This window comes from Bradyrhizobium sp. KZN70725 (assembly GCF_055264925.1).
Genome location: NZ_JBUYWT010000024.1, coordinates 1 through 112627, shown reverse-complemented (window position 1 = coordinate 112627; position 112627 = coordinate 1). Strand labels below are relative to the sequence as shown.

Sequence of the window (112627 nt, the reverse complement as noted above, 5' to 3'; positions counted from 1 at the left end):
CCTTGATGATCTGCGGCAGCCACAGCAAGAGGCCGTAGATCCCGACCAGTGCGCAGCCGAACAGCGCCGCCAGCAGCCAGACCCGGATATCGAGGACGCATTCGATCAACCTGTGCTTCCCCTGTTGTTCGATCTCGGCCCGCTCGGCGGCGAGTTCGCCTTCCAGCCAGGCCGCCTGTTCCTTGGTGAGCCAGCTCGCCTTGGCCGGGCGGTCGGTGAGATAATAGAGCGTGAACAGGCCGAGCAGAATGGTCGGCACGCCCTCGGCGAGGAACATCCATTGCCAGCCGTGGAGACCGGCAGTGCCATCGAACCAGGTCATGATGCTGGTCGAGATCGGCCCGCCCAAAACCGCCGAGAACGAGCCGGCGATGATGTATCCCGCCACCGCGCGGGCGCGATAGCGCGCCGGGAACCAGTAGGTGAGGTAAAGCACCACGCCGGGCATGAAGCCGGCTTCCGCGACGCCGAGCCCGAACCGCATCACATAGAGGCTGAGCGGATTCCAGACAAAGGCGGTCAACGCGGCGACCAGGCCCCAGGTGATCAGGATGCGCGCCAGCCAGATCCGGGCGCCGAGCCAGTGCAGCATCAGGTTGCTCGGCACCTCGAGCACCATGTAGCCGAGGAAGAAGATGCTGGCCGCGAAGCCGAAGATCGCGGGGCTGAGGCCGAGGTCCTTGTTCATCGTCAGCCCGGCATAGCCGAGATTGATACGGTCGAGATAGTTGAAGAACATCATCACGAACAGGATCGGGATCAGCCGCCAATAGACGCGGCGGATGGTCTGTTGTTCGAGCTCAGTGACGGACGCTCCGGCCATTGCAATCCTCCCGTTCATTGTGATGGCGTTCATTGGGTTGCGGCGCCATTTCGGACGTTGTTTGGGTGTCCGGCCTCTCGTTCGTGCGGCGGGCGTTCGGCTCCGTCCGGCGCGCCGCCCGCTGCCATTGTTCTGAGGTCGATGCCCTGCTGCTCGGGCAGCAGCAATGCCGCGCAGAACGCGGCGGTGTAGCCGCAGATGGCGCAGATCGCCATTGCGTCGCCGAGATGCATCCGCGTCGAGAGAATGCCGACGGTCGCCGGCACGATCGAGCCGAGGCCGCGCCCTGCGCTCAGCGCAAAGCCGGCGCCGTTGGCGCGGATGCTGGTCGGAAACAGCTCGGCAAAGGTCGGCATCAGGCCGGAGGCGAGGCCGGCCTGCAGCGCGCCGAGGAAGAATCCGAGGATGATGGTGATGCCTTGGCCGATCGGCGCCTGGGTGTAGACGACGACGTTCAGTGCCTGGCAGACCAGGAACAGCATGAAACCCTTGCGGCGGCCGATGCGGTCGGCGATCAGGCCGAAGGCGATCGGTCCGACGAACGATCCGAAGATGTTGACTGCGAGATAGCCGGCGGTGTGCGTGACCGGCAGATGCAGCCCGGTTTGCAGATAGGTCGGCAGCCAGGTGATCATCACATAAGCCGCGCCGAGCGTGCCGGTGGTGAAGAAGGTCGCGACCAGCGTCTTGAACAGATGCTCGCCGGTGAAGATGGTCCAGAAGCTGTGCGTCGGCGAGGCGGCGCGCTGTGCCTGCTCCTCGACGAAGATCGCGGATTCCGGCACGAAGCGACGGACGAAGAACACCAGCAGCGCGGGGAGGATTCCAATCGCGAAGAACACGCGCCAGGCCATGTCCTGCGACAGCCAGCCGAAGATGACGGGAAACAGCGCCACCGACAGCGCATTGCCGACGGCGTATCCGCTCTGGATCGCGGCGGCGACGCGGCCGCGCATGCCGGCCGAAACCACTTCGGCGACCAGCACGGCACCGACCGCGGCCTCGCCGCCATAGCCCATGCCCTGGATGGCGCGCGCGACCAAGAGATACCAGAAGCCGTCGGCAAAGGCGGCGGCAAAGGTCGAGACCGCGACCAGGAGGATGGTGAATTGCAGCACGCGCACCCGGCCGAACCGGTCCGCGGCAATTCCGGCGACCCAGCCGCCCAGGGCGGTGCCGATCAACGAGCTGGAAGCCAGAATGCCGGCGTCAGGCCGCGACAAGCTCAGCGTTGCGATCAGCGACGGCGTGACCAGCGCGTAGATCGTGGTGTCCATCGAATCGAGCGCAAGGCCGCCGAAGGCGGCGAAGAAGGTCTTGCGTTCGACGGCGGACAGCTTGGACAGCCACCCCAGATTCATGTTCGTTTCCTCTTGATGTCGCGGCCTCTTGGTGGGCCGTTTCTGCGAGATTTAAGACGCGTCGAGTGCCGCCGGGTTGACCACATTGGCGCGATCGATGTCGCGTTGCGTGAGGACAGCTGCGATGTTGCGCGCGGCCTCGACGCCGGTCCGCGTGATCGATGCGCCGGTTTGGGCTGCGATATGCGGCGTCACGATCAGGTTCGGCGCCTGCAGGATCGGCCGGTCCTTCGCCGGCGGCTCCTCCGCCAGCGTATCGAGGCCGGCGCCGGCGAGATGGCCGCTTCGCAGCGCTGCGCAAAGCGCGTCCTCGTCGACCAGCGCGCCGCGCGCGGTGTTGATCAGGAGGGAGCCAGGCTTCATGGCGTTGAGCCGCCCGGCATCGATCATGCCGCGCGTCGCATCGGTCAGCGGTGCGTGCAGGCTGACGATGTCGGAGACCGCGAGCAATTCGGCGAGGTCGACGGCTTCGCACGCCAGTGCCGGATCGACACGGCCTTTGCTTCGGCCGAGCGCAACGACGCTCATGCCGAGCGCGGCCGCCGCGCGCGCGACATGCCGGGCGATGCGGCCGAAGCCGACCAGGCCGATCGTGCGGCCGCGGACTTCGCGGCCGCGATAGGTGGCGCGGTCCCAGGCGCCGGAATGGGTTCGCGCGTTCAGGCTGACGACGTCGCGCCCGAGCGCGAGGATCAGCGCGATGGTGTGCTCGGCAACCGCGGGCGCATTCGCGTCGCCCGCGACCATCACCAGCACGCGCTTGGCCGTTGCGGCATCGATATCGACGCTGTCGACGCCGGCGCCGTGCTTTGCGATCACGCGCAAATGCGGATTGCCGGCGATGGTGGCGGCGGAGAATACCGGATTGCCGCGCATCAGGATCGCCTGCGTCGGTGCCCGCGCCATCTCGTGCGTGAGACGCTCAGGGGTGACGGCATCGCGCATCAGCACGACATCTGCACCGATCTCGCTGAGGACATTGACGGCGGCCGGCGCGAGGCTGTCGCCGGTGACGAGAACGCGAAACGGAACGGTCATCTTCTATCGTTCGCTGCGATATTGCATGGCTGACCCGCTGCGAGCGCCGCGCCGTCGTGCCTGAACCTGACGCATTTCCCGCGCTTCTCCCTTGGAGGACTGGTGATTTCGCGCGAAGATCGGGAAACGGCCCCGCGAGGTCAAATACCTTGTTGACCCCCGACTTATAGGGAATCGGAATAAGCGATGGATTACAGGCAGCTTCGTTACTTCATCGCGGTGGCCGAAGAGCTCAGCTTCAGCCGCGCAGCCAAACGCCTGCATGTCAGCCAGCCGCCGCTGAGCACGCAGATCAAGGCGATGGAGGAAGAACTCGGCACGCGCCTGTTGGCGCGGACGCGGCGCGCGGTGGAACTGACGCAAGCCGGACAATTGCTGCTGGAACATGCGCGGCGCGCGGTCAGCGAGCTTGATCTGGCGTCGGAGACGGTGCGCCGTGCGGCGCGCGGCGAGGCCGGCATGATCCGCGTCGGCTTCACCGGCTCGGTCCCGATGCTCGACATGTTCGCCGAGCTGTTCCGCAGCTTTCGCGCCAGCTATCCGCGCGTGAAGATCGAGCTCCGGCACATGTCGACGGCAACGCAGCTGCGCGCGCTTGCCGACGCCGAGCTCGATGTCGCGATCATGCGTCCGCCGCTCGATTTCAGGCCGGCGGCCGATCTGCAGGTCCATGTGGTGTGGCGCGACCGGCTGATGGTGTTCCTGCCGCTGGATCATCCGCTGGCCGGCGCGAAGGGGGCGCTCGAGATGGCCGACCTTGCCGAGCATGAATTCGTCGGCATGGCCGAGAGCGGCTGCGGCGTCGGCGATCAGGCCGCGATGCTGTGCCGGCGGGCGGGCTTTGCCCCGCGCGTGGTGCAGGAGGCGCATGAGCTGCGCACCGTGCTCAGCCTGGTTGCGGCCGGGATCGGGCTTTCGATCCTGCCGTCCTGCTATCAGCAGGCTGGCGTGATGAATGTGGTGGCGAAGCCGCTGGACACGCCGGATGCGGAGAGCCGCATGCTGGTGGCGATGCGTTCCAACGCCTCGCTGCTGCCGCGCCGATTCATCGAATGCGCGCTGCAGGCGGCGTCGCGCAGCACACCGCCGCTCGTTCCGGAGGTTGCGGCAGTGAGTCGTTGATCGTGCCGCACGCCCTATACTTTCGTCGGCCGTAGTCTTCCGGCATCCCGTCTGGCCCTGCTCTTGCATCGTTCAATGTCAGGTGCTGGGGCGCGGATGTGTCGTGTTCTCGCCTGCGGCGGCAGCGTCGCAGGCGAGCAGTCTGTGACGCGCCCGCAGCTGGACAGACGCTTACGGAGACGACGACATGCACGCCATCACGCGTGCGGCACTGCTGCTCGGGACGATGTGGCTGACATCGCCGACCCTGGCGCGGGACGACGGCCGCTACGCCAATTCACCGCTAAAGCCCTGGTTCGAAAGCCTGCACAGCGGCTATGGACAATGCTGCTCGGATGCTGACGGCTATGTGGTCGCCGATCCCGACTGGGAGTCGGATCACGGCCACTATCGCGTGCTCATCGACAATGAATGGGTTGTCGTGCCGAACGAGGCGGTGATCACCGAGCCGAACAAGGTCGGGCGCACCATGGTGTGGAAGCACTATATCGACGGCCACCCGCGCGTGCGCTGCTTCATGCCGGGCAGCATGACCTGAGGCGCATCGTCCGGGCTGCAACTCAGGCCGGCGGGACGAACACCCGGTTCGGGAATGCCTGCTCGACGACGTCGAGAAACGCGCGAACCTTTGCGCCGACCAGCCGTCGCGAGCTCTGCAGTGCCCAGATATCGACCGGAGGTCTGGCATCCGTTCCCCAATAGGCAAGCCGACCCGCGGCAATGTCGTCATCGACCAGCAGCTTCGGCAGCAGTGCCGCGCCCGCGCCTGCGAGCACCGCATCGCGCATCATCAGCATCGATGAGAGACGCAGCATTGGCCGCGGCCTGAGCATCATTTCTTCGCGTTCATGTCGGATGCGCCAGAGCGTGTCCAGCGGCGTCTGCAACATCAGAACGGCATCGACGGAGACGCCATTCGGATCGCGCGCGGCGGTCGTCGGCCGTTGTCGATCGGGATGCGCCACGACGAGCAGTTCGTCGCTGAGGAAGCGGCGGCCGACCAGACGTTCATCCGCTGACGGGTTGATGCGGATGACGAGGTCATAGCCGTCCTCGACCGGGTCGACCAGGCGATCCTCGCGACGATCTCGAGCTGGACGTCGGGATAGGCGTGCGCAAAGCGCGCACCGATCCGGCCGAACGCGACATGGGCAGCAAGACCGGCGCACTGACCCGCAAGCGGCCGCGCGGCGTCGACGCGCCGAGCACCACGGCTTCGCCGGCCTCGGCGATGTCGGACAGCGGACCGCTGGTACGCTCGTGCAGCGCGCGGCCCTCATCGGTCAGTCGCAGACTCTGCGAACCCCGCTCGATCAAGCGGACGCCGAGACTCTGTTCCAGTTCGGCGACGCGGCGGGACAGCGTGGCCTTGGCCCGTCCGGAAGCGCGGCTGGCGCGGCCGAACCCGCCATGCGCGGCCACCAGGTTGAAATCGGTGAGCGCCTGAAGGTCCATCGAAATGTTCCATATTCGAAACGGTCTGTTCAGATAATGCCATCTTCAAAGGAAAATTGGAACGGATAGCTTCTCTGCAACGGCAGACGGTCTGCCCCAAAAGAGGAGCATTCGACATGGCCATTCTGGTGACAGGCAGCACGGGCACCATCGGCACCCAGGTTCTCAATCATCTCGCCGGTCAGGGCGTCGAGGTTCGGGCCCTGACGCGTTCGCCCGGCAAGACGCAATTTCCGCAGCACGTGACGGCGGTTCGCGGCGATCTTGCCGACGTGGATTCGGTCCGCGCGGCGCTCATTGGCGTCAGCACGCTTTTCCTGCTGGTTCCGAACGCCGCCGACGAACTGACGCAGGCGATGCTGACGTTGACTGCCGCGCGCGAGGCCGGCGTCAAGGGCATCGTCTATCTCTCGGTGTTCAAGGGCGAGGCCTATGCGGACGTGCCGCATTTCGCCGGCAAGCACACGGTCGAGCGGATGATCGAGGCGCTCGATCTTCCCGCGACTGTCCTGCGTCCGGCCTATTTCATCCAGAACGATCTTCGGCTGAAGGAGCCGCTGCTGAACTTCGGCGCCTACGGCATGCCGATCGGCGCGAAGGGCATCTCGATGGTCGATATCCGCGACATCGGCGAGGCGGCCGCGATCGAGCTGCTGCGCCGCGAGCGCGCGTCCGCCCCGCTCGGCCGCGAGACTTACGCGCTGGTTGGCCCCGACGTCGTGACCGGCGAGGGCGCGGCTGCGATCTGGCGCGATGAGCTTGGCCGCGCGATAAGCTATGGCGGCGACGATCTCGCAGCGATGGAGCAGCGTTTCAAGGCAGCGATGCCGGCATGGCTCGCGCTCGACATGCGCCTCATGTTTGGCCGGTACCAGAGCGACGGCGCGGTCGCGACGGCCGACGAGCTGGCACGCCTGACGAAGCTGCTCGGCCGCGCGCCGCGGGCCTATCGCGATTTCGCCCGCGACGCCGCCGCGCAGTGGCACAAGGGCTAGCTGCGAATGAAAGGCTTTACAGCGAAGCAAGCGCTTCCTTCAGCTCTCCCCCGCGTGCGGGGAGAGGTCGCATCGCATCGAAGATGCGATGCGGGTGAGGGGGGAGCCTCCGCGAATTTTTCTGGCTCCGTTGACGTGGTGACAGCCCCTCACCCCAACCCTCTCCCCGTAAGAACGGGGCGAGGGAGCGCAGTTCCGTTGCGGCCGCCAAGCGAACACGATGTCTAGTTGCTACGGCGCACGAGGAAGCGCGTGATCACGCCGCCAAGCGTGGCGTGGTCGAGCGGTTCGGTGAGCGAAGTCTTGGCGGCTTCGATCAGGGCATCCGGCGCGAGGCCGCGGCGCAGGTCGCACAGCGCGTCGGCATAGTCGGCGGTGAATTCCGGATGCGGCTGCACCGACAGCGTCGTGCCGTTGGCGTAGAGCAGGGCGGCGTGCGGCGTGAACCCGGACGAGAGGATGGTGCGCGCTGAGGCGGGCGGGGTGATCACCTGGTCCTGATGCGAGCAGGCGACGGCGATCGTCTCGCCGTCGATCAGTCCGTTGTCCGGCGCGATCCGATAGACATGGCGTCCGATGCCCCAGCCTTTCTCGGATTTGCGCACCGTGCCGCCGAGCGCCTGCGCGATCAGCTGATGGCCGAAGCAGACGCCGACGGTTGGAATGCGCTTGTCATGGGCCGTGCGCACGAAGGCTTCGAGCGGCGCGATCCACGCGACGTCGTCGTAGACGCCGGTGGCCGATCCCGTGATCAGGATCGCATCCAATGCGACCGGATCCGGCAGCGTCTCGCCATTGGCGAGGCTGACGACGTCGCAGGTAACAGAGGAATCGGCGGTGGCTACCATCCGCTGAAACATCTGCGGATAGCTGCCGTGGCGCTCGCGGAATTGCGGACTGACGAGCCCGGTTTCGATGATGGTGATGCGGGGCATGGAACGCGCTGACAGATGAGCGGGGATGCCTCAGCCTTTACTCCGAAAGCACTGGCGGCGACAAGCCGCGCGCGGCGGTCGCCGATCAATTCCGCGACGGTGCCGCCGCGTCGATCGTGGCGGTGTGCTGCGCTGTCGGCGCCGGCGTCGTTGCGACGATCACGGGCTCGGTGCGGTAGCGCGGCAGCTGATCCTCGAGCGAGTAGCCGACGCAGAGCGCGAGGCTCGACCAGACCGCCATGCTGAAATACAGCGACATCCAGGCGATCTCCTCGCGCCACTCGGCGATGTCGTGGGTCACGACCCAGCGCCGGCTGACGTCGCGCAAGCCTTCCAGCGGATGCAGCAGCGTGCCGCCGGCGGCGAGGTTGGCGCGCCAGCGATTCAGATACATCGGGACGTCGACGGTCATCAGGAAGGCGAGGAAGGCGGCGATGCCGAGGATCGCGACGATGAAGGCCCAGCGCACCGGGCCATGAAACTCCGGCAGCAGCCGGCACAGCGCGATCCCGACCAGGAAGAACACCACCGCCCAGATCGAGTTCTCGATCGCGTTGCAGAGATAATGGGTGGTCAGCACCGCATACCAGGAGAAGCATTCCGCGATCACGATCAGCGGCACGATGATCCAGGCGATGTTCACGGTGGTCTCGGCGCCGGTCATGGTGCCGAGCTGATGCAGGATGATCGCCCATTGCGCGGCGAAGCAAACCTCGGCGACGGTGGCGACGGTGCGGCCGACCACGACGCTCGACAGCCAGGTGTCGAACAGGCAGATGCGCTGCACGTCGGCGCGCGGCAGGACCGAGCGGAAGGCACAGCCGAACACATAGGCCGCGCACAGCAGCATCATCAGGCCGATGCCCGAGGTGTTGCTGAAGCTGCCATTGGCTTGTTCATTGAACTGGCGGTAGAGCGCGAACCAGATCGCGATATTGGCGGCGCTGACGAGGCTCAAGAAGCCCCACCACCGGACCACTGGATTTGACCAAGCCAGCGAAACCGGCCGTGCCCGCCACTCCATGCTCATTCACCGCTCCACGTGTAACCGAATTGATATTGAACTGTAGCAATTCTGTCATAGAAGCCGGCGAATCACGAACTAAAAATTGCGTGTGGGAGCGAGCCGGGCAGATCCGATTATGACAGTGCCCGATTGTGACAGTGCGCGATTGTGACAGTGCGCGATGGCGCGTGACCGTCAGCCGCGCAGCGCCGTCTCGGGAATGGTGCGGCGAACCACCTCGCGCATCGCGAAGCTGGAATGGATGCGGGCGACTCCCGGCATCCGCGACAGATGCTGCTTGTGGATGCGCTCGAAGTCGGCGATGTCGCGGGCGATCACCTGCAGATGATAATCGTCGCTGCCCGACATCAGATGGCAGGACACGACGTCGGGACAGCGCGCGATCGCAGCTTCGAAGGCTGCGAGATAATCCTCGCTCTGCTTCTCCAGCGTGATGGTGACGACGACGGTCGTCACCAAGCCCAGCGCCGATGGTTCGAGGTCGACGCGATAGCCGCGGATCACGCCGATCTCCTCGAGATGGCGGATGCGCCGCGCGCAGGCGGTCGGCGACAACCCGACCTTCTCGGCAAGCTCGATTTGGCTGGCGCGGGCATCAGCGACCAGCTCGGCGAGGATTCTGAGGTCGATACGATCGAGACCGTCCACGCAGATTTCCTTCAAGAGCTGAGCTGAATGCGAAGGATATGGGCGTATTTTGCTGTGAGCAAGCCGGAAATCGCTGAGAAACGCCATGTGACGGGGCATAGCCTTGACGACGGCGGAAACGAATCCTTCAAGGAGCGGACCATGCGCATCGGCGTGCCCAAGGAAATCAAGGTCGAGGAATATCGGGTCGGGCTGACGCCTGCCTCGGTGCGGGAATATGTGGCGCACGGCCACGAGGTCGTGGTCCAGCGCGGCGCCGGTGACGGCATCGGTGCCGGCGACGACGTCTACACGCAGGCCGGCGCGCGGATCGCCGATACCGCCGAAGAGGTGTTTTCCGTCGCCGAGATGATCGTGAAAGTGAAGGAGCCGCAGCCGTCCGAATGGATCAGGCTGCGCGAGGGACAGATCCTCTTCACCTATCTGCATCTCGCGCCCGATGTGCCGCAGACCGCGGGTCTGATCGCCTCCGGCTGCACGGCGGTGGCCTATGAGACGGTGACCGACGCACATGGCGGACTGCCGCTGCTCGCGCCGATGAGCGAAGTCGCCGGGCGGCTCGCGATCGAGGCCGCGGGCGCCGCGCTGCGCAAATCCGCCGACGGCATGGGCAAGCTGCTCGGTGGCGTGCCCGGCGTTCCGCCGGCGCGGGTTGCGATCATCGGCGGCGGCGTGGTCGGCACCCATGCGGCGCGGATGGCGGCAGGCCTTGGCAGCGAAGTCACCATTCTCGACCGCTCGTTGCCGCGGCTGCGCGCGCTCGACGACCTCTTCCTCGGCCGCGTCCGCACCCGTTACGCCACGCTGGAAGCGATCGAGCAAGAAGTCTTCGCGGCTGATGTTGTGATCGGCGCGGTGCTGGTGCCGGGCGCCAGCGCGCCAAAGCTGGTGTCGCGCGCGCAGCTTGCAGGCATGAAACGCCGCGCGGTGCTGGTCGACGTCGCGATCGACCAGGGCGGCTGCTTCGAGACCTCGAAGCCGACCACGCATCAGGCGCCGACTTACCTCGTTGACGACATCGTGCATTATTGCGTCGCCAACATGCCGGGCGCGGTGCCGGTCACCTCGAGCCACGCGCTCAACCACGCCACGCTGCCGTTCGGCTTGGCGCTGGCCGCGAAGGGACTGCGTGCGCTGGTCGAGGATCCGCATCTGCGCGCCGGCCTCAACGTGCATCGCGGCCGCATCACCAACCGCGCCGTCGCCGAAAGCCAGCATCTGTCGGCCGTGATGCCGGAAGAAGCGCTGGCGTCGTAGGAAATTCGAAAGATCTAACTGCAGCGCGGGTCCCAACCTCCCCTTCAAAAGGGGAGGTCGCTTTGCTCGCCAGAGCAAAGCGGGTGGGGATCAACTCTCTCCACATAGAGCGTCGCCTGCGGCTGACCCCCATCCCGACCTTCCCCCTTTCAGGGGGAAGGAGAAGACAGATATTTAGTCCGAATGCTTCGCTTCATCCGGGCTACGGCTCCGTCATCCGCACGACGCGTTATGCGTCCCAAGAGGTCATTTCTCAACGAATTTTGGCCCGGCTTCATCTGTCAATTCCGTCAGCCGGCTCTGCATGACTTCAATGATGTGCGCGCGCTTTGCCGCGATACGTTCGATGGGGCCGCCGATGCCGATAGCCAGCGGAGCGCGTCGCTTTGGCAGGGGAACGAGCATGCCTATTGTGTTTGCGCCTGGCGTCGTGCGGCCGCCTGTCTCGGAAAAGCCGCGGCGGCGAATGCGCTCGACCTCTTCGAGAAAGGCGGATTCGCGAACGCGCGCCGACTGACTCGGCTCCTCGGCATTGTTGCGCCGGATAATGCCGCGAATTTTGGTGTTCGGCATTTGGCTCAGCAGCACATGTCCGAGGGCGGTCCGCACCATCGGTCGTATTTGACCGGCTTGTGCCGTGTACTGAAGCTGAGAGCCGCCGGGGACAACGTGCAGATATTGCATCCCGGCGGCGCCGGCCTGTTGTCCGAGCATGACGGTTTCGCCGCCCGTCGCGGTCCAGAGTTCCTCCATCAGATCGGTGAGCTTGGTATCACGGAACGGGGAACGACGGATCCAGTCACCCAGCAGATTGACCCGGTAGCTCGGGATGAAGAGCCGGGTGTTTCGCTCGTATTCCAGGTAGTTCAATTCAACGAGACATCGAAGCAACACTGACGTGCTCGATTGCGGCATCTCCAACGCGGACGATATTTCGGTCACGGAAGCAGCCCGCTTTGTTTTCCGAAAGAACTCCAGAACTGCAAACGTCCGCATGGCCGATTTGACGATGGCCGTCTTATTCGGATTCGGCATGGCTGGCTCCTCGGTGGGTCAAGTACCACACCTCCATCACATATGTGATGTTAGGGCAAAACTGCTTCACTTGACGACAACTTTGGCCCAGATTGGCGCCAATAAGATCAAGCCGCATGGAAACGCACAGAGCAGGGGAAGGCGGAATGCCCGGCCGAAGTTTGCTCGAGAAGATCTGGGACCAGCATGTCATTGCTCGCCTCAGCGAAGACACAGACCTCCTTCATATCGACCGCCATCTGCTGCACGATCTCGGCGGCTCGCGGGGCCTGCTCGATCTCAAGAGCCGGGGCCTCAATGTCCACAATCCCGAACTGACCTTTGCAACGCCGGATCACGCGCTGTCGACGGCGCCGGGCCGCGCCGGAACTAGCAAGATCGGACTGGAATTGCTGGCGGCGCTGCGGGTCGAGACCTCGGCGAGCGGCATCACGCTGTTCGACGTCGATCAGCCCGGCCAGGGCATCGTCCACGTCATCGGTCCGGAGCTCGGCCTGAGCCTGCCGGGCGCGACCATCGTCTGCGGCGACAGCCACACCTGCACCCATGGCGGCTTGGGGGCGCTCGCCTTCGGCATCGGGTCGAGCGAGCTCACCCATGTGCTGGCGACGCAGGCGCTGATCCAGCGCCGCCCGAAGACGATGCGCGCGCGCTTCGAGGGTAAGCTGCCGCTCGGCGTCACCGCCAAGGACATGATCCTGGCGCTGATCGGCCATATCGGCGCCGCCGGCGGCACCGGCTATGCGGTCGAATATGCCGGCAGTGCGATCCGCGCGCTGCCGATCGAGGGCCGGCTCACGATCTGCAACCTCTCGATCGAGCTCGGCGCCAAGATGGGAATGGTGGCACCGGACGAGAAGACGTTCGAATTCCTGCGCGGCCGTCCCTATGCGCCGCAAGGCGAGATGTGGGATCTCGCGGTGAAAGCGTGGCACGAACTGTCGAGCGATCCCGACGCGGTGTTCGACCGCGAGGTCGTGATCGATGTCGAGAAGATCATCCCGCAGGTGACCTGGGGCATCAGCCCCGAGCACGTCGTCGGCGTCGACGGCGTGATTCCCGACCCGAAGGCGGTCGACGATCCCTTGCGGCGCGCCGCGATCGAGACTGCGCTCGAGTATATGGGCCTGCAAGGCGGGGCGCCGATCGCGGGCACGCCGGTCGATTGGGTGTTCATCGGCTCCTGCACCAACAGCCGGCTCAGCGATCTGCGCGCCGCGGCCGAGGTCGCGCGCGGCCGCAAGGTCGCGGCCGGGGTCCGCGCCTGGGTGGTGCCGGGTTCCGAGAACGTCAAGCGCGAGGCGGTCGCCGAAGGGCTCGACAAGATCTTTATCGACGCCGGCTTCGAGTGGCGCGAGCCGGGCTGCTCGATGTGCCTGGCCGCTAATGGCGAGGTGGTGGCGCCCGGGCAGCGCTCGGTCTCGACCTCGAACCGCAATTTCGTCGGCCGGCAGGGGCCGCGCGCGCGGACGCATCTGGCGAGCCCCGCGAGCGCCGCGGCATCCGCGATTGCCGGCGCGATCGCCGATGTCAGGATGATGGGACGCTAGAGCATGCCAAAGCCGTTCGACAAGCTCACCGCAACCGCCGCGCCGATCATGCGCGGCAATATCGATACCGACGTCATCATCCGCATCGAGCGGCTGGTGGGCAATTCGATCCGCGGCACGCTCGGTAAATGGGCGTTCGGCTCGCTGCGCTATCTGCCCGACGGCTCGGAGAATCCGGAGTTCATCCTGAACCGCGAGCCGTACCGCGAGGCGGAGATTTTGGTGACCGGGCCGAATTTCGGCTGCGGCTCCTCGCGCGAGGGCGCGGTGTGGTCGCTGCAGGAGCGCGGCATCCGCGCCATCATCGGCTCCGGCTTCGGCGACATCTTCTTCGCCAACTGCTTCCAGAACGGAATCCTGCCCGTCATCGTCGACAAGGCGGTGGTCGATCAGCTTGCCGCCGACATCGAGGCGACGCAGGGCGCGGGCAAGGTCTCGATCGACCTCGAGGCCCAGACCGTCGTCTCGCCGTCGGGCGCGCGGCATTCGTTCGAGATCGATCCGCGGCGGCGCGAGGGGCTATTGAAGGGGCTCGACGAGGTGGCGCTGACGCTGCAGCGCGACGACGAGATCCGCGCCTTCCAGGCCTCCGACCGCGCGGCGCGGCCATGGATTCATTCGACAACGACACCCGCTTCAAGGACACCGGCATGAGCACGCAATCCAATATGGTCAAGGTCGCCGTCGTCGGCGGCGAGGGCATCGGCCCCGAGGTCACCGCGCAGTCGCGCCGCGTGCTCGACTGGTTCGCGGCGAAGCGCGGCGTTCCGATGACGCTGCGCGAGGCGCAATACGGCCTGATCCCGTATCTGGCGACCGGCAAGGTGCTGCCCGAGGACACCGCCGAGGCGATGGACGAGGCCGATGCGATCCTGTGGGGTGCGACCGGCGGGCCGGAGACCACCGAAGTGCCGGCCGCGGCACGCAAGGCCGGCAGTCTGCTCGGCCTGCGCAGCAAATACGATCTCTATGCCAATCTGCGGCCGATCGTGGCGAGCCCGGCCCTGTCGGCCTCCGCGCCACTCAAGGCCGAGGTGCTCGACGGCGTCGATTTCGTCATCATCCGCGAATTGACCAGCGGCATCTATTTCGGCGAGCCGCGCGGCATCGAGACGCTGCACGACGGCCAGCGCCGCGGCTTCAACACCGAGCAATACACCACGAACCAGATCCGCCGCGTGGCGCGCTCGGCCTTCGAGCTGGCGCGGACCCGGCGCAACAAGGTCTGCTCGGTCGACAAGGCCAATGTGCTGGAGACCAGTGTGGTCTGGCGCGAGGAGGTGATCAAGCTGCACAAGGAGGAGTTCTCCGATGTCGAGCTGACCCATCTCTATGTCGACAACGCCGCGATGCAGATCGTGCGCGAGCCGCGGCAGTTCGACGTGATGGTGACCGGCAACATCTTCGGCGACATCCTGTCGGACTGCGCGGCGATGGCTTCGGGCTCGCTCGGCATGCTGCCGTCGGCCTCGCTCGGCCCGGTCGATCGCTTCGGCCGGCGCAAGGCGCTCTATGAGCCGGTGCATGGCAGCGCGCCCGACATCGCGGGCAAGGGCATCGCCAATCCGCTCGGTTCGATCCTGAGTGTCGCGATGCTGCTGCGCCTGACGCTGAACCGGCCGGAGGACGCCGACCTGCTCGAGAAGGCGGTGCAGGCCGCGCTGGCCTCCGGCGCCCGCACGGCCGATATCGCCGAGGCCGGGGCGAAAAAGCTGTCGACTGTCCAGATGGGCGATGCGGTGCTCGGCGCACTCGACAGGATCTCGGCCAAGGAGCACGCGTGATGGCGCGCCTCACCATGCCCCACATTTCAAGGCGATCGGCGCTGACGGTCATCGCCGCCGGCGGCGCCGCGCTGGCGACCGGGCGTGCGTGGGCGCAGGCGGCCGCGGGCCGCGCGATCTATCCGGTCGCGGTGCCAGTCTATCAGACGCAGTTCGTCGCCGACCGTATAGGCTACTTCAAGGAGGCCGGGCTCGACTGCAAGCTGGTGCAGGGCGGCAGCGGCGTGAAGACCCGCGAGATCATAGCCTCGTCGCAGGGCGATATCGGCATCGGCGACGTCACCCATCCGATGCAGCTGACCAATCACGGCCGCGCCGCGCGCGTGCTGTTGCCGGTCGACACGCGATCGAACTCGGTGATGTTCATTATCCGCAAGGACCTGAAGGACCAGGGCATCAACTCGCTGGAGGCGTTCACGCAATGGAAGCGGCCCGATGGCCGCAAGCCGATCGTCTCGGTCTCCTCGCTCGGCGGCACCAACCATGTCTGGTCGTCCTACTATATGGAAACCATGGGGCTTGACGACAAGGTGACCTGGATCGGCACCGGCAATGTCGACACCATGCTGGGATCGCTGAAGTCGAAGCAGGTCGATATCCTCGTCAGCTCGCTGTCGCTGTTGAACGAGGCACAGCAGCAGGGCTGGGGCGAATTGCTGTTCGATGGCACCGACGAGGCGATCTGGAACAAGCATATCGGCGGCAAGGTGCCGGCCACGGCGCATTTCACGCTGCAAGCCACCATCGACAAGGACCCGGCCAAGATGCAGGCCTACGTCACCGCGCTGTGGCGGGCCTCGCAGTGGATCAAGACCCACAAGCCGACCGAGGTCTATGACGCCATCGAGCCCTACGTCGGCAGCACCTCGCGCGACGCCAATCTGCTCGAGATCACGGCGATCCAGAAGGTTGCGGACTATGAGGGCACGATCGATGCCGCGAGCTTCGCGCGCGGCGAGAAGGTCTGGTTCCGCGAGATGACCGGCATCAAGCCGCTCAAGATCGCCGACGTGGTCAATTCCAACCTGATCGAAGCGGCGCGAAAGGCCTATCCGGGTTGAGCGCGCTCGAGACAAGCGCAACCGTATCGCCACGCGCCTCGGCCGATCGGCGCGTCGAGGTCAAGGGTCTGAGCAAGTCGTTCCAGCTCGCCAAAACCACGATCGAGGCCGTGCGCGACGTGACCTTCGACGTCCGCCGCGGCGAGTTTGTCGCGCTGCTCGGGCCGTCGGGCTCCGGCAAGAGCACCGTGCTCAACATGATCGCCTCGCTGATCCGCCCGACCGCCGGCGAGATCCTGATCGACGGCAAGCGCGTCGTCGCCGGCAAGGCGACGCCCAACGTCGGCTACGTCTTCCAGCGCGACACGCTGTTTCCGTGGCGGACCGTCGGCGACAATATCGGCTACGGGCTGGAGCTATCAGGCGTGCCGGCTCACGAACGGAAGGAGCGCATCGCCGAATGCGTCGCGCAAGCCGGCCTGAAGGGATTCGAGAACGCCTATCCGTCGGCGCTGTCGGGCGGCATGCGGCAGCGCGCGGCGCTGATGCGGACGCTGATCGTCGAGCCGCAGATACTCCTGATGGACGAGCCGTTCGGCGCGCTCGACACCCACACCAAGATCGACATGCACGAGGTGCTGCTCCGGATCTGGGAGCGCGAGCAGCAGACCGTGCTGTTCGTGACCCACGATCTCGGCGAGGCGTTGACATTGGCCGACCGCATCATCCTGTTCTCGGCGCGGCCGGGCCGGATCAAGGACAGGTTCGAGGTCGATTTCGACCGCCCGCGCGATGCGGTGAAGGTGCGCGAAACCCCGCATTACGCCGAGCTGTTCCAGCATATCTGGCATTCGCTGGGCGAGGAATTCGTCAGGGGCCGCAGCGCATGAAGAGGTACGGCACGCTCGGTACGGTCGGCTGGCAGGTCCTGATCTGCGCAGTCGTGCTGTCGGTCTGGCAATGGGGCTACGACCTCCGCACCAAACTGCCCTGGCTGGTGCCCGACCTGCTCGATCCCTACTTCATCTCGAAGCCGTCGATGATCTTCGACAACTTCCTGATCCAGAGCTGCCTGACCTCGAAGCTCGGCGCCTTCAACAGCTGGTTCAACGGCGACTTCGGAAAGTGCCTGGCGCGCAACGAGAACAACCTCTGGGCCGCGACCGCCATCACCCTGAAGAATACCTTCTTCGGCTTTGTCACCGGCGTGGTCAGCGGCTTCGTCGCCGGACTGATCCTGGGACGATCCGATCGGCTGAGCGCGATCTTTCAGCCCTTCATCACCGCGGTGAATTCGATCCCGCGGATCGCGCTGGCGCCGATCATCGTGCTGGCATTCGGGATCGGCGACATGTCGAAGATCGTGACGTCGTGGATCGTCGTCGTGTTCCTGGTGTTCTTCAACACTTTCGAGGGCGCGCGCTCGATCGACGAAGGCTTCACCAACGCCGCGCGGCTGCTCGGCGCCAGCGAATGGCAGATCACCCGGACGGTGGTGATCCCCTCGACCATGGCCTGGGTGTTCGCTTCGCTGACGCCTGCGATCTCCTTCGCGCTGATCGGCGTGATCGTCGGCGAGTTCATCGGCGCCGAGCGCGGCATCGGTCGCCTCATCATCGAATCGGAGGCGCGCGGCGAGGCCTCGGGCATGATGGTTGCTGTCGTGGTGCTGATGCTGGTCGGTGTGGTGCTGTCGGCGATCATCTGGCGGCTGCAGGCCTATCTGTTGCGCTGGCAGCGGCAACGCAGCGCCGAATAGGCCGCGGGGCCGTGGCGACGTCGCATTTGCCGCCACGGCTGGCCCGGATCTAGGCTGCATTTTCCGATGGCGAGGTCTCGCCGTCGAGCCAGTCCTGTTCCTTTGCCAGCGCGCGCCAAGCCGCTTCCATTCGCTTGAAGCGATTGTAGGTCGGCCCGTCGTCGGCACGCTCGGCAAGTTGCGCGCAGTTCTCCGCATTGTCGCGGAAGTGCTGTGACTGTTTCATGGAACGTCCTCCTATTAGTTAAGGACGTGGGACATCAATTCAGGCTATTCAACGCGTGGAACATGGGTATTTCGCCACACAGATGAATGCCTGTTCAGCGAGTTCCCGGTGCGATATTTCGCAACTGAGCGTGAGCAATTGCAGCACGGTCGATACAGGAACGGTGCGTCGCACTCGACGTTCCTCCTTCACGTCGCAACTGGAGGAGGAGAGACGGCATGAGGACGTATCTGCTAACCGCGGCCATGGTGACCGCGATCGCATCGCCTGTGTTCGCCGATGATATCGGTGTCCGCGCAGGTCCCGTCGGCGCAGGCGTAACGGTTGGTCGGGCACCCGAATATCGCGATCGCGATCGTGATCGCACCACGGTGATCAGGGAGCGTGAGCCGCGCCATGACCGGACCACGGTCATCAAGAAGCGGGACGAATTCGGCAATCGCAGCAAGACCGTCATCCATAACGACGACGATTGACGCCAACTCAGGCGATCTTGTGTGAGCATGAACGTCCGTCGCTGACCTCGTCACGGCGGACGTTTGCTTGGTGCCCCAGGCATGGAGCGACGATGGCGGCCGAGACGGAGCTCAAATTCCACGTTCCCGCGCGCAAGCTCAAGGGACTGAAGAAACCGCTGGTCGCCGGCAGCAAGAGCGGTGCACCATCCGAGAGCGATCTCGTCTCGACCTATTTCGACACCGCGAAGCACAAGCTCAAGCGGCACGGACTGACGTTGCGCGTGCGGCGGGATGGCGGCAACTATGTTCAGACTATCAAGTCGGGAGCGGGTCCGCAGTTTGAACGGGGCGAATGGGAGACCGACCTTGCGGACGGACACTTCGACCTCGACAAGGCCGAGGGTACGCCGCTCGAAGACCTCGCGTCTGGCAGGCTGCGTCGCAAGCTGAAACCGGTATTCGAGACGTCGGTGCGGCGTATCACCGTGCCGCTGCGGACCAAACGCAGCGAGATCGAACTCGCGATCGATCGCGGCTACACCACGGCCGGGCACCGTTCGCGCCGAATCGACGAGGTCGAACTCGAACTCAAGAGCGGCCGCCCGCTCGACCTGTTCCGGGTCGCAAGGGCGCTGGAGCGGAAGGCGGCAGCGGAGCTCGATCTGCGCTCGAAAGCCGAACACGGCTATGAACTTGCCGATGGCGAGGAGCATGTCGTCGTCTCCGCCGGGAGCATCGTGCTCGACGCCGGACTTACCGCCGGCGCGGCGTTCCGGGGGATCGCGCGCGCCGCGCTTCGTCACCTCTCGTCGAATGCCGAGGCCGTCCGCGAGGGCGAGGCGGAAGGCATTCACCAAATGCGGGTCGGGTTGCGGCGGCTGCGCGCCGCGATCTCGCTGTTCTCGAAGGTCCTGACCGTGGGTCCGACGGAAGAGATCAAGACGCAGCTGAAGTGGCTCACCAACGCGCTCGCGCCGGCGCGCGAGCTTGACGTGTTCGTCAAGGAAGATATCGAGCCAGCGTCGCATGACGCGCTGCTGCGGCGCGGCGGCAAAGCGATCCGGCAGGAATTTTCCGGCCGCCGTGATCGCGCATTTGCCGGCGCGAGGCACGCGGTCAATTCGCAGCGCTATCGGTCCATGCTGATCGATACGTTGCAATGGATCGAGGCAAAGCAGACCGTTGCCGCGGAGGACGAAGGCGGTCCGATCGAGGAATTCGCCGCCGCGCTGCTGCATCGCCGCATCAGGAAGCTGCGCGAGGATGGCCGGCGTCTCGACGGGCTGTCGGCGCAGGAGCGGCACAAGCTGCGCATCAGGGCCAAGAAGCTCAGATACGCGATCGACTTCTTCGAAAGCCTGTTTCCGCGCAAGGGTGAGCGCAAGCAACTCGCGCGGCTGTCCAGGCACCTGAAGCGGGTCCAGGATGCGCTTGGCTCGCTCAACGATTTTGTCGCGCACCGCAAGCTGGCGGTCGATGCGACGCTGAAGTCCCCGCATCGGAAGGAGCGCGCCAGCGCCTTCGCCTCGGGCGTTGTGCTTGGCCGAGAGGAACAGGCGGTCAAGCCGCTGATCAAGGTCGCCGCCAGGGAAGTGCGAGGACTAAAAACGTTTTGACGACCGGACGTCTATGTCGCTGGCGGTGCCGCCGATTGTCTCTCCCGCTCGGCCGCAGCGATCTGGTTGCGACATTCCTCCGCGTAGGCACGCAGGCGCTCGACGGTCAACGAGTCGATGCCAGTGCGTGCCAGCCGCTCGGCGCGGTCGGCCTGATCTTTGAGATCATCGGTTGCCCGGGTCATGTGTGCCTCCACGCCCAGACAATTTGAATCGAATTGCGACGTTCCCCGGCCGATCGGGACGTGGCTAACGGGTGGTTAAGGAGCCGTGGATGCTCAGGTCACCGGCGCCGGGTTGAACAGCGTCAGATCGTTGTGGATGCCCCAGCGGTCCGACCACGGCTTGGTGCGCCCGCTGGCGACGTCGAGGATCAGGCGGAACAGGTCCCAGCCGGTTTCCTCGATGGTCTTCTCGCCGGTGGCGATGCAGCCGGCGTCGAAATCGATCAGGTCCTTCCAGCGCCGTGCCAGCTCGCTGCGGGTGGCGACCTTGATGACCGGCGCGGCGGCCAGGCCATACGGCGTGCCGCGGCCGGTGGTGAACACCTGCAAGGTCATGCCGGAGGCGAGCTGCAGCGTGCCGCAGACGAAGTCGCTCGCCGGCGTCGCCGCAAACAGCATGCCCTTCTGCCGCGCCTTCTCGCCCGGCGACAGTACGCCCGCGATCGGGCCGGAGCCCGACTTGACGATCGAGCCGAGCGACTTTTCGACGATGTTGGCAAGGCCGCCCTTCTTGTTGCCCGGCGTGGTGTTGGCGCTGCGGTCGGCGCCGCCGCGGGCCAGATAGGCGTCATACCATTCCATCTCGCGGATCAGCGCGTGGCCGACATCCTCGTTGACGGCACGGCGAGTCAGCAGCTGGATCGCGTCGCGCACCTCGGTGACTTCCGAGAACATCACAGTCGCGCCGGCGCGAACCAAAAGATCGGCGGCAAAGCCCACCGCGGGGTTCGCGGTCACGCCGGAGAACGCGTCGCTGCCGCCGCATTGCAGGCCGATCACAAGATCGGCGGCCGGGCAGATCTCGCGCTTGCGGGCGTTGAGCACCTTCAGCCGGGCCTCGGCCTGGGTCATGATGGCGTCGACGATGGCGCCGAAGCCGTCAAACGCTTCGTCCTGCATCCGCACGATGGCATCGCCGACGCCCTCCGGCACCAGCCGTTCCGGCGCGAGCTTCTCGCAGCCGAGGCCGACGACGAGGATCTCGCCGCCGAAGTTCGGATTGAGCGCGAGATTCTGCAGGGTGCGGATCGGCACCACGGCGTCGGGTGCGGTGATCGCGACGCCGCAGCCATAGGCGTGCGTCAACGGCACGACGTCGTCGACATTGGGATATTTCGGCAAGAGCTCGGCGCGGATGCGCTTCACGGCATATTCCATCGTGCCCTTGACGCATTGCACGGAGGAGGAGATGCCGAGGATGTTCTTGGTGCCGACCGAGCCGTCGGGATTGCGATAGCCCTCGAAGGTGAAGCCTTCGAGCGGCGGCAGCGCGGGCGGCACCGCGGTCGCGATCTCGAGCTGATCGAGCGGTGGCGCCTCGGGCATGCGGATACGGGCCTCGTCGACCCACTCACCGGCCAGGATCGGCGACAGCGCCGTGCCGATCACTTCGCCATAGCGGATGATCGGGGCGCCCTCGGCGATGTCTTCCAGCGCGGTCTTGTGGCCTTGCGGCACGAAAGCGCGCAGCGTCAGGCCCGAGGCGAAGCGGGAGCCGGCCGGCAGGCCGAAATCATTCACGACGATCGCGACATTGTCGCGCTCGTTGAGCTTGATGTAGCGGGGCTGCTCCTGGGCGCCGATCGACTGGTCCATGCCGTATTCCTCCTGGCTTCACTTCACCTCTCCCGCTTGCGGGGGAGGTCGGATCGCATCGAATGATGCGATCCGGGTGGGGGTCTCTCCACAGCATGACTCGCGGGGAGAGCCCCCACCCCAATTCTCCCCCGCAAGCGGGAGAGGGGGTGCAGCGTCTTACGCGGCTGCACTCTGTTTCAACTGCTTCAGCCCGGGAACGTGTAAGCCGTCTTCACCGTGGTGTAGAACTCGCGGGCATAGGCACCCTGTTCGCGTGCGCCGTAGCTCGAGCCTTTGCGGCCGCCGAACGGGACGTGATAGTCGACGCCGGCGGTCGGCAGGTTGACCATCACCATGCCGGCCTCGCTGTTGCGCTTGTAGTGCGAGGCGTATTTCAGGCTTGACGTGCAGATGCCCGAGGCAAGGCCGAATTCGGTGTCGTTGGAGATCGCCAGCGCCTCTTCATAATCCTTGGCGCGGATCACGCAGGCGACCGGGCCGAAGATCTCCTCGCGGGCGATCCGCATCTGGTTGTTCGCCTCGGTGAACAGCGCCGGCTGCAGATAGAAGCCGGGCGTCTCGCGGTTCAACAATTCGCCGCCCCAGTGCAGGCGGGCGCCTTCGTCCTGACCGATCTTGATGTAGCGCAGATCCTGGTCGAGCTGGCTCTGGTCGACGACCGGGCCGACATGTACGCCGCTCTTCAGCGCGTCGTCCACCGAAAGTCCCTTCATGCGCTCGGTCATCGCGGCGACGAAGCGGTCGTGAATCCCCGCGGTGACGATCAGGCGCGAGGATGCGGTGCAGCGCTGGCCGGTCGAGAAATAGGCCCCGTTGACCGCGACCTCGACCGCGACCTTCACGTCGGCGTCGTCGAGCACGACCAGCGGGTTCTTGCCGCCCATCTCGAGCTGGAACTTCTTCATGGGGTTGGAGAGCACGCAGGCCTGCGCGATCTTGCGGCCGGTCTGCACCGAGCCGGTGAAGGAGATCGCGGCGACATCGGGATGATCGAGCAGAGTCTGGCCGACCACCGAGCCCGAGCCGACCACGAGATTGAAGACCCCCGCCGGAATGCCGGAACGCGCAATGATCTCGGACAGCGCATGGGCGGAGCCCGGCACCAGCTCGGCCGGCTTGAACACCACGGCGTTGCCGTAACACAGCGCCGGCGCGATCTTCCACGCCGGGATCGCGATCGGGAAATTCCACGGCGTGATCATGCCGACAACGCCGACCGGCTCGCGGGTGGTCTCGACGTCGAGGCCGGGGCGCACCGATGCGCCCTTCTCGCCCATTAGCCGCAGCGCTTCGCCGGCAAAGAACGCAAAGATCTGCCCGGCGCGCGCCACCTCGCCGATGCCTTCCGGCAGCGTCTTGCCCTCCTCGCGGGCGAGCAGGCGGCCGAGCTCTTCCTTGCGGGCGAGGATTTCGACCGAGATCCTGGTCAGCGCATCGAAGCGCTCCTGCGGCGTCGAGCGCGCCCAGGTCGGGAATGCGGCCTTCGCGGCGGCGATCGCATTTTCGGTCTGCGCCTTGTCGGCCTTGGCGTATTCGCCGACGACATCGGTCGTGTTGGAGGGGTTGATGTCCCGCGTGATGCCTGTTCCGTCGACCCATTCGCCGGCGATGAAGTTCTTCTGGTGAGCGGTCATGTTTCCAACCTTTCTTGTTAGCGCACGAGGCAGGGACGCTTGTCGTCGAAGGTCCACCCCTGGATCAGGAACTGCATGGCCAGCGCGTCGTCGCGGGCGCCGAGACCATGCTGCTTGTATAGCGCGTTCGCGGCCTCGATGGCACCGCGATCGAGCTCGATGCCGAGGCCCGGCCGATCCGGGATAGCGATCTTGCCGCCCTTGATCTGCAGCGGCTGGCGCGTCAACGCCTGGCCGTCCTGCCAGATCCAGTGGGTGTCGATCGCGGTCACCTTGCCGGGCGCGGCGGCTCCGACATGGGTGAACATCGCCAGCGAAATATCGAAATGGTTGTTGGAGTGCGAGCCCCAGGTCAGGCCGTTGTCGCGGCAGGTCTGCGCCACCCGCACCGAGCCCTGCATGGTCCAGAAATGCGGATCGGCGAGCGGAATGTCGACTGCGCCAAGCCGCAATGCGTGCGAGAGCTGGCGCCAGTCGGTCGCGATCATGTTGGTCGCGGTCGGCAGCCCGGTGGCGCGGCGGAACTCGGCCATGATCTCACGACCGGAGAAGCCGGCCTCGGCGCCGCAGGGATCCTCGGCATAGGCGAGCACGCCATGCATGTTGCTGCACAGCCGGATCGCCTCGTCGAGCGACCAGGCGCCGTTCGGGTCGAGCGTGACGCGCGCCTTCGGGAAGCGTTTTGCAATTGCGGTGACGGCCTCGATCTCCTCTTCGCCCCTGAGCACGCCACCCTTGAGCTTGAAATCGGCAAAGCCGTAATGCGCCTGCGTCGCTTCGGCGAGGCGCACGATGGCATCCGGCGTCATTGCAACCTGATGGCGCAGATCGAACCAGTCGGGCTTGCCGGTCTCGCCCTTGACGTAAGGCAGGTTGGTCTTCCTGCGGTCGCCGACGAAGAAGAGATAGCCGAGCGTCTCGACGCTGGCGCGCTGCTGGCCTTCGCCAAGCAGCGCCGCGACCGGGAGATTGAGATGCTGGCCGAGCAGGTCGAGCAGCGCGGATTCCACTGCGGTGACCGCATGGATGGTGACGCGGAGGTCGAAGGTCTGCTTGCCACGGCCGCCGGCGTCGCGATCGGCGAAGGCCTGGCGCATCGAGGCTAGGATGTTGTTGCAGGCGCCGATGGTCTGGCCGACGACGAGGTCGCTTGCGTCCTCGAGCGTCTTCTTGATCTTCTCGCCGCCCGGCACCTCGCCGACGCCGGTGTGGCCGGAGTTGTCGGTGAGGATAACGAGGTTGCGGGTGAAGAACGGCGCATGCGCGCCGCTCAGATTGAGGAGCATGCCGTCGCGGCCGGCGACCGGGATCACCTCCATCGCCGTGACAACAGGTGCGCCGGCAAAGCCGGTGCGGATCGTGTCCTGGATCATCTGCCCCTCCCTTCGTCCTTTGCAGTTTTCCTGGCTGTTCGGCTTATTCTGCCGCCTGCTGCGCGGCGGCCTGCGGCAGCTTGGCGACCAGCGCCGCGAGCTCGCCGATCTCCTGCTCGTTAAGATCGGTCAGCGGCGGCCGCACCGGGCCGGAGTAGCGGCCGATCACCTTCATGCCGGCCTTGATAATCGACACCGCATAACCCTTCCTGCGGTTGCGTATCGCGATCAGCGGCAGGATGAAATCCTTCAGGCCTGCATGGATGGTCTGATGATCGCGCCGGCGCACCGCGGCGTAGAAACCGGTGCCGAATTCGGGCACGAAATTGAACACCGCCGACGAATAGGTGGTCACGCCCATGTCGAGATAGGGCAGGGCAAAGGTCTCCGCGGTCGGCAGGCCGCCGATATAAGTCAGGCGGTCGCCGAGCCGGGTGTAGACACGGGTCATCAGCTCGATATCGCCGATGCCGTCCTTGTAGCCGACGAGGTTCGGGCAGCGCTCGCAGAGGCGCGCCAGCGTATCAGGCTGCAGGATCGCATTGTCGCGGTTGTAGACGATGACGCCGATCTTAACCGATGCGCACACCGCCTCGACATGGGCAGCGAGGCCGTCCTGCTCGGCATGCGTGAGATAGGGCGGCAGCAGCAGCAGGCCGTCGGCGCCGGCCTTCTCGGCGCCAACCGCGATCTCGCGCGCGATCGCGGTGCCGTAGCCGGTGCCGGCCAGCACGGGAACGCGGCCCTTGGTCTCGTCGACCGCGATCTTCACGACGTGGGGAACTTCACTCGGCGTCAGCGAGAAGAACTCGCCGGTGCCGCCGGCGGCGAACAGGCCGGCGACGTCATAGCCGCACAGCCAGTCCATGTTGGCGCGATAGGTCGCCTCGTCAAACGAATAGTCCGCGTTGAACGGGGTCACGGGAAAGGACAGGAGGCCGCCACCGATTCTAGCGGCCATCTCCTGAGGGGTCATCTTGCTCATGGCGCCACTCCTGATGATGTTGGGATAAGGGATGCGCGAGCAGCGCGCGTCCATGGCGGAATTTCTAGGGAATGGTTCGATGCGCGTCCAAGCCAAACGCGGTATCGAGCGATGCTAACTCTGCATCAATCGCCGCGCAGATGCGGCGCCGCGATTTCGGTTGCGATCTCAATCAGCGACGGCAGCAACTGGTTCTCGTGATCGCGCCGCCACACCATGAACAGCTCGACCGGCACGGGCGATCGCAGCTTCAGCGGCTTCAGCTTGACGTCCGCGATCTTCAGGCTGGCGGCCGCTTCCGGCACGATCGCGACGCCGAGCCCGGCGCGCACCATGGCGAGGATCGAATGGATCTGGCTGAGATGCTGCACATAGCGCGGCAGCACGTCGGCGCGCGTGAACATCGACACCAGGAGATCGTGGAAGTAGCGCGCCTCATAGGGCGAATACATCACGAAGGGCTGGTCGTCGAAATCCTTGATGCTGACGGTCTCGGCCGCGGCCAGCGGATGCTTCTTCGGGATCGCGGCGAGCAGCGGCTCGGCCACGACGCGGCGGCTGGCGAATTCCGGCCGCGCGATCGGCGGGCGCAGCAGGCCGGCGTCGATCTGCCCGGTGGTGAGCGCCTCGAACTGGTCGCCGGAGACCATCTCCTTCAGCGAAAAATCGACCTCGGGCAGGCGCGAGCGGCAGGCCGCGATCAGGTCGGGCAGGAAGCCGTAGGCGGCCGCCGCGGTGAAGCCGATCTTGAGCGAGCCGGTCTTGCCGAGCGCGATGCGCCGGGCAACCTGCGAGGCCGATTCCGCGAGCTTGAGGATGCGCCGCGCCTCGGGCAGGAAACTGCGTCCGGCCGGCGTCAGCCGCACCGAGCGGCTGGTGCGTTCCAACAGCGGCGCGTCGATGATGTGTTCGAGCACCTGGATCTGCCGGCTCAGCGGCGGCTGCGTCATGTTGAGCCGCGCCGCGGCGCGGCCGAAGTGCAATTCTTCGGCCACCGTGACAAAGCAGCGGAGCTGGCTCAGGTCGAACATCGATGCAAGCCCGGAATTGATCGCGCGGGGATTTGTACGTTCTAGCATCGATGCCTCCCACTGGCCAAGAAGACAAACAAGAAGACAAAAAGCAGACAAAGACGGCGGCCGAAGCCGCCGTTTGGTTTTCTGCTCCCTCTCCCCGTTCTTACGGGGAGAAGGTTGGGGTGAGGGGCTCTCTCTGCGCAACGGCCGCCTCGATGTGCACGCGCGATCCGAACGAGTCGGAAGGACTGTCTCTGCGGAGACGTGTTGCTTCGCCCCTCACCCGAAATTCGCTGTGCGAATTTCGACCTCTCCCCGCGGAAGGCGGGGAGAGGTGAAGCGCGCTCACGCCGCCTTGAGCTGCACCCGCTTGATCTCGCCGACGATGAACAGATAGGCGATCGCCGCGACCAGCGCGTTGGCACCGACGAACACCAGCGCGCCGTTGAACGAGCCGGTGGCGGCCAGAATGTAGCCGATGACGATCGGCGTCGTGATCGAGGACAGGTTACCGAAGGTGTTGAACAAGCCGCCGGAGACGCCGCCGGCTTCCTTCGGCGAGGTGTCGGAGACGACCGCCCAGCCGAGCGCGCCGACGCCCTTGCCGAAGAAGGCGAGCGCCATGAAGCCGACCACCAGTGCCTGGCCGTCGACATAGTTGCAGGCGATGATCGACATCGACAGCAGCATGCCGCCGACGATCGGGATCTTGCGCGCTATGGTCAGCGAGCCGGTGCGGCGCAGGATATAGTCCGAGATCACGCCGCCGAGCACGCCGCCGATGAAGCCGCACAGCGCCGGCAAGGTCGCGACGAAGCCGGCCTGCAGGATCGAGAGCCCGCGCTCCTTCACCAGATAGACCGGGAACCAGGTCAGGAAGAAATAGGTCAGGGTGTTGATGCAGTATTGGCCGATATAGACGCCGAGCATCATGCGGTTGGCGAGCAATTGGCGGATGTGGTCCCAGCTGGGGCCGCTGTCCTGGGTCTTGCCGGCCTTCGCCGCGTCCATGTCGACCAGCGCGCCGCCCTGCTTGATGTAGTCGAACTCGGCCTCGTTGATCGCGGGGTGCTCCTTCGGCTCGTAGATGGTCTTGATCCAGGCAATGCCCGTGACGATGCCGAGCGCACCCATCACGTAGAACACATGGCGCCAGCCATACTCATGGGCGATCCAGCCCATCAGCGGCGCGAAGATCACGGTGGCGAAATACTGCCCCGAATTGAAGAAGGCCGAGGCGGTACCGCGTTCATTGCCGGGGAACCAGGAGGCGACGATGCGGGCATTGGCCGGGAATGACGGCGCCTCGGCGATGCCGACCAGGAAGCGCAGGGCGAACAGCAGGACCACGGCCGCGCCCGCGGACAGGAATCCGACCAGGCCCTGCATTGCGGTGAAGATCGACCAGACGATGATGCTGAGCGCATAGACCCATTTGGAGCCGAAGCGGTCGAGCAGCCAGCCGCACGGCACCTGGGCGACCACATAGGACCAGCCGAACGCCGAGAACACGTAGCCCATCGCGACGGGATCGAGATGCAGTTCCTTGGAAAGGGCGGGGCCGGCGATCGAGAGCGTGGCGCGATCGGCATAGTTCACGGTGGTGACGAGAAACAACATCGTCACGATCAAGAGCCGGACGCGGGATCGCCGCGTGTCTGCGGCGGACACAATTGCGCTCATTAGCGCCTCCTCGAAATTTTCCTCGGGGTCTGTCCTAGAGAGATGACGACAATGGGTCCAAGCCGAAACGGGTATTGATCCATACCGATTTTGAATGGATCGGCCCGGTGTCATTCCACCTTCGCCGCTATTGCCAGGTTTTCGCATTTAGTGTACCAATAGTACAGTTATTAAGGGCGCAGCGTTGCGCCCGGCTGCTCGAGGTCGAATGCTGATGACCACGCCGCGCGACTATGAGGTGTTCGAGGCAGGCGATGTGACGCTGCAGGGCGGCGCCGTGTTTCCGCAACTGAGGCTCGCCTACAAGACCTATGGCACGCTGAATGCGGCGCGGGACAACGTCATCCTCTATCCGACGTCGTTCGCCGCACAGCACTCCGACATCGAATGGCTGGTGCAGCCGGGCGGCGCGCTCGATCCCGAGCGCTACTTCATCGTCATCGCGAATCTGTTCGGCAATGGCCTGTCTTCCTCGCCGTCGAATTCGGTCGAGGTGCTCGGCGGCGCGCCGTTTCCTGCCTTCACCTATCATGACGCGGTCGCGATCCAGCGGCGGCTGCTGGTCGAGCGGTTCGGCGTGACCAGGCTCGCGCTGGTCTATGGCTGGTCGATGGGCGGCATGCAGGCCTATCACTGGGCCGCGCGGTATCCCGACATGGTCGAGCGCGCGGCCGTGGTCTGCGGCAGCGCGCGGTGCTCGCCGTATAATCATGTGTTCCTCGAAGGTGTGAAGGCCGCGCTGACCGCCGACCCGGCCTACCGGGACGGCCGCTTCGTCAGCAAGCCCGCGGCGGGCCTTCGTGCGATGGGGCGCGTCTACGCCGGCTGGGCGATGTCGCATGAGTTCTATCGCGAGGAAGTCTGGCGCGCGGCCGGCTTCAACTCGCTGGAAGACTACCTCGCGGGATCCTGGGACGGTGCCTTCGCGCGGCGCGATGCGAATGATCTGATGGCGCAGATCGCGATCTGGCAGACCGGCGATATCAGCCGTTGCGATCAATTCGGCGGCGACTTCGACCGGGCGCTGGCCGCGATCAAGGCGCATGTCCTGCTGATGCCGGGGCGTACCGATCGCTATTTCGACCCGCGCGACAACGAGGCTGAACTCGGCCGCCTGGTCAACGCGCGCTCGGCCGCGCTGCATGCGATTCCGTCGATCCACGGGCACCGGGCCGGCAATCCCGCCAACAACGCCGAAGACCGCGCCTTCATCAACGCCGAAATCTCGGCGCTGCTGCAACGCTGACAGGTGAGACGACCATGAGCACCGCAGAGACCAGTGACGCCGGACCCCGCCTGAAGCCGCTCAGCCCGCTGACCTTGCGCGATTTGTCGACCAAGTCGAACCTTGCCGGCGCGGTGCGCGCGGCAAGCCATTACGGGATGATCGTCATCGTCGGCGCGCTGATCTCCCTGGTCTCATCGCGCTACGGTCTGCCATGGGCGCTGCCGCTGATTGCCGTGCAGGGCTACTTCGTCGCATTCCTGTTCATGGTGGTGCATGAGACCGCGCACAAGACGGCGTTCCGCAGTCCAGCGCTCAATCTTGTCGTAGGCAATCTGTCCGCCTTCATGATCGGACTGCCCTACCAGTATTACTGCCTGTTCCACTGGGACCATCATCGCTACACGCAGGATCCGGAGAAAGACCCGGAGCTGATCGTCGGCCCCAAGCCCGCGTCGGACACCCAGCTGGCGATCGCCTATTCGGGACTGCTGCAGGTGTTGGTTCGCATCCGCCTGATGTTTTGGCATGCACTCACCGGAAAGGTGGTCGTGCCGTGGATTCCGGAGCACAAGCGCGCCTCGATCGTGCTGGAGTCGCGGCTCTATCTCGCGGGCTATCTGCTGTTGCTCGCGGCCTCGTTCGCGCTGCACAGTGCGATCCTGCTGTGGGTGTGGATCGTGCCGCTCCTGGCCGGTCAGCTCATCCTGCGCCCCTATCTCTATGCCGAGCACACCGGCTGCGAGCGGACGCGGAGCGCGTTCGAGAACACGCGCACAACGATGACCAGCAGGATCATGAAATGGTTCGCCTGGAACATGCCTTACCATGTCGAGCACCACGCCTATCCCACGGTGCCGTTCCATGCGCTGCCGAAGCTGAACGCTATCGTCGATGGCCACATCGTGTATCGCGGCAGCAGTTACCGGGCCGTCACGCGCGAGACCTGGGTCTGGTTCCGCCGTCAGCGCCAACGCTCTGCTTGATAGTCAAGCGTCCGTGCGCGGCCGCAGCACCAGATTGACGAGATTGCGGGCGTAGGCCGGCGTCAGCGGCTTGATGCCGAAGACGTAGCGGTAGAACAGGCTGCCATAGATGGCGTCATAGATATCGCCGGGGACGCCCGGCGCGCCGATGCTGCCGTCCTTCTGGCCGGCGGCGATGATCTCCAGCATCTTGCTGCGGCGCAGGCCGAGGTAACGCTCGTAGAACAGTTCTGCCGTGCTGGTCTTCGAGATGCATTCCGAGATCACGGCAAGCTGCACGCGGCCGAACTCGCCCTGCAACGCCTCGACATAGGTTGCAACGTGGCGGCGGATGCGGGCCACCGGACTGCCGGTTTCGGGCAGCGGCACGGCCCGCGAGGCCTGGTCGAGGAAGGCATCGATCAGCAAGGCTTCGCGCGACGGCCACCATTTGTAGATCGTCATCTTCGAGACGTTGGAATGCCTGGCGATCGCGTCGATGGTGGTCGCGGCGAGGCCGGTCGTCGCCATCAGTTGATAGGCGCCTTCCAGGATCGCGGCCGTGGTCGCGGCGGAACGCGGCCGCCCGCGCCGCCCCGTTGCCGCTTCCTCTGTCTGCGTCTTGCCGCTGGCCATGGCCGGACTTCGCGTCCTGCGTCTTTCAATCATTGCGCTGCATGCGGGCATAGCATGAAATCGCGCTCGGTTTCAGATCGTCGCCGTCGCTGATAGTGTACAACGCGCAGGCCAGAGCTTGCGTGCGGCACATTGCCCTCGCTCTGTCCAGCTCAGCCGCCGATCCAACAGGAGTGTCCCCGTGAAGGCCGTCTACAGTGATCTGCACCGCAGCCATGATCCGCAATTCTTCCTTGTCCGCGGTGTGGTCCAGCGTACCACCGAACAGCCCGAACGCGCCGACCGCCTGCTGGCGGGCCTGAAGGCCGGCAAGCACACGCTGATCGAGCCGACCAAGTTCGGGCAGGGGCCACGGGCGCGCGTGCACAGTCCGGAATATCTGAGCTTTCTCGCGGACGCCTGGGACGAATGGTCGGCGCTCGGCAATGCCGGACCGGAGATGATCGCGAACATCCACCCGGTGCGCAATGCCGGCACGTACCCTGCTCATATCGTCGGCAAGCTCGGCTGGCACACGATGGACACCGCAGCCCCGATCGGTCCCGGCACCTGGGCCGGCGCCTGCGCCGCGAGCGACGTGGCGGTCACCGCCGCGCAGATGGTGCTCGACGGCGAGGACGCCGTCTACGCGCTTTGCCGCCCGCCCGGTCACCACGCCTATCGCGACCTCGCCGGCGGCTTCTGCTTCCTCAACAACAGCGCGATCGCGGCCGAGCATCTGCGCCAGAAGCATGAGCGCGTCGCGATCCTCGACGTCGACGTGCATCACGGCAACGGCACGCAGGGCATCTTCTACGAGCGGCCGGATGTCTTCACCGTCTCGATCCACGCCGATCCGTCGTTCTTCTACCCCTTCGTCTGGGGCTATGCGCATGAGCGCGGCGCCGCAGGTGGCCTCGGCACCAATCTCAACATTCCCCTCGCCAAGGGCACCGGTGACGACGACTACATGAAGGCGCTCGCGGTGGCGGAGAAGGCGATCCGCTCCTTCGCCCCGACCGCGCTCGTGGTCGCGCTCGGTCTCGACGCCTCCGAGAAGGACCCGCTCGCCGGTCTCGCCGTCACCACCGACGGCTTCCATCGTATCGGCGAGGGACTGGCCCGATTCGGACTGCCGACGGTGCTGGTGCAGGAGGGCGGCTATCTCTCCGACATCCTCGGCGCCAATCTGACGGCAGTGCTCGGCGGGTTTGAGGCCGCGCGCTAGCGCGGTTTCTGGCGAGGTAGCGACCGGTCCGCGCGAACAAAGCGCGTCAAGGCCGGAATCCGGAGCATCGGCCTTGATTGGTCAAAGCCGATGCCCCGGCCGCGAGCCGCGCACCAGAGCGTCGCGGACTTGCGTGTCCGCAACCAAAATCACATCATGCCGTTGGTATTCGGCGCTGGTTTATGATTCTGCCTGGCGGCTTCAGCCGGCCGGGTGGACCGCAACGCGAGGACGGCCATGAGTGACCTGCTTCGCATCGCCATCGTCGGCTTTGGCGAGATCGCGTGCCGGCAGCACGTGCCTGCGATCGCGAAGACGTCAGGCGTGGCTCTCGTTGCGGTGGTTGATCCCGTCAAGACCCCGCCCGGTCTGCCGCATTTCCGCGATTTGCAGGAGTTGTTGCGCGACGGGCCGGAGATCGACGCGGTCGCGCTGTGTACGCCACCGCAGATGCGCCACGCGCAGGCCGCCGCCGCGCTCGCGTCGGGTAAGCACGTGCTGCTGGAGAAGCCGCCGGGCACGACGTTAAGCGAACTCACGCCGCTGATCGCGGCCGCGCAGGAGGCGGGTCGGACATTATTCGCCACATGGCATTCACGCTATGCGGCCGCGGTCGGCCCTGCGCGGCAATTGCTCGCGAGACGCACCATCAACAAGGTGACCATCATCTGGAAGGAAGACGTGCGCGTCTGGCACCCAGGCCAGGCCTGGATCTTCGAGGCGGGTGGCTTCGGCGTGTTCGATCCCGGCATCAACGCGCTGTCGATCCTGACCGAGATCCTGCCGCGTGCGGTCTTTATCAGGAGCGCGGCGTTGGACTTTCCGTCCAATCGGGAGGCGCCGATTGCGGCAGAGATCGAACTCTCCGACGCGGGCGGCTTGCCAATTCACGCCGAATTCGATTTCCGCCAGACCGGATCGCCGAGCTGGGACATCCTGTGCGAAACCGAGGCCGGGCCCGTGACGCTGTCGAAAGGTGGAAGGCAACTGCGCGATGGCGGCAGGCTGGTGGTCGATGCGCCGGATGAGGAATATCCCGCGCTGTACCGCCGCTTCGTCGCGCTGACCTCGGAAGGAAAATCCGATGTCGACCTCGCGCCCTTGCGGCTTGTCGCCGATAGCTTCATGCTCGGGCGACGGCGCCTCGTCGAGGCGTGCGAGGACTGACAATGACATCAGCCAGCATTGGTCGCGCTCCCTTCGGCAAATTGCACGACGGCACCGTGGTCGAGCGCGTGATCTTGCGCGGCGAACATGGTTTTGAGGCCGCCATCCTTCCGTTCGGCGCCACGCTGCAGGCGCTGCTTGCGCCGGATCGTGACGGGCATTGCGACGACATCGTGCTTGGCCACGACGAACTCGACGGCTATCTCGCACAGCGCAAATTCTTCGGCGCGACGATCGGGCGCTATGCCAACCGGATCGCCGGCGCGCGTTTCGTGCTCGATGGCGAGACCGTGCAGCTCGACGCCAACAACGGTCCCAACGCGCTGCACGGCGGCCTGCAGGGCTTTGATCGCAAGCTGTGGCGGATCGTCGAACTATCGGATGATCCGGGACCGACACTGGTGCTGGAGCGCGAGAGCCCGCATGGCGAGGAGGGCTATCCGGGCAATCTCGCGGCGCGCGTGACCTATCGCGTGCGCAGTCCGATGGAGCTCTCGGTCACCTACGAGGCGACGACGGACCGGCCGACCTGCCTCAATCTCACCAATCATAGTTTCTTCAATCTCGAGGGCGCGCGCTCGGGCATGCAGATCCTCGATCACCGGCTGACGATCGTCTCCGACCATTTCCTCGCGGTGGATGCCACGGCGATCCCGCTCCACGAACCGCCGCGGCCGGTCGACGGCACGCCGTTCGACTTCCGCAAGTCTACAGCCATCGGCGCGCGGATCAGGATGAATGACGAGCAGCTGCGGCTCGGGCGCGGCTATGACCACAATTTCTGTCTGGCCAAGGGGGCGGGCCTTTGCCTTGCTGCGCGCCTCGAGGCGCCGCACAGCGGCCGCGTGATGGAGCTGTTCACCGATCAGCCGGGACTGCAGTTCTATTCCGGCAATTTCCTCGACGGCTCGACCGCCGGCAAGGGCGATCGTCTGTACCGGCAATCCGACGCGCTCTGTCTCGAGCCGCATGCCTGGCCGGATACGCCGAACCGGCCCGACTTCCCGTCGGCGCGGCTCGATCCAGGACAGCTCTATCGGCGCAGCATCGTCTACCGCTTCTCAACCGCGTGAGTGACGCCATGACCGACCGTGCCGCCGAGCCGCTGATGGAAGAGGTGCCGACATCGGTGCTGTCGGCGGAGCGTTGCCATCTCGGCGAAGGCCCGACCTATGATGCGGCGACCGACACCGCCTGGTGGTTCGATATCCGCGAGCGCCGCCTGTTCGAGCATCGATTTGCAGGTGGCCGCACCGTCATCCACGAATTGCCGAAAATGGCGAGTGCATTGGCGCGGATCGACGGCGACCGGCAGCTGATCCTTGCCGAAGATGGACTTTATGTACGGCACGTTGCAGACGGCCGCCTGGAGCTGTTCGCTGCGCTGGAGGCAGACAATCCGCTGACGCGCTCCAACGACGCGCGTGTGCATCCGTCGGGCACGTTCTGGCTCGGCACCATGGGGCGCCATGCCGAGCAGGATGCCGGCGCGATCTATGCGCTCCATCGGGGCCGCATCGTGCGACTCTATCGCGGGATCACCATCCCGAATGCGATCTGCTTTTCGCCCGCGGGCGACATCGGCTATTTCGCCGATACCGCAACCAACGTGCTGCATCGCGTGCCGCTCGATCCATCAACAGGACTGCCGACCGGTGAACCCATCGAATTGATCAGGCATCAAGGCAGCGGCGGCCTCGACGGCGCGATCGTCGATGCCGACGGCCTGATCTGGAACGCGCGCTGGGGCGGCGGCTCCGTCGACGTTTACGATCCCGCCGGCCGGCATCTGCGTTCGCTGCGCGTACCGGCGAGGCAATCGAGCTGCCCGGCATTCGTCGGCCGCGACTTCTCGCGCGTGCTGGTCACCTCGGCCTGGCAGGACATGGATGAGGCGCAGCGTGCGGCCGATCCCGAGCATGGCAGGACGTTCCTGCTCGAGGCCGCCGCGCGCGGTCGGGCCGAGCCTGACGTCAAACTATCCTGACGGAGGGGTGCCGCGCGGCGTTGTTGACGCGACCGGATTATTTGGACGATAGTACAAATATGGTCCGCAAACCTGCCAGGTCTGACGTGAAGGCGGCCAGCGCCCGCAAGCCGAACACGCGCGAGGCGATCCTCGCCGTGGCCGAGGAATTGTTCTCGACCTACGGCTTCAACGCCGTCTCGGTACGCGACATCGCGCACGCCGCCGGCGCCAATCCGGGCAGCGTGACCTATCATTTCAGGACCAAGGACGGCCTGCTGCTGGAAATCTATCGGCGTCATTGCGGCCCGATGAACCGCAGGCGTTCCGAGCTGTTGGCGGCGGCGCGTCGGGTGCGCGATCTGCAGGACCGCTTGGAGGCGATCGTGCGCGCCTATGTGTTGCCGGCCTTTACGTCCGGCAGCGATCTTGCCGGCGGCGGAACGCGGTTCACACGATTGCGCGCGATCATGTCGGCCGAGGGCAATGAGGTCGTGCGCAAGATCATCGCGCAGACCTTCGACGACACCAGTCATGCCTTCATCGACGCGATTCATGAAAGCCTGCCGCATATTCCGTGTACCGATCTGGTCTGGCGCAGCCACTTCCTGCTCGGCGCGCTCTACTACACGCTGGTGACGCCGGAGCGCGTCTCGCGCCTGTCGCGCGGCAGCGCCGACGGCTCCGATGCCGGCCACGCCATCGAGGAACTGGTGCGCGCCACCGTTGCCGCGTTGCAGGCCGCGCCGCTCGACGAAGGGGCGCCCCGCAAGATCCCGGGCTCAAATCCGGGGCGAGTGGTGACCTGAACGTCCGGAGCTTGTCGCGATGGAGAAACTTCGGCTGCGCGCCGTGCTCGGCAATCATCCGCACATCCGGGCGGTGAAGAACGGTGAGCTTCGCTCCGAGCTGTTCGATCTCGACTTCAAAGAATTCACGCCGACCAACGCCGCGTTCAAGCCGATGGTGCGCGAGCAGGCCTTCGACGTCTGCGAGATGGCGATCGTGACCTATCTGATGGCAAGGGCGCACGGCAAGCCGCTGGTGCTGCTGCCGGCGGCGATGGTCGGCCGCTTCCAGCACGGCCATGCGCTCTATCGCGCCGACCTCGGTACGCTTGAGCCGGCCGATCTCGAAAGCAAGCGGGTCGGCATCCGCTCGTTCACGACCACGACCGGGGCATGGATGCGCGGCATCCTTGCCAATGACCATGGCGTGAACCTCGACAGGATCAACTGGGTCACGTTCGAGGATCCGCATGTCGCGGAATATGTCGACAGCACCGAGCGTGCGCCGAAGGGCAAGACAATCGTCCAGATGCTGAGGGACGGCGAGCTCGACGCCGTGCTGGGCGAGACCTCCAGCGATCCGGAGCTCAAGCCGCTGTTCGCCGATCCAGCCCGAGAGGCGTCCCTGTGGTATCAGCGGCACGGCGTGGTGCCGGTCAATCATCTGGTGGTGGTGACATCGCGGCTTGCGGCGTCGCGGCCGGACGTGGTGCGGAGCCTGTACGAGCTGCTCAAGCGCGGCAAGGCAGCGGCCGGCCCGCCCAGCATGCCGGACCTGCTGCCGTTCGGCGTTGCGGCGAACCGCAAGCCGCTCGAATTGATGATCGACTATTGCGTGCAGCAGGCGTTGATCCGCCGGCGCGTCACGGTCGACGAGCTGTTCGACGACACACCACGGGACCTGAACTGATGACAATCTCCGGCGATCCGCGGCAATGGCAGGTCGGCATGCTCGGCTATGGCGAGGTCGGTCGCATCCTTGCCGAGGATCTGCGCCAGCAGGGCGTGAGGGTTTCGGCCTACGACATCAAGCTCGACCGCGGGCAGGGCGCGGCGCTGCGCGCACACGCGGCGGAGATCGGCGTCGAGCTCGCGCAATCCCATGCCGTTCTTGCGGCGCGGGCCGATTTCATCATCTCGGCGGTGACGGCGAGCCAGGCGGTGCCGGTGGCCGCGGCCTGCGCACCTGCAATCCGGAGCGGGGTCTGGTTTCTCGATTTCAACTCGGCCTCGCCCGGCGCCAAGCAGCGCGCGGCGGCGCACATCGACAGCGCCGGTGGCCGCTATGTCGAGGGCGCGGTGATGACCTCGCTGCCGCCGTACCGGATCAAGGTGCCGCTGCTGCTCGGCGGCCAAGGCGCGCGGGAGCTGGCGCCACTGCTGGTCGCGCTCGGTTTCGCGGCGAAGGTCGCAAGCGACGAGCTTGGCGTCTCCTCGGCGGTCAAGATGTGCCGCAGCATCATGATCAAGGGACTGGAGGCCATGGTGATCGAGAGCTTCACCACCGCGCGCGCCTATGGCGTCGAGGATGCGGTGCTCGCCTCGCTCAAGGAGACTTTTCCGTCGATCGACTGGGAGAAGCAGGGCGCCTATTTCTTTCAGCGGGTGATCGAGCACGGCCGGCGGCGTGCCGAGGAGGTGCGCGAGGTGGCGGAGACCGTGCGCGAGGCCGGGCTGACGCCGTGGTCTGCCTCCGGCACCGCCGAGCGGCAGGGCTGGATCGCCGACCTTGCCGATGAGGGCGTGTTCGGACCCAGGGGAACGCCGGACTTTGCCCGCAGCGCCGACTGGCGTACCGAGGCCGACCGGATTCTCGCGCGCATCAAGTCGTAAGGTCTCGCCCGGAGAATCCGCCGCGTTCCCTGCCGACGCGCAATGCGCTATTGCTCCATGAACAGTTTGTTCTGGAGGCACTCCCATGAAGAATTCCGGCAAGGTCGTCGCCATCACGGGGGCGGCACGCGGCATCGGCAAGGCCTGCGCGGCGCGCTTCCTGTCCGACGGCGCCAGGGTCGTCATCTCGGATGTCGACGCTGCAGGGCTGGTCCACACCGCCCAGGAACTCGGACATATCGATCAGTTGCGGGCGGTCGAGGCCGACGTCAGCAAGCGCGCCGATGTCGATCGCATTGTCGCGACCGCGGTGAAGGAGTTCGGCCGGCTCGACGTCATGGTCAACAATGCCGGCGTCGCGCGCAACCGCGACTTCCTCGACATCAGCGAGGCCGAATTCGACGACGTGATGGGCATCAACCTCAAGGGCGCGTTCTTCGGCGTTCAGGCCGCGGCGCGCCAGATGATCGCGCAGGGCGGTGGCGGCGTCGTCGTCAACATGTCTTCGGTCAACGCGCTGCTCGCGATCCCCTCGCTCGCGACCTATGCGATGTCCAAGGGCGCGATGAAGCAGCTCACCTCGGTCGCCGCCGTGGCGCTGGCGCCGCACGGCATTCGCGTCGTGGCGGTCGGACCCGGCACGATCCTGACCGAGATGGTGGCGACGGCGATCTTCTCGTCGGAGGATGCGCGGCGCAGCGTGCTGTCGCGGACGCCGGCCGGCCGCTGCGGCGAGCCGAGCGAGGTCGCCTCCGTCGTGGCATTCCTTGCCAGCGACGATGCCTCCTACATCACCGGCCAGACCATCTATCCCGACGGCGGGCGGTTGATCCTGAACTACACGGTCCCGGTCAGCGAGAAGAAGTAGCGGGCAGGTTCAATCGCGAGCACACTGCCAAAATATCGAAAACAACCCCATGCAAAGGAGCCGGCCGGCGGCCGGCCTTCGACCAGGCGACTTGACGCGTCGGGCAAATCGGGGCTATTGTTCCATTATTCAGAAATCGTGCGATCGTCATCCGGCGTCATCACCCGCGCATGCGCATGCGGGTGATTCAGTATTCCAGAGGCGGTCGTGCTTGAGCCGATGGGCCGCGGCGTACTGGTTCGCCCGGTTGAACCGGGCGATGACCGGTGAGGATGAGGACGCCGCTACCGGCCCTTGAACTGCGGCTTCCGCTTCTCCATGAAAGCATTGCGGCCTTCGCGGAAGTCCGCACTGTCCATGCATTCGATGCCGACCTGCTTGATCGCCGCCATGTCGCGGTCGGCTGGATCCTTCAGCACCTGCGCGATGGTGATCTTGGCGGCTTTGATCGCCAGCGGCGCGTTGCCCGAAATGGTGCGCGCGATCTCCATGGTCGCGTCCCAGAGCTCGGCGTCCGGCAGCACGCGATCGACGAGGCCGATCCGCTGCGCCTCGGCGGAATCGATCCGCATGCCCGTATACATGATCAGCCGCGCCCAGGACGGGCCGACCAGCGACACCAGATGGCGCAGCCCGTCATAGCCATAGGCGATGCCGAGCTTGGCGGCGGGAATGCCGAACTGGCCGCTGGCGCCGGAGATGCGGATATCGGTCAGCATTGCGACCTGCATGCCGCCGCCGAGGCAGAAGCCGCGGATGCAGGCGATAGTCGGCTTCGGATAGTCGGCGAGCAGGGCGCGCTGGGCGGCGCTGCGCCGTGAATATTCCTCGGAGGCCTCGGCGTTGTGCCTGGTCTTCTCGAACTGGCTGATATCGGCGCCCGACACGAAGGCCTTGTCGCCGGCACCGACCAGGATCACGACGCGGACAGCCGGATCGTCGCGCAACGCCGTCAGCGCCTCGCCGAGCCCCTCCCACATCTCCAGCGACATCGCATTGCGCTTGTCGGGATTGTTGAAGGTGATGACGCCGACACCGTCGACGACGTCCAGCAGGATCTTGCCGTCGGCAAGCGATTTGTTTGACATGTTGAGCCTATGAGGGTCCGGACCGATCGAGCGAAGGCTAGCACCCGGCCGACAGCCGGGGCAGGCGGTTTGGAGCACGGCGCGATTGCATTGCCGGGCGGCAACTCTCCCGGCAGTTGTACGGTTCGCAAAATAAACCGCCGCGAAACGGTTGCGCCATGGAGTGCGCCGCCGACGCTCCGTCCCGGTTTAACTTTTTCCTAGTTTTTCGACGGTATGGCTGTACGCACCTGCGCGCCAGGACCATTCCGCTACGCGCTGGGATGCGTGCCGCAGCTGCCCGCTACCATCGCGTCGGTAGCGGACTTCCCCACCACCGGACCGGCAGTGAAGCCGGTCAATCCCGACCTCCGTGCACTCACATCGCCTCGGGCGAGGTTCAGTCGTGTCCGTCGAAAAGTTTCTCAAGCAACGCGCGGTCAAGATCACCGTCAATGGCAGCTACACGTTGCCGAACTGGTACGATGCCCAGGGCAAATTGCGCACCTTCGCCTGCCGCACGACGCGCGTCTCGCCGTTCCGGATGATCGTGGACGTGCCCGTCGTCGGCAGGGTCGGCGACCGGCTGACTTCGTATTTCGAGGAGTTCGGCAAATTCGAGGGCTGCATCACCGACACGATGAGCGGCAGCTTCCTGCTCGAGCTCGAGATGACGCATGCCATGCGTGAGAAGTTCGCCGACAAGCTGACCTGGATCGAGAAGAAGCAAAAGGATCCGAGCATCCGCGAGGCGCGCAACAACCCGCGTTTCGTTCCCGTCGCGCCGCATGCCATGTTGACGCTGGCGGACGGCACCATGCAGAGCTGCTTCATCATCGACATGTCGCTGTCCGGCGCGGCGGTTTCCTCCGAGGCGCAGCCGCCGGTCGGCATGCCGCTTGCGATCGGCGCCTGCGTCGGGCGGGTGGTCCGGCATCTGCCGAACGGCTTCGCCATCAAGTTCGTCGAGACCTACAAGCAGAGCGAGCTGGCCCGCCTGATCTCGCGCAAATCCAAGGAATTGCAGCAAGCGTCGGCCGACGGGGACCCTGTCGCCTGACGGCCGGGATCCGCCGGCTCCCTAGGTCAGCTGTTCCGGGTCTTCGGCCGCGCGCATCCGCGAGATAGTGCGCTCGGTTGCATTTGGACTGGCCGCCGCGATCGCGATCTCCCGCGCCAAATTGGTGCATTCGGCCCACATCAGGAAGAACACCAGCGGTGGCCGTTCGCGCGCTTCCAGCAGTTGCCGGCAACGCTCGGCCGCGCCGTCGATCGCCCACCACTGTTGGGCGACCACCATGACCCTGCGGAAGCTCCGCAACGTGCCGGAAAATTTTTGCGGATCGGCGCCCACGAGCGCGCCGCAATGGTTCAGCCAGTTCAGGCCAGCGTAGATCGCAATCCCGTAGTCTTCGATCGCGGTGCCGGTGAAATCGACGACGGTCTTGTCGTGCGCGCGCTGGCGCAGGAAAGCATCGATCATCTCCGCCTGGCGGGCCGGATCGACCAGCAGCGAGATGTCCTGCCGCGGCACCATCGGGACATAGCGCATCGCTTCGAGCCGCGTGTGCTCCCAGATCGCACCGATGTCGCCGAGCAGATCGCCGGACTTGCGCTTGCAGGCCGGATAGACCAGCACGCCATTGTCGGCGAGATCGAGATAGCGCGGGACCACCTTGTCGAGCGCGGCGACAAACGCCAATGGATCGGTAAGGCCGCGCAAGTCGCTGGCGGCGTCCTCCGCTTGTGCAGGCTTGTTGCCGCGTGTCCAGCCGAAATTGGCCATCCCCGGACGCCCTGATCTCAACCCGGCTATCAGGTTAGTTGGAAAATGCGGCGAAGCAAATGCGGCATTTGCTGCTACGCCGCCGTGCGTGCCCGCCGCTGCCGGTTGACGCGAGAGACCGCCGCGCCTAGCTGATGGTTAATGGCGCAACGCAGGTTGTTGCCGTTTTCGGGACTTATCGCCATGACCGCTTCTGATCGGCAATCGCATTGGCAGACTGCCTATCTGACCAAGGGAGAGCAGCAGGTGAGCTGGTCGCAGGCCGATCCGCAGCCATCGCTGCACCTGATCGAATCGGTTGCGCCCGGCCGCGACGCCTCGATCGTCGACGTCGGCAGCGGAGCTTCGCGACTTGTCGATGCGCTGCTGGCGAGCGGCTTTCATGATGTGACCTTGCTCGATCTCTCTGAAGCGGCACTGGCGAACGCGCGGGAGCGGATCGGCGCAGCAGGTGACGCGGTGCACTGGATCGTAGGTGACGCAACGGTCTGGCAGCCGCAGCAGACCTTCGACATCTGGCACGATCGCGCGGCGTTTCACTTCCTGGTCGAGGAACCAGACCGCGCAGCTTATCTCGACCGGCTGCATCGCGGCGTCAAAGCAGGCGGGCACGCCGTGATCGGCACCTTCGCGCTGGATGGCCCGGAGAAGTGCAGCGGCCTGCCGGTGCAGCGCTATGATCCCGCGACGCTCAGCAGGACCATTGGTCCGGCATTCGAGTTGATCGCGCATGAGGCGCACCGGCACGTCACGCCCTGGGGCGCGACGCAATCGTTCCAGTTCAGTGTGCTGCGGCGCAAGTGACCGGCCGCGGAGGGAGAGGTGAGATGACGGACGCGCCACGGATGATCGGCGAGATCGCGAGCTACCACGCCCATGTCTATTACGACCCCGCGGCCAGCCGGGACGAGGCGGAGCGGCTGCGCAACTGGATCGGCGAGCGCTTTCTGGTCACGCTCGGACGCTGGCACGACGTCAAGGTCGGCCCGCACGATCAGGCGATGTATCAGGTGGCGTTTGCGGCCGAGTTGTTCCCGACCCTGGTGCCGTGGCTGATGCTGAACCACGGCAGCCTGAGCATCCTGGTCCATCCCAACACCACCAATCCGCGCCGCGACCACCACGACGATCCGCTCTGGATCGGCACGCCGCTCGCCGTCCACGCCGACAAGCTGCCCGAAGAGGCGGAGATGGAGCAGGCGCCGACGCCGAACACGTCGCCGACACTGCGTCCCTGAGCGTCGCGGCTGTTGCGTAAAGTTTGACGCAATTGTGCTGCAGCCAAGTCGTTTCAAACTCATCGCGTTTTGCAACGTGAGGTTAAGTCACCATTCCTAGGCTACCCGATAAATTTCAGGGTCGGGGCGCATTGGGCATGTTCTTTTCGTTTCGAAGCTGGTCGTTGTGGCGGGTGGTGGGACCGCTGCTGGCCATCGTGTTGCTGCTGGGCGGCCTGTCGGCGGGCAGCCTGCAGGTGATGTCCGCGGTCAGGGCCTATGTGGCCGGCGAAAGCATGTGGTCGAAGGGGCAGAAGGACGCCATCCACTACCTGCAGACCTATGTCAGCACCGGTGCGCCGCTTTATCTGCAGAAGTTCGATGCCGCGATCGCGGTGCCGCTGGCCGATCGCACGGCGCGGCGCGCGCTGGAAGCGCCGGGCGACAATGACGCCGTGGCGAGGGCCGGCTTCGCCAGGGCAGGTAATCATGATGACGACATCGGCGGCCTGATCTGGCTGTTCAAATATTTCCGCACGATGCACCACGTGGCCGGCGCGGTGACGGCATGGCGCAATTCGGATGCGCTGCTCGATCAGCTGATTGAAATCCGGAACGAGGCGGCGAGCGACGTCGCGCTGCACGATCCGTCGGCTGCGACCATCAGGCATTGGGCCGAACGGATCGGTACGGTTGATGCGGCGCTGAGCACGCTCGCCGTCGATTTCTCCGATCATCTGGGCAAGGCGTCGCGTCAGGTCTCCGCGCTGCTGCTGCTGGTCAACCTCGTGATCGCGGCCTGCCTTGCCGGCATCGTGCTGGTCCATACGCGGCGGATGCTGTGGCGGCGCTGGCTTGCCGAGACCGCGCTCGCGGTCGAGAAGGAGCGCGCCCAGCTCACGCTGGCGTCGATCGGCGATGCCGTCATCGTGACGACGCAGGACGATCGGGTCGACTACATGAACGCCGCCGCGCAGCGGCTCATCGCGGCAGGGCAGGAGGTGACGGGACGGCCGCTGTCGTCGCTGTTCAACATTGCCGAACAGCCGGTGCGCGGATCGTTCGACGCCGACGACGAAAGCCGGCCGCAGCTCCTGGTGCGGCCGGACCATTCCAGCGTGCCGGTCTCGGTGGTCGAGACCCCGATCGTGTATGCCGGAGAACCGGCCGGCCGCGTCATGATCATTCACGACATGACCGCCGAGCGGCGGCTGGTCGAGGAATTGGCGCGGGCTGCCTCGCATGACGCGCTCACCGGCCTTGCCAACCGCCGGCAGTTCGAGTTCGAACTGCACAAAGCGATGTCGGGCTCGCCGGCCGTCGGCGCCGACCTGATGCTGATCGATCTTGATCAGTTCAAGATCGTCAACGACACCTGCGGCCACATGGCGGGCGACCGGTTGCTGAAGCAGGTGGCGAGGCTGCTGGCGACCGAAGTCGGCAGCAGCGGCCTCGTCGCGCGTCTTGGCGGCGACGAGTTCGGCATTCTCCTGCGTGACGACGGCTCCGCGACGCACGACGTCGCTGCCGACGTTGCGGAGCGGGTCAGGGCGGTGATCGAGCAGTCGAACTTCATTTATGAGGGATCGAGCTTCCGGATCAGCGCGAGCATCGGCCTGGTCGGGCTGGCCGACAGCGCCGGCGTGCAGGACGCGTTGCGGCTTGCCGACGTTGCCTGTTTCCTTGCCAAGGACAAGGGACGCAATCGCGTCCAGGAGCACCGCCCGTCCGACACCGGCATGGCCGTGCGCGTTGCCGAGATGAGCTGGGTCAATCGCATTCGCAAGGGACTGGATGAGGGGCGCTTCTGCCTCTACGAGCAGGAGATCCGCCCGGTGAACGGCGTGCTGAAGGGCAACGACCGGCGCGAGCTCTTGCTGCGCCTGCGCGACGAGAGCGGCGCGCTGGTGCCGCCCGGCAGTTTCCTGCCCGCCGCCGAACGCTACGGGCTGATGCCGCTGATCGACCGCTGGGTGGTTCGCCGCGCCTTCGAGATCATCGCCGAGCGCAAGCACCAGCCGCGCAAGATTGCGAGCTACGCCATCAACCTGTCCGGCGCCACCATCGGCGACAGCGACTTCGTCGACTTCGTCGCCGGGCTGTTCGCGCAGCTTGACGTTTCGCCGGCATCGGTGTGTTTCGAGATCACCGAAACCAGCGCAATCTCGAACCTCGACGAGGCGCAGAAGTTCATCGCGCGGCTGCGCGAGGTCGGCTGCAGCTTCTCGCTCGACGATTTCGGCACCGGCATGTCCTCGATCGCCTATCTGAAGCACCTGCCGGTCGACATCATCAAGATCGACGGTTCGTTCGTGAAGGAGATCCTGAACAGCAAGGTCGATCGGGCGATGGTCGAGATGATCACCAAGACCGCGAAGATCATGCAGAAGCAGGTGGTCGCGGAATTTGTCGAGAACCTCGCGATCCTGGACGAGCTGCGCCAGATCGGGGTCGATTACGCCCAGGGTTACGCCATCGGGAAGCCGGTCCCGGTGCTCACTCTCTGGGAAGAAAAGATCGCCTGAGCCGCCGAAATCGTCCCGAATCGGGACATTTTCGGTCAATTCAGCCCGCCCAAGGCTGATTCTCTGGCACTTTCCATCCGAAAAACGTTTAAAAAACCTCTCGTTGTGCGCTTTGTCTCGATTATGCCTTACTCTAATTCCCTGATATGATGAGTGATCGGTGAATCCCGGTGGGCCGGGTAACAGGCCCCAGAGCACCGAACTTGGGGATTGATGGGTCAACGAACGACGAAACCTGCCCGGCGCAAGTCGAGCCGCGGCATGTCTCTGGTGGGCAGCACGGCGTTTGCCGTGAGCGCGCTTGCCCTGTCGTCTGGCCTTGCCGCCTGGATGGTCGGCATCGACCCCACCGCATGGCTTCACGGTCCGGCGCTCGCCAACACCACCGCCTCGCTGAACTTCGACGATCGCTTCGGCTCTCGCTCCACGATCAATTCGGCCTCACTCTATTATCCACTGCGCCGCGGGTTCCGTTCGAGCCGCGGCGATTTCAATTCCGAGTTCGGCCAGATCGAGGACGCGCTGTCCGGCCAGCTGCGCGACACGCAGACCGAACTGCCGACCAGCCAGTCGGCGACGGCGTCCGTCGCCGCCACGACCACAGCGACGACGTCCACCGTGCCGATGCCGCGGTCGCGGCCGGCCGAGGCCAATCTGCTTGCGCGTAACGATCAGCCGCCACCGCCACAGGCGCCGGTGCAGCAGGGCGACAACCGGACGTTCCTGCAGAAGATTGCCGACATGATGCCGGGCAAGATGCAGCTGGCCTCGCTCGATCCGAATGACGGATTGTTGTCCGGTCCGAGCCCCGATCTCGGCAAGCTCGGCTATGACAGCACCACGGCGGTCTACGACATCACCGGCCGCATCGTGTACATGCCCGACGGCACCAAGTTCGAGGCGCATTCAGGCCTCGGCAATCTGCTCGACGACCCGGCGCATGTGAATGCCCGCAACGCCGGCGCGACGCCGCCCGGCATCTATGAGATGAAGCCGCGCGAGAAGCTGTTCCACGGCGTGCCCGCGCTGCGCATGACCCCGGTCGATGGCAGCGACACGTTCGGGCGCGTTGGCCTCTTGGTCCACAGCTACATGCTCGGACCGAATGGCGACTCCAACGGCTGCATCTCGGTCAAGCACTACGACAAGTTCCTGCAGGCCTACCGCAGCGGCACGATCAAGCGCATCGCCGTCGTCATCAACATCAAGGATGTTCAGTCGGCCTCGACCCGCGCGGCGTCGAACTCGTAGGCCGCGCGCCGGCGCCTCCGGCAAATTGCGCAGGCTCTTGCAGAGTCCAACCTTCGATCCGGTGACCGCCTCCAGTGCGGCCTGGTTGCTTCTTCCATCGTCTCGGAAAATTGCACCACGTTGTCGCCAGCTCTCCCTGGAGGCGGCGCCGGCTTGATTGTCTTCCCGATACGGTGCAATTATGTATACTGAAAATCGGACATAGATACCCTGATACCTCGTATTTGCCTATCTTGCGAATACGATGTATACATAGCGTATTCATAAACGCTGAGAGGCGGACCCAGTGCCAAAACCCTTTCCAATGAACGCATGGTACGCGGCCGGCTGGGATGCCGAGATCAAGCACGCGCTGTTGCCGCGGACGATCTGCGGAAAGCATGTCGTGATGTACCGGAAGGGCGACGGCGAGATGGTGGCGCTGGAGGATGCCTGCTGGCACCGCCTCGTGCCGCTCTCCAAGGGCCGGCTCGATGGCGATGCCGTGGTCTGCGGCTATCACGGCTTGAAATACAATGCGCAGGGCCGCTGCACCTTCATGCCCTCGCAGGAGACGATCAATCCGTCGGCCTGCGTCCGCGCCTATCCCGTCGTCGAGCGCCACCGCTTCATCTGGCTCTGGATGGGGGATCCCGCGCTTGCCGACCCGGCGCTGGTGCCAGACATGCACTGGAACCACGATCCGGCCTGGGCCGGCGACGGCAAGACCATTCACGTCAATTGCGACTATCGCCTCGTCGTCGACAATCTGATGGACCTGACGCACGAGACCTTCGTGCACGGCTCGAGCATCGGCAATGATGCGGTCGCCGAGGCGCCGTTCGACGTCACCCATGGCGAGAAGACGGTCACCGTAACGCGCTGGATGAAGGGCATCGAGGCGCCGCCGTTCTGGGCCAGGCAGCTGCAGAAGCCGGGCCCGGTCGATCGCTGGCAGATCATCCGCTTCGAAGCGCCGTGCACCGTCAACATCGACGTCGGCGTCGCGCCGGCCGGTTCGGGCGCGCCGGAGGGCGATCGTTCGCAGGGCGTCAACGGCTATGTGCTGAACACGATCACGCCCGAGACCGAGAAGACCTGCCATTACTTCTGGGCGTTCGTCCGCAATCACCGCATTACCGAGCAGCGGCTGACTAGCGAAATCCGCGACGGCGTCGCCGGCATCTTCCATGAGGATGAGATCATCCTGGAAGCGCAGCAGCGCGCGATGGACGAGAATCCGGACCGGGTGTTCTACAATCTCAACATCGACGCCGGCGCAATGTGGGCGCGGCGCGTCATCGACCGCATGGTGGCGAAGGAAAATCCGCCGGAGCAGCTGCAGGCTGCCGAGTAGACGAGGGGCGAGCCCATGGCGGAACGCGAGACCGATCGTTCAGTGTCGCAGACCGTGCGGGCGCAGCTTGCGCTGCGCGACCTCGTTCTCTCCGGCGGCCTGCGGCCCGGCGAGCGGATCTCGGAGCTGCAGGCGGTCGAGTTCACCGGGGTGTCGCGCACGCCGGTGCGGATGGCGCTGGTGCGGCTGGAAGAGGAAGGCCTGCTGGAGGCGATCCCTTCCGGCGGCTTCATGGTCAAGGCATTTTCCGAGCGCGACATTCTCGATTCGATCGAGCTGCGCGGCACGCTGGAGGGACTGGCCGCGCGCTTCGCCGCCGAGCGCGGCGTCTCGTCGCGCGATCTCGAGCCGTTGAAGGAATGCCTCAACGAGATCGACGGCCTGGTGCGGCAGGATCCGATTTCGGTCGAAGCCTTTTCGTCCTATGTCGCGCTCAACGCGCGCTTCCACGCGTTGCTCACCGAGCTGTCGCGCAGCCCGCCGCTGATCCGGCAGATCGACCGCGCCTCGGCGCTGCCATTCGCCTCGCCGAGCGGCTTCGTGATGGCGCAATCGGCGTTGCCTGAGGCGCGCCACATCCTGCTGATCGCGCAGGATCACCATCGCATTGTGGTCGACGCCATCGAGAACCGCGAGGGCGCGCGCGCCGAGGCGATCATGCGCGAGCACGCAAGGCTTGCGGCACGCAATCTGCGGCTGGCGCTGCGCAACCGCAGCCATCTCGATCTGCTGCCGGCGCTGGCGCTGATCAATTCGGCAGCCGGCTGAGCGGAGAGCGCCATGCGATTCATCGAGACCCGGACATCCGCCACGCTGCTCGCCGTGCGCGACCTCACGCCCGGCATCCGTGAATTCCTGCTGCGGCCGGATAACTTTACGGGTGCGCCCTATCCGGTCGGCAGCCATATCGATGTCGGTGTCACCATCGAAGGCCAGCCGCAGACCCGCTCCTATTCGCTGGTCGGCGAAGTCGATCCGCAGGGCTACCGGATCGCAGTTCGGCGCGCAGCGGATTCCCGCGGCGGCTCGCGCTACATGTGGTCGCTCGCGCCGGGCGTGCGGCTCACCGTCACGCTGCCGACCTCGCTGGTGCAGCTCGACTGGACGCGGCGGCAGTTCTGCCTGATCGCGGGCGGCATCGGCATTACGCCGATCGTCGGTGCGGCACAGGCGCTCGCCCGCCGCGACGCCGGCGTGACGCTGCACTATGCCGTGCGCACGCGCGGCGATGCGGTCTATCTTGAACCGCTTGAGCGTGCGCTCGGCGACCGCCTCACCGTCCACGCCGGCGACGAAGGCAGGCGGCTCGACCTCGAGCGCATCTTTTCGGCGCTGCCGCAGGACACGATGACACTGTTCTGCGGCCCGATGCGGATGCTGGACGCGGCGCGGCGCGCCTGGGAGGAATCCGGCCGCCCGCTCTCCGACTTGCGCTACGAGACCTTTGGATCGAGCGGGCTGCTGCCGACCGAGCCGTTCCGCGTGCGGCTCAGGGGCGAGGGGACTGAGCTGGGGACCGAGTTCGTCATCCCGCGCGACCGGTCGATGCTGGACGTGCTCAACGAAGCCGGTCATGAGGTGATGAGCGACTGCCGGCGCGGTGAATGCGGGGTCTGCGCGCTCGACGTGGTCGATGTCGACGGCGAGATCGACCATCGCGACGTCTTCTTCAGTGACCATCAGAAGCGGGAGAGCCGCAAGATCTGCGCCTGCGTGTCGCGCGCCCGCGGCACCATCACGGTCGACACCCTGCATCGGTCGGACACGCCCTGACGAGCCGAGCCGGCGCTACGCCGCATGCACCGAGTGCTGTGGGTTGTGATCGAGCAGTGCGGAAATCTCGCTGGCTGACATCGGCCGCCCGATCAGATAGCCTTGGACCTCGTCGCAACTGGTCTGGCGCAGATATTCGAGCTGATCCGCGGTCTCGACGCCTTCGGCCACGACGCCGATCCGCAGCTCCTGCGCGAGGCCGATCACCGATTTGACGATCGCGGCGCAATCCGGCTGGGTCAGCATGTCCCGGATGAAGGATTGATCGATCTTGATGCGGCTGAACGGCAGCTTACGCAGATAGGTCAGCGACGAGAAGCCGGTGCCGAAATCGTCGAGCGCGACCGTCAGGCCGAGCTCGAGCAGCGCGTGCAGGATCGCGGGCGCCGATCCGTATTTCGAGATCAGCATCGACTCGGTGATCTCGATCTCGAGCCGGTTCGGCGCGACGTTGGCCTCGGCCAGCGCGTCGACGATCGTCTGCAGGATGCAGACGTTCTGGAACTGGACCGCGGAGAAATTGACCGCGATCCGGATGTCGTCCGGCCAGCGCGACAGCATCGTGCAGGCGCGACGGATCACCCACTCGCCGAGCTGGTGGATCAGCCCGCTTTCCTCGGCGATCGGGATGAAGACGGTCGGCGGGATCAGGCCGCGCGTCGGATGCTGCCAGCGCAGCAGGGCCTCGAAGCCGGTGACGCGGCCTTTGCGGATGTCGAGGAACGGTTGGTAGACGAGAAACAGCTCGTCCGCCTCGATCGCGTGCTCGAGATCCCGCTGCAAGGCGCGGCGGTCGCGCGCCGACCGGTCGTCGCTGGCCTCGAAGAAGCAGATGGTACCGGGCGCGGATTTCTTCGCCCGGTAAAGCGCGATGTCGACGTGCTTGAGCAGGTCGTGGGACGTGCTGCCGTCTCGGGGCGCCAGCACGATGCCGATGCTGACCGTGCGGTTGACCTCCAGCCCGTCGATCGGGAACGGCTCGGCAAAGGCCGCGACGAACCGTTCGGCGATCGCCAGCGCATCCTCGGGCCTTGCCAGATTCGACATGATCAGGGCGAATTCGTCGCCGCCGATCCGTGCGACATGTTCGGCCGCGCGCGTGCAGCGCTGCAGCCGGGCCGCGACCTGCACCAGGAACTCGTCGCCCGCCGGATGGCCGAACCTGTCGTTGACCTCCTTGAAGCGATCGAGATCGAGCAGCAGCACCGCGAATTCTTCGCCCGACCGCGCCAGCCGGTTCAGTGCGCCGTTGAGCGCTTCATTGAAGGCGACGCGGTTCGGCAGATGCGTCAGCGGATCCTGCCTCACCGTCCGTTCGGCCTCGTGCTGGGCGATGATCCGGCGCCTGAACTCGAACGCGTTGACGAACACGCCGCGCAGCAGCACCGAGCCGTAGACCACGACCAGCACGGCCATCAGGAGGTAGACGAAATCGCCGTCCCGGCCGAGGCAGATCGCGGTGCCGACGAAGATCGGCGCGGTGAACGCAATCGCGGCGATCGGGATGGTGGAGAACGCGAAGGCGCCGCCGGCCAGCATTCCGGCGCACAGGCAGGTGATGACGAGCTGGGCGCCGCTCGATGCGTTCGCGAAGAAGGCGACGGGGACGACGCCCCAGGTCGTCCCGAGCGCCAGCGCATTGCGCACCAGCCGGTACATGGTTCGGCGCGACACGAATTGCGGCTTGGCGATGCGGCGCGATGCCCGCGCCTGCAGGCCGAAGAACAGCGCCGCGCTGCCCACCGCGACCGCCCACACCAGCGCAAAGGCCCAGTCAGGCGATTGCCACAGCGCAATCGCGAGCACCAGCGCGTTGCAGGCGTTGGCCAGCATGATGCCGAAGGAATAGCCGAGCACCAGCGAGACCTGTTCGGCGCGGATGTGGCCGGCAAGCGCTTCATCCGTCGGCGGTGCACCGAAGGCCGCGAGGTCGCCGGCGAACAGGGTCGCGAAATATGATCTCAGATGGGTACGCATCACTACGTTGCCTGCCCGGTTTGGCCATGGCGCCGTGGCGAAGAATTCTCTGCAAACCTTTGACAAACTATGAACTATTGGAACGGACCGTGCCGCGGCGGGCCGCTCCTTCGGTTCCACCGGCGGGCATTGCTAACAAATCGATACAAATGCGTGAGGCGAGGTCACGGAGCGGCAGAGCTTGCCGCGCGCCGCGCTGCTTGATCCCCCGCGGGTTTTTCGCAATGAGTCGGGTTCGCGCGAACGGCAAAAACCAGAAGGTGCGCATGAGCCTCCCGATCACGAACCACGATCCCGGGCTCCGTATCACGCGGGCCAGCCATGTCGTCCTGACCGTTCGTGATCTCGCGGCGAGCCGGCAGTTCTACGAAAAGGTGATCGGGCTGATCCTGACCGCGGAGGAGGGCGGCGCACTCTATTTCCGCGGCGTCGAGGAGGCCTGTCATCACAGCCTTGTGTTGCGCAAAGGCGAGAGCGCCGCCTGCGCGCGGCTCGGCCTGCGGGTCTTTCAGGACGGTGACCTCGACCGGCTCCAGGCCTTCTTCGAAGCGCAGGGATGCCGGGCCGCCTGGGCCGAAGTGCCGCATCAGAGCCGCACCCTGCATGCGACCGATCCGGCCGGCACGCCGCTGGAGTTCTGCGCGACCATGCCGGTCGAGTCGCGCATGATCACCAAATTCACCCGCCATGCCGGCGGCTCGGCGCTGCGGCTCGATCACTACCAGGTGCTGACGCCGGAGCTGCGCAAGGCGTGCGAGTTCTACACCGCGGCAGGCTTCCGGCTCAGCGAATACATCGCGCCCGCTGATACCTTCGACCTGCGCGGCGTGTTCCTGCAGCGCAAGGGCAATCCGCACGACATCGTGTTCTTCAACGGCGCCGGACCGCGGCTGCATCATTTCGCATTTCTCGCGCCCGAAGTTCATCATCTGCTCAACGCCTGCGATGTCGCCGGCGAGCTCGGCTATGGCGCGGCGGTTGAACGCGGCCCCGGGCGTCATGGGCCGGGACACGCGATGTATGTCTACATGCGCGATCCCGACGGGCATCGCGTCGAGCTGTTCAACACCCACTATCAGATCATGGACATCGAGAACGAGCCGGTCGGCTGGGATCCGTCCGACCACACGATCTCGTTCCCGTGGGGGTTGCCGGCGCGGCAGGCCTGGTTCGAGGAGGCGACGCCGTTCGAAGGTGTCGCGATCCGCGAACCCGAGGTGAAGCCGAAGCCGCTGACGCTCGAGAGCTACCTCGCGAAGTAGCATGTCATTGTCAGCCGATAATCCCATCCATGACGTGGCCATCGTCGGCCTCGGGCCGGTCGGTGCCATCTTCGCCAACCTGTTCGCGAAATCCGGCTTGAGGGTCGCCATCGTCGAGCGCGTTGCCGACATCTACGACAAGCCGCGCGCGATCACGCTCGACCACGAGGCGCTGCGCGTGCTGCAGGCGATCGGGCTCGGCGATTTCATGGAGCAGGCGATCGCCCCGCATAACGGCTCGCACTATCTCGGCGTCGACGGCGAGATCATCAAGATCTTCGACCCGATGCCGCCGCCGTTCCCGCTCGGCTGGATTCCGAACGTGACCTTCGTGCAGCCGGACGTCGAGCAGGCGCTGCGCGACAAGCTCGCCGACTATCCGCATGCCGACATTTTCCTTGCGGCCACGGGCGTGGCGCTGCAGCAGGACGATGGCGCGGTGATGCTGACGGCGCGCCGCGAGTCCGGCGAGGAGTTCCTGATCCGCGCGCGCTATCTGGTCGGCTGCGACGGCGCCAACAGCTTCGTCCGCAAGCAGCTCGGCATCGGCCTCGACGACCTCGCCTTCGATGAATGGTGGATGGTGGTGGACACGCTGACCAGCGATCCCGCCAGGCGGCCGGCCAGGAGCTTTCAGTATTGCTGGCCGTCGCGTCCCGGCACCTTCGTGCCGGGCCCGCGCAATTTGCGGCGCTGGGAGATCAAGTTGCTGCCCGGCGAGGACCCCGAGGCGGCCGGCGCGCCCGACAACGTCGTGAAGCTGCTCAAGGGTTTCACCGATATCTCCGACCTCACGATCTGGCGCTCGGCGGTCTATCGCTTTCACGCGCTGCTCGGCCGGCGCTGGCGCGACCGCCGCGTGCTGCTGATGGGCGATGCCGTGCACCAGACGCCGCCGTTCCTCGGGCAAGGGCTGTGCGCCGGTATCCGCGATGCGGTGAACCTGGCCTGGAAGTTGCGGCTGGTTCTTCGTGGCGACGCCGGCAATGCGCTGCTCGACAGTTACGAGATCGAGCGCAAGCCGCATGTCCGCGCCGTCGTAGCCAGCGCTAAGGAGTTCGGCAAGATCATCGGCGAGCTCGATCCGGTGGCCGCCGTCGAACGCGACATGCGGCTGCGCGCCGACCTGAAGGCCGGCAAGGCCGAAACCATCAGGCAGAAATTCATCCCCGATCTCGTCTCCGGCCTGATCGCGCGCGATGCCGCGCTTGCCGGGCGGCTGTTCGTGCAGCCGCATGTGCGCGCGCCGGATGGGCGGACGTGCCGGCTCGACGATCTGCTGCAGCTGGAATTCGCGATCGTGACGACGGCGGCGGAGCCGATGGTGTGGCTGTCGGATGCGTCCGCTGCCGCCTGGCGGCGTCTGTCGGGCGAGCGCGTCGTCATCGCCACATCAGGCGAAAGCGCCGATCGAGGCGGTATCCTGACCGTGATCGAACGCGACAGTTTGTTCGCGGACTGGATGCGGCAGCATGACTCCGCGGCGGTCATCGTGCGGCCGGACCGCTACGTCTTCGGCGCCGCGCGCAATGCCGGCGAGCTCAGTATGCTTGTCGGGCAACTGCTCCAGAACCTCAGCGCAGGGCGCTAGTCTTTTCAAGCCGCCGCTTTGTCTGTACCACCGGAAGAAAGAAATTCCGGGGGAAACCAGTGAACAACAATAACGATGCGGCGGAGTATGATTACGTCATCGTCGGCGCCGGCTCGGCCGGTTGCGTGCTCGCCAACCGCCTGAGCGCCGACGGCAAGCGCTCGGTGCTGCTGCTCGAGGCCGGACCGAAGGACAGCAACATCTGGATCCATGTCCCGCTCGGCTACGGCAAGCTGTTCAAGGAAAAATCCGTCAACTGGATGTACCAGACCGAGCCGGAGCCCGGCCTCAACGGGCGGCAGGTGTTCCAGCCGCGCGGCAAGGTGCTCGGCGGCTCCAGCTCGATCAACGGCCTGCTCTATGTGCGCGGCCAGCACGAGGACTATGACCGCTGGCGCCAGCGCGGCAATGCCGGCTGGGGCTATGACGACGTCCTGCCCTATTTCAGGAAGGCGGAGGATCAGCAGCGCGGCGGCGACAAATATCACGGCGCAGGAGGCCCGCTCCCGGTGTCGGATTGGCGGCATCATGATCCGCTGTCGGAGGCCTTCGTGCATGCCGCAGCCGAGGTCGGGATTCCGACCAATCCGGATTTCAACGGCGCGACCCAGGAGGGCGCGGGCTTCTTCCAGACCACGACGCGGCGCGGCCGGCGCGCCTCGACGGCGCGGTCCTATCTGCGGCCGGCGCTGACGCGCGGCAATCTTCATGTCGAGACCTCGGCGCTGGCGCAGCGCATCCTGTTCGACGGCAAGCGCGCGAGCGGCGTCGCCTACAAGCAGAACGGGCAATTGCGCAAGGCCAAGGCGCGCAGGGAGGTGCTGGTATCGAGCGGTGCGTACAACTCGCCGCAATTGTTGCAGCTCTCCGGCGTCGGCCCTGCCGATCTGTTGAAGCAGCACGGCATCGACATCGTGCTCGATGCGCCCGGCGTCGGCAACGACCTGCAGGACCACATGCAGGTCCGCATCGTCACGCGCTGCACGCAGACCGTCACGCTGAACGACGTCATCAATCATCCCGTGCGCCGCGTCATGGCGGGCCTCCGCTACGCCGCGCTGCGCAAGGGGCCGCTGACGATCGCCGCCGGCACCTCCGGCGCGTTCTTCAAGACCAGCCCGCGGCTTGCCTCGCCCGACATCCAGATCCACTTCCTGCCGTTCTCGACCGACAAGATGGGCGAGCAGCTGCATCCGTTCTCGGGCTTCACGGCCTCGGTCTGCCAGCTGCGTCCGGAGAGCCGCGGTTCGCTGAAGATCAGGAGCGCGGACCCGGGCGTGCCGCCGGAAATCCGCATCAACTATCTGGCGACCGAGACCGATCGCCGCGCCTTCATCGACGGCATCCGTATCCTGCGCAAGATCCTGGCGGCACCGGCGCTGAAATCCTATTCAGTGGGCGAGGTCGATCCCGGCGCCAAGGTGGTCAGCGACGACGACCTGCTCGATTTCTGCCGGCGCACCGGAAGCACGGTCTATCATCCGACCTCGACCTGCCGGATGGGCAACGATCCGCTCGCGGTGGTCGACCAGCGGCTCAAGGTGCGCGGCATCGAAGGTCTGCGCGTGGTCGATGCGTCCGTCATGCCGGACCTGATGTCGGGCAACACCAATGCGCCGACGATCATGATCGCGGAGAAAGCGTCGGACATGATCCTGGAGGATGCGAGGTAGGACGCCATCCGTCATCCTGAGGAGCGCGTAGCGCGTCTCGAAGGATGCACGGCCCCGGTCTGACGGCTCGGAAAGCTCCGGGCCGTCGACCCTTCGAGACGCGCGCAAGAGCGCGCTCCTCCAGCGACAAAGGCGAAGCCTTTGCGCGGGGGTGACGGTGATAGAGTGGGCGACTGGACGTCAGCCCTTATACGCGCGCACCCGTGCGACCATCTGCTCGACATGGGCGATCGGCGTCTCGGGGAGGATGCCGTGCCCGAGATTGAAGATCATCCGCCCCTTGCCGAAGTTCTCCAGCACATCGTCCACCGCGCGGTCGAGCGCGGCGCCGCCGGCGATCAGGGCCAGCGGATCGAGATTGCCCTGCACCGCGACGCGGCTTTGCACGCGCTCGCGGATCATCGACGGCTCGGTGGCCCAATCGATCGAGACCGCATCGACGCCGGTTTGCTCGATATAGGCCGGCAGCATGCCTGCCGCGCCGCGCGGGAAGCCGATGATCCTGGCATCGGGGACCTGCTTGCGCACCCCGGCCACGATGCGCCGGGTCGGCTCGATCGCCCAGCGGGCGAACTCGCGCGGCGGCAGCACGCCGGCCCAAGTGTCGAAGATCTGCAGGCAGTCGGCACCGGCCTTCAACTGGCCGACGAGATAGTGGATCGAGTTCTCGACCAGCACGTCGATGATCTTGGCGAACGCATCCGGATGGCGGTAGGCAAGCATCCGCGCGGGTGCCTGGTCCGGCGTGCCCTGTCCGGCCACCATGTAGGTCGCAACCGTCCACGGTGCGCCGCAGAAGCCGATCAGTGCGATCTCGGGGGCGAGTTCGCGACGGACGCGGCGCAGTGCTTCAAAAACCGGCTCGAGCGTGTCGAAGTTGGCATCGGTTGCCAACGTCGCGATTTCGCCGGGCGTTGCCAGCGGATCGAGCCGCGGTCCTTCGCCGGCCTCGAAGCGCACCGAGCGGCCGAGCGCGTAGGGGATTACCAGGATGTCGGAGAAGATGATCGCGGCGTCGAAGTTGAACCGGCGGATCGGCTGCAGCGTGACCTCGGCGGCGAATTCGGGCGTGAAGCAGAGATCGAGGAAGCCGCCGGCCTTGGCGCGCAGCTCGCGATATTCCGGCAGATAGCGGCCGGCCTGCCGCATCATCCAGAGCGGCGGCACGGCCTGGCGGTGGCCCGATAGCACGTCGATGAGCGGCTTCTTGGTGGGATCCTGGGGCACGCGGATAGTTCCTGATCACGGTCAAATTTGCGCCCCTGATACACGCTGCAGCGCAATGGGCCAAGGCGGTTCTGGAACCCCCCTTTGCGCGGCCGCGTTGTCCCCCGAATGGAGGACGACATGGCCGACAAATTCGATCCTGCCCCGCACGACAAGCATGCCGAGAAGCCGCACGAGGCGCAGGCTGCCGACCGCAAGGCCCGCACCCGGCTGAAGGAGGGGCTCGAGGATACCTTCCCGGCCTCCGATCCGGTCAGCGCCACGCAGCCCGCGCCCTCAAAGCACGACGGCAATCGGGACAATTAGCGGTGTATGCCAGCGCCTGCTAACCACGATGCCAAGAGAGTTCCACATGCGGCGAACTATTCGCCGCGGAGCGATGGCCCGGAGCACCGGGCCCGTCCGCATACCGTGATCGCCGGGATAGTCTAGACGGGGCCGCTTGCGGGGCGCTGCATCCGGTCAGATTCGAAGGTCACGCCGAGCCGGCGCTCCAGGCGCCAGGCCACAATGCAGTGCCGCCGGATCGGTTCGCTCTCGATCTCGAGGTCGAACGCGCGCGGGATTGCGACGTCGCTTTCCACGGCGAGCCCCGCGCCGCCGGTCGAGAGGTTGAGCACAAGACATCCGACACTGCTGTTGCGGAAGAAGATCGTCCCGCGCTTCAGCAGGATCGTTCGTTGGCTGTCGGTCTTGTATCTTATCGTTGTGCTCACGGCAGTCTCCTACCCCCGATGTGATGCCCGTCGCGATCGGTCCCCTCAAGCGCGATGGTCGCGCTTTCGCTTCTTGTTCGAGCATGATCTCCGCGCAAACGCTTTGCGTTTGTCGCGAGGGAAAACCGCTTCGTACTCTTCCGGATCATGCTCTAGTTCACCAGCACGGCGCCATCGCAGCGGATGCCCAGCACCCAAACGTCGACCTGGCCGAGCCCGATGCCGAGCGTCGCGAGCAGCGACGCCAGCACCTGATCGACTGAACTCGTCACGCCGTTCAGGATGCTCATGACGAGCGCCCCCAATCCCGGGATCGGCAGCCCGAGCGGGCCGAGATTGATGGTCAGCGAGAGGTCGCCGAGCAGACTTCCTGTCAGCGATGAAAGGAAGTTGGTCGTCGTCACCGTCTTCTTGGTGCCCGCCTGGATGTCGCTGTAGCTGAAATTGACATTGGTCGGCGTGGTGTTGCCCATGCCGGCATGGGCGAGGCCGGTGACGGTGGCGAGACCAAGGTTGACCAGTGTCGCCGGCGGCGGATTGGGCTTGGTCGTGAAGTTGGTCATGTCGGCGATCGTGACGTTGCCGATCCATGCATCCACGATCCCAGGCGTCACGCCGATCGTGACCTGCGAGGTGTTGATGTTGGGGTGGCCGCAGGACACCGCGTTGAGTGTCGCGGTACCCGAGGCGACCTCGACATAGACCGGGAGATTGATCGCAGACACGGTGCCGGAGCCGAGCACATTGATCGTCGCCAGGATCCTGGTCTGCGCGGTGTGGACGCTCACACCCTGGGTGCCGATCGCGATCCAGCTCGAGCCGACCGGTCGCTCGCCGATCGTTGCGATCACGGAGACGTTGGCGATGCCGGGCAGGCCGAGATTGATCGAGGTCGCGATCTGATGGTTGCCGTTGGCGATCTGGGCCACCGTGGAAATCAGGTCGAACACCGAAACGCTGGCGCCGACCTTGGGTTTCTGCCCCACCGTGAGATTGGCGAAGGGACCGAGGTCGACCAGCGTGCCCGGCGAAATCTTGGTGGTGGAGCCGGTGACGGCCTGGGAGATCGTCGACAGCGCTGTGGTCGCCGCGTTGGCGCCGTTGGTGATCTGCTGGGTGGTCAGCGCCGACGCGACGATGTCGCCGACCTTGATGTTGCTGCTCAGCAGGTCGCTATAGGTGACGCCGGTCAGGTTGACCCGGGTCGCCAGTGCCGACAGGAAGTCCAGGGCGTCGATCTTGGCGCTGATCAGCGCATTGTAGTCCATCACCGAGAGCGACAGCGTGGTGCCGAGCATCGAGCCGAGCAGCGCATTGAGCGCGCCGCCGTTGACCGAGAGCAGCCTCGACCCGATCGCGAACGAGGCCATTTCGGTCGATGTCGCGGTAGCGGTCGTCTTGATGGTGAAACTGCTCGCGCCGGTGAGGTACCGCGCGAAGTAGAGCGGGGTCTGGGTGTTCAGCGTGACCCGCGCGGCGTTGGGAGTGCCGACCGCCGGGGTCACGAAACGGGCCTGCGGCGCGATGGCGCTGTTTGCGGTGTAGGTTCCTGTCTCGACCTTGACCAGCGCACTGGCCGGGTACTTGTTCTGCGTAACCGTCGCGGTGGCGGCGTTGACCGGATTGTTCAGGTTGGCGGCGGCGACGATCGCGGCGAGATCGGCGGTGCTCTGCGTCTTGCGCCGGTCGGCGAAGATCGTGCCGAGATCGATGGCGAGCCCGGCGCACCCGATCAGGAGCGTCATCAGGCCGGCGCTGATCATCGCGAAGTTTCCTCGTTCGTCGGCGCCGAAGCGCCGCATCAGCATGAGGACGCCTCTCATCCTAGAATCCCCCGTACTGAATCGCCGCGGAGCGGACGATGGTGCTCGCCGGGGCGGGGACGAAGGGCAGCTTGTAGATGAAGTTGCCGGCCGCGTTGTAGTTAACCGTCACGACGTAGACGTTGGCATTCGATGGAGACGGCGCGGCATTGACCGTGAGATTGCCGGGAACGAGCAATGGATAGGTCGACGCGTTGGCGGTGACATAGCTCGTCGCGAGGCTGTTGCGTTCGGTGTCGGTCATTCCCGCGATGGATGACCGCGCCGCTTCGGCGGCGAGTTGCTGAACGCCATGCACCATGGCGAGATACGAGCCGAAGACGATGATGCCGAAAATGAAGGCAAGAAACAGCGGCAGCATCAGCGCGAATTCGACGGCGGACGCACCGCTTCGGCAGCGAAAAAAACTGGTCATTGCAACACACCTCGAAACGCCAACGACGACGTCACGTTGCGAGGCTTTGATTAAGGAAAACTATGAAAACGCTTTCACGAATCAGCGGCCGCAATTCAGACTTATCGGGTCAGTGAAGCATGATGGGGCGATCAGAATATTTGATGCGATACCCGCAAAAACCCGGGGTGTGGTGCGGTTGAGGTGCTGCAGCGTGTGGAGATGTAGTTGTTGGATACCGTGATATGCGGAGCAATGCACGTAACAATACATATGACCTGCAATATCAGTGCCTTGGCGGGTAATTGTGGCTAAACGAAAGTGCAACCAAATGTTAGTATAGCCTGATGGCATACTGTGGAGATTGGAATTGCGTCCCGTGCTGAGACTGGAGGGCTCGCGATGCATAGACCGCGTCAGCATTTGAATATTCCTACTGAAATCGTTCGTACCGTCGTTGCGATCGCGGAGACAGGCAGCCTGTCGAAAGCCGGGGAGCGTCTCGGCCTCAGCCAGCCGGCGATCAGTTCGCAGGTCAAGCGCCTGCAAAGCCTGATTGGTGGCGCACTCTTCGTCAGAACCGCAAACGGCACCACGACCACCGAGCTCGGCAAGGTCGCCGTGCAGCAGGCGAGGCGCATCCTCGAAGCCAACGATCAACTGCTTCGGCTCGGCGGCAATCATGAAGGACCCCAGCCGTTGCGGCTGGGAATCAGCACGATGCTCGCGGAGGAATTCCTGAAGCTGCATCCCTCCGATGCACTCGCCGACGTTCTGCTGCACGCCGACATGTCACCGGCCGTCATCAGGGGGGTGATCGACGGCTACATCGACATCGCGTTCGTCTACAGCAACCCTTCGCAGGAGAACGAAGACGAGGTGACGATCGCCGCCGAAGCCGAGGAGCGGTCGGTGTGGGTGCGATCGCGCGATTTTGTGCTGCGGCCGGGCGCCCCGATCCCGATCCTGGCCTGGCCAGGTGACGACTGGATGATCCGGACGCTCACCAAGCACAACATCACGTACAAGATCGTGTTCAGGAGCCCGAACCACCAGCTGCGACTGGAAGCCGCCCGGGCCGGGTACGGCCTGACGGCGTGCCCCGAGCGGATGATCCCGTCCTCGCTGATCTCGGCGAAGGACTATTATCTTCCGGAGCTTCCGTTGCAGAAGCGCCTGCTGTGCGTTCGCCCTGGTCTCGAAGGCAGCCGCGCCACGGCGATGGTGCAGCGGTTGTCCAGCCTGTTCTTCAGCGGCGCGAAGCCGATGCGTCAGGTGAGCAACATGTAGCTGGTGCTGCCGCGGTCCGGCGGCACCGATCAATAGTGCGGTGGGCGTTCGTTGGCGGGGCCGGGCGCCTGGCGTTCGGCCTCCTGAAGCCGGTCGCGCAACTCGGCGATCTGGCGCGTCAGCGCGTCGATCTGCTTCCATTGTGCCGTGATGGTCTGGTTCAGCGTCTCGATGGCCTCGTCCTGATAGGTCAGGCGAACCTCCAGCGCATCGATCCGCTCGCTCAGCTTGGCCGTGTCATTCATGGACGGCAGCCTCGCAGGGGGTACTCTCGCGCTCCGCGTCGCTCGAACGCGCACCCGCACGCTCGCGCAGGCCGTGGCCGAGCGCGACACGCTCGTCGAACACAAAACAGTCGCCGCGCCAGCGGCTGTCCAGCTGCGGGGTTTCCTCGAGATATTTCAGAATGCCGCCCTTGAGGTGATAGACCTCGGCAAAACCTTGCGCGAGCAGATAGGCGCTGGCCTTCTCGCAGCGGATGCCGCCGGTGCAGAACATCGCAATCCTGCGGTGCTTGGCCGGATCGAGGTGCCGCGCCGCAAATTCCTTGAATTGTCCAAAGCTCGCGATCCTGGGATCCACCGCGCCTTCGAACGTGCCCATCGCGACCTCGAACGCGTTGCGGGTATCGAGCACCATGATGTCAGGCGCGGCGATCAGCTCGTTCCAGTCGGCGGCATCGACATAGGTGCCGACCTGCCGCGTCGGATCGACCGTGGTGTCGCCGAGCGTGACGATCTCCTTTTTCAGCCGCACCTTGAGCCGCTGGAATGGCATCTGCGCCGCTTCGGAGAACTTCAGCTCGAGATTGTCGAGGCGGCCGCCGAACAGCGCTCCGTGCCTGAGCTCCGCAACGAAGTCATCGATGCCTTGGTCGGTGCCGGCAATGGTGCCGTTGATGCCCTCATGGGCGAGCAGCACGCTGCCCTTGAGATCGAGCGCGGCGCAGAACGCGCGCAGCGGCTCGCGCAGCGCGCGGAAGTCCGGCAGCGCGGCGAACTGGTAGAAGGCGGCGACCTTGAAGGGCATCGCCGGGGTTTATCAGGCCGGCCAGGCCGGCGAAACCCGCAAAGCCATGCATTGTCGGGATAATTCCCCTGGCATGCCAGGCATTGCTCAGCCGGGGATGAGTGTGCCATGTACTTTGTACTCCCTTGGCATCATCCGCCGCAGCCGCATCAGACCATCACGATCAAGCGAGCACTCCGTTATGAGGAATTTCCATTTCGCCGGCCGTTCCACGGTCCACGCCCAGAACGCGATGGTGGCGACGTCGCATCCGGAAGCGGCGCTCGCGGCCATCGAGGTGATGCGCGAGGGCGGCACGGCCGCCGACGCGGCGGTTGCAGCCTGCGCGCTGCTCGGCGTCATCGAGCCGCAATCGACCGGCATCGGCGGCGACTGCTTCGCGCTGATCCAGCCGAGGGGGGAAGGCAAGATCACCGCCTATAACGGCAGCGGCCGGGCGCCGATGGCGGCGACCGCCGACTGGTATCTCGAGCGCAAGATCCATTCGGTGCCGCTGACCTCGGCACATGCGGTCAGCATTCCCGGCGCGGTCGATGCCTGGGACGTGATCCTGAAGGACCACGGCAAGTTCGGCTTCGACCGGCTGCTGCAGCCCGCGATCAAGGCCGCCGAAGAGGGCTACGTGGTCGCGCCGCGCATCGCCTTCGACTGGAAGAACGGCTTCGAGAAGCTGAAGAACGGCACCAACACCGAGCGCTATCTGTTGCCGCACGGCAGGCCCGCGGTTGCCGGCGACGTGATCCGCCAGCCCGAGCTCGGCAAGACGCTGCGCGCGATCGCGCAAAAGGGCCGCGACGCCTTCTATAGCGGCGAGATCGCCGCCGACATGGTCGACACGCTGCGCGGCATCGGCGGCCTGCACACGCTCGAGGACTTCGCCGCGCACTCGACCGAGGCGACCTCGCCGATCGGCACGATGTACAAGGGCTACGACGTCTGGCAGTGCCCGCCGAACGGCCCCGGCATCACCATGCTGGTCATGCTCAACATCCTGTCGCGCTTCGACCTGACCAAGTTCAAGCCGCTCAGCATCGAGCGCTTCCATCTCGAGGCCGAGGCGGCACGCATCGCCTACATGATGCGCGAGCAGCATATCGGCGATCCCCAGCACGTGCATGTCGACGTTGCCGGCATCCTCGCCAGGGAATTCGCCGAAGAGCACATCAAGAACATCCGGATGGACCGGCTGCTCGAACTGCCGAACGTCGCGCCGCCGATGAATCCGTCGACGGTCTACATCACGGTGGTCGACAAGGATCGCAACGTCTGCTCGTTCATCAATTCGATCGCGCATTCGTTCGGCTCGGCGATCGTCTCCAACAAGACCGGCGTCCTGCTGCAGAACCGCGCCGGCGGCTTCCGCGTCCAGCCCGGACATCCGAATTGCATCGCACCGGGCAAGCGTCCGCTGCACACCATCATCCCGGCGCTGGTCACCAGGAACGGCCGCGCGCTGATGCCGTACGGCGTGATGGGCGGGCAGTACCAGCCGGTCGGCCAGACCCGTGTGCTGACCAACATGCTCGACTATGGCTGCGACATCCAGGAAGCCATCGATATGCCGCGCGGCCTGCACTACGAAGGCGTCTACCAGCTCGAGGACTCTGTGCCGGCGGAGATCGTCGAAGGCCTGAAGAAGATCGGTCACAAGACCACCAGCGTGGTCGCGCCGCTCGGCGGCGGGCAGGGCATCTGGATCGATTGGGACAAGGGGACGCTGACCGGCGGCTCCGATCCGCGCAAGGACGGCTGCGCGCTCGGCTACTGATTGTCGCGGCCGATCAGGGGCCGGCGGAAACAAGGTGTTGTCGCGGGGGGTGCTAGTCCTGCCCGACGGAAGCCCGTCACCGGCATCACCTACTCGTATCTGGCGGCGCAACTGATCGGTGATCTCATCGCGAGCGCGTCGTCGCCATTGCTCGGCGATTTTGCGCTGGACCGCGACGTCGGCACGGCCGGTCACTGAAAAATGGCTAGGGATTCGACCCGCACTGGGCTAGAGACGGCCGTCCTTCACGAGAGGTGCAAGATGCGATCTTCCCGACGCACGATCATCAAGACTGCATTCGCCGGCCTTGCGGCGGCAGTCTCCACGTCCGTTGTCAGCGGGACGGCAACGGCCCAAACTGCAGGAAAGCCCATGACCACAGCTTCAGGCCTCCAGATCATCGACAGCAAGGTCGGCGCCGGCGCCTCGCCGAAGACCGGCCAGACCTGCGTCATGCACTATACCGGCTGGCTCTACGAGAACGGCCAGAAGGGCAAGAAATTCGACTCCTCCGTCGATCGCAACGAGCCGTTCGAGTTTCCGATCGGCCAGGGTCACGTGATCAAGGGCTGGGACGAGGGCGTCGCCACCATGAAGGTCGGCGGCAAGCGCACCCTGATCATCCCGCCGAACCTCGGCTACGGCGCGCGCGGCGCCGGCGGCGTGATCCCGCCGAACGCCACGCTGTTGTTCGACGTCGAACTGCTTGGCGTCAAATAAGCCGATGGGCGTCAAGTAACCGGCCCACAGCAACAGGGGCGCAGCGATGAAGATTTCGATCCTCGACGATTATTTCGACACGCTGCGCACCCTCGATTGCTACCGCAAGCTCGACGGGTATGACGTCAAGATCTGGAACGATCATGTCCAGGACGTCGATGCGCTCGCCGAACGGCTGCGCGATACCGAAGCGCTGGTCCTGATCCGCGAGCGAACCCAGATCCGCACGCCGCTGCTCGAACGTCTGCCGAAGCTGAAGCTGATCAGCCAGCGCAGCGTCTATCCGCATATCGACATCGACACCTGCACGCGGCTTGGCATCATCGTGTCGTCGAGCCAGCATGCCGATACGCCGTCCTACGCCACCGCCGAGTTCACCTGGGGCATCATCCTTGCGGCGATGCGCGCGATCCCGCAACAGATGGCGGCGCTCAAGGCCGGCAAGTGGCAGATCGGCGTTGGCCATACGCTGCGCGGCAAGACGCTCGGCATCTATGGCTATGGTCGCATCGGCGCCGTGGTCGCGGGCTATGGCAAGGCGTTCGGCATGAACGTGCTGGTCTGGGCGCGCGAGCCGGCGATGGCGAAGGCGCGTGCCGACGGCTATGAGACATCAGCCAGCAAGGCGGATTTCTTCGCCCGCTGCGACGTGCTGTCGCTGCATATGCGGCTGGTCGACGCGACGCGCGGCATCGTCAAGGCGGAAGACCTCGCGCGGATGAAGCAGACCGCGCTGATCGTCAACACCAGCCGCGCGCCGCTGATCGAGCCCGGCGCGCTGGTCAACGCGTTGCGTGCCGGCCGGCCAGGCATGGCCGCGATCGACGTCTACGAGAAGGAGCCGCTGCGCGACACGGCGGACCCGCTGCTCAACATGGACAATGTGGTCTGCACGCCGCATCTCGGCTACGTCTCGCGCGACGAGTACGAAATCCAGTTCACCGACATCTTCGACCAGATATTGGCCTACGCGGCCGGCACGCCGACCAATGTCGTGAACCCGGATGTTCTGGCACATCCGGATGTGCTGGCACATCCGCGCCCGCGCGGCTGAGCAGCGTCGTTCATGCTCGATCGGCCGGCCTGATGGGGCGGCCGTGTCATCTCTCGTTCAGCGAGGCCAGTGAGCCGCTGAGGTCACCCTGCCGACAATCCTCTTGATGCCGCCGAGTGCCTTCTGTCCCTTGCCCTTGGCTTCCAGGATCGCGCCTCGGCCCTGCATCGCCGGAGAGCCGGTGACCTTGCCAAGACGCCGCTTGAACCTGCCGATCGCCTCGTTGGCCGTGCCCTTGATCCTATCGGTCGCGCTACCCATGAAATTACTCCTTCGGAATACACTGAGGTAACGCGCCGGAACATGGCGATGTTCCGATTCGGCGAGGTTCCGATTTTCCGCTCGCCTGCGCGGCTGCTTTTCGCTAGCGTTCCACGCACGAAATCAGGCCAACGAAAGCAAGAATGATGAGCGGTTCCCACGATCACACCCATTCCCACGACCATCACCATCACGACGACGAGCGCTGGAAGCACGACGGCGTCCGCGTGATTCCCGGCAACCAGCTCGATCCGAATGTGCCGTCGACCGCCGGCATGGACCGCAAGGCCGCGATCAATTTTGCCCGGGTCGGGGCGCAGAAATTGTGGGCAGGCATCGTCAGCATCAAGCCGGATGCCAAGACCGGCGCGCATCATCACGGCCATCTCGAAAGCATCATCTATGTCGTCAAGGGCAAGGCGCGGATGCGCTGGGGCGAGAAGCTGCAGTTCACCGCCGAGGCCGGCCCCGGCGATTTCATCTTCGTGCCGCCCTACGTGCCGCATCAGGAGATCAATGCCAGCCGCGACGAGGTGCTGGAATGCGTGCTGGTGCGCTCCGACGGCGAGGCGGTTGCGATCAATCTCGACATCGAGCCGATCGAGAAGCCGGAGACCGTGCTGTGGGTCGACCCGGTGCACCGCCATCCCGACGAGAAGAAATAGCGCGCGGCGCCGCTATGCTGTCATTCCGGGGCTCGCGAAGCGAGAACCCGGAATCTCGAGGTTCCGGGTTCGCGCTATGCGCGCCCCGGAACGACATCCCGGGAAGGGCTGAGATACCAGGGAGGCCAGCATGACGCTCGTGCGTTACGAGAGCGCCGACCACGTCGCGACCATCACGATGGACCGCGTCTCCTCGCACAACGCGCTCAACAACGCGCTGTGCGACGAGTTGCAGCAAGCCTGGCGGCGCTTTCGCGACAGCGATGACCGCGTCGCGGTGCTGGCGTCGGCCGAGGAGAAGTACTTCTGCGTCGGCGCCGACGTCAGGGATTTTCCCGCCAATATGTGGCAGGCGGTGCCCGGGCTCGGTGTCGAGCTCGACAAGCCAGTGATCGCGGCGACGTCGGGCTGGGTGGTGGGCGGCGGCTTCGTTCTGGTGCAGATGGCCGACATCTGCGTCGCCTCGGAGACGACGCGGTTCGTCTATCCGGAAGCCAAGATCGGCACCACCGGCGGCGGCGTCTCCTCGGTGCTGGCCCGCATGCCGCACAAGATCGCGATGGAGTTCCTGCTCGTCGGCGAGGAGCTGTCGGCCGAGCGGGCCTACCAGATCGGCTTCGTCAACCGCATCACGCCACCGGGGCAGCACCTTGCGGCGGCGCAGGAGCTGGCGGCCAAGATCGCGGGCAACGCGCCGCTGGTGGTGCAGGCGCTCAAGAAGCTCGCGCGTGACGCGATGCCGAAGGGGCCGCTGGAGACGGTCGCCGAGGTGCGCCGGCAACTCGACGCCATCAAGGACAGCGACGACCTCAAGGAAGGCGCCAGGGCGTTCAGCGAGAAGCGCAAGCCGAGATTTACGGGACGATGACCTTCTCCGTCATTGCGAGGAGCTCGCGACAAAATTGCAAGCAATTTTGCGCTGAAGCGACGAAGCAATCCATCTGTCCCTGAGCGGAGATATGGATTGCTTCGCTGCGCTCGCAATGACGGGGCCTAACCCCTACGCAAACACCCGGTGATCGATCACACCGTTCGGCACCACATAGCCGTAACGCGTGTTCGACGGCTCTACGCCAGCCTTCTCATACTGCGCCTTCATCATCGCAAAGCGATCGCCCTTGAGGTCGAGCATCGCGCGCTTCGGCTGGATGTTGTAGAGCCGGGCGTTGTTGTCGCCGAAGATCGCCGTCTTCACCGGCCCGTCGGCGGGGCCGAGCGGTGCATAGCCGAACTTCTTCTGCATCATCTCGGGGATCTCCAGCCGCCGCAGGCCCTCGATCTGCCATTGCGGCGCGCCGGTCCACAGCGCATCGGTACCCCAGCAGATGTGGTCGACGCCGAGCCCCTTGATCAAGGTACCCATCAGCGCGGCGCAGACATTGGGCTCGGCGACCAGCGTGGTCGCGAACAATTGCCCGACGTCGCCATAGACATTGTCGACGCCATACTGCGCCGGGATGTCGGCGAGATCCGAGGTCCAGGCGATGCGGCCGGTGCGCTCGAACTCGGCGAGCGCGACCTTCGGATCGCCGCCGACATGGCGATAGGCCGAGTGGTAGATGATGAAGTTGAGCTGCGGCCAGTCCTTGGCGGCCTTTCCGACATCGGCAACGTCGGCGAAGCCGCGCAGATTCGGATACTGCTTCTCGATCCCGGGCGGAAACAGTCCCTTGTGGACGCAGACGTTCTTGATGCCCGCCTTCACCATCTTCTCATAACCCTTGTAGGCGACTTTCTCGTCGTCCAGCCGCCAGGGGTAGCGGCTGATCTCCTTGTGGGTGTTGTCGCCGATCGTGTAGCCCTTGCAGGATTCCGGCTTCAGCGCCAATGCGGCGTCGAGCTTGTCGAGCCAGCCGGGCTGCCCGGGCGTGAAGATGGCGTGGCAGAACACGCGCCGCGAGCCGGCCTCGTCGTTCATTTTCTTGCGCGCGTCGGCCATCTGCTCGTTGGTCAGGAACCAGTCCTGCTCGATATCCGACGGCGCCGAGGAGATCAGCGCGATCTTGGTGTCGGAATCGAGAAACATCTCCTTCTTGTAGTTGTTGAACTTGAGATCCTCGATGGTCTGCTCGTGATCGTTGAGCTCCTTGTTCCAGCCGGCCTTGCCGACCGCCTTGCGCATTTCCACAAAACCCATGATGCGGGTGTCGTCGCGCAGGAAATGCGTGTGCATGTCCATGATGAACTGGTCTTTGAGGGAGTTGGCGCGCTCCTGCGCCATTGCGGGTGTCGCGGCCTCCGCCGGCGTCACGGCGAACAGCTCCCCGTAGACCTGGTTCATCGCGACGAAGGAGGCGGCCATGCCGGCCGCGGTCTGGAAGAATCTGCGGCGGTCGAGGCCCTGCTTGCCGCCGAGATCGTCGGCCATCGCGACCAGCCGCGCCTCGACCTCGCGCTGCCGTTCATTCTGCGGGTCGGGATAGAATTCGTCGCTGGAGACGATCTGGGTCGGGATCGGCGTCTGGTGCTGGCACAGTTCGGAGGGCATCAAGGCGGCAAGTTCATCGTCGGTGAGATTGCTGCTCATTCTTCGCTCCCACTTCTCGCCGGATTTTTCCGGTCGGATCGCCGCGGAGACTAGGACCAAGTCCGCCCGTCGTCCGCGCCGTTTGCCGGAAAACGCATTCACAAAATCGTGCATCGGATTGGCGGAGGCGAGATGCGCCCGTCGCGCAACCGGACATGCCCGCTGCTATGCTCGATCGCGCCGGATCGGACGAAGAAATCCGGAAGGGAGCGAACCATGATGTCATCTGACCATTCGCGGCGCAGCATGATCAAAGGCATCGGCATTGCAACGGCCGCCGGCGTGTTCGGCGCAGCGTCGGCACAGGCAGTGCCCGCGGTTCCTGTCGAAGGAGAAATATGGAGCAACGAATACTGGGCGAAGAAGGATGACATCCCCTTGTGGATGTTCCGCAAGCGGATCGGTGCGCCGAAGCCGGGCGAGCCGGCGCGGCCGGTGGTGTTCTTCGTCCACGGCTCGTCGGTGACATCACGGGTGTTCGACCTCACGGTGCCGGGCAAGGGCGAGTATTCGCTGCTGAACACATTTGCCCGCTACGGCTTCGATTGCTGGACCATGGACCACGAGAACTACGGCAAGTCCGGCCGCACGTCGGGCAATGCGGATATTGCAAGCGGCGTCGAGGATCTGAAGGCCGCGGTCGAGGTGATCGCGCGCGAGACCGGGCAGGGGCGATATCACTTCGTCGGCGAATCCTCGGGCGCGCTGCGGGCCGGCGCATTCGCGATGGCCGCGCCCGAGCGCATCGACCGGCTGGTGTTCGCCGCCTGCACCTACAAGGGCGAGGGCTCGCCGACGCTGGCAAAGCGCGCCGAGCAACTCGCCTATTACCGCAGTCACAACATGCGCAAGCGCGACCGCGACATGATCCGCTCGATCGCGACCCGCGACAGGCCCGGCACGTCGGACCCCGCCGTGGTCGAGCTGCTGGCCGATGTCGAGATGCAGTTCGGCGACCAGATCCCGACCGGCACCTATCTCGACATGACCGCCAATTTGCCGGTGGTGCATCCGGAGAAGGTGCTGGCGCCGGTGCTGCTGGTCCGCGGCGAATATGACGGCATCGCCGCGGTTCCGGACCTCGAGGAGTTCTTCAACAAGCTGCCGAACGGCGATCGGCAGTTCATCATCCTGCCCGGCACCGCCCATTCGGTGGCGCTTGCCACCAATCGGGAGCTGTTCTGGCATGTGACGCGGGCATTCCTGACCATGCCGACACCGATTGTGACCTGACGTCACCCTGCGGCAGGACGCCGCAAGAAAAATCGGCGCGGTGATGTCGGGACGCGGCGAGGCGGTTCGTCCTCGGGGCACAACCCGCGAAAAGGAGCGCCTTTCATGGCCAAGCCGACAATGATCTTCGTCAACCTGCCGGTCAGCAATCTCGCCCACGCGACCGCCTTCTATGAGGCGATCGGCGCGACCAAGAACGCGCAATTTTCCGACCACACCGCCTCCTGCATGGTGATCTCAGACACGATTCACGTCATGCTGCTGACGCACGACAAGTTCCGCGAATTCACCCCGAAGAAAATTGCCGACACCAAAACCACGAGCGAAGTGCTGATCTGCCTGTCCGCCGACAGCCGCGACGCGGTCGACGGCTACGTCGCCAAGGCAACGGGCGCGGGCGGCAGCGCCGATCCGTCGCCGCAGCAGGATTACGGCTTCATGTACGGCCGCAGCTTCGAGGATCCCGATGGTCACATCTGGGAAGTGATGTGGATGGACGTCGAGGCGGCGATGAAGGCGCAGTCCGCCGCGGCGATCGCCTGATCGCATCCCGCCATCACGAGGAGCTCAGCATGTCGAAGGTATCTCCCTGCCTGTGGTTCAACGGCGAGGCCGAGGAGGCCGCGAACTTCTACGTCTCGCTGCTGCCCGGTTCGCGGATCGAGACCGTCCAGAAGAATGTCATCGACAGCCCCGGCGGAAAGGCCGGCACGGTGCTGCTGGTCGAATTCACGCTCGCCGGTCAGCGCTTCATGGCGCTGAACGGCGGGATGAGGATGGAGCATACCCACGCGGTCTCGTTCGCGATCGACTGTGTCGACCAGGCCGAGGTCGATCGTCTGTGGGACGCGTTGCTCGCGGCCGGCGGCACCGCCGAGCAGTGTGGCTGGCTGCGCGATCGCTATGGCGTCGCATGGCAGATCGTGCCGGCGGCGATCCGCCAATATCTCGGCGGGCCCGACGCCGCCGGCGCCGCGCGTGTGATGCAGGCCGTGCTCGGGATGATCAAGCTCGATATCGAAGGCCTGCGCCGGGCCTATCAGGGTGAGGCGGCGGCGTGAGGTAAGGCTTCGCTGGCATCGCCCGGCTCGCCGCCTTCGCTAACGCTTCGGCGAGCCAGGGATTCGTGGCCTCGTCGAAGCCTTGGCGTAGACGGACCGGGCGATCCAGCATTCCAGAGATTTCGGTGCGCGGCCAACAGGCCGCGGCGTACTCGATGCCCCGCATGAAGCGGCATGACAGTATGGGCACGATGGTTCCGTCACATGACCGTGGCGACGGATCGCGGATGCAGCTGATATCGTATAATTATCGCTGGCTGCGTTCCCCTCGCACCGTGCTTGCCCTTTGAACATCGTATCCAAATCTCCTTCTGTTCCGCGAAGTCCCGCCGCGCGCGCGGCGATCGTCGCGGCAATCGTCTTCATCGTCGCCCATGTCGTGCTGCTGCTCGGGATCACCGCGCCGGACAAGCTCTATTTCGATGAGGTGCACTATGTGCCGGCGGCGCGGCAGATGCTGCTGCCGGTGCGCGAGGCCCCGATCCTCAATCCGATGCATCCGCCGCTTGCCAAGGAGATCATCGCCCGCTCGATCAAGGCATTCGGCGATGGGCCGCTGGGATGGCGCTATCCCGCGGCGCTGTTCGGTGCGCTGGCGCTGGTCGGCGTCTATCTCGGCGGGCTTGCGCTGTTCGCGTCGCAGCAACGCGCGATCGCTGCCGCGCTGCTCGCCTTCTTCAACCAGATGCTGTTCGTGCAGTCGCGGATCGCGATGCTGGATATTTTCGCGCTCGCTTTCGGCCTGTTCGCGATCGCGGCGTTCGTCCACGGCTTCAGGCAACAGCAGCCGCAATTCGCCCTTGCGCTGGCGGGGCTGTTCGCGGGGCTTGCCAGTGCCTGCAAATGGAGCGGGCTGTTCGTGCTCGCGACCTGCATCGCGATCGTCGCTGCGATCCGCTTGATGCAGGGCTGGCGCACGCGCTTTGCCGACGCCAATGCGGAGGATTGGTACCGGCCGGAGCTGTGGCCGGATTTTCGTGTTCCGCACTTCATGGTCTGCTTCGTGCTGATCCCGGCGGCCGTCTATCTCGCGACCTTCGTGCCGCTCTACGGCCTCTCGTTCACGGATATCATGGAGGCGCAGCGTCGCATCTTTGCCGACAACACCACGGCCGCCATCGCGGGCCACACCTATATGAGCTCATGGCCGTCCTGGCCGTTCCTGGTGCGCCCGGTCTGGTACCTGTTCGAGAAGGTCGGCGATGACAGGTTCGCCGCGATCGTGCTTCTCGGCAACCCGCTGGTGCTGTGGCCGGCATTGATCGCGCTGATCATTGCGCTGCGCGACTGGATCGTCGGGCGCGGCCGTGATGCATTTCTCGTGCTGGCGTTCTACCTCGGCCCGTATCTCGCCTGGGCGCTGCTGCCGCGCACGCTCGGTTTCATCTATTACTATCTCCCCGCGGCGACCACCGCGAGTTTCGTGCTGGTCTACGCCTTGACGCGCAAGGGTGCGCCGCGCTGGCTGCTGTGGGCGTTCGTTGCGGTTGGATGCGCAGGGTTTGTTGCGATGCTGCCGGTCACGGCCGCTGTCATCGAGACGTCGATGGCGACGTTCAACCGCCTGATGCTGTTTCAGGGCTGGATATGACGGTCTTTGAAGTAGTGATCCGCCTGCCGGGCATGGCAGGCGGATCGGGGCTGCGGGAGATTACTGCGAGGCGGTCTTGGTATCCATGTTGACGACCTGCACGCGTCGATTGGTCGGGTCCATCGGCGCGCTCGGGTCCTTCGGCCGGGTCTTTCCGTAGCCGACCGTCACGAGATCCGAGCCGTTCAGGCCGTAATGTTCGACCAGAAATTTCTTGATGGTGTCGGCGCGGCGCTCCGACAGGTCCTGGTTATAGGCCTCGCCGCCGATCGCGTCGGTGTGGCCGGCGACGACGAAGGTCGAGCCCTTCATGCTGGCATCGGACAGTGCCTTGCCGAGCTCCTGCACCGCCTGGGTCGAGCCCTTGCTGATGTCGGCCGAGTTGTAGTCGAAGTGGATCTCCAGATCGATCTTCGGCTTGTTCGCCGCGATGTCGGCGATCTCCTGGCGTTCAACGCGCGACAACGAACGGGTCTGCCGGTTGCGGACGGTGTTGAGGAAGCTTGCCTCCTTGGCGGAAGCCGCGAGGTCGACCTGCGTGCCGGCGGAAAGGCCGCGGGTGGCCGACTTCGGCTTCAGCGCATTGAGAATCTGTGCGGCAGGAACGGCCTCGCTGCCGGCCAGTGCGACGCCCGCCGTCATCGACAGCGCGGCGCCGATCGTCAGAAAAGACAAGGAAAAAGAGCGGGTCATGGTTTTCGTCCTCAAATGTCGGGCTAGCCAATCCGGCTTGCTGTCGTTTTGATGCTGGAAGAATAGGACCGGTTCAAAGCCCGGAATGTGATCTGGGTCACGGTTGGGTGTGCCGCCCCGCCTTGCGCCAGGCAGGCAGACGGGAAGCGAGGACATCATGGCCAACGTCAATCGTGTCCTCCGCTCGATCAATGACGAAGCTGCCTCGCGCTGCGTCGATATCTTCCTTCGCCCGGACGGCAGCATCGGCTTCGAGGAATATCGGCGGGACGTCGAAGATGGCCGTGGCTGGTTTCCGGTCGGCGGTCATTCGTCCCGCATCTTCCATGGAGAAAGCGCCGCGCTCGCGGCGGCGATCGGGGACGTTCCGTGGTTGCGGCGGGTCGTCGGATCGACGTAGCCGTTCCGAATGATGCGGAGCTGATTTCCGCCGCGCGGCTCTCCACAGCTGCGCGAATCTCACTACATTGCTGGGGCAATGTCCCGCGCCGCCGAACCCCTTTCGTTGAACAATGCTGTGGCCCGCCATATCTGGCTGCGCGCGCAGCGGCTCGATACCCAGGTGCCGTTCGGTGAGGGGGCGTCAGCGGTGGCGGCCGCCGTCGATCATCTCGGCTATGTGCAGATCGACACCATCAACGTGATCGAGCGCTGCCATCACCACATCCTGTTCAGCCGCATTCCGGACTACCGCCGCGCCGACCTCAAGCAGGCGCAGAGCCGGGACAAGAGCGTGTTCGAGTACTGGACGCACGCGCTGTCCTACATTCCGTCCAAGGACATCGGCTTCTTCCTGCCGGCGATGAAGGCGCACAAGCGCGAGGGCCACAAATGGTTCTCGTCGGTGACCCCGGCGGATACGCGCAAGGTGCTGCGGCTGCTTCGTGCCGGTCCGCTGACGATCCGCGACATCGATGACGACGTGCTGACCGAGAAGGAGCATCTCTGGCAGAGCCGCAAGCCCTCCAAGCGCGCGCTGCAGCTCGCCTTCTACGGCGGCGTGGTCACGATCAGCGAGCGCGCCGGCATGCTGAAGACCTATGAGTTGATGACCCGGCACTTCGGCTGGGACAAGCCGCCGAAGCCGGCCCCGGCCTCGGCCCGGACGGCCTATCTGCTCGACCGCGCGCTGCGCTCACAGGGCATCGTCAGCCTGGATTCGATCTGCCATCTCGACGCGCCGAGCAAGAAGGCGGTGCGCAGCCTGATCGAGGCGAGGGTGCGCCGCAAGGAGCTGGTGCGGATCGCGCTCGATGGCGCCGGCAAGCAGGAGCATTGGGCGCGGCCCGAGGTGCTGGACGCGACCGGCGAGGGTGATCCCACCCTGGTCCACATCCTCTCGCCGTTCGATCCGCTGATCATCCAGCGCAAGCGCACCGAGCTGTTCTTCGGCTATGGCCACCGTTTCGAGGCCTATGTGCCGAAGGAGAAGCGCCTGTTCGGCTATTTCGCGCTGCCGGTGCTGGTCGGCGACGACGTCGTCGCCGCCCTCGACCTCAAGACCGACCGGCAGAACAAGAAGCTCCTGATGCAGAAATGGAGCTGGGTCGGCAACGGCAAGAAGCAGGCGGCACGCAAGGAGCTGAAGCGGCGCATCGAGGAAGAGCTCGACCGCTTCGAGCGCTTCCAGCTGGCTGAATAGGGTGGCTCCGTCATTGCGAGCGCAGCGAAGCAATCGCGCCACAAGCGGATAAGTGGATTGCTTCGCTTCGCTCGCAATGACGCCGTGCACAAAACGCACAGGTTTCCCGTTTGCGCTGTGAGCTATGAGTTTTTGCCATTGCTCAATGTGGGGCCAGCCAATAATCCTCACGGTAAGCAACACCCGGGGAAAGCTCATGAGCCAGACAGCTACCATCGCGCCCGATCGCGGCGCCCGCAGCGAGATCGAGACGTCGACGATCCGCGCGATCTCCTGGCGGCTGATCCCGTTCCTGATCCTGGCCTACTTCTTCTCCTATCTCGACCGCGTCAATCTCGGTTTCGCTGCGCTCACCATGAACAGCGAGTTGAAGTTCTCGCCGGTGGTGTTCTCGTTCGGCGCCGGCATCTTCTTCATCGGCTATTTCATCTTCGAGGTGCCGAGCAATCTGGCGCTGGAGCGGTTCGGCGCCAGCAAGTGGATCGCCCGCATCATGGTGAGCTGGGGCGTCCTCTCGGCGTTGATGGCGGCGGTCTATGACGAGCACAGCTTCTACGCGCTGCGCTTCTTCCTCGGCGTCGCCGAGGCCGGCTTCTTCCCCGGCATCATCCTCTATCTGACCTACTGGTATCCGGCCGAGTATCGTGCGCGCTTCCTCGCCGCCTTCGCGCTCGCGGTGCCGATTTCGACCGTGATCGGCGCGCCGATCTCCGGCCTGTTGCTCGGCCTCGACGGCGTGATGGGCTTGAAGGGCTGGCAGTGGCTGTTCGTCATCGAGGGCATTCCCTCGGTGCTGCTCGGCATCGTCACCTGGTTCTATCTGACCGACCGGCCGGAGAAGGCCGAGTGGCTCTCGGCCGAGCAGAAGGCGTGGCTCAAGGCAAAGCTCGACGCCGAGGTCGCGGCCAAGCAGGCGGCGAAGCATTTCACCTTGGGCGAGGCGCTGTCCTCGCCCAAGGTGCTGGCGCTCAGCGCGATCTATTTCGGTTTCGTCGCCTCGCTCTACGGCATGCAGTTCTGGCTGCCGCAGATCGTCAAGGCGTTCGGTCTGACCAACGCGCAGACCGGCTTCGTCACCGCGATCCCGTACGCATTCGGCACCGTCGCGATGATCCTGTGGGCGCGCCGTTCCGATGCCACCCGCGAGCGCGTGTTCCATGTCGGCGCGCCGCTGCTGCTGACCGCGCTGGCGCTCGCGGTCTCCAGCTACATCACCGATCCGGTCATGACGATGGTGGTGCTGACGGTCGCCGCGATCGGCGTGTTCTGCACCTTCGCGGTGTTCTGGACGCTGCCGACCGCCTGGCTCTCCGGCACCGCTGCCGCCGGCGCGATCGCGCTGATCAACTCGATCGGCAACCTCGCCGGTTTCGGCGGGCCCTATCTGATCGGCTGGGTCAAGGAAGCCACCGGCAGCACGTCGACCGGCCTGCTGGTGCTGTCGCTGTTGCCGCTCGCCGCGGGCCTGCTGGTTTTCCTCGGCAGCCACGAGACCAAGACCGAGTTCGCCGGCGCGAAGTAGCGATGACGCGTGCGCCGTGACGGGTTGCGATGGGTAGAGCATTGGGCAACCGCGGCGAGATGATGAGTCTCGCTGCGCTCTACCCATCCTGCGACCGGGCTAGCTAGATCGGATAGCGCCACTTCAGCGCGCGGCGCACGAAGAAGATCGCGACCAGCGTGGTGCCGAGCGCGGCAAGCCAAGCCCACATCAGGACGCCGCCCTGTGCCAGGGCGTAGCGCTCGGCGAACGTCAGCGCGACCAAAACGCCGATGAGCCCTACGCCAGACCAATAGAGGGGCGAACGCAGCATTCCAGTCGCAGCATGTTCAGCCGCGCGTTCGCGCGCTCTGCCTACCGACCAGACCAAGAAGCCGGCGTAACCAAGGGCAAAGATCCATGACATCGCCGCAACCTCGCACGCCGGTGCTTCCGGGACCGTAAAGGACGGAAGCGAAAGTCGAGGTATCGGGCGGAGGAGCCTGATCACGGCCAACCTCACGAATAGGTTATCACTGACGAATATTGACATTTATCAGTGATAAATCGATACTCTTCATCAGTCGTCAGCCTGAAGGAGATTTCAGATGTTCGTTCGTTCCGTTTTCTCGAGCTATTACAGGCTCTTGACGGGAGCATCATTGGCTTTCGCGGTGTTCGCGCTGACCGGCTGCAATGAAAAGGCGGCTGAAAACGCCGATCCGGGGCGCCCCGTTCTGGTGGCGACCGTCCATTATGAAGCTGAAACCCCTGAGCGCAGCTTTGTCGGCACCATCAAGCCCCGTATCGAAGCCGATATGGGCTTTCGGGTCGCCGGCAAGGTGGCCAAGCGGCTGGTCGAGGTCGGACAGACAGTCGACGTCGACCAGCCCTTGGCCACCCTCGACGAGGTCGACCTGAAGCTGCAGGCCGAGCAGGCGGAGGCGGAATTCCGCGCCGCCACCGGCGTGCTGGCGCAGGCCGCCGCCGCCGAGCAGCGCGCCAAGGATCTGAAGGCCAAGGGCTGGACCACCGACGCGGCACTCGATTCCGCCAAGGCCGCCGGCGACGAGGCCCGCGCGCGGCTGAACCGTGCCGAGCGCTCGGTCGAGCTGACCAGGAATTCCCTCTCTTATGCAACGCTGGTGGCCGACACCCGGGGTGTCGTCACAGCGACCATGATCGAGCCCGGCCAGGTGGTTGCCGCGGGCCAGGCTTCGATCCGTGTCGCCCGACTTGGCGAGAAGGAAGCTGTCGTCGCGATCCCCGAGACGCTTCTTGCTCGTGCCAGGTCGGGCGTAGCCACGGTGACGCTGTGGTCGGACGCCAAGAAGAGCTATGCCGCCAGGCTGCGCGAGGTCGCGCCGCAGGCCGATCCCGCCACCCGCACCTATCTCGCAAAATTCTCGCTGCCGGACGCGGACGAGGCGGTCTCGCTCGGCATGACCGCGACGCTGACGCTGGCCGACAAGGCGAGCGAGCGCGTCGCCAAGTTGCCGCTGTCGGCGCTGTACAGCCAGGGCGGCGATCCCTCGCTCTACATCGTCGACGACAAGGGCGACATCGCGCTGAAGCCGGTCAAGGTGAAGGCCTATGAGAGCAACAACGTCGTGATCTCCGGCGGCGTCGACGATGGCGCCAAGGTGGTCGCCCTCGGTGTGCAGAAACTCGATCCGAGCCAGAAGGTGCGGGTCGTGTCGTCGCTGTCGTTCTAACCCTCGCATAGCAGCGGAAACGGTTCTGGGACTGGTCTAGAACTTGGAGAGTTCGATGAAGCGCTTCAACCTTTCGGCCTGGGCGGTCAGCCATCCGACGCTGGTCCTGTTCCTGATGATCATCCTCGCCGCCGCCGGCTTCTTCTCCTATGAGAAGCTCGGCCGCGCCGAGGATCCGTTCTTCACCGTCAAGGTGGTGAACGTCTCGGTGATGTGGCCGGGCGCGACCTCGCAGGAAATGCAGATGCAGGTCGCCGATCCGATCGAGAAGAAACTGCAGGAGCTGCCGTTCTTCGACAAGGTGCAGACCTATTCCAAGCCGGGCTTCACGGCGATGCAGGTCTCCTTCAAGGATTCGACCTCGCCGAAGGACGTACCCTATCTCTTCTATCTGTTGCGCAAGAAGCTGGTCGATGTGCAGGGCGAGCTGCCCTCCGGCATCCTCGGTCCCGTCGTCAACGACGAATTCTCCGACGTCGATTCGATCCTCTATATGATGACCGGCGACGGCGCCAATTATGCGCAGCTCAAGAAGGTCGCGGAGGGCTTTCGCCAGCGCCTGCTGAAGGTGCCCGGCGTCACCAAGATCGATCTGTACGGCACCCAGGACGAGCGTATTTTCGTCGAGTTCTCGCATGCCAAGCTGGCGACGCTCGGCATCACGCCGCAGGCGCTGTTCGATTCGCTCGCCAAGCAGAATAACGTCACCCCGGCCGGTACCGTCGAGAGCTCATCGCAGCGCGTGCCGCTGCGCGTCACCGGCGCGCTTGACGGCGTCAAGGCGGTTGCCGAGACGCCGGTCGAGAGCAACGGCCGCGTGTTCCGGCTCGGCGATATCGCGACCGTAAGCCACGGCTATGTCGATCCGCCGAGCTTCAAGGTGCGTCAGGAAGGCAAGCCGGCGCTCGGCATCGGCGTCGTCACCGCCAAGGGCGCCAACATCCTCGAGCTCGGCAAGGAGGTCCAGAAGGCGACCGCCGAGTTCCTGAAGGCGGTGCCGCAGGGCGTCGATGTCCAGCAGATCGCCGACCAGCCCAAGGTGGTCGAGCACGCCGTCGGCGAGTTCGTGCACTCCTTCGTCGAGGCGCTCGCGATCGTGCTGTTCGTCTCCTTTGTCGCGCTCGGCTGGCGCACCGGCATCGTGGTCGCGCTGTCGGTGCCGCTGGTGCTCGGCATCGTCTTCATCGTGATGAACGCAATGTCGCTCGACCTGCACCGTATCACGCTCGGCGCGCTGATCATTGCGCTCGGCCTTTTGGTCGACGACGCCATTATCGCGGTCGAGATGATGGTCGTGAAGATGGAGCAGGGCTGGGACCGCATGAAGGCGGCGTCCTTTGCCTGGGAATCCACCGCGTTTCCGATGCTCACGGGAACGCTGGTCACGGCCGCTGGCTTCCTCCCCATCGGCTTTGCCAATTCTGCGGTCGGCGAATATGCCGGCGGCATCTTCTGGATCGTGGCGATCTCGCTGGTCGCCTCCTGGTTCGTCGCGGTGATCTTCACGCCCTATATCGGCGTCAAGCTGTTGCCCAACATCAAGGTGCACCAGAACCACGATCCGCACGCGATCTACGAGACGCGGATGTATCGCGGCCTGCGCAGCGTCGTGCAGTGGTGCGTCGATCACCGCATCAAGGTGGTGGCGGCGACCGTCGGCGTCTTCGTTGCCTCCATCGTTGCGTTCGGCCACGTCCAGCAGCAGTTCTTCCCGCTGTCGGAGCGGCCCGAGCTGTTCCTGCAGCTGCGTCTGCCCGAGGGCACCGCCTTCAACGTCACCGAGAAGGCGGTGAAGCAGGCCGAAGGGCTGCTGAAGGGCGATGACGACATCCAGACCTACACCGCCTATGTCGGCCAGGGCTCGCCGCGCTTCTGGCTCGGCCTCAACCCGCAGCTGCCGAACGAGGCCTTTGCCGAGATCGTGATCCTCGCCAAGAACGTCGAGGCGCGCGAGCGCGTCAAGGCCAAGATCGAGCAGGCTGCCGCCGACGGCGCTTTGAACGAGGCGCGGGTCCGGGTCGACCGCTTCAATTTCGGTCCGCCGGTCGGCTTCCCGGTCCAGTTCCGCGTGATCGGCCCCGATGCCAACAAGGTGCGCGACATCGCCTACCAGGTGCGCGACGTCATGCGCCAGAACAAGAACGTCAAGGACGTCCAGCTCGACTGGAACGAGCAATCGCCCTACCTGAAGCTCGCCGTCGACCAGGATCGGGCGCGCGCGCTCGGCCTGACCCCGCAGGACGTCTCGCAGGCGCTGGCGATGTTGATCTCGGGCGCGCCGGTCACCACGATCCGCGACGGCATCGAGAAGGTCGGCGTGGTCGCCCGCGCGGTGCCGTCCGAGCGGCTCGATCTCGGCCGCGTCGGCGATCTCACCATCACCACGCGCAACGGCGTCGCCGTCCCGCTGCAGCAGATTGCCAAGATCGAATATGCGCATGAGGAGCCGATCCTGTGGCGGCGCAACCGCGACATGGCGATCACCGTGCGCTCCGACGTCGTCGACGGCGTGCAGGCGCCCGACGTCACCAACCAGATCTCGCCGAAGCTGAAGGACGTCCAGGCCCATCTCGAGCCGGCCTACCGGATCGAGCCGGGCGGGGCGTTCGAGGAATCCGCCAAGGGCAATGCGTCGATCTTCATCCTCTTCCCCGTGATGGTGATGGTGATGCTGACGCTGCTGATGATCCAGCTGCAGAGCTTCTCGCGCCTGTTCCTGGTGTTCCTGACCGCGCCGCTCGGCATCGTCGGCGCCTCGCTGGGGCTCAACGTCGCCAACCAGCCGTTCGGCTTCGTGGCGCTGCTCGGCCTGATCGCGCTCGCCGGCATGATCATGCGCAACGCCGTGATCCTGGTCGACCAGATCGAGAGCGACGTGGCGTCCGGCCTGACCCGGCGCGAGGCGATCGTCGAAGCCACCGTCCGGCGCGCCCGGCCGGTGGTGCTGACGGCCCTGGCCGCCATCCTCGCCATGATCCCCCTGTCGCGCTCGGCGTTCTGGGGCCCGATGGCGATCACCATCATGGGCGGTTTGTTTGTTGCGACTTTCCTGACCTTGCTGTATCTGCCGGGCCTTTACGCCCTCTGGTTCCGCAAGACCCTCGAGGAAAGCGGCTCCGAGCAAACCGATACTGCGCCGCAGCATGCCGGCGATGCGCAACGCGCATTTTCGCTTGCTGAAGCGGCCGAATAATTGAAGATTGAGCAGGCCCAACATGACGCTGATCTCGGAACATAGCGAAACCGACACCCGCGAGCGGATTCTCGTGGTGGCGGAGCGCTTGTTCCGGCAGATCGGGTATCAGAAGACGACGGTCGCCGACATCGCCAAAGAGCTGCGGATGAGCCCCGCCAACGTGTACCGCTTCTTCGATTCGAAGAAGTCGATCCACGAGGGCGTAGCCCGCGGCCTGATGGGCGAGGTCGAGATCGAGGCCCGGCGCATCGCGCGCTCGGAAGGGCCGGCGGCGCCACGATTGCGCCAGATGATGACGACCATCAATCGCATGAACACCGAGCGCTATGTCGGCGATTCCAAGATGCACGAGATGGTCGAGATCGCGATGCAGGAGGACTGGGACGTCTGCGTCGCGCATATGGAGTGTATCGCCTCCATTATCGGCGAGGTGATCGCGCAAGGAGCCGCGTCGGGGGAGTTCGAGATCAAGGACCTGCAGCTCGCCTCGCTGTGCGCCTGCACCGCGATGATGCGGTTCTTCCACCCGCAGATGATCGCCCAATGTGCCACCAAGCCGGGCCCGACCATCGACCAGATGATCGATTTCGTGATCGCCGGCCTGTCGCCGCGCGGCCGCGCCAATTGAGCGCCAGCCCTTGAGCGCCAGCACTGACATTTTCGTCAGTTGACTCCTTTGTCATTCCGGGGCGATGCGTAAGCATCGAACCCCAATGCGCAATCGCGCATTGTGGAATCTCGAGATTCCGGGTCTGGTCCTTACGGACCATCCCGGAATGACGAGGACGCAATCGTGACCGCCAAAGACCTGCATTTCTACGAGCCGAAGAACGGCCACGGCCTGAAGCACGACCCGTTCAACGCCATCGTGGCGCCGCGGCCGATCGGCTGGATCTCCTCGCGCGACAAGGGCGGCAACGTCAACCTCGCGCCCTACAGCTTCTTCAACGCCTTTTGCTACGTGCCGCCGATCATCGGCTTCTCCTCCACCAACTGGAAGGATAGCGTCGCCAACATCCAGGACACCGGCGAGTTCGTCTGGAATCTGGCGACGATGGATCTCGCCAAGCACATGAACGCGACCGCGGCGCATGTCGCGCGTGATGTCGACGAGTTCAGGCTCGCGGGGCTCACGCAGGTCGCCGGCAAGCTTGTCAACGTGCCGCGGGTCGCCGAAAGCCCGGTGTCGTTCGAATGCAAGGTGAGCCAGATCGTCCAGCTCCAGGGCGCTGACGGCAAGAAGGCCGAGGCCTGGCTGACGCTCGGCGAGGTCGTGGCCGTCCACATCGACAAGGCCTTCATCAAGGACGGCGTCTACCAGACCGGCCTCGCGCACCCGATCGTCCGCGCCGGCCGCCGCGGCGACTACTTCGAGATCAAGCCGGAAAACATGTTCGAGATGATCCGGCCGGATTGAGTGCTGCTCTATCCTCCCTCTCCCCGTTCTTCACGGGGTCGAGACGAGCGAAGCTCGCTCTTAGAGGGTAGGGTGAGGGGCTGCTTCCACCAGTTGTGATGGTCGTGAGACCTGTACCCCCTCACCCGAAATTCAAGCTGCGCTTGAATTTCGACCTCTCCCCGCAAGCGGGGCGCGGTAAGAGACGTCGCTCCGCAACGACGGCCCGCACCACAACAATGTGAAATTTCCGCGCGCGGGGATGAAAAACCGTCACTCGCAACCTCTCCGAGAGCAGTCTAACCTCCACTCGCCAGGCCGGATCAACGGCCGGCCAACAGAGTGGGAGGATGCGATGACACGCCACGAGCGGAGCGATCCGAACGAAGAACAACGCGATCCGAATGTTTCACGGCGCACGCTGGTTCAGGGACTGGCGGTTTCCGCCGCCGCCGTCGCGGGCATCGGCAGCGCGCTGGCCCAGAACGCGCCCGCGCCGGTCGGGCCGCCGACGACGATCACCAGCCCGCCGCGCGACTTCAGTCCGCGCGGTGCGCCGACCACCTATTTCTGGGACCCCGACATCATCGCGGTCGATCCGTCCTTCAACGACCTTGCCCAGCCCAACACCTCGATCAAGCGCCTCTATACCGGCCTGTTGTGGGCGGAAGGCCCGGCCTGGAGCTCGCAGGGCCGCTATCTGCTGTGGAGCGACATCCCGAACAACCGGCAGATGCGCTGGTCGGAAGATGACGGCCATGTCAGCGTCTTCCGCATGCCGTCGAACTACTCGAACGGCAATTCATTCGACTTCCAGGGCCGCCAGCTGTCCTGCGAGCATCTCACCCGCCGCGTGACGCGCTACGAGAATGACGGCACCGCGACCGTGCTCGCCGACAACTATCAGGGCAAGCGGCTGAACTCGCCGAACGACGTCGTCGCGCATCCGGACGGCAGCTACTGGTTCACCGATCCGCCCTATGGCGGCCAGCTCTATGAGGGCGAGCCTGATGCCGCGGGCGGCCCGAGCAATCCGGCCGGCAAGCTCAATCCCCGGATCGGCCAGCCGGCGGGCTTCGTCCCGGCCAAGCGCGAACTGCCGACCAATTGCTATCGCATCGACCCGTCCGGCCGCGTCGATCTCGTGGTCAGCGAGGACCAGGTGCCGGATCCGAACGGGCTCTGCTTCTCGCCCGACTACAAGAAGCTCTACGTGGTCTCGACCGGCAAGGGACCGGGCGATAGCGGACCCGGCGGCAAGGGTGACGTTTTCGTGTTCGATGTCGGCGCCGACAACAAGCTTTCCAACGGCAAGCGGTTCAGCGATTTCACGATCGACGGCGTGAAGTGCGGACCGGACGGCATCCGCTGCGACGTCAACGGCAATGTCTGGTGCTCGAGCAATGCCGGTCGCGCGGTCGGGTACAGCGGCGTGACGGTGTGGTCGCCGGAAGGCAAGCTGCTCGGCCGCATCCGGCTGCTCGAGGTCTGCGGCAACATCACCTTCGGTGGTCCCAAGCGCAACCGTCTGTTCATGGCCGCAAGCCAGTCGCTCTACGCGGTCTATACCGCAACCCAGGGAGCGGGGCCCGCCTAGCTCGTCCTGCATGGGGATGGCGTCTGCGCCATCCCCGGCTACCTGATTGTCGCAGCTCAGCTTTCGGAACTGAACCCGTGGCCTGCCGTTAACAGAATGGCGCCTGGGCCGCGTCAATTTCGCTTTATCTGCGAAGCGAAGTGTTCACCGGTGAACGGCACTTTCCGATAAGATCACCCATCCGCGCCGCCGTTTCATGAGGGATCCGCCATGAGCTTCCGCCGCGACTATATGACAAAACCGATCTTCTCCTGGGCGCGTGGCGTGCTGCCGACGATGTCGGACACCGAGCGCGAGGCGCTGGAAGCCGGCGACGTCTGGTGGGACGCCGATCTATTCACCGGCAACCCCGACTGGTCGAAATTGCTGGCGTTCGCGCCGGCCAGATTGACCGAGGAAGAGCAAGCCTTCCTGCACGGTCCGGTCGACGAGCTCTGCAGGATGCTCGACGAGTGGAAGATCAACTGGGAATGGCGCGATCTGCCGCCCGAGGTCTGGGCTTTCATCAAGGCCAAAAAATTCTTCGGCATGATCATCCCGAAGGAATTCGGCGGCCTCGGCTTCTCGCCCTACGCGCATTCCGAGGTGGTGCGCAAGATCTCGTCGCGCTCGCTGACCGCGGCCGTCACCGTGATGGTGCCGAACTCGCTCGGGCCCGGAGAGCTCTTGATGCGCTTCGGCACCAAGGAGCAGCAGGACAAATGGCTGCCGCGCCTCGCCTCCGGACAGGACATTCCCTGCTTCGGCCTGACCAGCCCGGAGGCAGGCTCCGACGCCGCCTCGATGATCGACACCGGCATCATCTGCAAGGGCAATTTCGAAGGCCGTGAGGTGCTCGGCTTGAGGCTCAACTGGCACAAGCGCTACATCACGCTCGGCCCGGTCGCGACGCTGCTCGGCCTTGCCTTCAAGGCCTATGATCCCGATCACCTCGTCGGCAGCGAGGAAGAGCTCGGCATCACCGTCGCGCTGATCCCGACCCATCTGCCGGGCGTGTCGATCGGCCACCGCCATCTGCCGGCGATGCAGGTGTTCCAGAACGGCCCGAACTGGGGCAAGGACGTCTTCATCCCGCTCGACTACATCATCGGCGGCGAGGCACGGCTCGGTCAGGGCTGGAAGATGCTGATGACGGCGCTTGCCGCCGGCCGCGGCATCTCGCTGCCGTCGCTGTCGGCGGCCGGCGCTGCCTATGCCGCGCGTACCACCGGCGCCTATGCCCGCGTCCGCGAGCAGTTCGGCATCTCGATCTCGAAATTCGAAGGCATCGAGGAGCCGCTCGCGCGTATCGCCGGCACGGCCTATCTGCTCGACGCCGCACGGCGGCTGACCTGCGCCGCACTGAACGAGGGGCATCATCCCGCCGTCATCTCCGGGATCATGAAGTTGCACGCCACCGAGCGGATGCGGATCGCGATCGATGACGCCATGGACATCCATGGCGGCAAAGCCGTGATCGACGGGCCGCAGAATTATCTCGGCGGGCTCTACCGCTCGGTGCCGGTCGGCATCACGGTCGAGGGCGCCAACATCCTGACCCGCAATCTGATCGTGTTCGGGCAGGGCGCGATCCGCGCGCATCCTTATTTGTTGCTGGAGATGAACGCGCTCGGCGAGACCGACCGCGACAAGGGTCTGACCGCGTTCGACATCGCGTTCTGGAAGCATGTCGGCCACAGCTTTGCAACCATGTTCCGCGCCTGGGGCCGCAGCTGGAGTTTTGGGATGTTCGCACCGGCGCCGGATGCCGGCGATGCGACCGAGTTCTATCGCCAGCTGTCGCGCTATTCGTCGGCGTTCGCGCTGTGCGCCGACATGGCGCTGCTCACCCTCGGCGGCGCGCTGAAGCGCAAGGAGATGCTCTCGGCACGCTTCGGCGACATCCTGTCCGAGCTGTATTTGCTCTCCGCTGCTTTGAAACGCTGGCAGGACGAGGGCCGGCAGAAGGCGGATCTTCCCGCGCTCGAATGGTGCATGGAGTCCGGCTTCAAGACCATCGAGAACCGCTTTGCGGAAATCTTCGCCAATCTGCCGAACCGCCCGATGGCTTGGCTGCTGAAATTCCTGATCCAGCCGTTCGGCGCCCGCGTCACGGGCCCGACGGACCGCGTCGTGCAGCAATGCGCGCAGCTCGTGCTGTCGCCGTCGGCGGCGCGCGACCGCCTGACGCCGGACCTCGCCTTTGTCGAGGATGACGGCGGCATCGCAAGGCTGGAGAAAGCCTTCCGCCTCGTCACCGAGGCCGAGGATGCCGCTAAGCAGCTGCGCGCGGCGCGTCTGCATGACTGGAAGGAGGCGGTCAAGAAGGGCGTTATCACCGAGGCCGACGGCGAGAAGCTTGCCGCTGCCCACGAGGCCGTCGCCAAAGTCATCGAGGTCGATGATTTTGCGCCGGAGGCGCTGTCCCCGATTTACAAGAAATCCGCCGACGTGCATCAGTTCTTCCAGGAGCTTGGTGAGCAGAGGGCGGCGAGCTGATGGCGCGACCAGTCTTTATTGTCGACGGCAGCCGGACGCCGTTCCTGAAAGCGCGCTCCGGTCCCGGCCCGTTCACCCCGGTCGATCTTGCCGTGCAATGCGGCCGGCCGCTGCTGGCGCGGCAGCCTTTCGCGCCCACCGCCTTCGACCAGGTCATCCTCGGCTGCGTCAACGTGATCGCCGACGAGATGAACCCGGCGCGCGTTGCGGCTCTCAGGCTCGGCATGGGCGAGCAGATGGTCGCCTTCACGGTGCAGATCAATTGCGGCTCCGGCATGCAGTCGATCGACACCGGCTATCGCTACATCCGCGAGGGCATCTCCGACCTGATCCTCGCCGGCGGTGCCGAAGCCTTGAGCCACGCGCCGCTGGTCTGGCCCAATTCGGGCGTGCGCTGGTTTGCCGGCTTCGCCGGCGCCAAGGGGCTAGGTGCCAAGATCGCCGCGGCGCTGAAGGTGAAGCCGAGCTACTTCAAGCCGATCATCGGCCTCGAGCGTGGACTGACCGACCCGATCACCGAGCTCAACATGGGGCAGACCGCCGAGAAGGTCGGTCATCTCTTCGGCATCACCCGCGCCCAGTCCGATGCATATGCTGCCGAGAGCCATCAGCGGCTGGCCAACGCGCAGAAGCAGGGCTTTCTCAAGGGCGAGGTCGAGACCGCGTTCTCCCGCGACGGCAAGTTCTTCGACCATGACGACGGTGTCCGCCCGGACTCGACCCCCGAGACCCTGGCGAAGCTGAAGCCGGTGTTCGAGCGTCCGTGGGGCCAGGTCACCGCCGGCAATTCCTCGCAGATCACCGACGGCGCCTCCTGGGTGATCCTGGCGTCGGAGAAGGCGGTGGCCAAGCACGGGCTGACGCCGAAGGCCGTCATCCTCGACAGCCAATGGTCGGCGCTTGATCCCTCGATCATGGGCCTCGGCCCGGTGCTCTCGGCGAGCGCGCTGCTCAAGCGCAATAGCCTGACCTTGCAGGATGTCGAGACCTGGGAGCTGAACGAGGCCTTCGCCACTCAGGTGCTGGGCTGCCTCGCGGCATGGAACGACGAAAAATTTTGCCGCGAGATCCTTGGGCTCGATGGCGCGGCCGGCGAGATCGACCGCGCGAAGTTGAACGTCGACGGCGGCGCGATCAGCCTCGGCCATCCGGTCGGCACCAGCGGCAACCGCATCGTGCTGCATCTGGTCAATGCGATGAAGCGGCTCGGCACCAGGCGCGGCGTCGCCACCGAATGCATCGGTGGCGGGCAGGGCGGCGCGATGTTGATAGAGACGGTGTGATCATGGATTCACGGATCATGGACGTTCTCTCCGGCCGCGTGCTCGAACTCGGGCCGAAGCCTGCCGCCGACAGTCCCTACAAGAATTTCAAGCTGACGCGCGATGACGACGGTATCGCCTGGCTGCTGTTCGACCGCGCCGGCGCCAGCGCCAACACGCTGTCCGCCGATCTACTCGAGGAGCTCGATGCCATCGTCGCGGCGCTGGAGAACCAGCGGCCGACGGGTCTCGTGGTGCGCTCGGCCAAGCCAAGCGGCTTCATCGCCGGCGCTGACGTCAATGAGTTTCGCGGCGCCAGCGATTCCAGCGCGGTCGAGACCGCGATCGGCCGCGCCCATGCGGTGATCGACCGGCTCGAGGCGCTGCGCGTGCCCTCGGTCGCCGTCATCCACGGCTTCTGCCTCGGCGGCGGCCTCGAGGTCGCGCTGGCCTGCCAGATGCGGATCGCGATCGACGATGCCAGGTTCGGTTTCCCAGAGGTGATGCTCGGCCTGCATCCAGGTCTTGGCGGCACCGTGCGCTTCACCGAGCTGGTCAACCCGATGCAGGCGATGACCTTGATGCTGACCGGCAAGACCATCGACGCGCGCCGCGCCAAGGCGCTCGGCCTGGTCGACGCCGTCACCCAGGAGCGCCATGTCCGCAACGCGTCGAAGGATGCGGTGTTCGGCCGGCTGAAGCGCGCCAGGCCGGGCGCGCTCAACTCGATTCTCAATCTTGGTCCGGTCAGGGGCTTCCTCGCCTCGCGGATGCGCAGCGAGGCCGAGAAGGCCGCGCCGCGCAAGCATTACCCGGCGCCCTATGCGCTGATCGATCTGTGGGAGAAGCACGCCGGCAACCGCTCGGCGATGCTGAATGCGGAGAAGGCCTCGTTCGCCAATCTGATGGTGACGCCGACCGCGCAGAACCTGATCCGTTTGTTCTTCCTGCGAGAGCAGATGAAGAAGCTCGCCGGCAGCGGCAACAAGGTTGCGCACGTCCATGTCATCGGCGCCGGCGCGATGGGCGGCGATATCGCGGCCTGGTGCGCCAACCAGGACATGCTCGTGTCCTTGGCCGACATGAAGGCCGAGCCGATCGCGGGCGCCATGAAACGAGCGTCAGAGTTGTTCGGCAAGATCATGCGCAAGCGGATCGACCAGCGCGACGCGCTCGACCGGCTGATCCCCGACATGGACGGCGAGGGCGTCCGCAATGCCGATCTGATCATCGAGGCGGTGCCGGAAAAGCTCGAGCTGAAGCAGAAGGTCTATGCCTCTCTCGAGCCGAAGATGAAGCCCGGCGCGATCCTCGCCACCAATACGTCGAGCATCCCGCTGCAGGATCTGCGCACCACGCTGGCACGGCCGGAGCGGCTGCTCGGCCTGCACTTCTTCAATCCGGTGTCGCGGCTGCAACTCGTCGAGGTCGTCAGCCATGACGGCACCGATGCGGCGATGCTCAAGGAGGCGCTCGCGTTCGTCGGCGCCATCGACCGCCTGCCGCTGCCGGTGAAGAGCTCGCCGGGCTTCCTCGTCAACCGCGCGCTGACGCCCTACATGCTGGAAGCGATGATGATGCTGGACGAGAAGACCGACCAGCGCCTGATCGACGCGGCCGCCGTCGAGTTCGGCATGCCGATGGGGCCGATCGAACTCGCCGACCAGGTCGGCCTCGATATCTGCCTCGATGTCGGCGACATGCTGCGCTCGAAGTTCGGCGACACGCTGCCGCCGACGCCTGCGTGGTTGCGCGAAAAAGTCGCCAAAGGCGAGCTCGGCCGCAAGACCGGCAAGGGCTTCTACACCTGGAAGGACGGCAAGGCGGAAAAGGCGCCGCTGCCGGAGACCGGTCCCCGGGTCACCGATGAGATGATCGACCGCCTGGTGCTGCCGATCTCGAATGTCTGCGTCGCCGCCTTGCGCGAGGGCATCGTCGACAATCCCGATATGGTCGACGGCGCGATGATCTTCGGCACCGGCTATGCCCCGTTCCGCGGCGGCCCGCTCAACTATGCGCGCAGCCGCGGCGTCGACGATGTGGTGTCGGCCATGCAGGCCTTGATGCGCAAGTTCGGCGGACGATTTGCGCCGGATCCCGGCTGGGAGGCATTCAAGTGAGCGATTCGCAAGTGACCGGCTCGCAAGTGACCGACGCCCACGCTCACGCGCCGCTGAGCAACGACGCCGAGCCGAAGGGCGATCTCTGCATCCGCACGCTGGCGATGCCGGCCGACACCAATGCCAATGGCGACATCTTCGGCGGCTGGCTGCTCAGCCAGATGGATCTCGGTGGCGGCGTGTTCGCCTCCAAGGTGGCGAAGTCGCGCACCGTGACGGTCGCGATCGACGCGATGAACTTCCGCAAGGCGGTCAATGTCGGCGATCTCGTCTCCGTCCACGCCAATCTGGTGCGCATCGGCCGCACCTCGATTACGGTGCATCTCGAGGCCTGGGTGCTGCGCCGCCGCGAGCAGCAGTCGATCCTCGTGACCGACGGCAATTTCACCTATGTCTCGATCGACGAGCAGGGCCATCCGCAACCGATTCAGCGCGACGGCGCGACGATCGAAACCTGACATTTTTCGCGCGCCAGTGCCGCTGATTCGGTGGGAAAGGAAACGCGTCGAAACTGAGTCCGGAGCGTGGTTTGATTGCAAAAACCCGGAGTTTTTGGCGCTTCGCCGCGCAAAATAATCGAGGAACAAACAGCCAGCGACTCCGTTGTCGGGCCGAAGTCAAACCGAGGCTGACAATGTCCGACAGTTACGTGATCGAAGTGAGTTCGCAGACGGCAGGTATCGTGGTGCGCGATACGCGTGGTTATCAGTTCTTTGCTGCATCGCACCTTTTTGACCGCCTTGAAGGCCAGATCTTCCGCAATGCGCGCGAGGCCGAGCGCGCGGCGCGTCGGCTGCTCGCCGGTCAATCCATGCAGATGGCATCGTAGAACGCCTTCGCGTCATTGCGCATGGCCCGGGCGAAGCGTCCACCGTCGCCCAGGCCTTCCCTGACCCGGCACTGCACGTTGACCTCCGTGCCGAACGGTCGCACCATGGGCGACTCGCCGTTTCAAGGGGGCCGCCGTGGCCGGACTCTCCCATCGCCAGACTGAAATCCTCAACATCGCGCGCGCGTTCGGCCGGGTCATGGTCGAAGACCTCGCCAAGCGGTTCGAGGTGTCGGCGCAGACCATCCGCAAGGACCTCAACGATCTCTGCGACCAGCGCTCGCTGACCCGCATCCATGGCGGCGCGATCATCGCCTCGGGCGTCGAGAACCTCGCTTACGAGGCGCGCCGCTTCGTCGCCGCCGAGGAAAAGAAGGCGATCGGCGCGGCCGCGGCGGCACGGATTCCGAACGGCTGCTCGCTGTTCATCAATATCGGCACCACCACGGAAGAGGTCGCGAGCGCGCTGACCTCGCATGAGGACCTGCTGGTCATCACCAACAACCTCAACGTCGCGATGCTGCTCTACCGCCATCCGCGCATCGAGGTGGTGGTGGCCGGCGGCACGGTGCGCCGCGCCGACGGCGCCGTGGTCGGCTCCACCGCGACCCAGCTGATCGGCCAGTTCAAGGTCGACTACGCCATCATCGGCGCATCCGCCATCGACGAGGAGGGCGCGCTGCTCGACTTCGACTATCGCGAGGTGCAGGTCGCGCAGGCGATCATCGCCAATGCGCGCAACGTGATGCTGGTCTCGGACTCGACCAAGCTGCGCCGCAGCGCGCCGGTGCGGATCGCCCATATGAGCCAGATCCAGACCTTCGTGACCGATTCACCGCTTCCAGCGGGCCTCGCCAATATCTGCCACAGCCGCGGTATCGAGGTGGTCGTCGCGATGGACAAGCCGCAAGTCGATCTCGACGACAACGCCGCCGACGCGGCACCCGCGGCGCTGCGCAGCGCGTAGTTTGCGATCTCGCTGCTGAGGCATCGTCCTCGCACAGCTTTTTCCCCGTCATCCTGAGGAGCGCGCTCTTGCGCGCGTCTCGAAGGGTGAACGGCCACATTTGGGCCGCGCACCCTTCGAGGCTCGCCCAGCGGCGCAATTGCGCCGCAAGGCTCGCACCTCAGGGTGACGGTCTAGTACCGGATGCGTCGAACGTAACCTGCCCCCAGCCGCAATCACCCGCCCAAAAATCCGCAGCCCGAGTTCCCCATTTTCACTTTGCTTTCGTTTTTGGTTGTGATTTACTCCAATACGAAAGTAAAACCGTCAAAGCGAAGGCGGTTGCCGGGGGAAGCGTTCTTTGGACCAGATTTACGACCTCGCCATCATTGGAGGCGGCGTTAATGGCTGCGGCATCGCACGCGATGCGGCGGGCCGGGGTAACTCTGTTTTCCTCTGTGAAATGAATGACTTGGCTAGCGGGACGTCGTCCTGGTCGACCAAGCTCGTGCATGGCGGTCTGCGCTATCTCGAATATTACGAGTTTCGTTTGGTGCGCGAGGCGCTGATCGAACGCGAAATCCTCTGGCAGATCGCGCCCCACATCATTCGGCCGCTACGTTTCGTTTTGCCGCACCACGCCGGCCTGCGTCCGGCCTGGCTGCTGCGGCTCGGCCTCTTCCTCTACGACCATATCGGCGGCCGGCATTTGCTGCCGGCGACGCGCTCGGTCGATCTGACGCGCGACGCGGTCGGCAAGCCGCTGATCCCGGGCCGCTACACCAAGGGCTTCGAATATTCCGACTGCTTCGTCGACGATGCCCGGCTGGTTGCGCTGACCGCGCGCGATGCCGCCGATCGCGGCGCCGAGATCCGCACCCGCACCCGCGCGGTCGAGATCAGGCAAGTCGACGGCGTCTGGCACGTCACGGTCGAGGACAGCGTCACGGGTGCCCGCGACACGATCCAGTCACGCGTGCTGGTCAATGCCGGCGGTCCCTGGGTCGAACAGGTCCTGGCCTCGGGCGCCGGCGTCAACGCGCGCGCCAAGGTGCGCCTGGTGCAGGGCTCGCACATCGTGGTGCCGAAGCTCTACGACCACGACCGCGCCTACATCTTCCAGAACGCCGACGGCCGCATCATCTTCGTCATTCCCTATCAGGGCGACTTCTCGCTGATCGGTACCACCGATCGCGACTATGACGGCGATCCGGCCAAGGTGAAGGCGACGCAGGAGGAGATCGAATATCTCTGCGCGTCCGCCAGCGCGTATCTCGCCAAGCCGGTGAAGCCCGAGGACGTGGTCTGGAATTACTCCGGCGTGCGTCCGCTCTATGACGACGGCGCCAGCGAAGCCAAGGCCGCGACTCGCGACTATGTGTTCGAGCTCGATACGCCCGGCGGTGCGCCGCTACTGTCGATCTATGGCGGCAAGATCACGACCTATCGCCGCCTCTCCGAAGAGGCGCTGGAGCGGCTGTCGCCTTATCTCCGCGGCACAAAGGCGCAGGAGGGCTGGACCGGCAAGGCGCCGCTGCCCGGCGGCGACATGGATGTATCCGCGGTCGCGGCGCTGAGCGCCGAATTGATCCGCACCTATCCGTTTCTCGCGCAATCGCACGCCAATCGTCTCGCGCATGCCTATGGCACGCGCGCCAGCAAAGTCTTGGGCAATGCAACATCGACGGCCGATCTCGGCCGCTCCTTCGGCGCCACCTTGACGGAAAGCGAAGTCAGGTACCTGATGACGAACGAATGGGCTCGGACTGCGGACGATGTCGTCTGGCGACGATCCAAGCTGGGCTTGCGGATGACGGCGGGTGAAATCGCCGCGCTCGACGAGTGGATGCTCGCCAACCGCGTGTCCGGTGAACGTCCCCTCCACGAAGCGGGAGGACGGGCATGAGCGTTACATTGCAGAATGTCACGCGAACCGTGGATGGCATTCCGACCATCCGCGACGTGTCGCTGACGCTGGAGCGTGGCACGCTCAGCGTGCTGCTCGGGCCGACGCTGTCGGGCAAGACCTCGATCATGCGGCTGCTCGCCGGCCTCGACAAGCCGACCACCGGCCGCGTGTTGGTCGACGGCAAGGACGTCACCGGCGCCGACGTGCGGCAGCGTTCGGTCGCGATGGTCTATCAGCAGTTCATCAACTATCCCTCGCTGACGGTCTACGAGAACATCGCCTCGCCGCTGCGCGTGCAGGGCAAGCCGCGCGCCGAGATCGAGCGGCGGGTGGCGGAAGCGGCCGGCCTGTTGCGGCTCGAGCCGTTCCTGAAGCGCACGCCGCTGCAACTCTCCGGCGGCCAGCAGCAGCGCACCGCGATCGCGCGGGCGCTGGTCAAGGGCGCCGACCTCGTGCTGCTCGACGAGCCGCTCGCCAATCTCGACTACAAGCTGCGCGAGGAGCTGCGCGCCGAGCTGCCGCGCATCTTCGAGGCCTCCGGCGCGATCTTCGTCTATGCCACCACCGAACCGTCGGAAGCGCTGCTGCTCGGCGGCGACACGGTGTGCATGTGGCAAGGCCAGGCGCTGCAAACCGGCGCGACGCCGAAGGTCTACCGCCATCCCGACACGCTGCGCGTTGCCCAGGTGTTTTCCGATCCGCCGCTCAACATCATCGGCATCGAGAAGAAAGGCGCGCAAGTGATCTATGCCGGCGGCGAGCAGGCGCCCGCGGCCGGCCTCTATGCCAATCTGCCCGATGGCCGCTACCGGACCGGCTTCCGCGCGCACCAGCTCGAGGTCGGGAACGTCGCGGCCGGCCGCCACAAATTTTCCGCCGCGGTGACGGTGACCGAAATCACCGGGTCGGAGAGCTTTGTGCACGTCCATGTCCACGGCTCGAACTGGGTCGCGGTTCTCCACGGCGTGCACGAATATGAACCCGGGCAGGTGCTCGATGCCGCGCTCGATCCCGACAACATCTTCGTGTTCGACGCCGCCGACCGCCTCGTCGCATCGCCCGCGACCTCGTTTTCGGGCAACGTGCATCGCAGTGCGCGCGCTGCAAACGCGTCAGCCGGCAACGGCACGTGAGGGAGATGCTTCATGGCCCGCATTGACCTCGTCGATCTCGCGCACTCCTACGGCGGCAACGACGCGCCGCAGGAATCCTTTGCGCTGAAGCCGGTTACCATGACCTGGCGGCAGGGCGGCGCCTATGCGCTGCTCGGGCCGTCCGGCTGCGGCAAGACCACGCTGCTCAACCTGATCTCCGGCATCGTGACGCCGTCGCGCGGAAAGATCCTGTTCGACGGCCGTGACATCACGCCGCTGTCGACGCAGAAGCGCAACATCGCGCAGGTGTTCCAGTTCCCGGTGATCTACGACACCATGACGGTCGGCCAGAACCTGGCCTTCCCGCTGAAGAATCGCGGCGTCGCGAAGGCCGAGGTCGACGCGCGCGTCAGGCAGATCGCCGATCTGCTCGACCTCACGCCCTATCTCAAACGCAAGGCGACACGGCTCACCGCCGACGCCAAGCAGAAGATCTCGCTCGGCCGCGGTCTGGTGCGCTCCGACGTCGCGGCCGTCCTGTTCGACGAACCGCTAACGGTGATCGATCCCGAGCTGAAGTGGCAGCTGCGCTCCAAGCTGAAGGCGCTGCATCGCGAGCTCGACCTCACGATGATCTACGTCACCCACGACCAGACCGAGGCGCTGACCTTCGCCGACACCGTCGTCGTGATGCATGACGGCCGCGTGGTGCAGAGCGGCACGCCGGCCGAATTGTTCGACAAGCCGGCGCATACGTTCGTCGGCTACTTCATCGGCTCGCCCGGCATGAACATCGTGCCCGCCGAAGTCAGTGGTCACGAGGCGCGGGTCGACGGCCATGTCATCGGCCTGCATCGAAACTATGGTGTGCTGCCTGCGGGCAAGAAGATCGAGATCGGCGTGCGGCCGGAATTCGTCGATGTCGCGGCGCCGGCGTCAGGGCTGCTGTCGGCCAGCATCGAGCGGATCGACGATCTCGGCCGCATCCAGTTCGCCCGCGTGCGGGTCGGCGATACCAAATTCGCCGCGCGTGTGCCGCCGGGCTTCTCGGTCTCCGGCAACACCGCCGGGCTGATCTTCAATCCCGCGCACGTCCACGTCTATGCCGACAGCCATTTGGTGGAGGGGGTCGCCTGATGGACAAGACGATCAACCAAAAAGCCTGGTTCCTGGTGCTGCCGGTGTTCCTGGTGGTGGCGTTCTCGGCGGTGCTGCCGCTGATGACCGTCGTGAACTATTCGATGCAGGACACCTTCGGCAACAACCAGTTCTTCTGGAACGGGGTCGGCTGGTTCAAGGAGCTGCTCGATCCATCGACCGATCTCGGCGGGCGCTTCCTGGCCTCGCTCGGCCGCAACCTGTTCTTCTCTGCGGTGATCCTCGCGATCGAGGTGCCGCTCGGCATCATCGTCGCGCTGTCGATGCCGCGCGAAGGCTGGAGCGTCGCGGCCTGCCTCGTCATCCTCGCCTTGCCGCTGCTGATTCCGTGGAACGTGGTCGGCACCATCTGGCAGATCTTCGGCCGGCCCGATATCGGCCTGCTCGGCTATGTGCTGAACCACCTCGGCCTCAACTACAATTACGTGTCCAATGAGGTCGACGCCTGGGTCACGGTCATCGTGATGGACGTCTGGCACTGGACCAGCCTCGTCGCGCTGCTCTGCTACGCCGGGCTGAAGTCGATCCCCGACGCCTATTACCAGGCGGCGCAGATCGACGGCGCCTCGCGCTGGGCGGTGTTCAAGGCGATCCAGCTGCCGAAGATGAACCGCGTGCTGCTGATCGCGGTGCTGCTGCGCTTCATGGACAGTTTCATGATCTACACCGAGCCGTTCGTGGTCACCGGCGGCGGCCCCGGCAATTCGACGACCTTCGTCTCGATCGAGCTCGTCAAGATTGCGCTCGGCCAGTTCGACCTCGGCAAGGCCGCGGCGTTGTCGCTGGTCTACAATCTGATCATCCTGATCGTGTGCTGGGTATTCTACACCGTGATGGTCAATGCCGGCTCCGAGCGTCCGGCCAAGGAAGGAGCGGCGTGATGCATTCGATCCCCGGCCGCCGCCTGATCATGGCGCTGTTTTTGATCTTCCTGCTGTTGCCGATCTACTGGCTCGTCAACATGAGCTTCAAGACCAACGCCGAGATCGTCTCGACGATGACACTGTGGCCGCACACGCCGACGCTGCAGCACTACAAGCGCATCTTCACCGACGAGAGCTGGTATTCGGGCTACATCAATTCGCTCGAATACGTGGTGCTCAACACAATCATCTCGATCGCGGTGGCGTTGCCGGCGGCCTATGCGTTCTCGCGCTACCGCTTCCTCGGCGACAAGCATCTGTTCTTCTGGCTGCTGTCAAACCGCATGGCGCCGGCGGCGGTCTACGCGCTGCCGTTCTTTAACCTGTATTCGGCGATCGGCCTGTTCGATACGCCGTGGGCGGTCGCGCTCGCGCACTGCATCTTCAACGTGCCGCTGGCGGTGTGGATCCTCGAAGGCTTCGTCTCCGGCGTGCCGCGCGAGATCGACGAGACCGCGTTCCTCGACGGCTATTCGTTCCCGCGCTTCTTCATCAAGATCCTGGTGCCGCTCATCGCAAGCGGCATCGGCGTCGCCGCCTTCTTCTGCTTCATGTTCTCCTGGGTCGAGCTGCTGCTCGCGCGGACGCTGACCTCGGTGCAGGCCAAGCCGATCGCGGCGATCATGACGCGCACGGTCTCGGCGGCCGGCATGGACTGGGGCCTGCTCGCCGCCGCCGGCGTGCTCACCATCATTCCGGGCGCGCTGGTGATCTGGTTCGTCCGCAACTACATCGCGCGCGGCTTCGCGCTCGGCCGGGTCTAGGAGGCGATCATGGAATCCATCGCATGGATGGCCTGGACGCTGCCGACCGCGATCTTCTTCGTGCTGCTGGCCTCGACGCTCGGCGTGATGACCTGGCTCGCGGCGGTTTATCCCGAGGCCGAGCGGGTCGGCGTGCTGCGCATCCCGACCACGCGCGGCGATCGTTTGTTCATTTCGCTGGTGCTGGCGGCGGTGATCCACCTGTTGTGGATCGGCCTCGTCGGCACCGATCCGATCCTCACCCTGCCGATCGGCGAGGGCGTGGAAATTTCGAGCCTGTGGCTCGCAACGCTGATTTCGCTTCTTTCAGCCGTGGCGATCTTTCGCACCGTCTGACGAAAGCGAAGAAGAGCAGATCCGGGGTCAACCCGGGCCTGGGGTTTTGTTTGTCGCTGCAACCGGAGGAATCATAATGCGACATTTGAGAACGACAAAGGATAGTCTTTTGACTATGACCAGCGCCGCCGCGCTGATCGCGGCTTCGCTCGCGGTCGCCACGCCGGCCCGCGCCGCCGACGATGCCGTGATCCAGAAGTGGATCGCGGAATTCCAGCCCTCGACGCTGTCGAAGGAAGACCAGAAGAAGGAGCTCGAGTGGTTCGCCAAGGCCGCCGAACCCTTCAAGGGCATGGAGATCAACGTCGTCTCGGAAACGATCACGACGCACGAATATGAATCGCAGACGCTGGCCAAGGCGTTCTCCGAACTGACCGGCATCAAGCTCAAGCACGACATCATCCAGGAAGGTGACGTCGTCGAGAAGCTGCAAACCCAGATGCAGTCGGGCAAGAACGTCTATGACGGCTGGATCAACGATTCCGACCTGATCGGCACCCACTTCCGCTACGGCCAGACCATCATCCTGTCGGACTACATGAAGGGTGAGGGCAAGGAGGTCACCGACCCGATGCTCGACGTCGACGACTTCATCGGCAAGTCGTTCACCACGGCGCCGGACGGCAAGCTGTATCAGCTGCCCGACCAGCAGTTCGCGAACCTCTACTGGTTCCGCTACGACTGGTTCACCAACCCCGAGTACAAGGCCAAGTTCAAGGCCAAGTATGGCTACGAGCTCGGCGTGCCCGTGAACTGGTCGGCCTATGAAGACATCGCCGAGTTCTTCACCAACGACATCAAGGAGATCAACGGCGTCAAGGTCTACGGCCATATGGACTATGGCAAGAAGGATCCCTCGCTCGGCTGGCGGTTCACCGACGCCTGGCTGTCGATGGCCGGCAACGGCGACAAGGGTATCCCGAACGGCCTGCCGGTCGACGAGTGGGGTATCCGCATGGAAGGCTGCCGTCCGGTCGGCTCCTCGGTCGAGCGTGGTGGCGACACCAACGGCCCGGCCGCGGTCTACTCGATCACCAAATATCTCGACTGGCTGAAGAAGTATGCCCCGCCGCAGGCCCAGGGCATGACCTTCTCGGAAGCAGGTCCGGTGCCGGCGCAGGGCAACATCGCCCAGCAGATGTTCTGGTACACCGCCTTCACCGCCGACATGGTGAAGCCGGGCATCGCCGTGATGAACGCGGACGGTACGCCGAAGTGGCGTATGGCTCCGTCGCCGCACGGCGCTTACTGGAAGGAAGGCATGAAGCTCGGCTATCAGGACGCCGGCTCCGTGACGCTTCTGAAGTCGACCCCGCCGGATCGCCGCAAGGCAGCCTGGCTCTATCTGCAGTTCATCATCTCCAAGTCGGTGTCGCTGAAGAAGAGCCATGTCGGTCTCACCTTCATCCGTGAGTCCGATATCTGGGACAAGTCGTTCACCGAGCGTGCGCCGAAGCTCGGCGGCCTGATCGAGTTCTACCGCTCGCCCGCGCGCGTGCAGTGGACCCCGACCGGCAACAACGTGCCCGATTATCCGAAGCTCGCGCAGCTGTGGTGGCAGAACATCGGCGATGCGTCGTCCGGTACCAAGACGCCGCAGCAGGCGATGGACGCGCTGGCCGCGGCCCAGGATTCGGTGATGGAGCGTCTTGAGAAGTCCGGTGTGCAGGGCGCCTGCGGACCGAAGCTGAACAAGAAGGAATCCGCCGAGTTCTGGTACAAGAAGGCCGAGAAGGACGGCACCATCGCTCCGCAGCGCAAGCTCGCGAACGAGAAGCCGAAGGGCGAGACGATCGACTACGACACGCTGATCAAGTCGTGGCCGGCCAACCCGCCGAAGCGCGCCGAAGCGAAGTAAGGCGCAAGCAAAGGCGTACCAGCCCACGCCATCCGAAGACGACGAAAGGCCGGGAGCGATCCCGGCCTTTTTGCTGATTGCCAGATCATTCCGGGATGGTGCGCAAGCACCAGACCTCAGGTGCGCAACTGCGCACCGGGGAATCTCGAGAATCCGGGTTCGATGCGTCGCATCGCCCCGGAATGACGATGTGGAGAGAGGAGCGCTCCCTACTCCGCCGCCTCGGTCGCCTTCAGCGTCGGATAATCCGTGTAGCCCTTGGCGCCGCCGCCGTAGAAGGTCGCCTTGTCCCACTCGTTGAGCGGCGCGCCGGTCTTGAGCCGCTCGACCAGGTCGGGGTTGGAGATGAATGGCTTGCCGAACGCGATCAGGTCGGCCGCGCCGGCCTCCAGCACTTTCTCCGCTAGCGCGAAATCGTAGCCGTTGTTGGCGACATAGGCCTGCTTGAAGCGCTTGCGCAGCGAGGCGTAGTCGAACGGCGCGATATCGCGTGGGCCGCCGGTTGCGCCCTCGACGACGTGGAGATAGGTCAGCTTCAGCGCACTGAGCTGTTCGACGATGTAGTCGAACAGCGCTTGCGGATTGGAGTCGGTGATGTCGTTGGCCGGCGTCACCGGCGAGATCCGGATGCCGGTGCGATCTGCGCCGGCCTCGGTGGCGACCGCCTTGGACACGTCCAGCATCAGCTGGGCGCGGTTCTCGATTCCGCCGCCATAAGCGTCGGTGCGCTTGTTGGTGCCGTCGCGGGCGAACTGGTCGAGCAGATAGCCGTTGGCGCCATGGATCTCGACGCCGTCGAAGCCGGCCGCCAGCGCATTCGCCGTGCCGCGCTTGAAGTCCTCGATGATCCCGGGAATTTCCGACAATTCGAGCGCGCGTGGCTCGGACACGTCAGCAAACGTGCCGTTCACGAAGGTCTTGGTCTTGGCTTTGATCGCGCTCGGCGCCACCGGTGCGCCGCCGTTCGGCTGCAGTGCGACATGCGAGATGCGGCCGACATGCCAGAGCTGGATGAAGATGCGGCCACCGCGCTCATGCACCCGATCGGTGACCCTGCGCCAGCCCTCGACCTGTTCCTTCGAATAGATGCCGGGCGTGTCCTGATAGCCCTGGCCCTGCTGCGAGACCTGGCTCGCCTCGGTGATCAGAAGGCCGGCGGAGGCGCGCTGGCCGTAATAGTCCACCGCGAGCGGGCTCGGCACCATGCCGGGCGGCACCGCGCGGTTGCGCGTCAGTGGCGCCATCACCAGGCGGTTCGGCAGCGTCAGCGCGCCGAGCTTGTAGGGCTCGAGAAGTTTGGTCGATTGGCTCATGTAAATGTTCCAGAGAATGACTGATGAAGGACAATTGTGCATTGCCGCGACGAGCGCAATGCCCGAGGCATTCGCGCTCCGCAGACTAGCCGCGCACAATTCCGCCCATGTGGCCGGCATCGAGGAACAAGGTGTGCGCGTTGACGTAGGAGGATTCATTCGAAATCAGGAACAGCGCAGTATAGGCGACCTCCCAGCCGGTGCCCTGGCGGCCGAAAGGCACTGTCACGGCGCGGTCCGATCGCCTGCGGCTGGCGTCGCGCCCCATCGGCGTGTCCATGAAGCCGGGCGCGATCACATTGCAGCGAATGCCCTTGTCCTCGCCGGCCCGCGCGATCGCCCGCCCCAGCGCGATCTGCGCCGCCTTGGAGGATTCATAGGCCGGGTTGCGGCCGCCGGCGCGCTGGCTCGCCATTGAGGAGATCAGGATGATCGCGCCGCCCGGCGCCATCACCTCCAGCGCCTTCTGCGCGAACAGCATGTGGCTGCGCACATTGACGGCATAGTCGCGGTCCCAGGCTTCGGCCGTCATCTTGGGCAGCGACAGGCCGGAGGAGATGCCGACATTGAGCGCCAGCCCGTCGAGCCCGCCGAGCCGCTGCGCGCAGCGTTCGACCGCGGGCGCGATCGCCGCGACGTCGGCGACATCGACCACGTCGGTGAAGGCCTTGCCGCCTTCGCCAGTGATCTGCGCGACGGTGTCGTCGGCGGCGTCCTTGTTGACGTCGAGGCAGGCGACCGACGCGCCCTCGCGCGCGAACAGCACGCTCATGGCGCGGCCGTTGCCGATCGGCGGGGCTTCATCCACGGTTGTGCGCTGTCCCGCGCCGACCACGATGACGCGCCGCCCGGCGAGGCGGCCGTGGTTCTTCGCCAGTCCGAGCGCTTCGGCATGCAGCGAAGCGGACGGATCGATGGCTTTCGGTGCGTGGGTTGTTGTCGACATGGCGTGCTCCCTGACGTCTTGTTGTTGTCAGGGAGCAGTAGCACGGGCGAGGGCGTGAAGCGAAAATCCCGTCGCGGGGAATATGGATCGCCGAAGCGCGTCAGCTGACGCCGAGGAAATCGCGCTTGCCGATCTCGACGCCGTTGTGGCGCAGGATGTCGTGCGCGGTCACGGCGTGGAAATAGAAGTTCGGGAACGAGAACGCGCTGAGGAATTGCTGGCCCTTCAGGGTCATCGTGCGATCGGGGCCGATCGGGAAGGTGACGTCCCTGACGTCGGCGCCGTCGAACTGCGCCGGCTTGAACGACTTCACATAGTCAATCGTCCTGGCGAGCCGCTGCTTCAGTTCACCGATGCTCTTCTCGGTATCTGGCGTCGACGGCACTTCGCTATGGGTCAGCCGCGCGCAGCCCCGTGCGGCGTGATCGCAGACAAGTTGCACCTGCTTGGTCAGCGGCAGCATGTCGGGATAGAGCCGCGATCCCAGCAGCACCTCGGGCGCGATCTTCTTCGCTTCGCAATGCGCCTCGGCCTTGGTCAGCTCGCCGGTGAGGCTGTTGAGGATCTGCAGGTAGGCGGGGACGACGGCGTCATGAAAGGACATGTGATGCTCCCTGTTCTGATGAAATCCGGATGTTACCGAACGGCGATGCTGCAAGTGGGGCGGCAAGGGGAAGAATACAACTGCGGGCGGCTGTAACACTTGGTCAAATATTTCCCGCGGGCGGCATTCTTGATCCCGTCATCCTGAGGAGCGCGAAGCGCGTCTTGAAGGATGCACGGCCCCAGTGTGGCCGATTCATCCTTCGAGGCTCGCTCCGCTCGCACCTCAGGATGACGGATCGCCAGAGTCTGCGTAGCCCGGATGGAGCGCAGCGCAATCCGGGGAGGCGCATCGGGGCTTGTCCCGGATTTCGCTGCGCTGCATCCGGGTTACGGAAAATGGGCGTTTGCTCTACCGCGTCCCCGGTGCCGCGGCATCGGCGGCCGGCTGGGTGCGGGGCCCGCCGCGCATCCGCGCCAGGAGCTCCGCGGTCGGCCAGGAATCCGCCGGCAGGCCGTATTTCATCTGCATCGCCTTCACCGCGCTGCGGCTTGCCTGTCCGAGCACGCCGTCGATCTTGCCGACGTCGTAGCCGGCGCGCGCGAGCAGTCCCTGCAGCTCCTTGATCTCATTGAACGGCAATTGCGCGACCGGACCGTGCGGCCGCTGCATCGGCGGTGCGCCCGCGATGCGGCCGGCGAGATAGCCGGCGGTGGTCGAATAGATCAGCGAGTTGTTCCACTCGGTGTAGGCGGCGAAGTTCGCATAGGCGAGGAACGCCGGACCCATCCGGCCCATCGGCAGCAGCAGCGAGGCCGGCATCTCGTCATTCGGCAATGCCTTGCCGTCGGTCAAGCTGACGCCAAGCGATACCCATTTCGATCGCGGCAGCTTGATGGTGAGGTCGGCCTGGTCCCACGGGAAATTTGCCGCCTGCGGCACGCGCACCTCCTGCAGCCACGGCTCGCCGCGCCGCCATTTCAATCCGGTGGCGATGTAGTTCGCGGTCGAGCCGATCACGTCGGGGCCGCTTTGCAGGAGATTGCGATGGCCGTCGCCGTCATAGTCGACCGCGTAGTTGAAATAATGCGTCGGCAAGAATTGCGTCTGACCGAGCTCGCCGGCCCATGAGCCGATCATCTCGTCGGGCGTCAGGTCGCCGCGCTCGATGATCTTCAGCGCGGCGATGGTCTCGCCCTGGAACATCTCGGAGCGGCGGCAATCGTAGGCCAGCGACACCAGCGATTTCAGCGTCGGCAAATTGCCCATCTGGACGCCGAAATCGCTCTCCAGTCCCCAGAACGCGGCGATCACCGCCGGCGGCACGCCATACTCCTTCTCGGCGCGCGCGAACGCGGCGGCATAGGTCCGGATGTATTGTTGGCCCTGCTGCATGCGATAGTTCGCGGCCATGCGGCCGGCGAACTGGGTGAAGATCTGCCCGAACACGCGCTGGCCGCGGTCGCGGTTGACGATACCCTGGTCGTAGATCAGGTAGGGGGCGGTCTCCGCGATCGTGCGCTGCGAGACGCCGGCGGCGACCGCCTTCTGCTTCAGCTCGGCGAGGAAGCGATCGAAGTTTTGCCCGTTGTGGCAGGACGCTGCGCGCGGCGAGGCGGCGGCGGCCGGGCGCGGCCTGACTGGCGCGGGATTCAAGGGGCTGGGCAACGGCTGCTGCGCCGAGGCGAGGGTGGAGAGCGCCAGCGCCCCCGCGATCGCTGCGATCATGATCCGGGCGCGGAGGGGAGAGGCTGGCATCGATGTCACCGGCTGGAAAAGGGGAATTGAAGCCCAATCTGCATACACCAGGGCGACACCGGGCAACAACGGGGGTAGCGCCGTTAGACCAATTGGGCTGAGGTAGGTTGAGCCGCGGCCGCTATGATCGGCCGGTGATTCGCGCGCAGGGGTGTCGGCGGATCGATCACGCCCGGAGGGACCCATGTGGAGTTTTCTCGAGCGTCTTTTGGATTCGTCGACGTTTTCGCCGCACGGCATCTGCCTGCTGTGGGAGCCCGGAGCTGATCTGGCTCCACGTGATTTCAGACGCGATCATTGCCGCTTCGTATTTCTCGATCCCGTTCGCGCTGGCGATCCTCGTCTCCAAGCGGCGCGATTTCCAGTTCGGCTGGATGGCCTGGCCGTTCGCCACGTTTATCCTCGCCTGCGGCCTCACCCATGTGTTCTCGATCTACACGCTGTGGGTGCCGATCTACGGTCTCGAGGGCCTGCTCAAGGCGCTAACCGCTGTCGCCTCGATCTTCACCGCAGTGCTGCTCTGGCCGCTGATCCCGCGGATCCTCGCGATCCCGACCGAAGAGCAGTTGCGCGGGGCCCATGTCGCGCTCGCCGAGGAGGGACGCCAGCGCCAGCGATTGGAATTCCTGCTCGAGCGCTTTCGCGAGGCCGAGGCCAATGAGAGCAAGATCCGCCAGGCGCAGAAGATGGAAGCGGTCGGCCAGCTCACCGGCGGCATTGCGCACGACTTCAACAACATCCTCACCGTCATCACCGGCACGATCGACATCCTGGCCGAGGCGGTCACTCACAACCGCGAGCTCACGGAGATCACCGCGCTGATCCGCGACGCCGCCGAGCGCGGCGCATCGCTGACGCGGCATCTGCTCGCCTTCGCGCGCAAGCAGCCGCTGCAGCCGACCACGCTGTCGGCCAATAATGGGAGCGAAGCCCTTGCCGTGCTCGACAGCGGTGCGCCGATCGATCTGTTGTTCACCGACGTCATCATGCCGGGCGCGATGAACGGACGCGACCTCGCCACCGAGGCGCGGAAGCGCCGCCCGGGCCTGCGCGTCCTCTTCACTCGGGCTATACCGATGACGCCATCGATCAGGACGGCAAGCTCGAGCAGGGCATCCTGTTCCTGGCAAAACCCTACAGCCGCGCCGAGCTCGCCCGCATGTTGCGCGTCGCGCTGCGCGAGGAGGGGGCGGTGATTGCACAGGAGCCGGCGGCGTAGCGAGAGATCGTAGCCCGCATGAGCGAAGCGACATGCGGGACCGGTCTTACCCCGCATGTCGCTTCGCTCATGCGGGCTACGGACGGCGCCGCACATGACCAATCATTAACCCGCGCCGCGTCGCTGCGACGCACTGGTTCCCCTTGCGGCTTCTGCGGCAAAATCCCTACCTCAGCGGCGTCAGTTGTGGCAGCATTCCGCTCGCCGTGAGGGAACAACGATGAACTATTTCCGCACCGCGCTCCTGCTTGCCGGCCTCACCGCCCTGTTCATGGGGGTCGGCTATCTGATCGGCGGCGGCACCGGCGCCGTGATCGCGCTGATGGTCGCGGCTGCGACAAATCTGTTCACCTACTGGAATTCCGATCGCATGGTGCTGTCGATGTACGGCGCCCATCAGGTCGATGCGGGCTCGGCGCCCGAACTCTACAATCTCGTCGCCGAGCTCGCACAGCGCGCCGCTCTCCCGATGCCGCGCGTATTCCTGATGGACGAGGCGCAGCCCAATGCGTTCGCGACCGGCCGCAACCCGGAGAACGCGGCGGTCGCCGTCACCACGGGCCTGATGCAGCAACTCAGCCGCGAGGAGCTCGCCGGCGTTATCGCGCATGAGCTTGCGCATATCAAGCATCACGACACGCTGACCATGACGATCACAGCGACGATCGCCGGCGCGATCTCGATGCTGGCGCAGTTCGGCATGTTCTTCGGCGGCAACCGCAACAACAACGGCCCCGGCATCGTCGGATCGATCGCGATGATGATCCTGGCGCCGCTCGGCGCCATGCTGGTGCAGATGGCGATCAGCCGCACCCGCGAATACGCCGCCGACAATTATGGCGCACGCATCGTCGGCCAGCCGATGTGGCTTGCCTCCGCGCTCGCGAAGATCGAGAACGCCGCGCATCAGGTGCCGAACATGGAGGCCGAGCGCAATCCGGCCACCGCGCACATGTTCATCATCAACCCGCTGTCGGGCCACGGCGTCGACAATCTGTTCGCGACCCATCCCTCGACCGCGAACCGCATCGCCGCGCTGCAGCAGCTCGCCGCCGAGCTCGGCACCCAGACCGCGCCGCGCCCGGCCGGTGGAAGCTATCCGCCGCGCAGCCCGTGGGGCGGATCCGGCCAGCGTGGCCCGTGGGGGTAGGGTAAGACCAAGCCGTAGCCGCGAAGGCGGTGTGCTCCCTCGCCCCGTTCTTAGGGAGAGGGTTGGGGTGAGGGGCTGTCTCCGCAAATACGGCGATAGCTGCATTCGCGGAAGCTCCCCCTCACCCGGAACGCATCTAGCGATGCGTTCCGACCTCTCCCCGCACGCGGGGCGAGGTGAAGTGAAGGCAGCTGCTACGCGCTCGCGGCGTCCAGCCGTTCGACCTGATCCTTGCTCAGCTCAAGTTTGGTCGCCGCGACCAGCGTTGCGACCTGCTCGGGCCTGGTGGCGCTGGCAATCGGCGCGGTGACGGAGGGTTTTGCCATCAGCCAGGCGAGCGCGACCGCGGCCGGCTCGGCGCGGGTTTCCGCGGCGACCTCGTCGAGTCCGGCCAGGATGCGCATGCCGCGCGGGTTCATGTATTTTGGGATGCTGCGTGCACCGCGAGGGCTCTTGGCGAAGTCGCTCTCCGAGCGATATTTGCCGGTCAAAAATCCGGCGGCGAGCGAGAAGAACGTGATCACGCCGACGTCGTTCGCCTCGCAGACGCGTTGCAGCGCGCCTTCGTAGCTTGAGCGCTCCGCGAGGCTGTATTCGGGCTGCATGCTCTCATAGCGCGGCAACCCGTTCGCCTTGGCAATGTCGAGCGCACTCTGGAGCCGCTCCGCCGAGAAGTTCGAGGCGCCGATGGCCCTGACCTTGCCGGCCTTGACCAGTTTGTCGTAGGCCGCGAGCGTCTCTTCCTGCGGTGTCGTCTCATCGTCCTTGTGGGACTGGTAGAGATCGATGAAATCGGTCTGCAGCCGCCGCAGCGAATCCTCGACGGCGCGCGCGATGTAGTCCGGCTTCAGCCCGACATTGCCGCCTCCCATGTCCATGCCGACCTTGGTGGCGAGAATGACGCGGTTGCGGTTGCCACGCGCCTTCATCCATTTGCCGATGATGGTCTCGGATTCGCCGCCGCTGTGGCCCGGCACCCAGCGCGAATAGACATCCGCCGTATCCAGGAATGTCAGCCCCTGATCGAGCACGGTGTCGAGCAGGCGAAACGACGACGTCTCGTCCACGGTCCAGCCCAATACATTGCAGCCGAAGCACAGGGGAGGGACAGTGAGGCCGGAGCGGCCGAGCGCGCGATGCTTCATGAGTTTTCTTTCGCTTGTTCTTGATGGCGGGCGCCGGACACTGAGGCAGATCGCCCTTGTTTGCAAGGCGTTGTGCCGCAACCGCCTGGCAGGCGCTTGGCGGACGCGGATGGATCGGGACCGCTCGTCGGTCAGGTCAGGCACGCTGCCCCTCGACGCTGCATCGACTAAGGAAGAGATTCTGTCGCAGAGCAGAAACGCGATTTTATTTGCCGCGGGTCTGATGTAGATTGCGCGGCAAGCTGCCACCGGTTGCGCCGAAATCCGGAGAATGAGCGGCAGCGCGACTGGCCATCGGCAGGCCATTTCTTCTCATTTTTCAGTACGAAATGCTCTGCCCGGGCCGCGCGCCTGGGTGAATGTTTTTTCATTCCAACCAAACGGAGCGATTGCCATGCATTTCTGCTTCTCTGGTGAATACACCCCGCGTTCCCTGAACAACATCATGGAAAACCCGACGACCAATCGATACGAGGCCGCGAAGAAGTTGATTGAGGCCGCCGGCGGGAAACTGATTTCGATGTACAGCACGGCGACCGATGGCCCTGGCGTCATGGTGATCTTCGACGTGCCGGATCCGAGCTTCGCGCCTGCGGTCAGCGGCGTGGTCGTGGCGGCCGGCGCCATGCAGAATGTGCGGCTAATCCGGCTCTTTACCCAGGACGAGATCAAGGTGGTGCGTCAGCACGCGACCAAGCTCAAGGCCGCCTACACGCCGCCCGGCGGTTAGCAGGCCGAGCGATCCAAAACGGCGCAGGTTGATCTGATGGCCGGTGTCACTCTCGCGCGGCGGCGCTTGCTGGCGTCCCGCGCGGAGGCGAGGGCCGTTGCGCGCCGCTGATCCGGGGCGTCAACGGATGGGCACTAGCTCAGGCGGATGTCCTTGCTACGTGCATGCCGGCCACAGCCCCGGCCGGTTGTGCCGTCGCATGACGTCCGCCGCCTCGCTCGGCCTCCGCTTCAGCAAGACGAGCGCAGTACGCGCTAAGGCGCGATGAGATCAGGGCGTGTACTCATGAATTCTTCGCGTCCGCTTTGATCTCGGAAGCTGACGTTGAGGCCGACATCGCAGTATGTCGGCCTTGGGCCAATAAGCAACATCCAAAGAAGTTCAGTTGACTACGTGCCGGCCTCAAAGTTCATGTTGAACGGCGTCTCGGTCGCGCGACCGAACTACTTAGAGCCCGCCCCTACAACGCATGCTCGCATGTCCAGCCCTTCTTAGCGGACGACTTGCAAATGCGACAGGGGATGCGAAGTATCGCCTTGGCCGACCAGCGCCGCTTGGGGATGGAAAAATCACACCCCCCGCTTCTTCAGACCGAGCCCCTCGAACTGCGTCTTCTGCTCGTCACTCAGGTTCCAACGGAAATCGTCGACCGCGTCGTTCACGCTGATGATCGCCTCTCTCATCGCTTCCAACCGCGCCTTTGCGGCCTTAAGGCGGGCCGGCGGGGTGAGCGCGTCCTTTGGCGGGCATGGGGTTAAGGCTTCCATGGTGCCCATCGTGGTATCCTGCACCACTTCGAGCGCGGCGCGTTGCGTATCGTTCAGTTTCAGGCTGGCGACGATGTCGTCGAGGGGCCATTGCTGGGCGACGAGCTGGCGGTATTGCTTTTCGGCCTGTTGCTCGTCTTGCGGTTCACGGCTCGCCTGGCAGGCGGCGTCCTGCATCTCCTTCAGCTTCGCGGCCGCAGCGTTAGCGCGGCGGTCGCGTTCGGGCGTGTTGAGCTGGGCCTTCTGTTCATCGCTTAGGAGATCGTAGAATTTTTGAAATGGCGGCATAACGGTCGCAACTGCGCTCAGCATCGCGTTGACGCGGCTCTGCATGGCCGCGAATCGCTCCAGCGCGGTGGTTGCGGTCTGTGCTGTACAGGAAGCGCGGATGGTGTTGCCGGCGGAAATCCAGGCGCTCGCGAGCTCGTCGAAGGCTGCGCGCTGCGCCTCGTTCGCCGCGACCGCCAGGCCGATCCGCTCGAGGGGAAGGCCGGTCGTCTCGGCGGTGTCGCCGCTACAGAATTCCTGCACCGAGGGCGCTTTGCGATGCCGCCTCCCGGCGGGGCGCTCGGCCGCAAACGCTGAGAGATCGCTCGCAGCGTAAGGCGAGAAGATCGCGGCGTAGAGATCGCCGTAGCCATAGGCCCAGAAGCCGCTGCCATCATTGAGAAGCGCGTAGTCATAGAGATCGCTGTAGGCAAACGGCCAGAAGAGCGGACCGACCCAGCCGTATGAACCGTCGGAGTGCTGCCACCAGCCTTGCGCAGCTCGGCCGCCCTGCCAGCCGGCCAGCGCGGCGACGGCAGTGAGCTGCGCGCGCTCACTCGGGCCGATCGACTCGGCGGCGGGGCGAAGATCTTGCGGTCTTAGAGCAGCCATGCGGACGCGGCTGTGGCGCGCCGCCATGCGTGCGTGGCGGCGACCTGCGACCGACAGCACGCCGGCCATCGCGAAGCGCGCGACACTCACGGGGCCGCCAACGCGCAGGCGGAAACCCGCCTCGGCCGCGCTCGGCAGCGCTCCCAGAACGCCAATTGCAACGCCGGCCGCAGCCATTCCAAGGCGGGACTTTGACATGATCTCTCCCTCGGTCTCTTCCTTGGCGGTCCAGGCCACATCGCGTCACAAATATGACTCGCAGCGGAACCGAAAGTTCCTCCCGCCGTTTTCATTGGGTGAACCTGCGGTCAGGTCACGACGTCCAACGGATTAGTCGCGTCGAGTACACGCGCTGGGTCGAATCGTCATCGCGCTTTAGTTTGGTGTGTGATTCGCGCAAACGCGTTGTCGCGAGGGAAAGCCGCTTCGCACTTTTCCGGATCATGCTTTAGGTGGTGTGGACTCTAGGGATTCCCTTTTAGGAGCAAATCAGATTCAAGGCTGCTTTTGGGGAGGCCGCCTTGGGTGTGATGGACCGTTTGGTATTGAGCGACGCGGCGTGGAAGCGGATGGCGCCGTTGATCATAGGGCGCCCCGATCAGAAGGGCTCGACCGGGCGCGACAACCGAATGTTCGTTGAAGGAGTGCTGTGGATCGTGCGTACGGGGTCTCCCTGGCGCGATCTCCCGGAGGTCTTCGGCGAT

105 protein-coding genes and 3 pseudogenes (1 of these 108 cut by a window edge) are annotated in these 112627 nt (G+C 65.1%); 71 read left to right on the top strand and 37 right to left on the bottom strand.

Translation table 11 applies throughout. The features are described 5' to 3' along the window. The 3 genes in view from ACZBJS_RS23100 to ACZBJS_RS23090 are tightly spaced (at most 51 nt apart) and all read right to left on the bottom strand, a layout consistent with a single transcriptional unit that may run on beyond the window. On the bottom strand, positions 1-823 hold the 5' portion of the coding sequence (locus ACZBJS_RS23100; RefSeq protein WP_316394027.1) for an MFS transporter. It extends 506 nt beyond the left edge of the window; the window shows 823 of its 1329 coding nt (coding positions 1-823); its start codon is at positions 821-823; its stop codon lies beyond the left edge, outside the window. Between the two features lie 29 nt (positions 824-852). Further along, entirely contained in the window at positions 853-2184 is a 1332-nt protein-coding gene (locus tag ACZBJS_RS23095; protein ID WP_316394028.1) for an MFS transporter, read from the bottom strand. 51 nt (positions 2185-2235) lie between these two features. Continuing rightward, positions 2236-3222 (bottom strand): NAD(P)-dependent oxidoreductase, encoded by a 987-nt coding sequence (locus tag ACZBJS_RS23090; protein ID WP_316394029.1) that lies wholly within the window; start codon positions 3220-3222, stop codon positions 2236-2238. Positions 3223-3408: 186 nt separating this feature from the next. Here ACZBJS_RS23090 and ACZBJS_RS23085 point away from each other — a divergent pair, with 186 nt between their 5' ends. Both ACZBJS_RS23085 and ACZBJS_RS23080 read left to right on the top strand, forming a co-directional pair. Beyond that, a complete protein-coding gene (locus tag ACZBJS_RS23085; RefSeq protein WP_316394030.1) occupies positions 3409-4344 on the top strand; it encodes a LysR substrate-binding domain-containing protein in 936 nt (311 codons plus the stop codon). A 187-nt stretch (positions 4345-4531) separates the two neighbouring features. Next, positions 4532-4882 carry a hypothetical protein gene (locus ACZBJS_RS23080; RefSeq protein ID WP_057017007.1) on the top strand — a complete coding sequence of 117 codons (351 nt, stop codon included), beginning with the start codon at positions 4532-4534 and terminating at the stop codon, positions 4880-4882. Between the two features lie 22 nt (positions 4883-4904). Here the strand turns inward: ACZBJS_RS23080 and ACZBJS_RS23075 are convergent. After that, positions 4905-5799: pseudogene (locus ACZBJS_RS23075) on the bottom strand (LysR family transcriptional regulator). Between the two features lie 116 nt (positions 5800-5915). Here ACZBJS_RS23075 and ACZBJS_RS23070 point away from each other — a divergent pair. Further along, positions 5916-6794 (top strand): NmrA family NAD(P)-binding protein, encoded by an 879-nt coding sequence (locus tag ACZBJS_RS23070; RefSeq protein ID WP_316394033.1) that lies wholly within the window; start codon positions 5916-5918, stop codon positions 6792-6794. Between the two features lie 224 nt (positions 6795-7018). On the opposite strand, the gene ACZBJS_RS23065 is transcribed toward ACZBJS_RS23070, so the two are convergent. The 3 genes from ACZBJS_RS23065 to ACZBJS_RS23055 form a co-directional block, all read right to left on the bottom strand. After that, on the bottom strand, positions 7019-7729 hold the full coding sequence (locus ACZBJS_RS23065) for a type 1 glutamine amidotransferase (protein WP_316394035.1): 711 nt from the start codon (positions 7727-7729) through the stop codon (positions 7019-7021). Positions 7730-7814: 85 nt separating this feature from the next. Further along, positions 7815-8753: a hypothetical protein gene (locus ACZBJS_RS23060; protein WP_316394126.1), complete on the bottom strand. Its 939-nt coding sequence runs from the start codon at positions 8751-8753 to the stop codon at positions 7815-7817. Positions 8754-8930: 177 nt separating this feature from the next. Continuing rightward, positions 8931-9419, bottom strand: a complete 489-nt coding sequence (locus ACZBJS_RS23055; protein WP_016847653.1) for an Lrp/AsnC family transcriptional regulator — start codon at positions 9417-9419, stop codon at positions 8931-8933. Between the two features lie 126 nt (positions 9420-9545). Between ACZBJS_RS23055 and ald the strand changes: the two genes are divergently transcribed. Next, a complete protein-coding gene (gene ald / locus ACZBJS_RS23050; protein WP_316394036.1) occupies positions 9546-10661 on the top strand; it encodes an alanine dehydrogenase in 1116 nt (371 codons plus the stop codon). Between the two features lie 246 nt (positions 10662-10907). Here the strand turns inward: ald and ACZBJS_RS23045 are convergent, their stop codons facing one another. Then, positions 10908-11696 carry an IclR family transcriptional regulator gene (locus ACZBJS_RS23045; RefSeq protein ID WP_463439214.1) on the bottom strand — a complete coding sequence of 263 codons (789 nt, stop codon included), beginning with the start codon at positions 11694-11696 and terminating at the stop codon, positions 10908-10910. A gap of 146 nt (positions 11697-11842) precedes the next feature. Here ACZBJS_RS23045 and leuC point away from each other — a divergent pair, with 146 nt between their 5' ends. Genes leuC through ACZBJS_RS23015 form a run of 6 tightly spaced genes read left to right on the top strand, consistent with a single transcriptional unit; the run spans position 11843 to position 17790 of the window. Further along, a complete protein-coding gene (leuC, locus tag ACZBJS_RS23040) occupies positions 11843-13246 on the top strand; it encodes a 3-isopropylmalate dehydratase large subunit (RefSeq protein ID WP_316394039.1) in 1404 nt (467 codons plus the stop codon). Positions 13247-13249: 3 nt separating this feature from the next. After that, positions 13250-13900, top strand: a complete 651-nt coding sequence (leuD, locus tag ACZBJS_RS23035) for a 3-isopropylmalate dehydratase small subunit (RefSeq protein WP_141340738.1) — start codon at positions 13250-13252, stop codon at positions 13898-13900. Further along, positions 13897-15030, top strand: coding sequence for a 3-isopropylmalate dehydrogenase (leuB, locus tag ACZBJS_RS23030; RefSeq protein ID WP_141340766.1), 1134 nt, complete (start codon positions 13897-13899; stop codon positions 15028-15030). Before leuD ends, leuB begins: the two co-directional genes overlap by 4 nt. Further along, the gene (locus ACZBJS_RS23025) at positions 15030-16091 is read left to right on the top strand and encodes an ABC transporter substrate-binding protein (RefSeq protein ID WP_316394041.1); all 1062 of its coding nucleotides are present in this window, start codon (positions 15030-15032) and stop codon (positions 16089-16091) included. Before leuB ends, ACZBJS_RS23025 begins: the two co-directional genes overlap by 1 nt. After that, positions 16088-16921 (top strand): ABC transporter ATP-binding protein, encoded by an 834-nt coding sequence (locus ACZBJS_RS23020; RefSeq protein ID WP_316394042.1) that lies wholly within the window; start codon positions 16088-16090, stop codon positions 16919-16921. Before ACZBJS_RS23025 ends, ACZBJS_RS23020 begins: the two co-directional genes overlap by 4 nt. Next, positions 16918-17790 (top strand): ABC transporter permease, encoded by an 873-nt coding sequence (locus ACZBJS_RS23015; RefSeq protein WP_028333286.1) that lies wholly within the window; start codon positions 16918-16920, stop codon positions 17788-17790. Before ACZBJS_RS23020 ends, ACZBJS_RS23015 begins: the two co-directional genes overlap by 4 nt. Positions 17791-17839: 49 nt before the next feature. Here the strand turns inward: ACZBJS_RS23015 and ACZBJS_RS23010 are convergent, their stop codons facing one another. Next, positions 17840-18016 (bottom strand): hypothetical protein, encoded by a 177-nt coding sequence (locus ACZBJS_RS23010; protein WP_168857282.1) that lies wholly within the window; start codon positions 18014-18016, stop codon positions 17840-17842. Between the two features lie 218 nt (positions 18017-18234). On the opposite strand from ACZBJS_RS23010, the gene ACZBJS_RS23005 reads away from it, so the two are divergent. Together ACZBJS_RS23005 and ACZBJS_RS23000 are read left to right on the top strand one after the other, a co-directional pair. After that, a complete protein-coding gene (locus ACZBJS_RS23005) occupies positions 18235-18492 on the top strand; it encodes a hypothetical protein (protein ID WP_057016905.1) in 258 nt (85 codons plus the stop codon). 92 nt (positions 18493-18584) lie between these two features. Next, entirely contained in the window at positions 18585-20090 is a 1506-nt protein-coding gene (locus ACZBJS_RS23000) for a CYTH and CHAD domain-containing protein (protein WP_316394044.1), read from the top strand. 11 nt (positions 20091-20101) lie between these two features. On the opposite strand, the gene ACZBJS_RS22995 is transcribed toward ACZBJS_RS23000, so the two are convergent. The 7 genes from ACZBJS_RS22995 to ACZBJS_RS22965 all read right to left on the bottom strand — a co-directional run bounded on the left by ACZBJS_RS22995 (position 20102) and on the right by ACZBJS_RS22965 (position 28604). Next, on the bottom strand, positions 20102-20275 hold the full coding sequence (locus ACZBJS_RS22995) for a hypothetical protein (RefSeq protein ID WP_316394045.1): 174 nt from the start codon (positions 20273-20275) through the stop codon (positions 20102-20104). Positions 20276-20368: 93 nt separating this feature from the next. Further along, complete coding sequence (gene garD / locus ACZBJS_RS22990; protein WP_463439213.1) at positions 20369-21910, bottom strand: galactarate dehydratase; 1542 nt, start codon at positions 21908-21910, stop codon at positions 20369-20371. A gap of 188 nt (positions 21911-22098) precedes the next feature. Further along, the gene (locus tag ACZBJS_RS22985) at positions 22099-23547 is read right to left on the bottom strand and encodes an aldehyde dehydrogenase family protein (RefSeq protein WP_463439212.1); all 1449 of its coding nucleotides are present in this window, start codon (positions 23545-23547) and stop codon (positions 22099-22101) included. A gap of 17 nt (positions 23548-23564) precedes the next feature. Then, positions 23565-24920 (bottom strand): glucarate dehydratase, encoded by a 1356-nt coding sequence (gene gudD / locus ACZBJS_RS22980; protein ID WP_316394048.1) that lies wholly within the window; start codon positions 24918-24920, stop codon positions 23565-23567. A gap of 43 nt (positions 24921-24963) precedes the next feature. Further along, positions 24964-25905: a 5-dehydro-4-deoxyglucarate dehydratase gene (gene kdgD, locus ACZBJS_RS22975; RefSeq protein ID WP_076826062.1), complete on the bottom strand. Its 942-nt coding sequence runs from the start codon at positions 25903-25905 to the stop codon at positions 24964-24966. 125 nt (positions 25906-26030) lie between these two features. Continuing rightward, the gene (locus tag ACZBJS_RS22970) at positions 26031-26936 is read right to left on the bottom strand and encodes a LysR family transcriptional regulator (protein WP_076826064.1); all 906 of its coding nucleotides are present in this window, start codon (positions 26934-26936) and stop codon (positions 26031-26033) included. A 330-nt stretch (positions 26937-27266) separates the two neighbouring features. After that, positions 27267-28604, bottom strand: a complete 1338-nt coding sequence (locus tag ACZBJS_RS22965) for an MFS transporter (RefSeq protein ID WP_316394050.1) — start codon at positions 28602-28604, stop codon at positions 27267-27269. Positions 28605-28818: 214 nt separating this feature from the next. Here ACZBJS_RS22965 and ACZBJS_RS22960 point away from each other — a divergent pair, with 214 nt between their 5' ends. Both ACZBJS_RS22960 and ACZBJS_RS22955 read left to right on the top strand, forming a co-directional pair. Further along, positions 28819-29850: an alpha/beta fold hydrolase gene (locus ACZBJS_RS22960; RefSeq protein WP_316394127.1), complete on the top strand. Its 1032-nt coding sequence runs from the start codon at positions 28819-28821 to the stop codon at positions 29848-29850. Between the two features lie 14 nt (positions 29851-29864). Then, positions 29865-30815, top strand: coding sequence for a fatty acid desaturase (locus ACZBJS_RS22955; RefSeq protein ID WP_168857274.1), 951 nt, complete (start codon positions 29865-29867; stop codon positions 30813-30815). A 3-nt stretch (positions 30816-30818) separates the two neighbouring features. On the opposite strand, the gene ACZBJS_RS22950 is transcribed toward ACZBJS_RS22955, so the two are convergent. After that, positions 30819-31430 carry a TetR/AcrR family transcriptional regulator gene (locus ACZBJS_RS22950; RefSeq protein WP_057016914.1) on the bottom strand — a complete coding sequence of 204 codons (612 nt, stop codon included), beginning with the start codon at positions 31428-31430 and terminating at the stop codon, positions 30819-30821. Between the two features lie 181 nt (positions 31431-31611). Between ACZBJS_RS22950 and ACZBJS_RS22945 the strand changes: the two genes are divergently transcribed. The 8 genes from ACZBJS_RS22945 to ACZBJS_RS22910 all read left to right on the top strand — a co-directional run bounded on the left by ACZBJS_RS22945 (position 31612) and on the right by ACZBJS_RS22910 (position 39259). Further along, complete coding sequence (locus tag ACZBJS_RS22945; RefSeq protein ID WP_316394052.1) at positions 31612-32637, top strand: histone deacetylase family protein; 1026 nt, start codon at positions 31612-31614, stop codon at positions 32635-32637. A 237-nt stretch (positions 32638-32874) separates the two neighbouring features. Then, positions 32875-33804, top strand: a complete 930-nt coding sequence (locus ACZBJS_RS22940) for a Gfo/Idh/MocA family protein (protein ID WP_316394053.1) — start codon at positions 32875-32877, stop codon at positions 33802-33804. A gap of 2 nt (positions 33805-33806) precedes the next feature. Next, on the top strand, positions 33807-34877 hold the full coding sequence (locus tag ACZBJS_RS22935) for an aldose epimerase family protein (protein ID WP_316394054.1): 1071 nt from the start codon (positions 33807-33809) through the stop codon (positions 34875-34877). A 35-nt stretch (positions 34878-34912) separates the two neighbouring features. Continuing rightward, a complete protein-coding gene (locus ACZBJS_RS22930; RefSeq protein WP_463439218.1) occupies positions 34913-35791 on the top strand; it encodes an SMP-30/gluconolactonase/LRE family protein in 879 nt (292 codons plus the stop codon). A 59-nt stretch (positions 35792-35850) separates the two neighbouring features. Next, on the top strand, positions 35851-36579 hold the full coding sequence (locus ACZBJS_RS22925) for a TetR/AcrR family transcriptional regulator (RefSeq protein WP_463439211.1): 729 nt from the start codon (positions 35851-35853) through the stop codon (positions 36577-36579). A 19-nt stretch (positions 36580-36598) separates the two neighbouring features. Next, positions 36599-37468, top strand: a complete 870-nt coding sequence (locus ACZBJS_RS22920; RefSeq protein ID WP_316394056.1) for a substrate-binding domain-containing protein — start codon at positions 36599-36601, stop codon at positions 37466-37468. A gap of 5 nt (positions 37469-37473) precedes the next feature. Beyond that, complete coding sequence (locus tag ACZBJS_RS22915; RefSeq protein ID WP_316394130.1) at positions 37474-38391, top strand: DUF1932 domain-containing protein; 918 nt, start codon at positions 37474-37476, stop codon at positions 38389-38391. A gap of 85 nt (positions 38392-38476) precedes the next feature. Then, positions 38477-39259 carry an SDR family NAD(P)-dependent oxidoreductase gene (locus ACZBJS_RS22910; protein WP_028333266.1) on the top strand — a complete coding sequence of 261 codons (783 nt, stop codon included), beginning with the start codon at positions 38477-38479 and terminating at the stop codon, positions 39257-39259. A gap of 284 nt (positions 39260-39543) precedes the next feature. Here the strand turns inward: ACZBJS_RS22910 and ACZBJS_RS22905 are convergent, their stop codons facing one another. Next, positions 39544-40347 carry an enoyl-CoA hydratase gene (locus ACZBJS_RS22905; protein ID WP_316394059.1) on the bottom strand — a complete coding sequence of 268 codons (804 nt, stop codon included), beginning with the start codon at positions 40345-40347 and terminating at the stop codon, positions 39544-39546. A 385-nt stretch (positions 40348-40732) separates the two neighbouring features. Between ACZBJS_RS22905 and ACZBJS_RS22900 the strand changes: the two genes are divergently transcribed. Then, the gene (locus ACZBJS_RS22900; protein ID WP_316394060.1) at positions 40733-41386 is read left to right on the top strand and encodes a PilZ domain-containing protein; all 654 of its coding nucleotides are present in this window, start codon (positions 40733-40735) and stop codon (positions 41384-41386) included. A 21-nt stretch (positions 41387-41407) separates the two neighbouring features. Here the strand turns inward: ACZBJS_RS22900 and ACZBJS_RS22895 are convergent, their stop codons facing one another. Continuing rightward, positions 41408-42112, bottom strand: a complete 705-nt coding sequence (locus tag ACZBJS_RS22895; RefSeq protein WP_316394062.1) for a hypothetical protein — start codon at positions 42110-42112, stop codon at positions 41408-41410. Between the two features lie 183 nt (positions 42113-42295). Between ACZBJS_RS22895 and ACZBJS_RS22890 the strand changes: the two genes are divergently transcribed. The 7 genes from ACZBJS_RS22890 to ACZBJS_RS22860 all read left to right on the top strand — a co-directional run bounded on the left by ACZBJS_RS22890 (position 42296) and on the right by ACZBJS_RS22860 (position 50214). Beyond that, positions 42296-42916, top strand: coding sequence for a class I SAM-dependent methyltransferase (locus tag ACZBJS_RS22890; RefSeq protein WP_316394063.1), 621 nt, complete (start codon positions 42296-42298; stop codon positions 42914-42916). Between the two features lie 23 nt (positions 42917-42939). Continuing rightward, positions 42940-43350, top strand: a complete 411-nt coding sequence (locus ACZBJS_RS22885) for a DOPA 4,5-dioxygenase family protein (protein WP_057016923.1) — start codon at positions 42940-42942, stop codon at positions 43348-43350. A gap of 137 nt (positions 43351-43487) precedes the next feature. After that, positions 43488-45854, top strand: coding sequence for an EAL domain-containing protein (locus ACZBJS_RS22880; RefSeq protein ID WP_316394064.1), 2367 nt, complete (start codon positions 43488-43490; stop codon positions 45852-45854). Between the two features lie 261 nt (positions 45855-46115). Beyond that, on the top strand, positions 46116-47105 hold the full coding sequence (locus tag ACZBJS_RS22875) for a DUF2778 domain-containing protein (protein ID WP_057016925.1): 990 nt from the start codon (positions 46116-46118) through the stop codon (positions 47103-47105). Positions 47106-47391: 286 nt separating this feature from the next. Beyond that, positions 47392-48441 carry an aromatic ring-hydroxylating dioxygenase subunit alpha gene (locus ACZBJS_RS22870; RefSeq protein WP_200844531.1) on the top strand — a complete coding sequence of 350 codons (1050 nt, stop codon included), beginning with the start codon at positions 47392-47394 and terminating at the stop codon, positions 48439-48441. Positions 48442-48456: 15 nt separating this feature from the next. Next, a complete protein-coding gene (locus tag ACZBJS_RS22865) occupies positions 48457-49209 on the top strand; it encodes a GntR family transcriptional regulator (protein WP_253589268.1) in 753 nt (250 codons plus the stop codon). Between the two features lie 12 nt (positions 49210-49221). Then, a complete protein-coding gene (locus ACZBJS_RS22860) occupies positions 49222-50214 on the top strand; it encodes a PDR/VanB family oxidoreductase (protein ID WP_463439210.1) in 993 nt (330 codons plus the stop codon). A 15-nt stretch (positions 50215-50229) separates the two neighbouring features. Here ACZBJS_RS22860 and ACZBJS_RS22855 read toward each other — a convergent pair whose 3' ends face one another. Continuing rightward, entirely contained in the window at positions 50230-52191 is a 1962-nt protein-coding gene (locus ACZBJS_RS22855; RefSeq protein WP_463439209.1) for a putative bifunctional diguanylate cyclase/phosphodiesterase, read from the bottom strand. Positions 52192-52457: 266 nt separating this feature from the next. Here ACZBJS_RS22855 and ACZBJS_RS22850 point away from each other — a divergent pair, with 266 nt between their 5' ends. The 3 genes from ACZBJS_RS22850 to ACZBJS_RS22840 are packed head-to-tail and all read left to right on the top strand — an operon-like array spanning position 52458 to position 56717. Then, positions 52458-53453 carry a VOC family protein gene (locus ACZBJS_RS22850; RefSeq protein WP_463439208.1) on the top strand — a complete coding sequence of 332 codons (996 nt, stop codon included), beginning with the start codon at positions 52458-52460 and terminating at the stop codon, positions 53451-53453. Between the two features lies 1 nt (position 53454). After that, complete coding sequence (mhpA, locus tag ACZBJS_RS22845) at positions 53455-55044, top strand: bifunctional 3-(3-hydroxy-phenyl)propionate/3-hydroxycinnamic acid hydroxylase MhpA (RefSeq protein WP_316394072.1); 1590 nt, start codon at positions 53455-53457, stop codon at positions 55042-55044. A 59-nt stretch (positions 55045-55103) separates the two neighbouring features. Next, positions 55104-56717 (top strand): GMC family oxidoreductase, encoded by a 1614-nt coding sequence (locus tag ACZBJS_RS22840; RefSeq protein WP_316394073.1) that lies wholly within the window; start codon positions 55104-55106, stop codon positions 56715-56717. A gap of 180 nt (positions 56718-56897) precedes the next feature. Here the strand turns inward: ACZBJS_RS22840 and hemE are convergent, their stop codons facing one another. Further along, a complete protein-coding gene (gene hemE, locus ACZBJS_RS22835) occupies positions 56898-57944 on the bottom strand; it encodes a uroporphyrinogen decarboxylase (protein ID WP_057016932.1) in 1047 nt (348 codons plus the stop codon). A 120-nt stretch (positions 57945-58064) separates the two neighbouring features. Between hemE and ACZBJS_RS22830 the strand changes: the two genes are divergently transcribed. After that, complete coding sequence (locus ACZBJS_RS22830; RefSeq protein WP_028333252.1) at positions 58065-58250, top strand: hypothetical protein; 186 nt, start codon at positions 58065-58067, stop codon at positions 58248-58250. 122 nt (positions 58251-58372) lie between these two features. Here ACZBJS_RS22830 and ACZBJS_RS22825 read toward each other — a convergent pair whose 3' ends face one another. From ACZBJS_RS22825 to ACZBJS_RS22815, 3 genes are all read right to left on the bottom strand, one after another. Continuing rightward, complete coding sequence (locus tag ACZBJS_RS22825; protein WP_463439207.1) at positions 58373-58660, bottom strand: PilZ domain-containing protein; 288 nt, start codon at positions 58658-58660, stop codon at positions 58373-58375. A 152-nt stretch (positions 58661-58812) separates the two neighbouring features. Further along, positions 58813-60483: a pilus assembly protein TadG-related protein gene (locus ACZBJS_RS22820; protein WP_316394076.1), complete on the bottom strand. Its 1671-nt coding sequence runs from the start codon at positions 60481-60483 to the stop codon at positions 58813-58815. A 1-nt stretch (position 60484) separates the two neighbouring features. Further along, a complete protein-coding gene (locus ACZBJS_RS22815; RefSeq protein ID WP_057016934.1) occupies positions 60485-60898 on the bottom strand; it encodes a TadE/TadG family type IV pilus assembly protein in 414 nt (137 codons plus the stop codon). A 381-nt stretch (positions 60899-61279) separates the two neighbouring features. Between ACZBJS_RS22815 and ACZBJS_RS22810 the strand changes: the two genes are divergently transcribed. Beyond that, the gene (locus ACZBJS_RS22810; protein ID WP_229189553.1) at positions 61280-62167 is read left to right on the top strand and encodes a LysR family transcriptional regulator; all 888 of its coding nucleotides are present in this window, start codon (positions 61280-61282) and stop codon (positions 62165-62167) included. 29 nt (positions 62168-62196) lie between these two features. Here the strand turns inward: ACZBJS_RS22810 and ACZBJS_RS22805 are convergent, their stop codons facing one another. Both ACZBJS_RS22805 and trhO read right to left on the bottom strand, forming a co-directional pair. Further along, positions 62197-62412 carry a SlyX family protein gene (locus tag ACZBJS_RS22805; RefSeq protein WP_028333247.1) on the bottom strand — a complete coding sequence of 72 codons (216 nt, stop codon included), beginning with the start codon at positions 62410-62412 and terminating at the stop codon, positions 62197-62199. After that, positions 62405-63196: an oxygen-dependent tRNA uridine(34) hydroxylase TrhO gene (gene trhO / locus ACZBJS_RS22800; RefSeq protein ID WP_316394077.1), complete on the bottom strand. Its 792-nt coding sequence runs from the start codon at positions 63194-63196 to the stop codon at positions 62405-62407. The genes ACZBJS_RS22805 and trhO overlap by 8 nt, the downstream gene beginning before the upstream one ends. Positions 63197-63377: 181 nt before the next feature. Here trhO and ggt point away from each other — a divergent pair, with 181 nt between their 5' ends. The 3 genes from ggt to ACZBJS_RS22785 all read left to right on the top strand — a co-directional run bounded on the left by ggt (position 63378) and on the right by ACZBJS_RS22785 (position 66738). Beyond that, positions 63378-64964: a gamma-glutamyltransferase gene (gene ggt, locus ACZBJS_RS22795; protein ID WP_316394078.1), complete on the top strand. Its 1587-nt coding sequence runs from the start codon at positions 63378-63380 to the stop codon at positions 64962-64964. A gap of 261 nt (positions 64965-65225) precedes the next feature. Further along, positions 65226-65684 (top strand): FKBP-type peptidyl-prolyl cis-trans isomerase, encoded by a 459-nt coding sequence (locus tag ACZBJS_RS22790; protein ID WP_463439206.1) that lies wholly within the window; start codon positions 65226-65228, stop codon positions 65682-65684. 46 nt (positions 65685-65730) lie between these two features. Then, entirely contained in the window at positions 65731-66738 is a 1008-nt protein-coding gene (locus tag ACZBJS_RS22785) for a D-2-hydroxyacid dehydrogenase family protein (protein WP_316394080.1), read from the top strand. A 57-nt stretch (positions 66739-66795) separates the two neighbouring features. Here the strand turns inward: ACZBJS_RS22785 and ACZBJS_RS22780 are convergent, their stop codons facing one another. Beyond that, positions 66796-66999: a CsbD family protein gene (locus ACZBJS_RS22780; RefSeq protein WP_057016940.1), complete on the bottom strand. Its 204-nt coding sequence runs from the start codon at positions 66997-66999 to the stop codon at positions 66796-66798. Positions 67000-67145: 146 nt separating this feature from the next. On the opposite strand from ACZBJS_RS22780, the gene ACZBJS_RS22775 reads away from it, so the two are divergent. Together ACZBJS_RS22775 and ACZBJS_RS22770 are read left to right on the top strand one after the other, a co-directional pair. After that, entirely contained in the window at positions 67146-67664 is a 519-nt protein-coding gene (locus ACZBJS_RS22775; RefSeq protein WP_463439217.1) for a cupin domain-containing protein, read from the top strand. Between the two features lie 130 nt (positions 67665-67794). Beyond that, complete coding sequence (locus ACZBJS_RS22770) at positions 67795-68532, top strand: enoyl-CoA hydratase/isomerase family protein (protein WP_253589281.1); 738 nt, start codon at positions 67795-67797, stop codon at positions 68530-68532. Between the two features lie 132 nt (positions 68533-68664). Here ACZBJS_RS22770 and ACZBJS_RS22765 read toward each other — a convergent pair whose 3' ends face one another. Then, entirely contained in the window at positions 68665-70191 is a 1527-nt protein-coding gene (locus ACZBJS_RS22765; protein WP_316394083.1) for an amidohydrolase family protein, read from the bottom strand. Positions 70192-70407: 216 nt separating this feature from the next. On the opposite strand from ACZBJS_RS22765, the gene ACZBJS_RS22760 reads away from it, so the two are divergent. The 4 genes from ACZBJS_RS22760 to ACZBJS_RS22745 all read left to right on the top strand — a co-directional run bounded on the left by ACZBJS_RS22760 (position 70408) and on the right by ACZBJS_RS22745 (position 74076). Beyond that, a complete protein-coding gene (locus tag ACZBJS_RS22760; RefSeq protein WP_463439205.1) occupies positions 70408-71424 on the top strand; it encodes an alpha/beta hydrolase in 1017 nt (338 codons plus the stop codon). Positions 71425-71529: 105 nt separating this feature from the next. Next, complete coding sequence (locus ACZBJS_RS22755) at positions 71530-71967, top strand: VOC family protein (RefSeq protein WP_168857248.1); 438 nt, start codon at positions 71530-71532, stop codon at positions 71965-71967. Between the two features lie 29 nt (positions 71968-71996). Next, positions 71997-72485, top strand: coding sequence for a VOC family protein (locus ACZBJS_RS22750; protein ID WP_463439204.1), 489 nt, complete (start codon positions 71997-71999; stop codon positions 72483-72485). Positions 72486-72771: 286 nt separating this feature from the next. Next, positions 72772-74076, top strand: coding sequence for a phospholipid carrier-dependent glycosyltransferase (locus ACZBJS_RS22745; protein ID WP_463439203.1), 1305 nt, complete (start codon positions 72772-72774; stop codon positions 74074-74076). A 60-nt stretch (positions 74077-74136) separates the two neighbouring features. Here ACZBJS_RS22745 and ACZBJS_RS22740 read toward each other — a convergent pair whose 3' ends face one another. Beyond that, the gene (locus ACZBJS_RS22740; protein ID WP_057016944.1) at positions 74137-74769 is read right to left on the bottom strand and encodes an OmpA family protein; all 633 of its coding nucleotides are present in this window, start codon (positions 74767-74769) and stop codon (positions 74137-74139) included. Positions 74770-74926: 157 nt separating this feature from the next. Between ACZBJS_RS22740 and ACZBJS_RS22735 the strand changes: the two genes are divergently transcribed. The 3 genes from ACZBJS_RS22735 to ACZBJS_RS22725 all read left to right on the top strand — a co-directional run bounded on the left by ACZBJS_RS22735 (position 74927) and on the right by ACZBJS_RS22725 (position 77933). Further along, positions 74927-75169, top strand: coding sequence for a hypothetical protein (locus ACZBJS_RS22735; RefSeq protein WP_057017018.1), 243 nt, complete (start codon positions 74927-74929; stop codon positions 75167-75169). Positions 75170-75247: 78 nt separating this feature from the next. Beyond that, positions 75248-76411: a winged helix-turn-helix domain-containing protein gene (locus ACZBJS_RS22730; RefSeq protein ID WP_141340502.1), complete on the top strand. Its 1164-nt coding sequence runs from the start codon at positions 75248-75250 to the stop codon at positions 76409-76411. Positions 76412-76607: 196 nt separating this feature from the next. After that, entirely contained in the window at positions 76608-77933 is a 1326-nt protein-coding gene (locus tag ACZBJS_RS22725) for an MFS transporter (RefSeq protein WP_141340503.1), read from the top strand. Between the two features lie 103 nt (positions 77934-78036). Here ACZBJS_RS22725 and ACZBJS_RS22720 read toward each other — a convergent pair whose 3' ends face one another. After that, entirely contained in the window at positions 78037-78225 is a 189-nt protein-coding gene (locus tag ACZBJS_RS22720) for a hypothetical protein (protein ID WP_244558721.1), read from the bottom strand. 274 nt (positions 78226-78499) lie between these two features. Here ACZBJS_RS22720 and ACZBJS_RS22715 point away from each other — a divergent pair, with 274 nt between their 5' ends. The 10 genes from ACZBJS_RS22715 (at position 78500) to ACZBJS_RS22670 (ending at position 92484) form a co-directional block, all read left to right on the top strand. Beyond that, positions 78500-79606 (top strand): efflux RND transporter periplasmic adaptor subunit, encoded by a 1107-nt coding sequence (locus ACZBJS_RS22715; RefSeq protein WP_141340505.1) that lies wholly within the window; start codon positions 78500-78502, stop codon positions 79604-79606. Positions 79607-79661: 55 nt separating this feature from the next. Further along, a complete protein-coding gene (locus ACZBJS_RS22710; protein WP_141340506.1) occupies positions 79662-82799 on the top strand; it encodes an efflux RND transporter permease subunit in 3138 nt (1045 codons plus the stop codon). Between the two features lie 22 nt (positions 82800-82821). Further along, positions 82822-83430, top strand: a complete 609-nt coding sequence (locus ACZBJS_RS22705) for a TetR/AcrR family transcriptional regulator (protein ID WP_141340507.1) — start codon at positions 82822-82824, stop codon at positions 83428-83430. Between the two features lie 165 nt (positions 83431-83595). Beyond that, positions 83596-84219: a flavin reductase family protein gene (locus tag ACZBJS_RS22700; protein WP_141340508.1), complete on the top strand. Its 624-nt coding sequence runs from the start codon at positions 83596-83598 to the stop codon at positions 84217-84219. Positions 84220-84553: 334 nt separating this feature from the next. Further along, positions 84554-85795: an SMP-30/gluconolactonase/LRE family protein gene (locus ACZBJS_RS22695; RefSeq protein ID WP_463439202.1), complete on the top strand. Its 1242-nt coding sequence runs from the start codon at positions 84554-84556 to the stop codon at positions 85793-85795. Between the two features lie 210 nt (positions 85796-86005). After that, a complete protein-coding gene (locus ACZBJS_RS22690) occupies positions 86006-88273 on the top strand; it encodes an acyl-CoA dehydrogenase (protein ID WP_463439201.1) in 2268 nt (755 codons plus the stop codon). Beyond that, positions 88273-89556 carry an acetyl-CoA C-acetyltransferase gene (locus tag ACZBJS_RS22685; protein ID WP_076826118.1) on the top strand — a complete coding sequence of 428 codons (1284 nt, stop codon included), beginning with the start codon at positions 88273-88275 and terminating at the stop codon, positions 89554-89556. Before ACZBJS_RS22690 ends, ACZBJS_RS22685 begins: the two co-directional genes overlap by 1 nt. A 2-nt stretch (positions 89557-89558) precedes the next feature. After that, entirely contained in the window at positions 89559-91655 is a 2097-nt protein-coding gene (locus ACZBJS_RS22680; RefSeq protein WP_463439200.1) for a 3-hydroxyacyl-CoA dehydrogenase NAD-binding domain-containing protein, read from the top strand. Continuing rightward, positions 91652-92113: an acyl-CoA thioesterase gene (locus ACZBJS_RS22675; RefSeq protein ID WP_057016954.1), complete on the top strand. Its 462-nt coding sequence runs from the start codon at positions 91652-91654 to the stop codon at positions 92111-92113. The genes ACZBJS_RS22680 and ACZBJS_RS22675 overlap by 4 nt, the downstream gene beginning before the upstream one ends. A gap of 176 nt (positions 92114-92289) precedes the next feature. Then, positions 92290-92484, top strand: a complete 195-nt coding sequence (locus ACZBJS_RS22670) for a hypothetical protein (protein WP_057016955.1) — start codon at positions 92290-92292, stop codon at positions 92482-92484. Here ACZBJS_RS22670 and ACZBJS_RS22665 read toward each other — a convergent pair. Next, entirely contained in the window at positions 92460-92591 is a 132-nt protein-coding gene (locus ACZBJS_RS22665) for a hypothetical protein (RefSeq protein ID WP_283805960.1), read from the bottom strand. The genes ACZBJS_RS22670 and ACZBJS_RS22665 overlap by 25 nt on opposite strands. 29 nt (positions 92592-92620) lie before the next feature. Here ACZBJS_RS22665 and ACZBJS_RS22660 point away from each other — a divergent pair, with 29 nt between their 5' ends. The 8 genes from ACZBJS_RS22660 to ACZBJS_RS22625 all read left to right on the top strand — a co-directional run bounded on the left by ACZBJS_RS22660 (position 92621) and on the right by ACZBJS_RS22625 (position 101472). After that, positions 92621-93451 carry a DeoR/GlpR family DNA-binding transcription regulator gene (locus ACZBJS_RS22660; RefSeq protein WP_168857237.1) on the top strand — a complete coding sequence of 277 codons (831 nt, stop codon included), beginning with the start codon at positions 92621-92623 and terminating at the stop codon, positions 93449-93451. A 340-nt stretch (positions 93452-93791) separates the two neighbouring features. Continuing rightward, a complete protein-coding gene (gene glpD / locus ACZBJS_RS22655; RefSeq protein WP_463439199.1) occupies positions 93792-95336 on the top strand; it encodes a glycerol-3-phosphate dehydrogenase in 1545 nt (514 codons plus the stop codon). Continuing rightward, complete coding sequence (locus ACZBJS_RS22650) at positions 95333-96472, top strand: ABC transporter ATP-binding protein (RefSeq protein WP_141340515.1); 1140 nt, start codon at positions 95333-95335, stop codon at positions 96470-96472. Before glpD ends, ACZBJS_RS22650 begins: the two co-directional genes overlap by 4 nt. 12 nt (positions 96473-96484) lie before the next feature. Next, complete coding sequence (locus ACZBJS_RS22645) at positions 96485-97570, top strand: ABC transporter ATP-binding protein (RefSeq protein WP_141340516.1); 1086 nt, start codon at positions 96485-96487, stop codon at positions 97568-97570. Then, on the top strand, positions 97570-98472 hold the full coding sequence (locus ACZBJS_RS22640) for a carbohydrate ABC transporter permease (protein ID WP_028338609.1): 903 nt from the start codon (positions 97570-97572) through the stop codon (positions 98470-98472). Before ACZBJS_RS22645 ends, ACZBJS_RS22640 begins: the two co-directional genes overlap by 1 nt. Beyond that, positions 98472-99278 (top strand): carbohydrate ABC transporter permease, encoded by an 807-nt coding sequence (locus ACZBJS_RS22635; protein WP_028333212.1) that lies wholly within the window; start codon positions 98472-98474, stop codon positions 99276-99278. The genes ACZBJS_RS22640 and ACZBJS_RS22635 overlap by 1 nt, the downstream gene beginning before the upstream one ends. Before the next feature lie 9 nt (positions 99279-99287). Further along, entirely contained in the window at positions 99288-99614 is a 327-nt protein-coding gene (locus ACZBJS_RS22630; RefSeq protein ID WP_057016960.1) for a DUF2160 domain-containing protein, read from the top strand. A 115-nt stretch (positions 99615-99729) separates the two neighbouring features. Then, the gene (locus ACZBJS_RS22625; protein WP_038382516.1) at positions 99730-101472 is read left to right on the top strand and encodes an ABC transporter substrate-binding protein; all 1743 of its coding nucleotides are present in this window, start codon (positions 99730-99732) and stop codon (positions 101470-101472) included. A gap of 209 nt (positions 101473-101681) precedes the next feature. Here the strand turns inward: ACZBJS_RS22625 and ACZBJS_RS22620 are convergent, their stop codons facing one another. The 4 genes from ACZBJS_RS22620 to ACZBJS_RS22605 form a co-directional block, all read right to left on the bottom strand. Next, positions 101682-102785 carry an alkene reductase gene (locus tag ACZBJS_RS22620; protein WP_141340517.1) on the bottom strand — a complete coding sequence of 368 codons (1104 nt, stop codon included), beginning with the start codon at positions 102783-102785 and terminating at the stop codon, positions 101682-101684. A gap of 85 nt (positions 102786-102870) precedes the next feature. Beyond that, a complete protein-coding gene (locus tag ACZBJS_RS22615; protein ID WP_229189532.1) occupies positions 102871-103731 on the bottom strand; it encodes an SDR family NAD(P)-dependent oxidoreductase in 861 nt (286 codons plus the stop codon). A gap of 100 nt (positions 103732-103831) precedes the next feature. Then, positions 103832-104335 carry a DUF1993 domain-containing protein gene (locus ACZBJS_RS22610; protein ID WP_057016963.1) on the bottom strand — a complete coding sequence of 168 codons (504 nt, stop codon included), beginning with the start codon at positions 104333-104335 and terminating at the stop codon, positions 103832-103834. 351 nt (positions 104336-104686) lie between these two features. Further along, positions 104687-106033: a lytic murein transglycosylase gene (locus ACZBJS_RS22605; RefSeq protein ID WP_463439198.1), complete on the bottom strand. Its 1347-nt coding sequence runs from the start codon at positions 106031-106033 to the stop codon at positions 104687-104689. 134 nt (positions 106034-106167) lie between these two features. On the opposite strand from ACZBJS_RS22605, the pseudogene ACZBJS_RS22600 reads away from it, so the two are divergent. From ACZBJS_RS22600 to htpX, 3 genes and pseudogenes are all read left to right on the top strand, one after another. Continuing rightward, positions 106168-106524 (top strand): annotated as a pseudogene (locus ACZBJS_RS22600) (hypothetical protein); the annotation flags it as partial. A gap of 132 nt (positions 106525-106656) precedes the next feature. After that, positions 106657-107252: pseudogene (locus tag ACZBJS_RS22595) on the top strand (response regulator); the annotation flags it as partial. A 220-nt stretch (positions 107253-107472) separates the two neighbouring features. Next, entirely contained in the window at positions 107473-108402 is a 930-nt protein-coding gene (gene htpX / locus ACZBJS_RS22590) for a zinc metalloprotease HtpX (RefSeq protein WP_141340519.1), read from the top strand. Between the two features lie 194 nt (positions 108403-108596). Here htpX and ACZBJS_RS22585 read toward each other — a convergent pair whose 3' ends face one another. Further along, positions 108597-109547: an aldo/keto reductase gene (locus ACZBJS_RS22585; protein WP_463439197.1), complete on the bottom strand. Its 951-nt coding sequence runs from the start codon at positions 109545-109547 to the stop codon at positions 108597-108599. On the opposite strand from ACZBJS_RS22585, the gene ACZBJS_RS22580 reads away from it, so the two are divergent. Both ACZBJS_RS22580 and ACZBJS_RS22575 read left to right on the top strand, forming a co-directional pair. Then, a complete protein-coding gene (locus tag ACZBJS_RS22580; RefSeq protein ID WP_253589304.1) occupies positions 109546-109776 on the top strand; it encodes a hypothetical protein in 231 nt (76 codons plus the stop codon). The genes ACZBJS_RS22585 and ACZBJS_RS22580 overlap by 2 nt on opposite strands. 42 nt (positions 109777-109818) lie before the next feature. After that, on the top strand, positions 109819-110277 hold the full coding sequence (locus tag ACZBJS_RS22575; RefSeq protein ID WP_229193141.1) for a GYD domain-containing protein: 459 nt from the start codon (positions 109819-109821) through the stop codon (positions 110275-110277). 569 nt (positions 110278-110846) lie between these two features. Here ACZBJS_RS22575 and ACZBJS_RS22570 read toward each other — a convergent pair. Continuing rightward, positions 110847-112100 (bottom strand): Spy/CpxP family protein refolding chaperone, encoded by a 1254-nt coding sequence (locus ACZBJS_RS22570; protein WP_463439216.1) that lies wholly within the window; start codon positions 112098-112100, stop codon positions 110847-110849. Between the two features lie 344 nt (positions 112101-112444). On the opposite strand from ACZBJS_RS22570, the gene ACZBJS_RS22565 reads away from it, so the two are divergent. Further along, the coding region (locus ACZBJS_RS22565) for a transposase (protein WP_463439196.1) at positions 112445-112627 on the top strand (183 nt) is incomplete at its 3' end.

What these genes read in the sequence shown, in the direction of transcription:
- ACZBJS_RS22680 (WP_463439200.1), top strand. Translation starts at nt 89,559, where the DNA reads ATGGATTCACGGATCATGGACGTTCTCTCCGGCCGCGTGCTCGAACTC.
- ACZBJS_RS22830 (WP_028333252.1), top strand. Translation starts at nt 58,065, where the DNA reads ATGGCCGACAAATTCGATCCTGCCCCGCACGACAAGCATGCCGAGAAG.
- ACZBJS_RS23070 (WP_316394033.1), top strand. Translation starts at nt 5,916, where the DNA reads ATGGCCATTCTGGTGACAGGCAGCACGGGCACCATCGGCACCCAGGTT.
- ACZBJS_RS22645 (WP_141340516.1), top strand. Translation starts at nt 96,485, where the DNA reads ATGGCCCGCATTGACCTCGTCGATCTCGCGCACTCCTACGGCGGCAAC.
- ACZBJS_RS22770 (WP_253589281.1), top strand. Translation starts at nt 67,795, where the DNA reads ATGACGCTCGTGCGTTACGAGAGCGCCGACCACGTCGCGACCATCACG.
- leuD (WP_141340738.1), top strand. Translation starts at nt 13,250, where the DNA reads ATGCCAAAGCCGTTCGACAAGCTCACCGCAACCGCCGCGCCGATCATG.
- ACZBJS_RS22950 (WP_057016914.1), bottom strand. Translation starts at nt 31,430, where the DNA reads ATGGCCAGCGGCAAGACGCAGACAGAGGAAGCGGCAACGGGGCGGCGC.
- ACZBJS_RS22790 (WP_463439206.1), top strand. Translation starts at nt 65,226, where the DNA reads ATGCGATCTTCCCGACGCACGATCATCAAGACTGCATTCGCCGGCCTT.
- ACZBJS_RS22570 (WP_463439216.1), bottom strand. Translation starts at nt 112,100, where the DNA reads ATGGCTGCGGCCGGCGTTGCAATTGGCGTTCTGGGAGCGCTGCCGAGC.
- gudD (WP_316394048.1), bottom strand. Translation starts at nt 24,920, where the DNA reads ATGATCCAGGACACGATCCGCACCGGCTTTGCCGGCGCACCTGTTGTC.
- ACZBJS_RS22925 (WP_463439211.1), top strand. Translation starts at nt 35,851, where the DNA reads ATGGTCCGCAAACCTGCCAGGTCTGACGTGAAGGCGGCCAGCGCCCGC.
- ACZBJS_RS22625 (WP_038382516.1), top strand. Translation starts at nt 99,730, where the DNA reads ATGACCAGCGCCGCCGCGCTGATCGCGGCTTCGCTCGCGGTCGCCACG.
- ACZBJS_RS23065 (WP_316394035.1), bottom strand. Translation starts at nt 7,729, where the DNA reads ATGCCCCGCATCACCATCATCGAAACCGGGCTCGTCAGTCCGCAATTC.
- ACZBJS_RS22630 (WP_057016960.1), top strand. Translation starts at nt 99,288, where the DNA reads ATGGAATCCATCGCATGGATGGCCTGGACGCTGCCGACCGCGATCTTC.
- ACZBJS_RS22885 (WP_057016923.1), top strand. Translation starts at nt 42,940, where the DNA reads ATGACGGACGCGCCACGGATGATCGGCGAGATCGCGAGCTACCACGCC.
- leuC (WP_316394039.1), top strand. Translation starts at nt 11,843, where the DNA reads ATGCCCGGCCGAAGTTTGCTCGAGAAGATCTGGGACCAGCATGTCATT.
- ACZBJS_RS22880 (WP_316394064.1), top strand. Translation starts at nt 43,488, where the DNA reads ATGTTCTTTTCGTTTCGAAGCTGGTCGTTGTGGCGGGTGGTGGGACCG.
- ACZBJS_RS22730 (WP_141340502.1), top strand. Translation starts at nt 75,248, where the DNA reads ATGTCCCGCGCCGCCGAACCCCTTTCGTTGAACAATGCTGTGGCCCGC.
- ACZBJS_RS22650 (WP_141340515.1), top strand. Translation starts at nt 95,333, where the DNA reads ATGAGCGTTACATTGCAGAATGTCACGCGAACCGTGGATGGCATTCCG.
- ACZBJS_RS22940 (WP_316394053.1), top strand. Translation starts at nt 32,875, where the DNA reads ATGAGTGACCTGCTTCGCATCGCCATCGTCGGCTTTGGCGAGATCGCG.
- ACZBJS_RS22640 (WP_028338609.1), top strand. Translation starts at nt 97,570, where the DNA reads ATGGACAAGACGATCAACCAAAAAGCCTGGTTCCTGGTGCTGCCGGTG.
- ACZBJS_RS23000 (WP_316394044.1), top strand. Translation starts at nt 18,585, where the DNA reads ATGGCGGCCGAGACGGAGCTCAAATTCCACGTTCCCGCGCGCAAGCTC.
- ACZBJS_RS22865 (WP_253589268.1), top strand. Translation starts at nt 48,457, where the DNA reads ATGGCGGAACGCGAGACCGATCGTTCAGTGTCGCAGACCGTGCGGGCG.
- ACZBJS_RS22710 (WP_141340506.1), top strand. Translation starts at nt 79,662, where the DNA reads ATGAAGCGCTTCAACCTTTCGGCCTGGGCGGTCAGCCATCCGACGCTG.
- ACZBJS_RS22820 (WP_316394076.1), bottom strand. Translation starts at nt 60,483, where the DNA reads ATGAGAGGCGTCCTCATGCTGATGCGGCGCTTCGGCGCCGACGAACGA.
- ACZBJS_RS22615 (WP_229189532.1), bottom strand. Translation starts at nt 103,731, where the DNA reads ATGTCGACAACAACCCACGCACCGAAAGCCATCGATCCGTCCGCTTCG.
- ACZBJS_RS22720 (WP_244558721.1), bottom strand. Translation starts at nt 78,225, where the DNA reads ATGCTGCGTTCGCCCCTCTATTGGTCTGGCGTAGGGCTCATCGGCGTT.
- ACZBJS_RS22965 (WP_316394050.1), bottom strand. Translation starts at nt 28,604, where the DNA reads ATGAGCGCAATTGTGTCCGCCGCAGACACGCGGCGATCCCGCGTCCGG.
- ACZBJS_RS22875 (WP_057016925.1), top strand. Translation starts at nt 46,116, where the DNA reads ATGTCTCTGGTGGGCAGCACGGCGTTTGCCGTGAGCGCGCTTGCCCTG.
- ACZBJS_RS23095 (WP_316394028.1), bottom strand. Translation starts at nt 2,184, where the DNA reads ATGAATCTGGGGTGGCTGTCCAAGCTGTCCGCCGTCGAACGCAAGACC.
- ACZBJS_RS22750 (WP_463439204.1), top strand. Translation starts at nt 71,997, where the DNA reads ATGTCGAAGGTATCTCCCTGCCTGTGGTTCAACGGCGAGGCCGAGGAG.
- ACZBJS_RS22755 (WP_168857248.1), top strand. Translation starts at nt 71,530, where the DNA reads ATGGCCAAGCCGACAATGATCTTCGTCAACCTGCCGGTCAGCAATCTC.
- ACZBJS_RS22815 (WP_057016934.1), bottom strand. Translation starts at nt 60,898, where the DNA reads ATGACCAGTTTTTTTCGCTGCCGAAGCGGTGCGTCCGCCGTCGAATTC.
- ACZBJS_RS22960 (WP_316394127.1), top strand. Translation starts at nt 28,819, where the DNA reads ATGACCACGCCGCGCGACTATGAGGTGTTCGAGGCAGGCGATGTGACG.
- ACZBJS_RS22740 (WP_057016944.1), bottom strand. Translation starts at nt 74,769, where the DNA reads ATGACCCGCTCTTTTTCCTTGTCTTTTCTGACGATCGGCGCCGCGCTG.
- ACZBJS_RS23080 (WP_057017007.1), top strand. Translation starts at nt 4,532, where the DNA reads ATGCACGCCATCACGCGTGCGGCACTGCTGCTCGGGACGATGTGGCTG.
- ACZBJS_RS22765 (WP_316394083.1), bottom strand. Translation starts at nt 70,191, where the DNA reads ATGAGCAGCAATCTCACCGACGATGAACTTGCCGCCTTGATGCCCTCC.
- htpX (WP_141340519.1), top strand. Translation starts at nt 107,473, where the DNA reads ATGAACTATTTCCGCACCGCGCTCCTGCTTGCCGGCCTCACCGCCCTG.
- ACZBJS_RS22605 (WP_463439198.1), bottom strand. Translation starts at nt 106,033, where the DNA reads ATGCCAGCCTCTCCCCTCCGCGCCCGGATCATGATCGCAGCGATCGCG.
- ACZBJS_RS23005 (WP_057016905.1), top strand. Translation starts at nt 18,235, where the DNA reads ATGAGGACGTATCTGCTAACCGCGGCCATGGTGACCGCGATCGCATCG.
- ACZBJS_RS22760 (WP_463439205.1), top strand. Translation starts at nt 70,408, where the DNA reads ATGATGTCATCTGACCATTCGCGGCGCAGCATGATCAAAGGCATCGGC.
- ACZBJS_RS22935 (WP_316394054.1), top strand. Translation starts at nt 33,807, where the DNA reads ATGACATCAGCCAGCATTGGTCGCGCTCCCTTCGGCAAATTGCACGAC.
- ACZBJS_RS22855 (WP_463439209.1), bottom strand. Translation starts at nt 52,191, where the DNA reads ATGCGTACCCATCTGAGATCATATTTCGCGACCCTGTTCGCCGGCGAC.
- ACZBJS_RS22580 (WP_253589304.1), top strand. Translation starts at nt 109,546, where the DNA reads ATGAGTTTTCTTTCGCTTGTTCTTGATGGCGGGCGCCGGACACTGAGG.
- ACZBJS_RS23015 (WP_028333286.1), top strand. Translation starts at nt 16,918, where the DNA reads ATGAAGAGGTACGGCACGCTCGGTACGGTCGGCTGGCAGGTCCTGATC.
- ACZBJS_RS22985 (WP_463439212.1), bottom strand. Translation starts at nt 23,547, where the DNA reads ATGACCGCTCACCAGAAGAACTTCATCGCCGGCGAATGGGTCGACGGA.
- ald (WP_316394036.1), top strand. Translation starts at nt 9,546, where the DNA reads ATGCGCATCGGCGTGCCCAAGGAAATCAAGGTCGAGGAATATCGGGTC.
- ACZBJS_RS22920 (WP_316394056.1), top strand. Translation starts at nt 36,599, where the DNA reads ATGGAGAAACTTCGGCTGCGCGCCGTGCTCGGCAATCATCCGCACATC.
- ACZBJS_RS22585 (WP_463439197.1), bottom strand. Translation starts at nt 109,547, where the DNA reads ATGAAGCATCGCGCGCTCGGCCGCTCCGGCCTCACTGTCCCTCCCCTG.
- ACZBJS_RS22620 (WP_141340517.1), bottom strand. Translation starts at nt 102,785, where the DNA reads ATGAGCCAATCGACCAAACTTCTCGAGCCCTACAAGCTCGGCGCGCTG.
- mhpA (WP_316394072.1), top strand. Translation starts at nt 53,455, where the DNA reads ATGTCATTGTCAGCCGATAATCCCATCCATGACGTGGCCATCGTCGGC.
- ACZBJS_RS22860 (WP_463439210.1), top strand. Translation starts at nt 49,222, where the DNA reads ATGCGATTCATCGAGACCCGGACATCCGCCACGCTGCTCGCCGTGCGC.
- ACZBJS_RS22735 (WP_057017018.1), top strand. Translation starts at nt 74,927, where the DNA reads ATGGCCAACGTCAATCGTGTCCTCCGCTCGATCAATGACGAAGCTGCC.
- ACZBJS_RS23060 (WP_316394126.1), bottom strand. Translation starts at nt 8,753, where the DNA reads ATGGAGTGGCGGGCACGGCCGGTTTCGCTGGCTTGGTCAAATCCAGTG.
- ACZBJS_RS22635 (WP_028333212.1), top strand. Translation starts at nt 98,472, where the DNA reads ATGCATTCGATCCCCGGCCGCCGCCTGATCATGGCGCTGTTTTTGATC.
- ACZBJS_RS22850 (WP_463439208.1), top strand. Translation starts at nt 52,458, where the DNA reads ATGAGCCTCCCGATCACGAACCACGATCCCGGGCTCCGTATCACGCGG.
- ACZBJS_RS22775 (WP_463439217.1), top strand. Translation starts at nt 67,146, where the DNA reads ATGAGCGGTTCCCACGATCACACCCATTCCCACGACCATCACCATCAC.
- ACZBJS_RS22725 (WP_141340503.1), top strand. Translation starts at nt 76,608, where the DNA reads ATGAGCCAGACAGCTACCATCGCGCCCGATCGCGGCGCCCGCAGCGAG.
- ACZBJS_RS22910 (WP_028333266.1), top strand. Translation starts at nt 38,477, where the DNA reads ATGAAGAATTCCGGCAAGGTCGTCGCCATCACGGGGGCGGCACGCGGC.
- ACZBJS_RS22930 (WP_463439218.1), top strand. Translation starts at nt 34,913, where the DNA reads ATGGAAGAGGTGCCGACATCGGTGCTGTCGGCGGAGCGTTGCCATCTC.
- ACZBJS_RS23085 (WP_316394030.1), top strand. Translation starts at nt 3,409, where the DNA reads ATGGATTACAGGCAGCTTCGTTACTTCATCGCGGTGGCCGAAGAGCTC.
- ACZBJS_RS22780 (WP_057016940.1), bottom strand. Translation starts at nt 66,999, where the DNA reads ATGGGTAGCGCGACCGATAGGATCAAGGGCACGGCCAACGAGGCGATC.
- ACZBJS_RS22905 (WP_316394059.1), bottom strand. Translation starts at nt 40,347, where the DNA reads ATGTCAAACAAATCGCTTGCCGACGGCAAGATCCTGCTGGACGTCGTC.
- ACZBJS_RS22970 (WP_076826064.1), bottom strand. Translation starts at nt 26,936, where the DNA reads ATGTTCGACCTGAGCCAGCTCCGCTGCTTTGTCACGGTGGCCGAAGAA.
- ggt (WP_316394078.1), top strand. Translation starts at nt 63,378, where the DNA reads ATGAGGAATTTCCATTTCGCCGGCCGTTCCACGGTCCACGCCCAGAAC.
- ACZBJS_RS22805 (WP_028333247.1), bottom strand. Translation starts at nt 62,412, where the DNA reads ATGAATGACACGGCCAAGCTGAGCGAGCGGATCGATGCGCTGGAGGTT.
- leuB (WP_141340766.1), top strand. Translation starts at nt 13,897, where the DNA reads ATGAGCACGCAATCCAATATGGTCAAGGTCGCCGTCGTCGGCGGCGAG.
- ACZBJS_RS22890 (WP_316394063.1), top strand. Translation starts at nt 42,296, where the DNA reads ATGACCGCTTCTGATCGGCAATCGCATTGGCAGACTGCCTATCTGACC.
- ACZBJS_RS22895 (WP_316394062.1), bottom strand. Translation starts at nt 42,112, where the DNA reads ATGGCCAATTTCGGCTGGACACGCGGCAACAAGCCTGCACAAGCGGAG.
- garD (WP_463439213.1), bottom strand. Translation starts at nt 21,910, where the DNA reads ATGGACCAGTCGATCGGCGCCCAGGAGCAGCCCCGCTACATCAAGCTC.
- ACZBJS_RS22995 (WP_316394045.1), bottom strand. Translation starts at nt 20,275, where the DNA reads ATGACCCGGGCAACCGATGATCTCAAAGATCAGGCCGACCGCGCCGAG.
- ACZBJS_RS23025 (WP_316394041.1), top strand. Translation starts at nt 15,030, where the DNA reads ATGGCGCGCCTCACCATGCCCCACATTTCAAGGCGATCGGCGCTGACG.
- ACZBJS_RS22670 (WP_057016955.1), top strand. Translation starts at nt 92,290, where the DNA reads ATGTCCGACAGTTACGTGATCGAAGTGAGTTCGCAGACGGCAGGTATC.
- ACZBJS_RS22715 (WP_141340505.1), top strand. Translation starts at nt 78,500, where the DNA reads ATGTTCGTTCGTTCCGTTTTCTCGAGCTATTACAGGCTCTTGACGGGA.
- ACZBJS_RS22690 (WP_463439201.1), top strand. Translation starts at nt 86,006, where the DNA reads ATGAGCTTCCGCCGCGACTATATGACAAAACCGATCTTCTCCTGGGCG.
- ACZBJS_RS22685 (WP_076826118.1), top strand. Translation starts at nt 88,273, where the DNA reads ATGGCGCGACCAGTCTTTATTGTCGACGGCAGCCGGACGCCGTTCCTG.
- trhO (WP_316394077.1), bottom strand. Translation starts at nt 63,196, where the DNA reads ATGCCCTTCAAGGTCGCCGCCTTCTACCAGTTCGCCGCGCTGCCGGAC.
- ACZBJS_RS22810 (WP_229189553.1), top strand. Translation starts at nt 61,280, where the DNA reads ATGCATAGACCGCGTCAGCATTTGAATATTCCTACTGAAATCGTTCGT.
- ACZBJS_RS22610 (WP_057016963.1), bottom strand. Translation starts at nt 104,335, where the DNA reads ATGTCCTTTCATGACGCCGTCGTCCCCGCCTACCTGCAGATCCTCAAC.
- ACZBJS_RS23045 (WP_463439214.1), bottom strand. Translation starts at nt 11,696, where the DNA reads ATGCCGAATCCGAATAAGACGGCCATCGTCAAATCGGCCATGCGGACG.
- ACZBJS_RS23090 (WP_316394029.1), bottom strand. Translation starts at nt 3,222, where the DNA reads ATGACCGTTCCGTTTCGCGTTCTCGTCACCGGCGACAGCCTCGCGCCG.
- ACZBJS_RS22955 (WP_168857274.1), top strand. Translation starts at nt 29,865, where the DNA reads ATGAGCACCGCAGAGACCAGTGACGCCGGACCCCGCCTGAAGCCGCTC.
- ACZBJS_RS23010 (WP_168857282.1), bottom strand. Translation starts at nt 18,016, where the DNA reads ATGAAACAGTCACAGCACTTCCGCGACAATGCGGAGAACTGCGCGCAA.
- ACZBJS_RS22705 (WP_141340507.1), top strand. Translation starts at nt 82,822, where the DNA reads ATGACGCTGATCTCGGAACATAGCGAAACCGACACCCGCGAGCGGATT.
- ACZBJS_RS22695 (WP_463439202.1), top strand. Translation starts at nt 84,554, where the DNA reads ATGACACGCCACGAGCGGAGCGATCCGAACGAAGAACAACGCGATCCG.
- ACZBJS_RS22575 (WP_229193141.1), top strand. Translation starts at nt 109,819, where the DNA reads ATGAGCGGCAGCGCGACTGGCCATCGGCAGGCCATTTCTTCTCATTTT.
- ACZBJS_RS22665 (WP_283805960.1), bottom strand. Translation starts at nt 92,591, where the DNA reads ATGGTGCGACCGTTCGGCACGGAGGTCAACGTGCAGTGCCGGGTCAGG.
- ACZBJS_RS22785 (WP_316394080.1), top strand. Translation starts at nt 65,731, where the DNA reads ATGAAGATTTCGATCCTCGACGATTATTTCGACACGCTGCGCACCCTC.
- kdgD (WP_076826062.1), bottom strand. Translation starts at nt 25,905, where the DNA reads ATGAGCAAGATGACCCCTCAGGAGATGGCCGCTAGAATCGGTGGCGGC.